Origin of the sequence: Burkholderia perseverans, from assembly GCF_022870505.1 — a bacterium.
Lineage (GTDB): Bacteria > Pseudomonadota > Gammaproteobacteria > Burkholderiales > Burkholderiaceae > Burkholderia > Burkholderia plantarii.
Genome location: NZ_CP045094.1, coordinates 3,243,496 through 3,352,578, shown reverse-complemented (window position 1 = coordinate 3,352,578; position 109,083 = coordinate 3,243,496). Strand labels below are relative to the sequence as shown.

The following is a 109,083-nucleotide window of genomic DNA, read 5'->3' as shown; positions in this document are numbered from 1 at the left end:
CGCAGTACCAGTACCAGCAGGCCTATGCCGGCCCGCCGCCGGGCACCTGCTATGACGGCTATCGCCGTGCCTACGTGGCCTGCGGCCCGCAACCGGCGCCCGGTTACTACCAGCAGCAGGGTTGGTGAGCAAGCGCCGTGCGCCGCCGCGCCTGTCGCGGCGACGACGGCCATGAAAAGCGCCCGCACCGGCATGACCGGGCGGGCGCTTTTTTTGCATGATGCGGGAAATTGCGGAGGGGAGCCGGGGCGGTCGCTCGATGCGGTCCGCGAAACCGATTGCCGAAACAACCGGTTGCAAATCAGTGGGCGCCGCTGCGTGAAGCTGGTGGCTTCACGCGCGATTGTCGGCCACGTCAGCGGGCTCGAGCGGACTCAAGCGGGTTCAGCGCCCGTGACCGCCACCCCCGCCGCCATGACCGCCGCCGCCGCGTCCCCCGCCGCCGCCGTGGCCACCAGGCCAGCCGCTGTTGCCTCCGCCGTGCCCACCGCCGCCGCCGCCACCGTGCCAGCCACCACCACCACCACCGTGCCAGCCGCCGCCGCGGTCATGCCAACCGCCACGGTCGTGCCAGCCGCGGTCGCGATAGCCGCCCCCGCCGCCCCAGACGTTGACGGTGCCGTAGACGGGTGCGTAACCGCCGCCGCCATAGCCATAGCCGTCGGCATAACCATCCGTGTAGTAGGGTTGCGAATAGCCGTAGCCGCCGTCGGGCACGGCGACGCAGCCGGCCAGCGCGGCAGCGATTCCGAGTGTTCCGATCAGTCTCAGCATGATGAGTCTCCAGAGTGCTGCTGGTAGGAAGGGTGCGACTTCGGCGAGTTCGGGGGCAATTGTGTCTGGAGATTACAATCGCGTAAGTCGCGGCACACCATTTGGGCGACCGGCCGGCCCGCCGGGCGCGCTCGCCGCGGCGGCGCGCGCCGGTGCCGCCGGGTCCCGGGGCGCTTCGCCCGCTTCAACCGGTTTCAACCGATTCGATCCGCCCATTCGATCCGCTTGTCCGATTCGTCAATCAGGAGATTCGCATGCGTTGTCCGTTCCGGCTGTCCCTCGTGTTCACCGCGGCCGTCGTGTCGCTTGGCGGCGCGCGCCTCGCGGCCGCGCAGGCCGTTGTGCCGGATGCCGCGTCGTCGGCGACGGCCGCGGCGGCCGCCGTCGATCTGAAGATGTTCCCGGCTCCGCAGCCCGGCATGCAGCGCGCGGTGATCTCGCTGCCGCCGGCCGACCTCGAGGACGACCTGCGCGTGCAGGTGATCGTCGGCAAGACGATGCCGGTCGACTGCAACGTCCACACCTTTCCGGCGCGCCTGCAGCACGACACCGTGCAGGGTTGGGGCTATCCGTACTATCGCGTGACCGACGTCGGCCCGGTGGCGGCCACCCGGATGGCCTGCGCGCCGTCGGCCGCGCCGCAGACGGCGTTCGTGATCGGCAGCGGCGATGGCTTCCTGCTGCGCTACAACAGCCGCCTGCCGGTGGTCGTCTACGTGCCCGACGGCTACGAGGTGCGCTATCGGCTCTGGCAGGGCTCCAACGAGGTCGGGCGCGCGGTCGTGCGCTGAGCGCGCCAAAACCGCCGAGCCCGCCGAATCCACGGGATGCGCGGCGCGCTAGTGCAGCGAGCAGGCCAGCCAGTTGCGGATGCGGATCGCGTCGGCGACATGGTCGTGCGGTCCCGGCGCGTCGAGCAGCACCACGTCCACCGGCCGCGTGCCGATCCGGTAGCGGATCACGAGGCAGTGGCCGGCCTCGTTGATGAAGCCGGTCTTCTGCAGCTGGATCCGCGTATCGTCGCCGCGGACCAGTGCGTTCGAATTCACATAGCTCAACTGGCCGTGGCCGGGATGCACGATCTGCGCATGGTCGGTCGAGAACGCGCGGATCGCCGGATAGCGGTCCGCGGCCGACACGAGACGGGCCAGGTCGCGGGCCGTCGAGACGTTGTGCGGCGAGAGCCCCGTCGCGTTGACGAAATGCGTGTTCGTCATGCCGAGCACGCGCGCCTTGCGGTTCATCGCGGCGATGAAGGCCGGCCGCCCGCCCGGATAGTCGCGCGAGAGCGCGGCGGCCGCACGGTTCTCCGACGACATCAGCGCGATGTGCAGCATGTCGCGTCGCGACAGCACCGAGCCGACCTTCAGGCGCGAGCCGGTGAACTTGATCGTGTCGCGATCGCTGACGGAGACGCGCAGCCGATGCGCGAGCGGCACGCGCCGATCGAGCGAGACCACCGCCGTCATCAGCTTCGAGACCGATGCGATCGGCTTGATCCGGTTCGCATGGCGTTCGAGCAGCACCGTGCCGCTGCGCTCGTCGACCACATAGATTGCCTGTGAGTGCAGCAGGCGCCGGGTGGCCGGCGTATAGCCGCAGCTCGCGAGCAACTGCGGTTTCGCGCCGCCGACGGTGCGCGCGGCAAGCGGTGCCTGCGGCGCGCGTGCATGCCGCGGAGCGTGCCGCGCGCGGCCGGCGGGCGGATGATGCGGCTTGCGCTTCGCGGTTCTGGCGCGCGTCGTGCGCGGGCGGTGCTGCCGCTCGTGCGAGACGGCGCCGTGCTTCGGCGCCACGCGGCGGCGGGGCTTGCGGCGCGCCTTCGCGTGCCGCGCCGGCTTGACGTGCCTGGCTGGGCGCGCCGTGCAGCGCGCGCCGTGTGCGGTGTGGGCTTTCGCGCAGGTGCGAGCGGTTTGCGCGGCCGCTGCGGTGCCGGGCAGCAGGGCGGCCATGGCCGCCGCGAACGCAATCAACAGCAGCGCGAGGCGGCGCCGCAACGACAGGGGAAGACGGAACGAGCGGGCGATCGGGTGATGGGTCATTCGGAATACGGCGAGGGAGCGGGTTGAACTGGTCGCGTCGCGCGTATGACCGGCCGGGTACGAAAAGATTCGCGCGCGGCCGCCGGCACGGGCGTCAGTCCCAGATGCTGCGGATGGCGATGGCGACGATCACGGGCACCGAGAACACCAGCGGAATCGCGAAGTAGGGCGCCTCGCGGTCGACGATATAGCTGTAGATCACCCAGCCGGCGCCGATCGCGAACGTGACGATGCCGGCGAGCACGGCGATGAGGTTGAGCGTGCGGGTCGACAGGCGGCGCGGTTTGTCGGATTCGGTGGGCATCGTCGGCGACAGCGGAAAGAAAGGGCGTGCGCAAATTGCGGCAGCCGGACGCGCGGCGCGCGACCGCGTTCATGATCGCAGCAAAGCGGCGCATCGCGCAAGGCGCGGCGCCCGCGCGCGGCGCCGGCGTCAGGCGGTGCCGTCGTCCTGCCGTTCGACGCCGGCCGCGCCTTCGAGCAGGCGGCGCGTGGCTTCATACGCGTGCAGCATCTGGTCCGGCCACGGCGATTGCAGCATCACCGCCTGGTGGTTCTCGAAGGCCGACGACAGCAGTTGCGCGAGCTGCGGCGAACGCAGATGGCGCAGCAGCACCGTCAGCGCGATCGCGGTGGCCTGGCCGGCGCCGGCCGTCTGCAGTTCGGCAGCGGTCAGCGCGGCGATTTGTTCGTTGACGTTCATGAAGAAGCTCCTGAGGCTGATAAGCGAATGGCGTGAGCCGCGCCGGGCGCGGCAAACGCGTGATTTTCGCATGAGCCGGCACGGTGGGCCGCCGGGCGTGGCGCGGCGGCGTTCTTTTCGGGAGGCAGGCGATGAGGCATCCGAACTATCTGTTGATCGCGATCGGCGTGATCCTGGCGATCGCGGCGGCATCGAGCGTCTACCGGACCCTCGAGTTCTCGGCGTCGTCGGTCGTCGCGACCGGCACGGTGGTGCGCCGGCTCGCGGGCGGCCACCATCCCGAAATCGTGTTCGAGGGCGCGGACGGCCGGCGTCATCGGCGCGCGATCGGCACCTGGCGCTCGCTCGCGGCCGGGGAGCGCGTGCCCGTCCGTTATCGCGCGGACGATCCGGACGGCAGCGCGGAGATCGACTTCGGCGCCGACATCTGGTCGCTGCCGGTGTTCCTGTGTTTGATGGCGGGGCTGTTTCTCTGGAACGGCGCGACCGGGGCGCCGCTGCGTGGGCGCTGAGCACAGGCGCCCGCGTCCGCCTTCCTGTGCATAAGCCGGCGCGGCGGGCTGTGCGCCGGCCGAGTCATGCAGATTCGGAATTCGGTTGCCGGCTTCGCCAGTCGGGTGATGGTGTCGGCCGATTGTTATGTAATCGGTCGAGCCCTTTCGACCGACGAGTTTATCCCCATGGTGACCCCTGTTCGCCCGTCCGCCGCGCCATCCGGCGCCACGGCGCCCACCGAAACCGGCCCGGTTCCCACCGCCTCGCCAACGGGCGGCCTGGCCGCGCCGCGGCGCAACGGTCATGCCGGCCCGCCGGAGCACATGCCGGGCAGCTTCGCCGCCCGCCGCCCGGGCAGCCGGCCGGCCGAGACGGATCCTTTGGCGCATGCGGACGGCATGGATTCCGTGACCCGTCATTTCGCGACGCTCGAGGATCAGGCGTCGATTGACCGGCTGAGCCTGATGCCGACCGGCGACAACCCGATGCCGCGGCTCAACGGCGCCGTGATGGACTTCCCGACCGCGGAGCACGGCGGCACGCTCGACGACGCGACCAGTCTGGCGCTCGGCGAGCGGATGATGGAGCGGCACATGATGAAGTACATCGAGGACACCGAGCAGAAGATGCTGAACACGATCAAGGACGGCAAGGTGAAGGACGAGGACGAGGATTCGTGAGCGATCCCGCGCGGCTTCAACTGCCGGGCCGCGCGATCCGGCCGTGGCGGCCGGTCCCAAACGAGCCGGCCGTGCGCCGCCGCATGGCCGTGGCCGTTGGCGCTAGTGCAGCGAGACGCCGTCGAACCGGTGGCTGCCGAGCGGCGAGAACACCAGCCCCTCGACGCGCTTCGAGGCCGGTAGCGACACGATCGAATGCGCGATCGGCGTGAACGGCACCTGCTGCTTGAATATCACCTGCGCTTGCTCGTAGAGCGCCGTGCGCGCCTTCACGTCGGCCTCGGCGCGCGCCTTCGCGATCAGCGCGTCGAACGCCGGATCGCACCACTTCGATACGTTGCCGCCGTGGACGGCGTCGCAGCCGAGCAGCGCGCCGAGCCAGTTGTCCGGGTCGCCGTTGTCGCCCGACCAGCCGTAGAGCAGCGCGTCGTGCTCGCCGCCCTGCTTGGCGCGGCGGTTGTATTCGCCCCATTCGTAGCTGACGATCCGCGCGCGCACGCCGATCTTCGCCCAGTCCTGCTGGATCATCTGCGCCATCAGCTGCGCGTTCGGGTTGTAGGGACGCTGCACCGGCATGGCCCATAGCGTGAGGTCGAAGCCGTTCGCGAGGCCCGCCTTCGCGAGCAGCGCGCGCGCGGCGGCCGGGTCGTGCGGCGCGTCCTTCAGTGTCGGGTTGTACGACCATTGCGCGGGCGGCATTGGATTCGTCGCGACGCGCGCGTTGCCCCCGAACACCGCCGCGATGATCGCCGGCTTGTCGATCGCCATGTCGAGCGCGCGGCGCACCTCGACGCGATCGAGCGGCGCGTGCTGCGTGTTGTAGGCGAGAAAGCCGACGTTGAAGCCGACGCCCGAGACGAGTTTCAGCGCGGGATTGCGCCTGACGACCTCGAGGTCCGCCGGGCGCGGGAACACCGAGACCTGGCATTCGCCGCTCGCGAGCTTCTGGATCCGCACACCCGGATCGGGCGTGATCGCGAACACCAGATGCGCGAGCCTGACGTCCTCGGGCCGCCAGTAATCGGGATTCGCGTCGTAGCGGATCAGCGCGTCCTTCTGGTACGAGCGGAACACGAACGGCCCCGTGCCCACCGGCAGCTGGTTGATGTCGGCCTCGCGGTGGCGCGCGCTCAGCTGCGCGGCGTACTCGGCCGACAGGATCGACGCGAAGCTCATCGCGAGGTTGCGCGCGAAGATCACGTCGGGCGTCCTGAGGTCGAAGCGCACCGTGTTGTCGTCGAGCTTCTCGATGCGCGCGATGTTGCGGTCGAAGCCGAGGTCACTGAAATACGGGAAGCTCGTCGGGTAGGCCTTGCGAAACGGCAGCTGCGGATCGAGCATGCGGTTGAACGTGAACAGCACGTCGTCGGCGTTGAAGTCGCGCGTCGGGTGGAACCAGGCCGTGGTCTGGAATTTCACGCCGCGGCGCAGGTGGAATGTGTAGACGCGCTGGTCCGCCGAACTCTCCCAGCGCGTCGCGAGCCCCGGCTCGAGATCGAGCGTGCCGTTGCGAAATTGCACGAGCTCGTTGTAGACGGTGTTCGTGCTGGCGTCGAAATCGGTGCTGGTGGTGTGCTGGCCCGGATCGAAGCCGGCCGGGCTGCCCTCGCTGCAGAACACGAGCGTGCCGTGTGGCGCCGCTTCGGCGGCGGGCGGCAGGGCCGTGGCGAGCGCGGCGGCGGTGAGGATATGCGTCAGCAGGGCGAAGGCGCGGCTTCGTGCTGGCGCGAAGCGGGCGCGGGGGAGGCGGAGTGGCATGGCGTCGTGTCGATGGGGGAAGCGGCAGTCCGGCTGCCGTTCGGCGCACGGCCGGGCCGGCGGTTGTCGATCGCATCGATTCTGGGCGGGGACGGCGCTTCGGCACCACCAATTTATCCGCACAAGGATAGTTGGCTTCGCCATATGGGCGGGGCTGGACGGCGGGTTGCCCGATGGAGCCGCCGGCGTGACACACTTTAGCGATATCGTCGCTCGCCGCGCGGCCTGCGGGTTGGTGGCGGGCACACCGTCTATCTGATCATGCGTCGCGATGAAATCGCCAACGGCCGGGGCGCCGCGGCGGGTGGCCTGTCGATACCAACAGAAATAGACACACCAGGGGAAAAACCATGCAGGCATGGATGCGCCGGATCGCCGGTTGCGCGATCGGCATTGCCTTTTTGATCGGCACCGGAGTAGGTCGTGCCGACGACGCTGTTTTCGAGGTCGGCGGCGAGAGCGTGGTCAAGATACCGGTTGAGTATCATCCGACGCTCGGCGTGTTCGTGAAGGCTTACGTCAACGGGCACGGTCCCTACCAATTTCAGATTACGCTCTCCGGGGCGACCTCAATGACACAGCGCGTGGCGAAGGCCGCCGCGGTCCAGACCAATTCGATCGATCGGACGCTTGCCAGCGGAAATCAACTGGAAGTGCAGGACGTGATCGATCACGCTACCTTGTCGCTGGCGGGAGAACCGGTTTCCCTCAAGGGCGCCTGGGTTATGCCCGCCGACGATTACTACGCCGATGTGCCGATCGCAAACTACGGCGGCAGGCTCGGACTGGACAGGATTCGCGACAAGGTCGTGAAAACCGATTTCTCGAATTTGCAGATCATTGTGACCAGTCGGTTCGACGAGCCCGCATCCGGCGCCACCGAACTGAAGCAGGAAATAGTGGATCACATCAGGATGCCGATTGCCACAGTCCAGTTCGACGGCGGGAAAACCTCCGGCGATTTTGCCCTGACGCTCGATGATGATGGAATCCGGTTTCTGGAAAGGTCGGAAATCGGAAAGGCGCAACTCGGCCCGAACCGGAAATCCACGGCGATTGTCAGCTGGACACCGCACGGCCTGGTGCATTACCTCCATGCGTCTTCGCAGGCGCCGATTTCGCTGGTCGATCGGCAGATTGACGACATCCTGCTTTCGCGTAACGTCGATCCGCTGCAGGTGCCCGGACGGGGCCTTGTTCTGCATGCCCCTCTCGTCGACGGCGCGCTCGGACTGCAGGGGCTGAAAACGTTCGACATCGCCGTCGACAACCGGCGCGGTGTAACGCGGCTGACGCCGCGCGCGCAATCCACGCCGAGATGCGCGGGACATCCGGAGCGCAAGCTGGCGACCGGATTTGCTCCATGGGTATTCGAGGGCAAGGAGAAGATCGGATCCGTCGCGTTGGGTTCGGCGGCGGACAAGGCGGGTGTCCGCCCCGGCGACGATATCGTGTCGATCGATGGCGGGACGGTGCAGGCTTATTACGAGAAGCTGTATGAAAACCACCTGCACTGCATCGATTCGCAGCCTCCCACGCTGATCCTGCAGCGCGGTAGCGCGCGATGGCAGGGGACGATTTCCCCGAGCTGATGGGGCGTCGCACGAAGCGGTCGCCCGGCGGGTGCGTCGGGTGACTGCCGGCGTCCCTGATCTACACGGCTTCTGGTTTGAGTTCTGGTTCGGTTTCGGGGGCGGCTTCGACGGGCGCGCTCTTCTGCAGCGTGAGATATCGCATCCCGAGCCCGAACGCGCGCGTGTCGTTCGGGGCGCCGCCCACGTCGCATGGACGCAGCGCGTTGCGCACGTCGGCGGTAATCAGGAGCAGGCGCCGCCCGAGGGTGTCGGCGTCGAGCTGGAGTGACCATTCCATGCCGCTTTCCTGGCTGGCGCGGAGCTGGCACTCGCGGCCGTTGACCATGAGGCGTATGGCGGGCGGCGTGGCGCCGGCCGGCACCCACGGATGGCCGTAGAGCGCCAGTTCATAGTCGACGCCTGGCTCGATGTCTTCCAGCAGTACGGCCAGGCAGGCGCGCGGCTCGGCGCTCCAGACGCCCCAGGGTTCCGGCGCGTGCCAGCCGTGTGCGAACGCGGCGCTGGCCGCGCCGGGCGTATCGGCGGCGATGCTCAGCGACGCGCCCGGGGCGAGCGTGGGAAGCTCGGGCAGGCCGTTCGCTGACGGATCGAAGCCCCAGCGATAGCCGAAGATGGTGTTGAGCATGTCGTCGGGGTACGCCGCGGGCCGACCGGCCGATGCCGGCAGGACCGGGCTGCCTTGCCGTGCCTTCGAGAGCGCGTCCAGCGAGCCACGGCTGGCAACTTCGAGCCGGACCGGAATCCACGGCGAGCAGGTGGCCGGTAGCAGGCTGGCGATATTGCGGTCGTCGACGGCCAGCTGGCGGATATCGTTGCAGCCGAGGTAGGCCGCTTCCTTGAGCACGCCCGACGAGATTGCGCTGACGAACGCGAGATTCTCCGCACAGAGCAGATTGTAGGTGTTGCCGCTGATGAGCGTGGCGTTGGGGATTCGGTCCAGCAGCGCATGCAGCAGGCTCGTATCCTTCTGGGCGGGATGCGGGCAGATGGCCAGCAGATCGACCTGCCGCGCCCATTGCGCGATGGGTTCGATGAAGTCGGCCGGCCCGATCAGGCGGCCGTCGCGGACCAAGGCCAGATCGATGTCCATCTGCCCGACGAACACGCCCACGCTCAGATCGGGGCGCGCGATGAAGGTCTTTGAGCGCCGCGCGAAATGGCCGCGCAGGCCCGCAGCGGCGGCCCAGAACAGCTCGTCGTCGATGCGCAACTGCTCGAGTTCGCGCTGGATACCGGCATCGTTGGTGCGCATCGCCAGATGCAGATCGCGGGTGAAGCGGATCGAGTGGATTTCCACGTCGATGAACGCCGCGCCCTGGCGGTCGATGTAGTGCAGCACGGACGGCGGCATACCCCAGCCGATCACGAGGCTGGCCGGCGTCAGGGCGAGTTCGTGCAGATGGTCGGCCGCCCGATCCAGGTCGGCCGTGCAGGCGGCGGCCCAGCCGTCCGGGCTGCGCGGCAGGCCCAGGGCCGCCATGATCTCGGCCAGTGGAATCTCGCCGCCCTGCGAATGTGGGCTGATTTCCCGCACACGCCACCCCAGCCGCGCAGCCGCAGTACCGAAGAAGGCGCGCAGGAATCTGCGGTTTCCTCGGGAGGCCGCGGGCAGCGCGTTCTCGTCCGCACGCAGGAAATCGTCGGCGAAGACGACTTCTTCGATGGGCGGATGTTGCTTCGGTTCCTGCATGGCGGCTTGTTCCATCGGGCGGTTCGTGGGGGGGGGATTGACGGGTTGAGCGTGCTTGGGTCGTGGTCGTGACGGTGTCGGTGGTTGTTTGCGATGCGTCGGCGCGGTGGAAGGAGGAGGAACTCGTGGATATCGGCGAGTTTCGGGGGAAATGTAGTGAGGCAGCTGGGAGCGCTCGGAGATTTTCCATCGCGGTCGTCTTCGCTGTCAGGCAGGTCGATCGAGGGTACTAGAGCCGACGAGCCTCGTGGCGGGAGTTTGCAGGAAAAAAACGGTGCGGCTAGGTGGATGGGCGCGAGCGGGGATTGGCGGAACTGTATCGAGTCGAAGAAGACAATACGGGACATCGACAACAAAAGCGCGTAGCCACGTCGGTCGCGGGTGTGGTGGGAGCTGATGAGGCGTCGATGAATCCCTGTCCGGCAAAAATTAGGAAATTCTCCTTGGAAAATAAATAAGTAAATGATGAATTCCAGATTGCGATGATAGATGCGAACAATATTCTTGCGAAGAATGTGTGGCAATAGTCATGATACGTCACAGGGTTTTCGATAGGCCGCCTAAGATGGACTTGGGGTGTAGGATTTTTCTTTTATTGTGAAATGGAGACAACAATGACTGACAATCTGAAAATCCGCCAGCCGCAAGACAGCAAGCAAGTTAATGTTCACGAGGCGTGGGAGCTTGAGTATTGGAGTGGTAAATTCGGCGTGACGAAAGATCAGTTGAGAAAAGCAGTGGCCGCTGTTGGAACGCACGTCGACGACGTCCGTCGCTACTTCGGGAAATAAAATTATTCGACTGAGGGCGCCATTGTCTTGTAATAGTGGGCTCGATGTGGTGTCTATTTCGGTAGTGCTAATCGCTCCCTGCGTTTGATTCGGTAACTGGGTGGGGCTTGTTTCAGTTGGGAGTGACAGTCATTTAAATAAGAACAAGTATCAACTTCTTGAATGAGGCTGGCCTGAAACCGGCAGAGCTGTGTCGCAGTGCGACATTTCGGGAGCATACAGCTGGAAGACGAAATTGGGCTGGCGCTCAGCGGTGCATGTTGTCATGATGCTGACGCCAATCGTATGAGGGCATTAGATCCGAGGGCATTCGCCAAGCTTCTCAACATGTTCCCACTCAACTTGGCTTGCAGTGGCAAGGTTGGGAAATAACGGCAGCAAAAAAAAGTATAGCAACGCTCCGCAGGATTTTTTAGGCAATCTTAGGAGGCTTTGGGAACCTAGCTGGTCCCCCGACAGAATTCATATTGGCTTGTGTGGTGTGGCGCGAGAGTGTGATATGAAAATAACGACCCCCAAAACAACCCCCAGGATTCGTCGGTAGGCGGTAGAGTTGCGGCTTGATTGCGGTGGGTGCAGGCAGCGAAGGCGCGATAATCCATTCCGCCTATCCGAATAGCCTGCTAATGCAGACAGGCCTAGTAGATCGTCACATATTGGCGTTGCTGATGTGCGGATTGACTGGTATCCGGTTGATGCGGCTGACCGTTTCCGACCCACCTCGGCTGTTCGACCCAGCGTGAACTCAACGGCAGGTTGCAAGGGTGCAACGGCCGTCCGCACCTCAGCGTCCGGAGGTGATTCGTCGTCGACCAAAGCGGGCCACTGGAACCCCAACTTGAGTCCGGCGATCGCGGATTCTCCCATTCGAACGTCAGCCCCCGAGCCCCAGCGAGCTCTGTCAACATCGCGCGGATATGGGCAGCATAGCTGGGTGTCCGCGACTGCTCGTATGACACGATGTATCTCTAGGCTGGCGCGAGAAATTCCTCGATTTGGGCGACAAACGACTGAATCTCTTTTGCATATTTTTCGCACAAATGTTCAAAAAGTTCGATCTGACTGTATAGTCCAGATCGCTTTAATGCAATATAAAGACCTTTCCCATCTTTTTTGCTAACGTCGCCTTTCCAGTCATCTGGCAGTTTTTTTAGTTTTCCATTCTGATATTCGGCATAAATATCTTTTTCAACACTTGGGAAGGGAACAAAGAGGATGCCGCTGCGAGCGTGCGTATATCGTTCTCCTGTTTGATCCCCGTCTAGAACGCAAATGACAGTCGCCTCATCGGTGAAGAATTTTTCGCTTCTGTTTCTTATCATCAAGTCAACAGTGTTTGACCCACCTGCGATATGAACTATCATGTACGAGCTAAATATTCTTTTGATATACTTTCGAATAATGTGCTCGATGAATTCATTTAAAATTTTGTCCTCCGTCAAGATGTATCTATCCCATCCGGTGAATCCAAACAAAATGCTTCTAACGTAGTTATATGTTACTTCATTATGCTCGATGTGGCCATTTTTGTTTGTCAAGTACAAGATCTCACCGCCTCGATCTAACGAGCGAAGCATGGCTAGAGAATGAGTTGTGAAAACGATATTTACACTATAATCTGTGCAAAAGCGCCGTAAATTTTTTATCAAATGTACTTGAGCCGCGGCATCGAGGGATATGTCGATCTCATCAATAACAATTAGTTTCTTTCGATTTCTAATTTTCCGGTACAAACTTATAACGAAAAATTCTCCTGAGCTGAAATAATCTTCTCGAATATATCGACTATCGGGCCTGATTAGGCAAAAATATGATTTATTCTTTATTCTAATTTCTCGAAGGTCATCAAATCGACGTTCTCCGTAAATGTCCGAAAGGAAATCGATAAGCTCTTGCGGAACGGAGTAGTTTTCCAAAACAACGTTCTGCCGTATTTCGGCGTCATTGTTGCTAATTGTTTGGAAGTAATTAAACCGCTCTCCATGCGGCATGGGTAGCTCGACATCAATCTCATCCTTCAATGCACGCGGAACGGGCGTCTTGCTGTTCAGGGTGCCGATGTTCTCGTCGTACTCGAACAGGTAATCGGTGCCGCTGTAGCGATAAACAATACGGCTTTGCGGTGAAAAAATGCTGCGGTCCGACGTAAGGTTATACGTGTCCGCTACGCGTAGATTTCTCAGCGCTTTTACGATGGAAGTCTTTCCGACACCGTTTCTGCCAACGATACAAAATAGCCGATTGCCATCAAACGGGATTGCAATGCATGCACTAGTGATGTGCTGAATATTTTCGATCTGAACGAAAATTTCCATCGTCACTTGTTCCTCTTCGAATCCGTATTTTTCTGCCGATGGATCAGCGTATCGATCACCGTGACGCCATATCTTCGCCGAAGTTTGTCCAGATATCTTTGATCGATCGTGTTAATGTAGTTTACCAAGCCGCCAAGTACATCGACACTCTCGTCCAAATCAGTGTTTGTGAGATCAACCAGTGCATCATTATTGCGGACATAGAAATGCAACATCGTTTCTACTCGGTTTCTGATCTTCGAATCAACGGTAAGCTGCCCATTCGGAAGAATAACCATACCAAGTATCTTGATCTTCCGTCCGATACTGGTCAGTTTGGTTTTCCTATCGTTAAGATGCATCTGTGGATAGTCACATTCAGCGAGAAGGCGCGTAATCGTAGCGTCCATTCCAAGCAAGGACTCTTTTTCTTGTGCTGAAATCGTGATGTCGTCAGAATACCGGGTGTAGACGAGGCCCTTTTCTAAGCAGACGTTCGATAGGGCATCGTCGAACAAAAGAAGAGCTGCATTGCTTATCGATGGTGATGTGGCAAAGCCAAGGGGAAGTGCGGATTCGACAGTGACGAGATCAATAATTCGGTCTAGATACTCAGCCACGTCACTGACCGGAACTTGGTGGATTCCTCTTAGGATGGCTTTTTTAATAGAGTCGGCCGAAATGCTAGGGAAGAAATTTGCGATATCGGCTTGATAGAAATGGCGGCTATTGACATGCTTCTTGACAGCGTCGGCGGCATTCGTTCCCTTTCTGTACGAGAAGACTATATCCTCACGGATTGGGAGATGATTAAAAATGAAAAGATTAAGAAAAGAATGATATTTTGCTAAAACCTTATCCGCCGCGTATACGATTCGCTCTTTCGCCGAATTATCGGATATCGTTTTGCGAGTAACCCGCTGCGCGACGTCACAAGTAGCGAAGTCTTGGAACGACTGCTTCCCGTGGTACATCGCATTGAAGAGGGTTTCTAGCGGCTTTTTGTTCATTTCGCGGAATTGCCCGATGTGACCCTGCAAACGCGTCGCTAGGGACGTCTAGCGCGGCGGAGCTGGGATGTTTGGGAACCTGATCGGGAACGATATCACGCCTCCGCGGCCGCCGAGGTGCCGTTAGGGAAATGCGTGAGGGATGACTGGGGTGGTGTCAGTTCGAAACGATTGGACTTTCATACGAAATGGGCGACTCCTTGAAATCAAGAAATCGCCCACACGTAACATTGATGCAGACCCGGTAGAGGCCAGACCTAAGACTGGAGATACTCCTAGTCGCTGGCATGGTCTTATTCTACTGAGCTCCGACGACAGACGCAACCTTCGCCAAACGGTGACGAAGCGCGCGGACGATTGCTTCTCCCATGCAAATAATTATAGGGATGCGACCCTATTATAAAGGTGTCGTCTGACGCTGGCGCCGGCTAAGGGCGGTACGGCGAGGTTGTGGCCACGGTGGTTCGTCACCCGGCGGTTGCGTGGAGACGCCAAGATAGCATCGTGACGTAAGAGCTCAGTGGCGGCGGGGCGGCTGAATGCTCACGGCGAACGGACGCTCGAATGTCCTGATCGAACCTCGAACAAGTGTCTGTAGCTGGCCGGATGGAGTCCTTCGCGCTGGCTCTAAAGAAGCCAGGTTTTTTTCACGGCACGGACGCGGCTGACCGGAAGCGCACCCTAGGACAGTCGATGTAGCGATTTAGGTTGGCCGTGATCGCATTCAGATTGTGGTTCGCCCGCACAAACGAAAACTCGGTTCGCACAGGTGTAAGTCCCATCCGCTCCGACTCCCATCGGCACCCCCATGATCATTGGGCCGGCGCCCAGACCGTCAGGCCAGGTAGATCCGCGAAGTCCGCGACGTTCAAGGTCATCAGCGCGTGGCCGTGTTCGATAGCCTGCGCCGCGATCCACAGATCGTTGTAGCGTGGGCGTGGAGAGCGGCCCGCCTGCTTGACTGCGGCGGCGAGTACGCCGAAGGCTGCGGCCGTATGGCGGGTGACGTCGAGCACGGGCCGGCCCTCGAGCTGGCGCAGGTGAGCTGCGCGTCGAGCACGCTCGGCCGGATCTGGACAGGCCTGTACGCCGAACGCCAGCTCGCCGAGCGAGATGGTGGAGATGAACACCGGAGCATCGCCGGCCGCGGCGATGACGGCGTCCTTGGCCAGCATGCCGCCCGCCAGCGCCACCCACACGCAGCTGTCGAGAATCACGCCCACGGATCACGCACTCCATCCTCGAATCCGTTGCGGCTGTCCTGTAGCCAGCGCGCGGCCGCCTCGGTGCCCAGGCTCGTTGGCAGACCTTCAAGGGCTTGCGCTGCGGTCATGACGGGTTCGGCCGGTACCAGACGCGCGATGACAGTCTGGTTACGTTCGACCACGACGGTCTCGCGGCGCAGCGCGACTTGGTCGAGGATCTGGCGGGTACGACGGGCCAGGTCGGTGGCGGTGATGGTGGGCATGGCGCCTCCTGACAATGAATACGTATTATACGTAATCTGGGCGTCCTAGCGTTGAAGTAGGGCTCACTTGGCACGTGGTCCGGCCCTGCGGCATTGACGATCAGCACGTCCGGAGGTTATCGACCGAGCGTCGTCGAGCATCGTTTCAACACCAAGAAATCAGCCCGCTCGGCGAGCACGGCCGCCTGCCGTTCACGTGCCCGCTGCATCCGTTCGTTATAGATGTGGAATAGTTCACTGCCATCAGGCCCGCTCAAGGCGACATCGGCCTGATATTCCACCCGATCACGCCAAAGCTGAGGTTGCCGGTTCCTGAGCCACAAGCTTTGAGCCTGCACGCTGGCCGGAATCTGCCGCGTTTCTTCCGTGCGCGTCACGCGGCCGTCGCCGTCGGTAACCGTCTTGGTTTCAGCCACCATGCCGTCACCGATCGCGCTTCGATACAGCGCGAGTGCCACCGCGGCATCGGCGGTATCCTTGCCCGCCTGGATGGACTCAAAAAAATCCTTGTGAGCCCGCTTCCAGTTGTTCAGCGTCTGTTCCGTCACGCCGAAGAACGCGGCCATCGCGCCGTCCGTGAGGCCAAGCAGGGCAAGCCGGTGCCCCTGCTCGGCAAACTCTGCCCGGTATTTGGTCGGCCGGCCACGCGTCGCCGCCTTTGCCTTGGCGACGACGCCACGACGTGCCTTACTCGGTGGTCGTGCGGCCATGATTCGGCTCCAGCAGGTTTTCGTTTCTGGCGGCCAGCTTCGCTAACTCCTCCAGCACGCTTCGCGCTTGGATATCCTGCCCGAAGTCTGCACTTTCATGGACCCGGATCACATTGGCCTGATAGGCGGAGCCCAGGGTGAAAAGCGTCGAGATGACGTTGCCGAACTGGTCGGCCAGCGCTTGCAGGGCCGCCGCATCGCGGAGCCTCTGGTGTTGCTCCTGGGAGGCGGGGGAGTCGGTCGTGGCCGGCCTGTCCGGCGTTTCGCGTCGTCGCGTTGCCGCGTACTCAAGAATCGTTTGCGCTGCGGCTACGCGGTCGATGCGGTCGGCAGAAGTGTCCGCCGCGATCTCGGCTAGTGTCGCGATGACAGCCGAAGCACGTCGCGCAGCCAGGGTGCGAACGGCTTGAATTTCCGGCGGCCGGCCACGCCGAAGTGTGGTGTTATCTGCCTGAGTCATGCGAATTCTCCTTGCGAGGAAGATTTGAGAGGTGATTGCCGGCGCTGCCGCGATCATTCCGGTTCGATCGTCTGATTGCTTGGTGCGCCGGTCATGCGTGGCGTCGAAGCAGCGTCACATCATGTTCGTGGTGATCCTGAACACGGGTGGCACCACGAAGCCTTCGGGCAAGTGCCGCTCGTCAAGCGAACTGATGAACTGGTGAAGCGCGGATTGCTCGGCGATCAAGGCATCTCGCTTCGCTATCAGATCCGTGGGAGGCGTCGTGGGCGCCAAGCGCTCGATGTCTTCCTTCGGGACGAAGGCAGCTTCCAACTGCGCGCGTCGCTCCTGCCTACGGGCTGAATGCGTAGCAATGTCTCGCGCGAGCAGTCTCACTTGATCTTCAATCGCGAATGCTCGACGCGTAGCAGCGTGGATTTTCGGTTGCAGTCGGTCTTTCTCGGCCCTCAACACCTCGCGCGCCGCCACACCGTGTTCCTTCAGCGCGTCCAACATGGCGATGGCTTCGTCACCCAGCAGTTGCAGGGCGTCGAGATCGGGCATGTCCGGATGGTGCCGTCGGGCCAGTGCAATCAGCGTGAAGGGGTCCAGCTTCTCGACCGCTCGCGATAGTTCGTGCCGTAGCCTGAAACCCAGTTGCGTCGCGTCGGTGCTATTCCAGAGGACGACGGCCTGTTCGGTACTGACCGGGGGGAGTTCGTGGAAGGGCATGGTTCACTCCTATAGGTTGAGTGAATGATTTTCCGCCGCGTGAAAATCGCCTTTCGCTGTCGTTTTCCGTCTTTTCTACGGGTCAATAGCTTGCCCGAGCTACCTCGCTTCGCGTGCTCCCGATGACGCTAATGGGCACCGAGGATGCTGAGGGCCGGCACCTCGGCGCGGGTTCGGGATGGACACATAACTCAGCTTCAGCGGCCAGTTGCACCACGCGCCGCCGAGAGCCGTTCGGTGAAGTAGGCCAAATCAGGGCGCGGGGTGGTAATGGGCTGGCGCTTGATGGTGCCAACCACAAGGTCATAGCTGTCGCTGTTCCATTGCTCCAGCTTGGCCAGTCTGTCGACAACATCGAACAGATCGCGCTGCATGGCTTCCACCTGCGCCGCGAGGATGATTGGCATCTACGGCAGGTAAGGGCCGTTCGCGTATAGCGCGCCGTCCAGCTCGGAGACACAATGGAGTAGAGCATCGCGGCACACCTTCATCCAGGGAAGCATCTTTTCAACTGCTTCCGGCGGCCCGTCGTAGTGCAGCTGGTCGCCGTTCATGTGCAACGAAATCGACCGGAGTCGGCATCCGTGCCAAAGGTCCAGTGCGTTCATCGCGGTGTCTCCCGCGACACGCACGCGCGAGCACGCCACATCGCAACGACACCCCAGAATCCCGAAGCGAACAGCAGTCGGAAGCGGTGGGGTAGCTCCCTGCCACCCGTCTCGATACAGAGCCAGTCCCAGCCTTGGTGGAATGCGCGGGCGTCCGTGTTGTGTCCCGGGTCGAGGATATGACCCATCGCCTCCAAGGTGCCGCGCTCGACCAGGATCCGCTCTGCCTGATTTTTAACGGACGTGCAACAAACCACGCGCTCACAGAGTTGGTCGAGCCGTTGTTCGGGTGTCATAGGTCACCTCGCACGTTGCTCGGGGCAACCCCGCAATGGCTGGATTCAAGTCTGCAATCGTTCGAGTCCGCAAAAGGGGATTGCGGAGTTGGTTTCCTTGCTGGGCGTGCGCTTTCTGTCAAGTCCGCAAGTCCGCAATGGGTTTTGGGAACCCCCGCGTGCGCGCGTGTGTGCGCGTTCGCCTGCGCGCGCGGGGGTTCCCAAAACCCATTGCGGAGTTGCGGACTTGGCTTCTACGCCATGCTGGGCTTGGTTCTCAAGTCCGCAATCGCCTTTTGCGGAGTTGATTCTTTGTGGACTTGACGGTTGCGGACTTGCCACGCTCGTCTCCGGAAGGCCCGAGGCCGGTTGGGTCCTCCGATCGTTGCCGAAATCAGGAAAGTTCAACACTTTGCCGGTTGTGGCTTCGTCGGGGTGATTCATGGCGAAGCTGTCCCAGATCCACCCCCAATCTTTCCCTTGCTTGACCGCTCGAATCGTGGCGCCCGCGGCGATCTCTGCTTGCTTGGCCGCCTCGACCGTGCGCCAGCTCATGCCGTCCGCGGTGGCTGCCGCTCTCAGCTCCTTGGTGGACGCGAACGGGCGCAGCAACTCGTAGATCATGGCGCGCGCACGCTCGAACTTCGATTGCCGCTCGCTATCGCCATCGTCGTCCGTGTCGTCGGCCTCGATCTCGCGCAGGATGTCCCGAGCCGATCCGGTCAGCGGTTCGCCCCACTGGATCCGACTCGACGTCAGGTTGTTCATCTCGATGATGTCGATCGCGTATTCGAAGCCACCGGTTTCTTCGGCGATGTTGGCCTTGCTCTTGGCGAACACGCGCCGACCGCTCGAATCGTCCTTGCCGGCGATGAGGATGACCCGGGCAGCCGCACCGAACGCCTGGGAGCCGAGGATCCGGTCGAGCGGCGATGAACCCTTGGAGCCCTTGGTGAAGTGAGTAATGCCGAAGATCGAGCAGCTGTGGAACGCGCCGAGATCCAGCAGGGGTTGAAGCGACAGCCGGACATCGATCGACTTGTGCCCGTCGCCCTGGACCACGCTGATGATGGGATCGACGATGAGCATCCGGACATCGCCCACTTCCTCGATGCGCTCCGACAACAGGGGGATGTCTCGGGCCGGATTGAACGGCTTCAGGTGCCCTTCGTCGTCGGTGACAGACTCTGCGAACCAGACACGCGTGAGATCCGCGCCAGCGGCCAGCAAACGCGGCACGAGCGTATCCGCGACGCCATCCTCTCCGGTCCATACGAGCACGTTGCCGGGTTGGGTGCATTCGGTGCCGTCCGGCCAACGACCTCCCGTCGTGACGATCGACGCCAATGAAAGCCCGATAGTGGTTTTGCCGCATCCAGGCTGTCCCGCAAGGATCGTCAGCTTGCCGGCGGGAAGGTAGCCCGGCCATAGCCATGTGATCGCCTCTGGCGTGATCTCCGAGGCCCGCGACAGCACTACCGACGTGGCAGCCCGCTTTGCTTTCGCCTGGGCGCCTTCAGGTGGTGCGGCGGCGTCCACGCAACGTTGCACGATCTTGACGCCGTCGAGGCAGCGAAGATCGTTGAAATCGGATGCGCCGTCGGGCCGGCCCGGACCGAAGTCAGGGACGGCCAACTTGGCACCCACGGCGCGCGCCGCCTCGGTCGCCTTCGCCATGCCGGGGTTGCCGGCCGTCGTCGCGTCGTCGTCGGCGCAGATGATCATTGGCAGTTTGGGGTGGCGATCGCGCCAAGCTCGCGCGACGCTCAACAGATTGCCGGCGGTCATGGCCGCGACTACCGGAAGGCCGGTGACCTCGTGGAGCGTGCAGGCGGTCGCGTAGCCCTCCGCGACGAGGAGCGGTACGTCCGTGCCCGGTTGCTTCTGTCCGGCCGAGACGACGACGTAACAGCCTTTCACCCGGCCACCGGTCTGGAAGGTCTTGCCGCCGGCTGGTTGAATGTACTGAGCCGATCGGTGCTCGCCGTCTATGTCCTGAATCTTGAGAACGAGTTGTTCGCGCAGTTGTTTGGCGCCGTAGGGCTTGATCCGCTTCGCCCGCAGATAGGCGTGATCCGCGTGGACGATTCCGGCCTTATCCCAAAGGTCGCGAGCCTTGGCCGCCGCCTCCGCTTGCGTGCGCTGGTGGTTTTCGGAACCGGTTTTCGCTTCGCTTTTGTGCTCGGCTTGTCGGTGCTCGCGCGCCTCGGTCGAAACAGGCGTGACCAGCTCGCTTTCACAATAGCCATGTTCGTTTGCTTGTTTGAAAAGCGTGGCAATCGTGATGCCGCTCGAATGAAACGACCTCCAGACCGATTTCGCGTCTTTCTCGTTGTAGCTAGGTGCGGAGCGCGACCAGCCGTCCCAGAGATTGAATCCGTCATCACCAAGCTCGCTCTTGACCGCCATGCCGATCTGTACCCAGGTTTCGCGATCGGTGGAAGGAATGAAGGCGAGGGCGGCACGGATCCGCTCGATGTCGATTAGTGCGTTCATATACCTCCCTCGATTTGTGAGGATTGCTGATGAGTGAGTTCACGAAAAGATCTGTTTTTCGAAGGCGTCTCCGTCCACTTATCAGGCGGGAGGGCGCGGGGCAAGGCAGTGTTTCTTGGTTGTTCACGCGTCATGGCGAACCTCCCATGATGCTTCGATGGCTCGCTTGCCGTGCTGGTTGGCGATCTCCAGTCCCGCGCCACACAGGTACATCAATTCGCTTTGATCGATGACGCCTGACCGCGCGTAGCGAGAGATCGCGTCGAAGATGGCACCGACGTAACGGAAGGCGCGTACGCTCGCGTCCAATTCGTCGGCGGCCCGGGTGGTGATGGTGGTCTGTTCGCTCATGCCGACACCTCCGCGCGCGCGAGGTCGGCAAGCCGGCGCAGTGCTTCGCCGGTTATGTCGAGGGCGTCTTGATCGGTGGGGGCGAGCGCCGCCGTGCGCAGCGCATCCCGAATGACGCGGAGCGATAAATCGCCGTGCGCCCGAGCTACGTTGCGTCCATCTCGATCGTCGCGCCTACCGCCCGCATTCTGTCCAAGATTCGATCGAAGGTCGCTGAGTCCAGCTCCAACCGTGCCATCGCGAAGAAAAGGATGTGCGGGCTGATTTCTCGCGGTATCTCGCCCCCCGTGTACTTTCGCCATTGTCGGCCACCCTGCACGCCGAACAGGTCGGCCATCTGGGCGCTGCTCAGTTGCAGGGTCTGCTTCAACTGCTCCAGATCGCTGGGAGTTGGTGGGATATATCGCATGGAAGATAGGGCGGCCCAAGGCCTCCCAGAACGGGTGCGTCATTTTTCGGATCCTCTCGGCTGTGATGGGCCGCGCGAATGCGCAGCCGCTGACCCGCAAGATAGGACCAGGGGTCCTAGGCGTCAAGCGTGGGAGATTGACGCGCCACTTTTCCGGCATTGCCGGAAAAGTGACTCGCGAGGCTCTAGCGGCCAACGTCAATCGCTTCGAAATGGCGACGGGATGCACCAGTCTCGCCAAATGCCTCCAGGCAGCGGAGGCATGCTTCGGGAAGGACGTAGCCATGTCTCAACCCTCCCGTGGCGCATCGGACGCGCGGTAGTTCGCCGGATCCGCGAAGTACCGATGCAGTTCGCTGTTGGGCCAAGCCACGCATCGCGCGGAGCCCAACTGCACGCGCTTCGGGAAGCGGCCGTCCAGCTCGCGCAGCCGGACGCTCTCCCGCGACATGGGAATGAATGGTTGCAGGTCGGCCCACCGGCTGAACCCGTCGAATGGAAGCACCTTCGGGGCGGGCAGGGTGGTGGTGATGGTCTTCGGTTGCAGCAGGGGATGTTTAGGCACTTTGCGCTCCTTGCATGGGGGAGCACTTACTTTATTGCCCAGGAAACACCATCCTGTGCTCGATTTTCCTAGTTTGAACCCTCTCCGGAGGCACGAGCAGTTTTGCGCCAAGTCAAGGACGGTCAGCCGGTTTGCTTGCGGGAAAGCGGAGCCTTGCTCAATCTCTCCGAGGGCTTCCGCAACGGGATGGCGCCGCGCGAGCTGAGAAGGGCCGTGAGTGGCGAAGCGCCGAGACAGATCGATGCCGTAATGTCGGCACGGGAAGGGCTAGGAGCGCGTCTGCTCCGACGGCCGAACATCATCACTCGCGGCCAACTCATCGAGCCGATCCGCCCAGCGCTGCATCATCCGCCGCCGCTCCGGCAGGTACTCAGCATGCACATAGGCTGCGGTGACCTGATTTCGCTCCGCATGGGCCATCTGCCGCTCGACCACATCGCGGCTATACCCCATCTCGCGCAGGGCAGTGGCGGCCAGTCCGCGAAAGCCGTGGCCTGTCATGCGCGATTTGTATCCCATCCGATACAGTGCATAGAGCATCGTGTTGTTCGAGATGTGGCTACGCCCCTGCACGCTGTAAAAGACGAAGCGATGTTGCCCGTTGATCTCGCGTAGCCGCGCCAGCACCTCCAGCGCTTGCCGGGACAGCGGCACGATGTGCGGGTCGCGCATCTTCATGCGCTCGGCCGGCACGCGCCATTCCGCGGCGGCGATGTCGAATTCGTGCCACTCCGCCTGGATCATCTCCTTGGTGCGCACGAACGTCAGCGCCATGAATCGCAAAGCGAGCCGCGTCACCAGATCGCCGGAGTAGGCATCGATGTCCCGCATCAGTTGCGGAATCTCGGTCGCCTTCACGCGCGCCATGTGCTGAACCCCCACGCTTTTCCTCAGGACTGTCTCCGCGTCGATATCGGCTGCAGGGTTGCGGGGGCAACGGCCGGTCACGATGCCGTACTGAAACACCCCCCGCGTCCGCTGCAACACGCGCTTGGCTGTCTCGCGCACGCCACGGGATTCGATGAGCCGGATGACGGCCAGCAGCTCGGGCGCATCGATGCTTGCGATGGGGCGGTCGCCAATCCGGGGAAACACGTCGATTTCCAGGCTGCTGATGACCTTGCCCGCGTACACCTCCGACCAACCCCCGCGTTGCGTCTCGAACCACTCGCGCGCGACCAGTTCGAACGAATTGGCGGCGGCCAGCTTTGCCGCGCGCTTGCCGGCCTTCTTGGCTTCGCTGGGATCGAGCCCGGCGGCCAGCTGCTCCCGGGCGCTGTCGCGTCGCTCGCGGGCCTGGGCGAGCGAGACCGCAGGGTAGGTGCCGAGCGCCAGACTCTTCTCCTTGCGGTCGATGCGGTACTTGAACAGCCAGCGCTTGCCGCCGGCCGGCGTGATCAACAGCAGCAGGCCGCCGCCGTCATAGAGCTTCAGTTGCGTGTCCGCCGGCTTGGCGGTGCGGATCTTGAGATCGGTGAGGGCCATGGGCTGGTGCCCCTGGGGGTTGTCGTTTGGGGGTGTTCGCCGCAACCCCCAAAACACCCCCCAACTGGGGGTTGTTCCTGCTGGTGGTAGATGGGGGAAGTTTGGAACAAAAAACCCCGCGCAGGCAGGCTGGGCGGGGCTTTTCGGTAGACGCTGGTCAAACTTTGGAGGATGGCTGGTCCCCCCGACAGGGATCTCTTGCGCGTCCTTCAAGCTTCATCAATCTCCATCATCTAAACGCAAAGCCAAGACAGTCAAGGGATTTGCGACTGCGCTCGGGTACAGGTTCGATTCCAGAGCACCCCAAATTCCATCAATTTCCCGCTATCATTTACGCCAAATTTACGCCAAGGCGGAGTGATGGCCAGCTACAGGAAACGGGGCAAAGCGTGGCGCGCGGAAGTGGCGCGAGGTGGAATCCGAGAGTCGGCTACGTTCGATACCAAGGGCGAGGCGGTCGCGTGGGCGACGAAGCTCGAAGCCGAAATTGATGCCGGCAAGCGGCGACCATACACGAAGATAGCAAAGACATTGTCCGATGGGTTTGATGAATACATCGACAAGGTCTCGCCGGCGTTGGCGAAACACGAGTGGAACAAAACCAGGCTCGAGTTTTTTCGTGCATCGATGGGCGAATTTGTTGGCGAGTTGATGCGATCGATCAAGCCCGAGGATGTCGCTCGCTGGCGAGACAAGCGGCTTAAGAGCGTGAAGTCGTCGACGGTGAATCGCGATTTGAATCTGTTGTCGGCTGTGTTCACTGCTGCGCGCGATGAGTGGAAGTGGATCCACGAGAATCCACTCTCGGACGTGAAGCGGCCGCGAGATCCGCCGCCGCGTGATCGACGGGTTCCCGACAGCGATGCATTGGCTATCTGCGGGGCGCTCGGCCTGTCGCCCGGCGGCCCGATAGAAACCGCGCAGCAATACGTCGCCGTTGCGTTCCTGCTCGCTATTGAGACGGGGATGCGGCAGGGAGAAATCCTTCGTCTCACCTGGCCGGACGTGCATCTGCCGGAGCGTTACGTGCATCTCCCGAAGACAAAAAACGGTGATGCGCGCGACGTCCCGCTATCGCGTCGGGCGCTGGAGCTGCTTGAGGGGCTGCCGAGGATCGCGGGCGAGTCGCGTGCCTTTCCTGTGAATCAGGGAAGCGCTGACGCATTGTGGCGTAAATGCCGGAATCGGCTCGCGAAAACAATGCCGAGCATCGCTACGTTGAAGTTTCACGACTCGCGGCACGAAGCTACGACCAGATTGGCGAAGAAGCTGCACGTGCTCGCGCTGGCGAAAATGATCGGACATCGCGACATACAGTCATTGATGATTTACTACGACGAGACGGCCGCCGAGCTGGCGGCTCGCCTCGACTAATTCGTCTTGCGCGGGCGCCCTTTCCGCGGCGTCGGTAAGTGGCCGCGGTTGCGGCGCGCCCACTCAACGACATCGCTGGCGAACCAGCGCCGCTGCGCTTGCGCGCTGTCGACCGGCCGCACCGCTGGCGGGAAGTCGTTGCGAGTGACGACGCGCAGTTCGATCGTGGATTTCGACAGGCCGAACCACTTCGCGACTTGCTCAGTGCTCCACAGCGTTTCGTCGAGCTTCTTCGGTTGTTCGAGGGCGGCCACCAAGCGGCGTAGCTCTGCGAGGAATTGATCGGGCTCGTTCATGTTCATGACCTTTCCCCGTCGTTCCAACGTGACATTTCTTCGTCTGCGGCACCCTCGGGGTCATCATCGAAGAAGCCGACGCGACCGTCGTAAGCCGCTACCGCATAGCTCACGGCGGTGGCACGATCGAGTCGTGCTCGGAATTCGAACTGCGTCGCACAACGCGCGATCCAGCTTTTGCGGTTCGGCTCGTTGCTCATCGGGTGCCACCCGCAAAAAGATCGCCGATGTCAGGCGCGCCAATGGAGCGGGTGGCTTCGCCGGACGTCGTGATCTGGAAATGGACGCATTCCAGCAGGCCGGCGTTCGCCCACTTCATGAGCAAGCCGTAATCCGTCGCCGTATCGCAGTTGTCCTCGAAGGCCGCGCACGTAGACAAGAATTCATCGCGCTCGCCGTCATCCGCGAAGGTCGCTTCTCCCGCATCGGTAGGCGGAGCGATGGGTGCGCCTTGATGGTGGAGCATCATGCAGAAGTTCGCGACGTCGCGCGGATCGCCTTTCTCGACGTGCTCGCGAAGCATGTGAGACAGGTCGGCTGGCGCGCACGTTTCCCACCCGCTGCGTCCCTTGGCACGCGAGGCGGCCATCTTCGCTTTCATCTCGATTGCGAACGCGTCGATCGCGGCGTCGTCGTGATGAGGTTCGCGCGCATCGGCCTGCGTCGGCTTCATTGCGCGTGCCTCGCGCTCGGCGACTTCGCGCTGGATGGTGCCGAGCATGTGCAGGTAGTCGCAGACCTGTTGCGGCGTTGGTGTGGCGGCCTGCGCACGGTAAAGTTCGACTTCCGTGCGGAGCACTTCTGCAAGGCGCTTGACCAGTTCGATCTTGTTCAGCGGATCGTCAGGGTGGATGGGATCGTCGCCGCGCAGGGTCACGCAGACATCTGCAAGCGTTTCGCTCAGACGGCGGATCACATATGCATCCTCCGATTCGTCGCCGACTTTGTTTGCGCTACGGCGGCGACTGAGTGCGGCGGGGACAGGGGAGCCAAGCATGGAAAACGCCACATTACCAATGCGGGATGCCAATTTCTTGTCCGTCCTGCCGTGACGCAAAAGTCCAGCTGCGGTGATTACGTCGCTCAGGAATTGCGAAAACTTCGCGTGCGTGCGCTGCTCGATAGCCGTGAGCGCCTTCTCTAAGCGCCTCTTGTGTGCGGTTAGCGATCGCACGACCGGCATCTTGTCGAGGAAATTTCCGGGCGCGCGTTCGGCAATCAAGCTGAGTTGTCTGCTGATCGTGTCGACCGTGAGCTTCACGGTTTCGGTCAGCGCCGCCGCGTCAACGGTGACAGCCCGAGCAGCGGGCTCGTCTTCATCGGCGATGCCTTCCCACATTCCGGTGTCGCGGTTCATGTGCGGGGGCGATTCCTGGCCGGGCTCGATGCCGTCCGGGTTCGGATTCCAGGGTTCGCCGTTCGGGCACAACGGTTCATCGACGGCGGCCGGTTTTCCGCCGTCTTCGACCACGATCAAAGCATCCTCTATGGCTGTGTTGTAGCCGAATCGATATTGCGACTGCGGTTCGTCAGTCGGGCCAAGTTCGTCGACCGGGTTCGGTTGCATCAGCGCTGCGATCCTTGCTTCAATCGATTCGGGATCGGGTGTGGCCGCCACCTTGGCCGGTGCTGCTGCGGTCATCGCGCGAACGTGACGTTGAATTGCCTTCGCTTCGCTGCGGCCGGCATCGTCGTAGGCAATGCGCCCACCTTCGGCCGCTGCGGCGTTCCAGACAGATTCGTGGAATGCGGCGAGCAGCACGTCGAGCGTCAAAAGCTCGTCGGCCGCGACTGGCGCTGCTGCTGCGTGCTCGGCGGCGAACAGGGCGGCCTGTGCGGCGTCCCAAACGGCGTGCGCCCGCTCCGTTAGAAAGTCGAAAAACGATCCATCTTGTGCGCGTGCGACATCGTAACCTTCAGGCTCGGCCCACGCGGAGAAATCGCGGCGGCTGTCCGCGATCAGCGCGGTGGTGTCTTTCAGTTGATTGGCGTCTTTCATGGTTATCTCGTCCGTGCCGGCGTGTCAGAAATAGGCCGTCAGCAGCATCGCCGGCAGCTTGTGCCGGCCACCGTCCGAGCGCGCGTAGATGTCGTGAAGCGAGCCGGTGAGGTTGCCGAGCGGCCGTTCTCGGTGATCGAGTTCGACGACGGTCAGGCGGTGCTCGTTGCCGTCGAGTTCGCCGTATTCGATCGGCGCGCCGTCTCGATCGAATGGCGTCCCGGCGTCTACGAATTCGATACCGCTGCCGCATTCGCCCGCGTCGTCGAGCAGCTGCTGAAACGAAACGGCGGCGAAGATCTCGGATCTCTCGCCGATCCAAAAAAAGCGCACCTGTTGGCTATGCATCATCACCTCCTTGATTGGTTGCGTTGACATCGATATCAGCGTTCAAAACCCAACGGAGCGCTTTGGAGTAATCGCCGGTGCTTTTGTCGGCCTCGGCCTCGATCTGCTTGCGCGTTTTCATGCGCGCGGATTTGTCGCCCATCACTTCGCGCTGCGCGCGAGCTGCGGCGCGCGGCTTGTGCGTGTTCGCGGCGGCGACGAGTTCGCGTGTGGTCGTGCGCTGCTGGTCGGGCTTCATGGTCGCCAGCTTGCTTGCATGCGTCAGCGGTACTTTTCCGCTCTCAACTGCGCGCTGCGTCTCGGCGCAGCATTCGAGTAGCGCGAGGCTTGAGCGCACGGTGGCGACCGAGCAATTGAAGATCATCGCGACGTGCCCCTCGCTGCGTCCGAGCGACAGCACCTGGCGCATCTTCTCTGCCCGGCCAAGCGGCGAGTCGGCTTGCCGTTGCTCGTTCTCGGCGACGATCGTCTCAATTGCCGTCTCTCGCTTTCCCTGAAAAACAATCGCGGAAATCTTCCGGGGTGGGGCGCCACGCTGTTTCCGCCACACGTTCGCCAGGCGCGCGGCCTTCACGCGCTGGCGGCCGACGACGACCTCCGTTTCCCCGGTCTCCGGGTTTTTCGAGATTACGATCGGCTGCTGAACGCCGAGATAGTCGATCGAGTGCGCCATCGCTTCGTCCACGGGCAAATGCACTCGCTCGTCGTAGAGCGGCGATGCTTTGTCGGTGACGAGTACCAGCTTTTCGGGATCGAAGAAAAGCGAATTCGTTTTGCCTTCCGCCCCGTAGGCTTCGACGGAATTCTTTGCCATTTATTTTTCTGCCTTTTCGTTCGGCGGTGGCGGCACGAGGATCGGCCGCACGTTTCCGGTTTTGAGGTTGACGAATGCGCCGCAGGTGGACAGGCTTGCGTGTCGGAAGAATTCCCAAAGGATCGCGAGCCCGTGCGTCACGACGGCCTGATTGATGAAAAGCTCCTGCTTTTCGAGCGCTTCAGCGAGGCTGCAGCTTGGCGTGTCGTCTTCCGGAGCCCATTCGTCGACGAGTTCGGGCAGCACGTCATACGGCCAGCGCAACTGAGACGAGCCGATCGGCATCAGGTCGTCGGTTCGGTTGCCGCGTGTATTCGGGCTCGCTCCGAAAATCACCTGGCCGTCTCCGGCGCGATTGCCGAGATCCATCACGTAGCAGTTCGACTCATAGAGCGGGCGGGCGAGCTTTGCGCGTGCCTTGGCGCTGTCGACGCACATGATCACGAGATCAGGAGCGCCGCGAACAATTTCATCGAAACCGGCATGTACCGGCCGGCCAATCCAGTCGGTGCCAAAGAACGCGTTGATACGATGGACGAGGACCACGCTCTTATGCAGGCCGACGTCGGCCGGGCAAAACATCTGGCGGCCAATGTTCGCCGTGCTGATCGTATCCGCGTCGAACGCAGTCACCTGCAGCCCGGGGTGGCCGAGTTCGATGAGGGCGTAATTCAAGCGGGCAAGCCCGGATAGCATTTGAGATCCCGTGCCGCCGCAACCGACTACGACGACGGTCGCTCGCTTGTCGCCAAGGAAATGAGCGGGCGTGCGGTGCATTACGCTGCCTCGGGGAAAAACGCGCGCACAGGGACGCGGAGCTGGATAGCGCGGCCGAGCGCGCACAGGCGAAATACAACGCTCTTTTCTGCGCCCGTGCCCAGGCCGCCGATGACACCGGAAATCTTCACCTCGCCGGCGTCGTCGCGATCGTCTGTGCTGCTGAAGAAAGCCTTGCCGGCGCCGTGGCTGTGTAGGTCAATGACGAGGCTCTCGTGTTCGGCGAGTGCCGGCCGATCGATTTCGAGCGAGCCGGGCGTCGCGGATCGAATGGCGACGGATTTGTATTCCAGTTTCTTTTCGGTGTCGTTCCAAACGATCCAGGCGGCATGCTCGTTCGGAGAGGCGCTGCCGGCCTCGTCGGCGAATCGGCGAAAGTGCGGCTCGGCAGCGCCGAGCTTGCCGAATGCGAATTCGATCTTCGGCTCGATCGAGCCATAGGGCGGCCGGGTGCTGCCGTCGATCGCGGCAAGCGGCTGGATCAAATGCAACCATGGCCGCCGGATCTCGATGAACAGCCCCTCGGCCGCTACGAGGAATCGATGCCCGATATCCTGCAGGGCGGCAAATTTCGCGTGTCGCGGTACGACAGCGACTGGCGCGCTATCGAACAGCGCGTTGTCGAGCTGCAGCGCTTCGTCGGTCGGGTCGGCTGCGATCGGTCGCTGCTGCCCGGCCTTTACTTCTGCGACGATATCGGTCGAGAACGTCGTCAGCGTTGCGCCGAGCTGTTGCAGCAGCGTGGCAGTGGAGACTTCGAATTTCTGTTTGATGCTATCGATGGTGGCGCTCATGGCGTTCTAGCTCCGTTGCGTGATTCGTTGAATTGCCCCGCTTACCGTCCTTTGCAGGGGTATCAGGCGCTCGGTCGGGAACTGCGCGCCGTCGAGCAAGTTGATCCAAAGCTCGACGGCATCGCCGCCGGCGATAAGATCGGTACCGTTGATATGCGTGAAGCGACTGCGAAAGAATTCGTCAATCTCATATCGCTCAATGTCGCTCGTGTTCGGTGTAGCCGCGACGTCGACATTGCCGGTGCATATCAGGCCGTCGTTGTTGACGTTGAAAAACGGTGGGCGATAAAGCTGTGTATCGGCGCCGGGTCGCTCGCTTTGGGCCAGCGCGAATACGTATCGGGATTGGCCGCGGGCCACGAAGAAAAGCGCCGGATGGTTCGTGCGGCCGTGCCGCGTTCCGAGTGGTGCGTCGGCGCGAAACCAGACGCTCTGCTGCCCGGCGGGCAGCCACCACGCGACAGTTTCCGGGCCGCTATAGATCACGCGCTCATGCACGAAACCGTGCTGCGCCGTGTGCGTCGATGCAGCTTCGATGAATGAGGCAAGCTGGCGCCTCGTCGCGGGCGTGCCGGCGAGCAAATGAGGCACGCCGTCGACGACGCGGACCGTATGACGGGTCACGTACACCTGCGAACGGTCGGCGCTTCTATAGAGCATGAGTGCGGAGTCGAGGGAAAGCTTCGTCTGGTCTGCGGCTTTGATCTGAATGGAAGTCATACGCGCACCTGGATTCGTGCATCGGTGACGTTGTCTTCGGCCCGCGTCGCGATGAGATTAAGCAGCTGCTCTACCGCGCGTGCAATGTCGCCGGTCTTATGCATGCCCCGCAACCACTCCGCGATTTGACCGCCGTCGAGATTCAGCGCGCGTTCGCAGGAGCCTTCGACTGCGTCGCCTTGCATTTCATTCTCGAAATGGTCGTCTAGAATCCGGTCGGTCGAATCGTCGCCCGTCCATCGCAAAATCAGCGCGTAGTCGAGCGGGGCACCGTACCCGTCGTCGCAATCAACGCGCGGGAACGGGCCGGATCGCGTGATGATTCGATGGATTTCATCGCAGGCCTGGATGACGCAAGACGCGAACACGTCGAATCGCTCGATTTGCCGGATGTTCGCTTCAGTCAAGCGCTGCTGCGGCTTGAATATCCAGTCCGGGCACGACTGGAAAAATTCAGAGCGGCGTGCGATGTTGTGCGCGACAAAAAATGCCTCGGCGTCGTCGTTCTCGATCGAACCATCGTGATGGTCGTACCAGTCCCGCATCTCCGGCAGCGCTGCGGTTTCGTCTCGATGGCCGTTCCAATACACGTACTGCGCGATATCGAGCGATATCGCCGGTGTAACAATGGTCGGCAGATAGTAGTGACACGCTTCGTAGAGGACGGCAAGCACCGTCTCACCGAGCCCCGCGGCGAACGTCTCAAGTCGCATGACGCCGGCCCGAAGGGCGAGCTGTGGCGCAGCGCCCATGCCGTTCTGCGTGTGAATTCTGAAGCGCGCGCGACGTGGCCTCGCTTCGTTCGGGTAGGTAATGGCTTCTTCGATGCTGAGATTCCAGTCGAAATAGCGATGGCCTGCGACGACGGGTTGCCACATGCGGGTAACTACGCTGGACGCGAGTTCGTAATCGGTGGTGCCAGCGTCGACATCGGCCGCGTCACCGGCAGTAATGATCTTGCCGCGCAGCAGCGCGAGGGCGAGCGCATGCGAGAAATCTCCGTCGCCGCCGGCGAATACGGCTGTCGGCACGTTGTCGAGCCTAGGCAACATCATCGGAGTCGTGTTCATGGCAGGAGATCCACCTCTTTCCAGTGAAGGCGCAATGCTTCTCCCGCGTGCGCCTTCGACGGGCTCGCCGTGATCGACGCAACGGCGTGCGCGATGTCACTGTTGATGTGCTTGGGCGTGGCCTGCAATTGCGGCCGTGTCACAGTAAGCGGCCCGTTGAGCAGGCGTTCACGCAGTTCGCGTAACTTCATCGCGCGCCCTTCGTGCCCACGGCCCGGCGGAACGTAAAGACGTTGCGGCTACCCTTTACGATCGGCCCCTCGACTTCTGCGTTGGTCAGTTCGGGGTAGGTCTGCGCGTAGAACTCGCGCACTTGATCCGGCGTGAACGTCGGAGCCGGATCGGGGAGCTTGGCGCCGTTGTAAGAGAACTCGCGCAGTAGCGTGTCGATCTTCATTGCTGTTGTCTCCCTCGTTGGGTTAATAAACGTCGAGTCCGCCGTCGCCATCTGCGGGCGTATCGGCATCCGAGCCCGGCAAATCGTCGTCCGAGCCGGGTTCGCGCGGTTCGGGATCCGCGTCTTCGCGGATGTCGTCGTCGGGGTTGAGTGGCTTTTGATCTTCGATCGACAGCTGGCGCGGATCGGGGCTGTCTTGCGGTGCCGGATTCGGGGCGCCTCCATCGGCGCTTTGATTTTTCGGCGGTCGGCCGCGACGCTTCGGTGCGGTGGATGCCGACGCACCGGACGTCGGCGTCGAGCCCGCTTTGTTGTCGCCGTTTGCCGCTGCGCACGCGCGGGCCTGGTCGAGCACGGACAGTGCGCCGGGCTCATATGCTGTGACGGCGTCGGCGAACTGTTCATCCAGCTCCGCCGGCGTAGCGACGAGCGAGAGCGGCCACAGCTTTTTCGCCGCCTTCGCGTCTTGCACAGGCGTGACGTTGACGCGCAGCTGATCGTCGCCTTCGGCAACGATGAGAATGTTCAAGTTTGCTGCGCGAGCGATCTCGTGCAGCGACGTGAATAAGGACATTCGGCTTTCTCCAGAGTTAGGCGGCTTGTTGGCCGTCGTAATTGCGATCGGCGAAATCCGGATCGCCGGGGTAGCGGTCTGTTCCGTCGACGCGATGCCAGCAGTACAGCGAACCGCGCCGGTGCGGGAACCAGTAGCCGGAGCATCCGCATGTCATGCGGGTTGTATTCCGGCGATTCATCCATCGGTCAATGCGGTAATTCCGTGCGCCACAAGTTCGGCGCGCCGGCAAGCGGATGTAGGCGTCCGGGTGCCGTTTCAGGCACCGGCGCGCCGTGCATTTCCGGCATCGAACGTGAAAGCGATGCATTGCTTAATCGTCGTCGCCGGCTTGCATGCGCTTGACGTCGACACGTCGAGCATCGCGTGCTTCACGCGCGCGAGCAGACGACTCGAGCGTGCGAACGATTTCGGGGCTCTTGATTGCGCGATCGAAATCGCCGACCATGCGTAGCAGCTGCCACTCGACGCGCAAGAGGTGGCGCGGTAGAGGTTGCTTATCCATCAGCTCTCCATCCAGACTCTGCCCTTGCCACCGAGCCCGATCAACGTTCCGATCGCGTGCGCGATCTCGGGCTCGTCGACTGAAAGGCGCCCGATGAGAACCGCGATTGCAAAACCCTCTCTCGCGATGTGGGGCGATCGCGGGTCCGGGTCGTAGTGAAGCGAATCGAGAGCGGCTGCTGCTACCGCGCGGATCACGGCTTGACGTAACTGGTTCGCGGATCGAGAGCGCATGGCAATCCCTGGTATGTTCGTTCTACTGATGATTTCCAGTGTTTTCGAGTAGATTCAGCGGCCCGAAATTAGGCGCAGCGACTCGCGGCGCAGGTCGCGACCTGGGCGTCGCGCGCCTCGCTGCACTGGCCGTACCCGTGAATCAGCAGATAGACGAAAAAGATGCCTACGATGGCAAGGGCGTTGCGGGCAATCCGGAAAGCCCATCCGGCTGCGCGGCGTGCTTTCCGATGACGGATTTTCCAATCGATGAGAGCGTCCATTCTGTCCTCCTGGGTTGACCTGCGCCGCGCTGGCGGTCGCTTACGAATGAACGAAGAATATAACCATAGTTATCGTCCAGTCAATAACCAAGGTTATCGATCGGCTTGGAAATTTGTAACATCGTCACGTCGGGGCTATGCTTTGTTTCCTCCGTATAACCGGCTGGAAGCTGGAATGAGAACAAAAACCTTGACCGTAGCAGTGGGGGCCGCCGTGTTGATTGCACTCGGCGGCGTATATGGGTACAGATCACACGCCCGCTCGGAAGAGCGTGGCGCGATGAAGCCCGCAGTGAGCCTCACCATGGCTTACCTGTCTCAAATCTTGCACGCGGACACGCAGCCGGGCGAAATGACCTACGGGGAGTTTTATGAAAAGACGGCCCGCGCCATCCAAGAGATCGATAAAAAATCTATAGAACTCAGGAGCATGGACGTGGAAACGGCCGGGGCGGAGCGGGATATGGTTCTCGCTTATATGGCGCAGGTGCAAGACATCATTCGCAACGACGTGGCGCGTCATCGTGGAAAAAGTGCCTCCGATGCTGCGATTGCCGAGGCAAAAGCGCAGCTCAAAGCGATGGACGATGCGCGTGCGGCCGACAACGCGGCTATGTTCAAGTACGCCAGCTCGCAGGTGGATTCCGCGTTGGCGCGAGCTAAGGCCGCCACCACCCAGATGGCGTCTGCGGATAGGCAATTCAGATCGTCTCTGACCGTGGTTCGATCATCTAGCGAAGCGGTCGCGACGAAATTCAACGTGGTGGACTCGCCAGTTCCCGAAATCGATGCGGAGATTAGGGCAGGCCGTGGAGCGGTGGACCCGGAGGCTGCGTCCCGTTCCGCCGCGTCGGAGTAGCTTTCGCTTGGGCGCGCCTGCGGCGGTGGTTGAAAGCTGCGTTAAACGAAGGCAAACTACTGTATGAAAACACAGTAGTCACTGCGACGACGGGGCGATCTTGAGAGAATCGAAGGTAGGCGGCGGGCGACGATGCCGGCCAGGCGGATGGGCGCGCGTCTTGACGTCCAGCAGTCCCTGGTTGGTTGGTATGGTTGTCTATGTGGAGGCGCTGCGCCAAGACGGCCGATGGGACGTGATTCTTAGCCGGGCCTCATTCGGATACACGGCCGCTGGGAAGCGGCCCGTAATCACGCGTGAATTTTCATTTCTCGATTCGTCGCTAGAGCCAATTTGCCCTGTCGGCGTGGTCGGCGACGAGGTGACTAGTCCCCTCTCGGTCGATCGGTGTCACGGGTGGCTTGGCCGGAGCCTTGGGCGGCATCTACCGACAGTAGCCCGCTAATAAATGCTTCAGTCTTTGCGCGGCCCATCTCGTCCAAGAGAAACCAACCGCGCGGGGCATCCGTCGCATCGAGAGTGCCGAATTCCAACCATACCAGTGAGGTTCGAAGTGCTGCAGCAAGCGCAAACCCGTTGGTTGTAGTCGTGCTGCCGCCCGCCTCGATTTTGGCAATCGCGGGTTGGGATATCCCTACTTGATCGGCTACCTGCCGCTGCGAAAGGCCAAGCGCCTCCCGGCGCTCCTTGGCGCGCAGTCCGAATTCCTGATTTTCCATGGCAGCAATCGTATAACTATGGTTGTAAGCCATCAAATAACCAAAGTTCTTGACCGTCGATAACTTTGGTTATAGAGTCGTCGGCATGAATCCAGCCAACCCGTCCGTCGCCGCGCTGAACATTGCGATCAAGAAAGCAGGATCGCAATCGGCGTTGGCGCGTCTGATCGGCAAGAAACAGCCGCACATCCACAAGTGGTTGCATTCGCCGCGGCCGATGCGGGCCGAAAACTGCGTGCTTGTCGGTGAGGCGGTCGGAATTCCGTATTGGCAGTTTCGGCCGGACGATTGGCGTGATGTCTGGCCGGATCTTCGCCGGCCCGAGCTTCAGGCCGTGTATCAGCTTGAGCGCGAAGAATTGCAATGAAAGCGCTGCCTCTCGTTGTTCCGGTGGTGCTGTGCAATGTCATGTGAGGAGAGCTTCGATGCTGAGAAGATTTTTGACCAAACGGGGTAGCGCCTACTTCCGCTCCCGTGATTTCGAGCGGACTTCTTTGCGTGCCGCACCGACGCATCGCTACCGTGTTCGTCTCGCGAGAGTCACAGCTGCTGCAGCTTCTCTCGAAGCGCTTGAATCAGGACGCGACGAGTGGAGTCGTCGCTTGGCCGATCCATGGATTGGTCGAGAGTTGAGAGCAGAGCTGCAACGCGAGCGGGCTCTAGCGCTGAGGATTGCGCGAGCAAAGAAATAAATGCCGCAAGAATATCCGCCGTCGCCTCGCGATGGCTGGCAATTATGCTGTTCAAGTAATGGGAGCTTTTGAGCAGTCGCTCAAAGTCGGCCGTTGCTTTGGTGCGCTCGGACATAGGTTCGCGTGGTGATTGGTTCATGGCATCCCCGTTGTGTGGTTGGTGTCGCAAGTTTATTGGAATCGCCCGGCTGTTAACAGCATGGAAGGCGGCGAAATTCAAGGATGAAAATGACTCTCGAATACGGCAACACGAACTGGATCGATGTTCTTTACAAATCGGTTCTTGCAACACCGGGGAAGGTTGAAGATGCCGCTCGTTATCTGACCGAGCGGCGGGGTGTTCGCATCGGCGGCGAATCCCTGCGTCTCAAGCTGCGCGAGGTGGAAGGTGCGCGAGTTTCCGGCGAAATGTTCGAAATGCTCGTCGAGTGGATGCAGGAGAAACGTCAGCCGCACGCGCTCGATGCCGTGCATGCGTTCAATGCGAGATTCGGCTTGGTCGCTGCGCCGCTCGACGCAGGCCACGGAAGTGAGGACATCTCCGCGCTCGTCAACGCTGCGCTGGCAGTGAGCAGCCACGCCGGGCGGTTCGCTGAAGAAATTCGAAAGGCGGTGGGCGACGGCGTGATCGAGCAGCACGAAGTCGACACGATCGAGCGTGCCGCGCGCGAAAGCCAGCAGCAGATCGCGGTAGCTGTGCAAACAGCGCGCGCGCTTGTCGTTGATCCACGCTCATGAGCCGACCGGCCGCAGATATTAAGAGGGTTCTAGACATGAAAAGCCTGTATGCCCGCTTTGTGCTCTGGTTGATTTCCCCCGGTCTCGCGGTTTGGGATGAGCGGAAGGTCGCGAGTGAGAAAAGAATCGCGCGCGAAGAGAGGGACGCGCGCGATTCGGTTTTCAAGGAGTTGGACCGGCGAGCTGCTGAGAGAGTCACTGTACGTCTTAAATCGACAAAGACGTGGGAATAAAAACACGTCTTGACGAGCCGGTGTTAGCTGCCGATGGATTTTTCGTAGGCACCCGCAAGAGTGAAGATGATGCTCATTTCCTCCTCAAGCGCTAACTGGTATGCAACGATTTCTTCGCTCAATGATCGGGGAGTTATCGCGTCGGAAACGTTTGTATTTTCTCTGATGTACTCGTCTCCTAGCGATGCCAGGTCGGAAGTGGTTTTACCCTCCGCTCTGGAAACGAGGGCCGCTAGGAAGGCGAGATTATGGCGCAGTGCGGCCAGCTTTCCCTCCAAACGTGCAAAATGAAGCTTGATGTCTTTGTCGTCCATGGGTCTCTGATCAAAGGTGAATCGTGGTGTGGAAACCTGATTTTGCCATGAACGTATTTTGAGGCTTGAGTGGAGCGTCCTCGACGTCACACACATAATAATCCGCGCTGACGCGCTTTAATCCGGAGTAACGATGGGCGCCGGCAATGATGCTGCAGCGCGCGGGGTAATTGCGTCCGTTGAATCTGAGCAGGCCGTGTTAGGCGCGCTGATGATCGACAACGGCGCGTATGACGTGATCGCTGCCGAGTTGTGCGCGGACGATTTCACCACAGGTGAGCACCGCGCTATTTTTTCCGCTATTTCCCAACTGATCGTCGCCCAAAAACCGGCTGACGTCGTCACGGTATTTGAGCATCTGCGCGCGACGAAAGCGCGTGTCGCGGAGCCACTGCGTTACCTCAACGAAATTGTCGGTTCGACTCCCGGTGCGGCGAACCTCGCTCGCTATGCGGGCATCGTGCGCTCGCGCTCGCAGCTGCGGGGTGCGGTTCGCGCTGCGCGAGCAGTCATTGACCAGTGCTTCAACACGGCCGGCCGTGAGGTTTCCGAAATTATTGATGAGGCGCAGGCGGCGTTTCTTCGGCTGACCGATTCTGCGGCACGGTCGTCGGGCGGATTCCAGCCGATGCAGCCGGCGCTTACGCGTGTGGTCGAGCGCATCGACGAGCTATTCCATCGCCCGGACCGAGGTGGCATCACTGGAACGTCGACGGGTTTTTTGGATCTCGATGCGCGCCTCGACGGGATGCACGGCGGGGAACTGATCGTCGTTGGTGGCAGGCCGTCTATGGGCAAGACATCGCTGGCGATGAATATCGCCGAGTATGTCGCGATTGAACTGCAGCTACCAGTCGGCGTGCTGTCGCTCGAAATGCCGGCCGAGCAACTGACGATGCGCATGCTCGCATCGCAGTCGCGGATCTCGCAAAACCGGCTGCGCACGGGCCGACTCGAGGACGACGATTGGCCACGCTTAACCCATGGCGTCGAGCGTATGGCGAGCGCGCCAGTCGATATTCTCGACAGTTCCGCAATCACTCCCTCGAAATTCAAAGCTGAGCTGCGGCGCCTGCATCGTGCGCGCGGCCGACTCGGCCTGGTCGTCGTCGACTACCTGCAGCTGATGTCGGGTGACGGAAATACGGAAATGCGCGCGGGCGAGGTTGCCGAAATCTCGCGTGCTCTTAAGCAAATCGCGAAGGAACTGGATGTTCCCGTCGTTGCGTTATCGCAGCTCAACCGCGGCTTGGAGCAGCGTCCGAACAAACGGCCGGTGATGTCGGATCTGCGCGAGTCGGGGGCGATCGAGCAGGACGCCGACGTGATCCTCTTCATCTACCGCGACGAGGTCTATAACCCCGACAGCGCGGACCGCGGCACGGCGGAAATCATCATCGCAAAACAACGAAATGGGCCGATCGGAACCGTCCGGTTGGCCTTCCAAAATGCAACTACCCGATTCGAGAATTTCGCGGATTCGGGTGCGGAATAATCAATGGCAACTGTATCTCCTTTCTACACGTGGCGCCGCGCAATGATGTGCAGCGACCTGCCCGCGACGACGAAGTTAGTGCTGTTCGTCGTCGCGGAATACACGAACGGCGTGGATGAAACCTGCTGGCCGGCACTCGAAACGATCGCTGAAAAAGCGACGCTGTCCATTCGCGCGGTGACGAAGCATTTGTCGTTGGCCGGCGAACTCGGCTGGCTTACGCGATGGCGATCGCGCCGACCTGATCGCAAATGGGCACACGCACATTATCGGCTGTCGATCCCTGATCACGTCGCTCGGCATCAGCGCGACGTGATCGACCTCGACCTCGCAGCCGGCGACGTCGATGCCGGCAACCAGTCGTCGGCGCGTGGTGCCGAAGATGCTCGTGAATTGGGCACGTCGGCACCACGTGCCAGTGGTTCCGGGGAAGTTTCGGCACCAGGTGCCAGTAACTCGGGCCGACCGGTGGAACCACGTGCCAGCAACCCGCCCGTGCCGGCTGAAACCGACGAATCGGAAAAAAGTTCCTGGCACCACGTTCCAACTAACTACCCAGTAAACGGAGATACGAGTAAACCCACTCTCTCTCATACCAAGGTGGTTAGCACAGGCAGCGGCGTTCAGAGAGAAAAATCGAGCGAGGACGGGGTTCTGTTCGCGCGGTGGATGCTCGATCGTCTGCGTATCGATGACCCGGGCTGCCCGACGCCAGATCTCGCAGCTTGGGCGGCCGACGTAGACGCGATTGTCTGCGTTGACGGGCACACACTTCGGCAAGCTGCGGCGCTCGTCGGATACGCCATGGGCGACAAATTCTGGCTGCGGGTCATCACGTCGCCAGCGCGACTGCGCAAAAACTGGGACGAGCTGCGCCGCCGGCGGAATGCTTCGATCGAGGCAAAGGGCGCGTCGCCGCCTGCAGGCTCGTCGTCGGCGGCGGCCGGCGACGACATTCGCCAGTGCGCGCACGTTGCGGATGGATGCCGATGCATTGCTCACGCGACGGTGCTTATCGGCGCGGGGAAATCTCAGCGCGGCTACTGCCGCAACCATGTTTCGAAATATGAGGATTAACGGGGGATTTATGACGATCGAATCGAGGCTGGAAAATTGGGCGCGAGTGCAATCGAGCGTATGCAACGGCGGCACGGGCGGGAGCGGGTTGGTGTCAACCATCTACTTTCCCGCCGTGCGTGGGCAGTCGATCAACTCGACGTTGGACCTTGCGGATGCTGGTCGCCTTGAATTGGCTATGCGCTCGCTGATGCCACTCGATCGCGACCTGCTGAAGATGCACTACATCTGGCGCAAGCCGACGTTCCTCATTTGCCGCAAGCTCGGGTTGAGGGTTAGGCCGACGAGCGTTTTCGATCTCGCGATGGCACATGCGAAGCAGGCGCTCGGCGAGCGGTTGCGGGCGGCAGATCGCGAGTTCGTGTCGATGCGCGAGGTGATCGAGCGAATGGCGCGGGCGACGCTTGCGGATTCGGAGTAGCTCGATTACACTCGCTCCCACAATCTGATCCGGTTCATACCGAGTGCGCGCGACAGTGGTCGGGTCGCGGCACGTCCGGAGAAATCGAAGCCTCGATAGCGAAAGCGTCGGGGCTTTTTGCATTGGAGGCTCGGATGAGCGAAACGGCGAGTAATGTGCTTGCGCTCGCGGCGGTGAGAAAGGTTTTGCTCGATGGCGACACTGCGACCATAACGATCCGCGAGCGTGTGGCGATGGGCGTGGATCCGTGGATCGCCTATCGAAATTGGGACGAACATGCGGTGCGCTTGGCGTGCTGGCGCTCGGTTGTGAGATTGCTACCCGAGCATCTGCAGCAAGAGATCATCAAGGTCGGTCTCGCTGAGTTGGCCATTAGCTGAAAGCTTCGCGATGAGAAGCGATAAAAGTTTCGCGGTGTTGTGTTGAGTTGGATCGATCGTGCGACTTATCACGTTGTCGCCGGCGTTCGTGATCGTGTAATAGACGCGTCGGCCTACGTCTAGATTTTCTTCTTTGTGCGTCTTGATGCGCAAAATCTCATCGCGGTCCATGGCTGCCCCGGCTGTTCGTATCTGGAAAATCGAGAATCCTAGCATGCCGACGAAAGCCCCGACGCCGTGCCGCCATCACGGATGCAAACAACTGCTTGACGAGCCCGGCTACTGTGAGGCGCACAAGCGCGAATCAGTCGGCTGGCTCGATGATCGTCAGCGCGGCAACCGCCACCAGCGCGGCTATGGGACGCGGTGGGACAAACTACGAAAGCTGATCCTCGCGCGCGACAACGGCATGTGTCAGGCGTGCAAGCGCGACGGCCGGGTGCGGCCCGGCAACATGGTTGACCACAAGGTGAACAAAGCGGCGGGGGGCACCGATGATCCGGGAAATCTTGAGGCGATCTGTCGGGCCTGCCACGCATTGAAGACCGGACGCGAGTCGCACGGCATTTCGGGCGGCCGGTGAGCACGCCGCGTGCGCGGTCTGTCGCGCACCGGCACGTCGCGACGGCGGCTATGGTGGCCCGGCTGACCCGGGCGCGAGGCATCCCGGCGCGCGAGGTCGCGTCGGCCGGGCAGCCCCGGGGCCTCAAATGTTTGGACTGAATCGCATAGGACCGCCAGTTCAGGGCCAGTTTTATGGCGGCTGGTTTGGGGGTGGGGGGGGGTTAAGGAAGTCGCCCCATAGAGACGACAAAAGGCGTTAGGACTCCTTTTCAGTCAAATTTCTTCAGGGAACCTGCTATGGAGCCGAATGAAACGCCTGCGATGACGTCTGATCGAGCCGATCCGCCGAGCGGGTCGGCTCGGGCTGGAAAGCGGATCGAATCGCCGCCACCGCCACCGGGCGTTCACTTCGAATCGTCGCACCGCAAGGTGTGGGACTACCTGTGTCACGCGTTGCGCGAGGAAGGCGTGCCGCACCGAACCGCGGGCATCGTGCTAGCGATGGTGTGCATCGATTTCGTCCGTTGGGTGAAGGCTGAACTGCAGCTGCGCGATTTCGAGAAAATCAATCGAGGGTCGTTCATGACGACGACGCCGAACGGCCATGTCCAGCCGCACCAGCTGTATTACGCGGCCAAGGCACTGAAGGACGGATTGCTGAAATGTCTGCCCGAAGCTTGCCTGACGCTGCCGTCGATGCTGATCGCGAAATCGAAGATGGAGCCGGACGACCCCCAGGACGATTTGTTCGATCTGATGCTGGATCACGCTCAGTCGCATCCGAGTGCCTCGCACGTCTGACGCCTGCGTCGTTGGAGCGGTGGGACGTTGAATATGGAATTCCGATGTTGCGCGGCGAGATCGTGGCCGGGGAATTCGAATTCCTGGCGGTGCTTCGGCATTACGAGGATCTTGTCGACGCGTCAGCGCGGGGCTACGTATTTAGCGCCGCTCACGCCTGGCACTGCATTAACTGGATCGAGGGGCAGTTCCATCACATCAAGGGCAAGCTCGCACGGACGCCCTTGAAGCTCGACAACTGGCAGCTGTTTTACACAGCGGTGCTAATAGGATGGCGGAGAACTGGCTCACTGCTCCGGCGCTTTCGCACAAGCTATGAAGAAGTCGCGCGGAAGAACGGAAAATCCACGTGGAAAGCTGGCGTAGCGGACTATCTGTTCATGATGGACCGCGAAATCGGTGCCGAGGTGTATACGATCGCGACCACGCGTGAGCAGGCGATGAGCGTTTTCAGGCCGGCGCTCGAAAACTACAAGCGTCGGGTGAAGCGATCGCCGCGGTTCGCTCGCTCGATCAAGATTCACGACGGCGCAAACCAGGAAAAGATAGTTGCAGGCGGCGGTGTTTTTAAACCGTTGCCTGCGAACGCTGAATCCCTCGATGGCTTAAATCCGAGCGTGATCATGGTCGACGAGTTGCACGCGCATCGGACCCGTGACGTATGGGATGTCATGGAGTCTGCGCTTGGTGCTCGTGAGCAGCCGCTGATTGCCGCGATCACGACGGCCGGTTACATCCTCGACGGCATCTGTACCGAAATTCGCGGATACCTAGTATTGATTCTCCGTCGCGAGGTGGTGGACGACACTTTTTTTGGCGTGATCTTCACGCTCGACGACGGCGACGATCCGTTCGACCCGGCTGTTTGGCGCAAAGCGAATCCGAGCTTAGGTAGTGCGAAGACGCACGACTACATGATCGCTCAGGCCAACAAGGCGGCGACGCTGCCGAGCGCGAAAGCGAATTACCTCACTAAAGACCTAAACATCTGGGTCAATGGCGCAATGAGCTGGTTCGACATTCGGGTTTGGGATCAAGGTGGCGTAGCGTTTGATCCCCGGGAGCTGCGCGGCCGCCGTTGCTTCGGTGGCCTCGATTTGTCGAGCACACGCGACTTGACGTCGTTCGTGCTGGTGTTCCCGCCGGATGATTTCGACCAGGGCGAATGGTTCGTGCTGGCGTGGATCTTTTGCCCGCAGGCAAAGGTGGATGAGCAGTCGTATAGCGATGCTGCGCCGTATGCGAAATGGAAAGAGGCCGGTTGGCTGACCGTCACGGAAGGTAATGTTCTCGATTACGGGAAGGTGCGGACGACAATCAAGGCGGCGTGCAATGTGTTCGATGTCGAAGAGGTCGCATTTGATGTCTGGAACTCGACGCACTTGGCTAACGAACTGATGGACGAAAACGTTCCGATGGTGCAGCTGCCGCAGAATTTCGGTGGATTGTCGCCTGGTTCGAAGCTCCTTGAGCGTCTTGTGTATAGCGGCCAATTTCGGCACAACGCGAACCCGGTCTATAGATGGTGTGCAAGCAACGTGTCGCTTCTGCTCGACACGAACGAAAACATCCGGCCGAACAAGAAAACGTCTGAGGGTCGAATTGATCCGATCGTCGCCACTTGTATGGCGATGACGCGCGCTCTCGTTCATCAGCCGGACCCGAAGCCGGAAATTGTCGCGATATGAGCACTCCGAATAATGCAGGCTCGGCTATCCTCAACCGATGGCGAGCCGAGCGGGAGGCGAAACGTGCCGTCACTGCGTCCGCCGATAGCTATAAGTTGTCCGAAATGACAGTGGGGACGGATGGGTATCGAATCCTGACCGGCGGTGCGCCGGCAGCTAGGCCGGTTACCGAGCGTAGCGCGATGGCGATCGGCGCCGTCTATGCGTGCGTCAGTCTGATCGGCGGCGCTCTTGGTCAACTCATATTGCAGACGTACACGGTCGGAAGTAACCGATTGCTGGCTCCGGTGTATGGCGATGCATGGTACATGCTGAACGAAGCGATGCACCCGAGATGGAGCGCTGCAGTGGGATGGGATTTCAGTGCGCAGGCGCTCTTGTTGCACGGCAATTTCTACATTCGCATCCATCGGCCGAGCGTCTTTTCTTCGGCAATCGAATCGCTTGAGCCGCTTCACCCGCTGAGCGTGTCCCCGTTCCTCTACGAAGGGCGGCTCATTTACAACATCGTCAATATCGACGGCACGGCAGAGACCCTTGATCAGGACGACATGATTCACGTGCCGGGGCCAGGATTCGACGGTCTGCGCGGCATGTCTCAGATACGGCACGTACTTCGGCAGCCTGTAAGTACGGCGGCAGCGGCCGGGGCCGTGAGCGAAAACATGATGACCGAGGGGTTACGGCCGGACATCGTGCTATCGAGTGAGGGAAAGGTCGACAGGGATCAGATTTCGTCGTTGCGTGAGCAGTGGGTCGAACGCTATAGCGGCTTGGTGAACATGAACGCGCCGGTGGTGGTCGGTGGCGGCCTGAAGGTGGAGCAAATCAGCATGACGTCAGCGGACGCGCAACTGATCGAGCGCGAGAAATTGACTGTCGAAGACGTCGCGCGAATATTCGGCGTTCCGCCGTACATGATCGGCCAGCTCGAAAAGCAAACCAGCTTCGGGACCGGGCTCGAGCAGCTTGGCACCGCGTTCGTGCGTTACACGCTCGGTCGACATATGACGAAGATCGAGCAGGAGTTCAATCGCAAGACGGCTGTTCGCGGGAAAACGCGGTTTGAATATGACGCATCGGCCCTGGAGCGTGGCGATACAAAAACGCGCTATGACGGGAACAGTACAGCGATCGGGAGAGCTGGCGCGCCGGGCTGGATGACGCCGAATGAGGTTCGTCATGCCGAAAACCTGCCTCCGCTCGATGGCGGTGATCAACTTTACAACGGGGCTGGCTATGGCAAATCTGCTGCTGAGACTGCTGAATGACAACCGAAGCGCGCCGCGGAAATTCGAGGTCACGAATACCGGCGGAGACGAGGCGACGATCTACCTGTATGACGTGATCACGCCTGACGATTCTTGGGGCGGCGTTTCGGCCGCAACGTTCGTGCAGCAGCTGGCTTCGATATCCGCCTCGACGATCCATCTGCGCATCAACTCGCCTGGTGGAGACGTATTTGAAGCCTTGGCGATGGCGCAGGCGATTCGCGAGCATCCGGCGACGGTGATCGGTCACGTGGACGGCTACGCGGCGAGCGCGGCAACATTTCCTGCCATCGCGTGCGACAACGTCGTCATGGCCGAGGGCTCGATGTTCATGATCCATCGTGCGTCGTGCCTCGCATGGGGGACTGGCGCCGACCTTCGGTCGACGGCCGATCTGCTCGACAAAATCGATCAAACGATCGTCACGATGTACGCAAAGAAGACGGGGCAAGGCGATGACGACATTACTGCGTGGATGGTTGCTGAAACATGGTTTACCGCAGAGCAGGCCGTCGAACTCGGCTTCGCTGACGGAATGGCGGCGGATGGCGGAGTGGAAAACCGGGGCGGTTGGAATTTATCGGCATACGCGAATCATCCGTCGAATCGCGCCGAGCCGCCGCCGAAGCCTCAACCGCCGGAGCCGGCGCCGGAGCCGGCGCCGGAACAGATCGCGGAAACGAATCGCACGGTAGTGGATACGTCGGGACTCCGTCGACGTCTCGCACTCTCCGCCTACATCTGACGCTTCCCGCGTCTCCATCAAGGCCGCCCGTGTGGGCGGCTTTTTCATTTCCTCAAGGAACCGTATGGCTATCAATCTCAAGGAATTGCGGGAGCGTCGCGACGCGACCGCCAAGAACCTGTCGGCGCTGCTCGATAACAACACCGGCGACAAGTGGGGCGCCGAGCAACAGAAGACCTACGACGACGGGATGTCGGAGATCGAGCGCATCAGCGCGGAGATCAAGCGCCACGAGGCGCTGATTGCGCAGGTGGCGGCGAATGCGCTGAACGGCGATACGGCCGAGTATGCGGGCCAGCACGTGAGGCACGGCGGCGAGAGCGAGGAATCGCGGGCGCTGCGTGCCTTCATGGCCGGCGGCCTGTCCGCGCTCGCGCCGGAAGACATGCAGCGCATGCGTGCGCGGCAGACCGGCGACATTCAGAACGTGATGCGCCTCACGCCGCAGAATGCAATGTCGACTTCGACCGGCGTCGAAGGCGGTTACACGGTCGCGACCGAATACTACAACCAGCTCACCCAGGCGCTGAAAGCCTACGGCGGCATCTTGGGTGTCGCTACGGCATTCTCGACCGGTACCGGAGCGCCCCTGCTGTTCCCGGCGGCCGACGCCACCAGCGAAGAGGGCGAGATCGTCGGGCAGAACGCGCCGGTTTCGTTGGGGGAGACGCAATTTCTGCAGCCGCTGGGTATCTCGGTCTACAAATATTCCTCGAAGAAGATCGCGGTGCCGTTCGAGCTGCTGCAAGACAGCATGTTCGATATCGAGGGGTATATCAACGGCCTGTTGACTCTGCGGATCGCGCGCATCTCGTCGAGGCACTACACGGTCGGTAGCGGTGTCGATCAGCCGAACGGCGCTGTCACCGCCGCGTCCGTAGGCAAGGTGGGGGCCGCCGGATCGAACGCTTCGGTTGGCTACGACGATTTCGTCGACCTGGAACACAGCGTCGACCCCGTGTATCGCTCCGGTCCGGCCGTGGGGTGGATGATGCATGACGACTCGGTCAAGATCGTGCGGAAGATCAAAGACGATCAAGGGCGACCGATCTTCGTTCCCGGTTACGAGCAGGGTAATCCGGGCGGCGCTCCCGACCGACTGCTGAACCGGGCTTTGACGATTTCGCAGGAGATGCCGACGATGGCGGCCGGAGCGAAGTCGATTCTGTTCGGGGATATGTCGAAATACATGATCCGCCGCGTCATGGACCTGACGATGTTCCGAATGGCGGATTCGAATTTCATCATGAACGGTCAAATCGGCTTCGTCGCGTTCAACCGCCAGGGCGGCAACCTGATCGACGTCGGCGGTGCCGTGAAGGCGTACCAAAACGGCGCAGCCGCCGCTCAGTAATTCGGGTAACTTAAATTCAAGGGGAAAAAAATGGACCCGAATGGATTATTGGGCGACGTGCCGGAGCGGCAGGCCGCCCCCGAAAAGAAATCGTCGTCGGCCGGGCCGGCTTCGAAGAAAGCGGCAGGCGGCGAGCCGGTGCCGGCCGCCCCGAATTCGTCGAACGTCGCACCTCTGATCGAGGTGTCGCCCGACGCGGAGCCGGGATCGTGTGTTGTCGATGCCGGCTCTGGCGACGATGTAACTGTGCTCGTGCTCGTGAAATGCGAGTTCGGCCGACCGAATGACGTCGTCATTCTCGACGCTCGCGACGTCCAGATCGCGAAGCGCGCGGGTAAGGTGTGCGATCACGAAAATTCGATCGCCGCTGCTCGCACGCTTTCGCGGAAGTAGGGAGGGCGCCTCAATGTTGATTCGCGTGACTGTACCGCCGACTGCTGAAGCACTATCGCTTGATGAGGTGCGCCCGCACCTTCGAGTAGATGCCGACGATGACAACGACAAGTTGATCACGCGCGCCATCGTCGCCGCACGGCAGCGAGTCGAGCGAGAGATCGGCCGGCCGCTGTTGCCGCAAACGTGCTCGAAGCAGTTCGAATCGTTCGCGCGCCGAATGCCGCTGTGGGAAGACGTCACAAGGATCGTGTCAGTTTCCTACGTGTCCGAGTCGGGTGAAACGGATTCGCTCGCTGCCGCGCAGTTCTACGTTACCGGCGGTCGCACCTTGAACGTGGTTGGCGATTTGCCGGCAGCGCGTGGTGTGATTGTCGAGTTTGAATGCGGCGCTTTCGATCAGGGCTCGGTGCCGGAGTCGGTCCAGCAATGGATGCTGCTGCAGATCGGCGCGATGGATGTCAATCGGGCGGCAGTCGAAAGCATCCAGACGTATGAGCTGCCCGATCGATGGACGGACGGCTTGATCGACGGATTTCGTGTGTACACGGTGTAGCCATGGCGCTCCGCATCGGAAATTTCAATCGCCGCGTCTCGTTGCAGGAGCCTCAAGTAACGCGCGATTCGGCGGGACAGGAGATATCGACGTGGGTCGAGATCGGCAGGCCCTGGGTTGACATCCGCTCGCTCAGCGGACGCGAATACGCGACGTCGAGCACCGTCGTCAGCGCTGCGACCGCGAGCATTCGATTTCGATATCGCACGGACCTCACGGCTCGCATGCGCGTAGTCGCGGGCGGGATTATTTACAACGTGCTGGCGGTTCTGCCTGATGAGCGGGGACGGGAATACGTCGACATCGCGTGCAATACGGGAGTGAATGATGGCTGAGGTTTCGTGCGTCATGGGTGGGAACGGGAAGAAGCTAGTGGATCTGCTGATGACGATCTTTCCCGAGATCCGCAACGCCGTCCGTGTCGAGCTGCGGATCGCTGTCGACGAGCCAATCATGCTCACGATCGAGCGTGCCGCAGTCGTCGCGGATGCAATCGACGAGTGCGGCGAAGCGGCGGCCGGGCTCGTGAGAGCGTTCGTGCTGCACGAGGCTGGCGCGTGACCGGCTCGGCGAAGACGTCTGGTTTCGCCGAGTTCGCTTCGCTACTCGAGTCGATTCCCCGCGATATCGGCGAGAGCGATCTGCGTTCCGTCGCGGTCGCCGGCGGTACGGTCCTGCGCGATGAGGCCGTCGAGCGTGCGCCCGCCGGCGACACCGGCAACCTGAAGCGGGCACTGTATCTGAAGTTCATCGAAGAGCGCTCGACGGCCACAAGCAAGGTGTACTACGTCAGCATTCGGCGTGGGAAGAAGCCTAAGAAAGGCGAGGAGCCGGTGGACGCGGCGTATTACGGGCAGATGGTTGAATTTGGCCATTGGTACGTGCCGCCGAAGCCGAAGGGCGTTCGATGGGCGGCGCACCGGAAGGCGCATATCGGCAAGAAATGGGTGCCCGCCAAGCCGTTCTTGCGGCCCGCATACGAAGCAAAGCGAACCGCGGCCGTCGACGCGATGCGCGAGCGACTGAAACAGCGGCTCCTGGAAAAATTCAAGGGGATTGGGAATGGTGGTTGAGGCGATTTTCGCCGCGCTGCAGGGGCTCGTCGACGGCCGCGTCTATCCCGACGCGGCACCCGAAGGCACTGCACGGCCATTCATCACGTATCAGGGCGCTGGCGGCCGGTCCTTGTCCACGCTCGCGGGGCCAGCTGCGGAGCGTAACGCTCGCGTGCAGCTGAACGTGTGGGACGCGACGCGACTGGGCGCTGACACTGTGATGGAGCAGGCCCGCACGGCGATGTGCGATCGGTCCGACTCGTTGAAATCGTTGCGCGCTCAACCGCTCGGTGAGCCGACCGGCATGCATGAAGACGATACCGACTGGTACGGGGCGCGCTGCGATTTCTCGATCTGGTTCACGTTGACACCGGGTGGCAGCTAGGCACTCGTCGAAAGTTACTTTTTTGCGGCTCGCATTGTGCGGGCCGTTTTTTTTGGAGGCGGCTATGGCCGATAGCGCAACAAAAGCGCAGTACACCCCGGTTCTCGGGATGCAGCTGCAAGTCTCGACGACGTCTTCGACGGATCCGACTGACGCAACGCTGGTCTTTGCGGACCTCGCGGTGACGATCAAACAGCCGCAGTACCAAGGCGCAGCGTCGGCAAAGATCGACGTGACGACGATCGCGTCCGAAGCGAAAGAATACGCGCTCGGTCTGAGTGACCCCGGCACGTTCGCGATGTCCGGAAACTGGAAGTCGACGGACCCGGCACAGATGGCGCTGCTCGCGGCGCATGCGGACAAGAAGCCGCGCGTTGTCAAAGCAACTTTTCCGGACAACAGCGCTTTCTCGTTCGTCGGCCTCGTCGACCAGTTCACCTGGTCGGCGGACCCGGACAACGTCGTGACGGCGACGTTCAACATGCAAGTCACCGGCACCGTCGCCGTCGCGCAGCCGCCCGCGCAACAAGGAGGGAACTGAACATGACGACGCAAGATATCCGCGCAGCGCTGCTGCAACCGCTCGCCGGCTTTCGTCAGGAACCCGCGACGCTCGCGGGGCAGGCGGTCATCGTGCGCGAGCCGAGCGCGGGTGACTGGCAGTTCTATCGCGACACCACGCGCGAGTGGGCGGGGCTGGCAGCCGATGCGTCGACCGAGGCGGCGACCGAAGCGCTCAAGGGCGTGCCGGGCGTCGACGCCGCTCTGTTCGTGCGCGTCATCGTCGATTCCGCCGGCGAACGTGTGTTCCAGGACGACGATGCGATCGTGCTGCGCGATCAGTTCGGGCCCGAGTTCACGCGGCTCGTCGCGCGATCGGTCGCGCTCGCCGGCCTCGGCTCGCCGACGCCCGTGGCTGACGCAAAAAACGTCTCGCCCGAGACGCTGGCCGGCGCTTCCTGATAGCGCTGGCGCTGCGGCTCGGGCGAACGCCGGGCGAGCTGGAGCGCACGCTTACGGCTCGCGAATTCGTTGAACTGCAGGCGTACGACGAGGGCTCGCCGATCGACGATCGACGCGCGGATTTCCACGCCGCAATGATCGCGTCGGCGGTGTACCGCGCGGCCGGCGCAGCGCGTGCGACGGTCGCCGACTGCATGCCGACCTGGGGATTTGCGGAAGATCAGCCGGCTGATGGCACCGCGACGTTCAAGGCATTTTTGCAATCGCAGGTAGAAAAATGAGCGACGAGGTCGGGAAAGCTGTACTGAGCGTCGAAGCGAATATTGATTCGCTCGACGCGACCCTGCGCACCGGCGCGGATCGCGTCCGGCAGTTCGAACAGACCGCGAAGGGTTCTGCCGGTGCAGCGGCAGATTCGATCTCGTCGATCGGCGCCTCGGCGGCAGACACGGCAGACAAGGTCGGCGTTGCGGGGCAACGGTTGTTGGCTTCTTTGCAGCGTCAAGTTGTGCTTGCAACGGACGGCAAAGTCGCTTGGGCGGAGTATCGAGCCGCGCAACTCGGCGTGGGCGACGCGGCTGCGCCGCTGATTGCGCAGCTGCGCGCGGCGGAAGCTGCTGCGGCAGCGCAAGCTTCGGCGTTCGGCGTGGCGTCGACCGCCTCGGTGCAGTTCAGCGAGTCCGAAGATCAAGCGGCGGCACGCATCAAAGCCATGGTCGCGGCGTCGCTTGAGCAAGTCAACGCGCTGAATGCAGTAGCAGACTCTGCGGATCGTGCTGCGTCGAGCGTCGGGGCCGTGGGCGTGCGGCCGCAGGCGCCGGCCGCCGCGTCGGCGGCACGGTACGTTCCAGCGGCCGTGCCGGCTGCTGCTGCCGTTGCGGCCGCCGCCAGCGGCAAGTCGGCGCCGGCGGCCGGCGTGGCGGCGGCCGTCGACGCAGTGGACGTCTCGGGCGTGCTCAATCAGCTCGACCCGCTCACGAAGAAACTCGGGGATCTCGACGCGGCCGAGGGTGAGTTGCGGGCCGCGTTCAAGGGCGGCTCCGTCGACGCGGACACTTTTGGCGTCGCGTTGCAGCGCATCGGCGCACAGCGCGACGCGATCGGCAAGCTGCAAGACGCAGCAGAGAAAAGCACGTCAGCGCTGTCGCATCTGAGCACCGGTGGCGCTGGTGCCGCTCGGGAACTGTTGGTGCTCGGCCGCGAAGCCGCGAGCGGCAATTTCTCGCGCTTCGGCAGTTCGCTGACGATTCTCGCGCAGCAGACGGGGCTTGTCGCGCTGGCGCTGTCGCCGATCGGCGCGGCGATCGTGGCCGTCGTCGCCGCGGTCGGCATCGCGGGCGCGGCATTCGTGTCGTACGAGTCGAAAGTCAGCGCGGCGAATACCGCGATCATCGCCTCCGGCAACTACGCGGGGGTGACTGCGGGCTCGCTGCTGCAAATGGCCGATCAGATCGGCACAGCGTCAGGCCGTGTTGGTGACGCGGCGAAAGTATTGACGGTCCTCGTCTCGTCGAGCGGGGTGTCGAGCGGCGCACTTGCCGATCTCGGTGCCGCAGCGGTCGACATGTCCCAGGTGACGGGGACGAGCGCCGACAAGATGGCGGACTACTTCGCGCAGATTGGCGAAGGCGCGAAGAAGTTTGCGGGCGACACGATCGAGAAATACGGCTTGATTAGTGAAGCCGTGTACGAGCGCATCGCGGATCTTGAAAAGCAGGGTGAAGAGGAACGCGCGCAGGACGTGCTTGCCGAGGCGCTGAAAGATGCCGCTGCGAAGCGGCTCGCCGAACTGAAAAGCAGCATCAACACAGTTCAAAGCGCCTGGGAAGCCGCGGGCAAGGCGGCGATCGGCGCGGGTCAGGCGTTCACGAACGCGCTCTCCGGTGCGACGGGAACGCTGACGCCCGAACAAGAACTCGCTGAGCGGAAAAAGCTGCGCGCGGGTGACCTTGACTCGACGAATTTCGGCATCAGCTTTCACGACTCGTTCAGTGGCACGAGCAACGATTCGCGTATTGCCGAGCTTGAAGCCGAAGCGGCGGCACGCGCGAAGGTCGCGGCAGCCGAGGCGGCGCAGGCAGCGGCCGCGAAAGACGGAAAAGCCGCGTACGACGCGTTGACGAAAGTTGTGCAAGCTGCGGAATCGCCGGCCGCGAAGCTGCTCGACACGCAACAAGAAATCATCAACAACTGGTTCAAGCTGCAAGCGAGCAATCCGAGCAGCGATTTCCTGAAGGCGCACCCGCTGCAAAGTCTGCTGGACGGCGCGACAGCGAGCGCGCATTCGGTTGGCAAGGCAGCGCCAAACAACACAAACAACGTCATCAACGGCCAGCTGAAGGCGCTGGACGATCAGAGCAAGGCCGCGCAAGACAGTCTCAAAACCGCGCTGGATCATCTCTCGAGTCTGCGTTCGCAGGGGCTGATTTCTCTGCAAGCGGATCTTCAGCAAGCGCACGATCTGCGGCAAGCATCGTTGCAAGATCAACTGGCGATCGCGCAAAAGGCTGAAGACGTCGCTGCGGGGAAAAAGCAACTTTCCGCGCTTCAAAAGTACCGCGACGAAGAAAAGAAGATCCGCCAACAAATGGTCGACAACGACCAGAAGACGGCCGACGACATCGCGGCGGCGTACGCGAAGCAACAAGCCGCCGTGAAGGCATACAGCGACGCTCTGCAGGTGCAGCTACAAACGCAGCAGAACGCCGTCGACATTCGCGTCAACGCCGTGTCGCAGGGCTCGAATCAAACCGAGCTGAGCAACCAGATCAACGGGATTCAGCAGCAGTACGCGGATCGCGCGCGGCAGCTCGCGCAGCAGTTCGGCAAGCCGGATGGGATCAGCGCGGATCAGTACGCCGCCGAACTGGCCGCGTTGCAAAAGTGGCAGTCGTCGGCGATCGGCATCGTCAACAACGGCTACGACGCGATGACGAAAGCCCAGGGGAACTGGGCGAATGGCGCGAACAAGGCTTTTCAGGATTACGAGACGAACGCGGCCGATGTCGCGGCGCAGGCTTCGAAAGCATTCACGGACGCGTTTCAGGGAATCGAAGACGCGCTAGTCAACTTCGCGGCGACGGGCCGGCTCAGTTTCACGTCGTTCGCGAACAGCATCATTTCCGACATCGTGCGCATCGAAGTGAAGGCTGCGGAATCGCGCTTGCTTGGTGCGGGCGGTGGGCTCGGCGGTCTTCTATCTCAGCTGATTTCGGGTGTGGGCGGCACGTCGGCGGCGGCGCTCGGTGGTCTCGGTGGCGATTTGTCGAGCGGTATCGCGGGCGCAAGCGGTTATGCGGGCAGTGTCACTCCGTACGTGTTCCATCTCGCAACCGGCGGCCCGGTGTTCGGCCCCGGTACTTCGACATCCGATTCGATTCCCGCGATGTTGTCTGACGGAGAGGGCGTGATCAATGCGAAGGGTATGGAGTCGATCGGTGGTGCCGCCGGGTTGTACGAGATCAACAGCGGCCGGTGGGCGGCCGGCGCTCGTCACTTCGCAACCGGCGGGGCAGTGGGCTCGGTGCCGAGCGTGATGCCGATGACCGGTGGAGGGGATACGAACGTCTCGGTCTCGGTCAACGCCGGCGGAAACGGCGGGGCTTCGTTCGACCAAGCCGACGCTGCATGGTTGCGGACACAGGTTGCCGCGCTCGTTGACAGCCGCTTGAGTCAGAAGATGAAAGGGCAGGGCGGGTATGCGTGGCAGATAAAAAACGGGAGCGTTAAATGACCGATGTATTTACGTGGTTCCCGACGGTCGCGAACACGTCAGGTACGACGACACTGAAGACGCGCAAGGCGCAATTCGGGGACGGCTACACGCAGAGCGTGGCGGATGGCCTCAATAGCGCGTCGTCGAGCTTCAGTCTCCAGTTCATCAACGACGCGGTGACGATCGGCGCGATCATGGCGTTCCTGCGCGCACATTGCGGCGTCTCGTTTCAATGGACCCCGCTGCTGTGGACGGCGCCCGGCTTGTTCACATGTGAGACGTTTTCCGAGCCTGTGCGTGATGGTGACGTGTACACGATCACTGCGACGTTCAATCAAACCTTCGCTCCGTAAATTCGATGGCTACTCTTCAGAAAATCGTGTTGGGTACGCCCCCGAAGGGCGAAGACGGTGACACCGTGCGCGCATCGCAAACCAAGGCGAACGCTAACGTCGACGTGCTGAACGCGCAACTGCCGATCGTGAGCGCGGGGTCGCCGATCACCGTTCCGTATACTGCGCTCAATGCGGGCAATCACCTTGGCCGTCGCGTCGCGATCAACCTGACAGGTCCCGGCCCGGTTCAAATGCCCGCGGCTTCGACGTGTTCCGTTGACGGTGTCGTGCTGCTCTCGAATATCGGAGCTATCGCGGCGCAGATCATCGGTCTAAGTGGGGCGGGAGACTCGGTGGCGATTTCGAGTCTCAACCCCGGCGAATCGGCGCTCATGGCGACCGATGGCGTACATGGGTGGTCGTGCCTCATGCGCGGACGGAGTGGCAGCGACAACGAAACTGTGAACGGTGCTCTGAGCGTCGGCGGCGCACTCAGCGTAGCGGGCGCGCTATCGGTGACGGCCGGGATCACGGCGAAGGGCTCGTTGACCGCGACGTCGAGCGTTGGTGTCAACGGGCCTGCCGAGACGTCTCGCTACGTCATGTTCTACACCGGCGGCGTTGCGCGGTGGAGCGCACAGGCATCGTACGATGCAGAAAATGATTCAAACGCGGGCAGTTCGTGGCTGCTCGGGCGGCACACGAACGACGGTTCTTACGCGGAGACCGTGCTTTCGTTCAGTCGTTCGACGGGGGTGGGGGCATTCGCGCATCGGCCGATGTTCGGCAGCGCGACGCCTTGGGACAGTGCGAATCTTCCGACTCCCCAAGCTGCTTTGGGCTATGTGCCGATCAACAAGGCGGGTGACAGCGGGATCGGTGCTCTGGCGGTGACGTCGCTGCAAGCGCCGAGTGTGTTCGTTGGGAGTGCCGGCTATATGGTCATGTACGACACCGGCAGTAGCGGCATCGGGTTCCGTGCGGGGACGAGCGCAGCGCCGAAGTATTTCAGTTTCGACGCCTCGGGCAATGGCTACGCCGCGAACGGCAGTTGGGTGAACGGCTCGGATGCGGATTTGAAACAGAACGTCGAGACGATCGACGATGCGCTGTCGAAAGTCCGTGCGTTGCGGGGCGTGTCGTACGAAAAAATTGGCGTGCCCGGCTCTCGGCATCTAGGCGTGATTGCTCAGGAGGTCCAGCAAGTATTTCCCGAAGTGGTACACGACATGCCGGGCGCCGATAACGAGGGTGGCCGTTTCCTCGGGGTGTCATATGGGAACCTCGTCGGACCGTTGATCGAAGCGCTAAAGATCCTTGCCGACCGTGTTGATGCGCTTGAGTCGTCGCGCGGCGTGGCGGGTGTGGAGGGCGCTCAATGACGATCACTGCGGATATTCAGTCGCTGGAACCGGGCGACCTGATCGAGCTGTTTGAAGTCGATTGCACGTTGATCGGCGGCGACATGCTGCGGTTCCACGGTCACTTGCAGTCTGCTTCGATCTGGTGGCAAGGCAACGAGTACACAGCGTGGCCGATCCAGGCCACGGGTTTCGGGCACACGTCCGATGCTCAGCAGCCCGCACCGAAACTGACAGTCGGCAACGTGAGCGGCACGATCTCGGCGCTGTGTGTCGCGCTCGATGATCTGGTGGGGGCGAAGGTGCGCCGGCGTCGCACGCTGGCGAAGTATCTCGACGCGGTCAATTTCCCCGGTGGCAACCCCACTGCGGACGCGACGGAAGAGATGGCGCCCGAGCTTTGGTATATCGAGCAAAGAAGCAGCGAGACGAATGCTCAGGTCGAATTCACGCTTTCGAGCGCGCTTGATTTCGGCGGCCAGCAGCTGCCGGCGAGGCAGATCGTGTCCATCTGTCAGTGGCAATACCGTGATCCGGATTGTGGCTACACCGGCACCGCGTATTTCGATGCAAGCGACCGGCCGGTTAGCGACCCTGCGCTAGATCGGTGTAGCAAGCTAACGAGCGGCTGCGAATGCCGGTTCGGTGTCAACGAGCCGCTGTCTTTCGGCGGTTTCCTGAGCGATACGCTTTCATAAATGAACGATTCGACGAAATCCGCGATCGCCGCGCATGCGATCGCGGAATACCCGCGCGAGTGCGTTGGGCTGGTTGTGCTCGCGCGTGGCGCTGAGGCGTACGTGCCGTGCGTCAACCGGGCGGCCACGCCGACCGAACAATTCGTGCTTGCGGCTGAGGATTATGCGAACGCCGAGGATGCCGGCGACATCGTCGCACTCGTGCATTCGCATCCGGGGGCGCCAGCTCGACCGAGCGCGGCGGACAAGGCGATGTGCGAAGTGAGTGGCATTCGGCGCTGGGTGATCGTCTCGGTGGGCGTGCAGGCGGATGGATCGATCGGCGCGGAAGGGTGGTTCGAGTTCGGGCCTTCCGGATTCGTCGCGCCGCTCGTCGGCCGTCAGTTCGTCCACGGCGTCCACGACTGCTATTCGATCGTGCGCGACTGGTATCGCCTGGAGCGCGACGTCGTTCTGCCTGATTTCCAACGGCGTGACGACTGGTGGGATGACGGCCACTCGTCGCTGTATCTCGAAAACTACCGCACCGCCGGTTTCGAAGACGTCGGGGCGAAAGCTACTTTGCGGGTGGGTGACGTGTTGCTCATGCAGATCCGGGGGCGCAACGGCGTGCCGAATCACGCGGGCGTTTACCTCGGTGACAACCAGATTTTGCACCACATGCACGGCCGCCTATCTGGTCGCACGGTGTGGGGTGGTATGTGGGCGCAGGCGCTACGAACGGTGCTTCGATATCGAGGGGGCTAAACGTGAACGAAAAAATCCGAACTATCAAGTTGTACGGCACGCTCGGTGCGCGTTTCGGCCGCGAATACCGACTCGCGGTTTCCTCGACGGCCGAGGCGGTGCGCGCGCTGTGCGCGATCGTGCCGGGCTTCCGGGCGTTCATGCTGAACGCAAAGGATAACGGCCTGACGTTCGCTGTGTTCAACGGGCGGCGCAATCTCAGCGAGGATCAGCTGCAACACCCGGTCGGTGACGACGAGATCCGAATCGCGCCGATCTTGATGGGAAGCAAGTCGGGCGGGCTGTTCCAGGTAATCGTTGGAGCGGCGTTGGTCGCGGCTTCGTTTATCCCTGGTGTGAACGCCGCTTTGTGGGCCGGCGCATCCTCGACGTTTCTGGGCTTGGGTGCCTCGATGGCGCTCGGCGGCGTCATGCAGTTGTTGAGCCCGCAGACGAGTGGTCTCGCCAGCGCGAGCGGCAACAACGGCACGTCTTACTACTTCAGCGGGCCGGTTAACAGCGATGCTCAGGGGGACTGCGTTCAGGTCGTCTACGGTCAGATGCGCGTGGGATCGAAGCGCGTGAGCGCCGGTATTTATGCCGAGGACCAAAGCTAATGAATTTTCTCGGAAGCAAGGGCGGCGGCTCGTCGGGTGCGGCCACTGAATCTCCGGATAGCCTGCATTCTGTCGCGACGGCGAAGGTGCTCGACGTCATTTCCGAAGGTCCGATTCAGGGGCTCGTGAACGGTCTCCAGTCGGTTTATCTCGACGATACGCCGATCCAAAACAGTGACGGCTCGACCAACTTCACAAACTATTCAGTTGATACGCGCACGGGCACACAGGATCAGACGTTCATGTCGGGCTTTTCGTCCGTCGAGAATGAGATCGCGGTCGGCGTCGCGCTCACGTCTGACGGGCCATGGGTTCACCAGCTCGAGAACGTGCAACTGACGGCTGCACGAATCCGATTCGGTGTGCCGTCATTGCAGCAGTCGAACCAGTCGACCGGGGATGTCATCGGCTTTCGCGTCGAGTACGCGATCGACGTCTCGGCCGATGGTGGTGCTTACGCGCAGGTGTTGTCAGGCGCGTTCGATGGGAAAACGACGTCGCTCTATGAGCGCAGTGTACGTGTCGAGTTGCCGGCTGCAACGACGGGCTGGCTCGTGCGTGTGCGGCGCCTCACGCCGAATGCACACAGCTCGTTGATTGCCGACACCGTGAACATCGAAGCGATCACCGAGGTCATCGATCGGAAGCTTCGTTATCCGATGAGTGCGCTTATCGGTCTGACTTTCGATGCAAGGTCGTTCAGTGCGATTCCGACCTGCGCTTACGATGTCAAAGGGATGATCATCAGTGTTCCGGCGAACTACGACGTCGACACGCGGACGTATGCCGGCACGTGGGACGGCACGTTCAAAACCTCGTGGACGGACAATCCGGCCTGGATTTTCTACGATCTCGTCTTGAACAAGCGCTACGGCCTCGGGAAGCTCGTCGACGCGACGATGATCGACAAGTGGGGTCTCTATCAAATCGCGCAGTATTGCGACGTGATGGTGTCGGACGGAAAAGGCGGTCAGGAGCCGCGCTTTACTTGCAACGCGGTGCTCCAGACGCGCGCTGACGCCTACAAGGTCCTGCAGGATCTGGCGACGGTATTTCGAGGCATCGCGTACTGGGGGCCCGGTGAGGTCGTCGCGAGCGCTGACATGCCGCAGGATCCGGAGTATGTGTACACGGCGGCGAACGTCGTCAACGGCGTGTTCGAATACGCTGGGTCGTCTAGGAGCACGCGCTATACAACGGCCCTGATCAGCTGGAACGATCCGTCGAATGGGTATAAACAGGCTGTCGAGTACGTTGCCGACGACGATGGCATTGCGCGCTACGGCGTCACGAAAGCGGAGATCACTGCGTTCGGTACGACGTCGCAGGGTCAAGCGCACCGACTCGGCTTGTGGACGCTGTTGACGAGCCGCTACGAGACGAACACGGTGTCCTTTTCGGTTGGGCTCGACGGCACGCTGTGCCCGCCCGGAACGATCATCGCGGTCGCTGACCCGGCGAAAGCGGGAAAGCGCATCGGCGGTCGCATTCGTGCGGCGAGCAGCAGAGTCGTGACGCTCGACAAGTCGCCGATCGTGTCCGCAGGCGATTCGCTAACCGTGATCCTGCCGACGGGCCGTGCGCAAAAGCGGACCGTGCAGGACGTTGCGGGAGACGCGCTGACGATTGATGCCGCGTTCGACGCGCAGCCGGTGCCGGGCGCGGTGTGGATGCTGGAAAGCGCGGACCTCGCGTCTCAGCTGTTCCGTGTCGTGAGCGTTCAGGAGTCCGACGACGACGGGCAGATCACGTACGCGATCAATGCGACGCAGTACGAACCGGGAAAGTACGCGGCCATCGACAACGGCGCGGCAATTCAGGTTCGGCCGATCACGATCATTCCACCGTCAGTGCAGGCGCCGCCGGCGAATGTGAGACTGTCGACGTACTCCGTGATCGATCAAGGCATTTCGAAGACGGTCATGGTGATCGCGTGGGATTCTGCGGCCAACGCGGTCAACTACTTGCCGGAGTGGCAGAAAGACAATGGCGAATGGGTGTCGGCGAATCAGACCGGCGGATTGCAAGTTGAAGTGAGCGGCATCTATCAGGGGGCGTACGTCGCGCGTGTGCGCGCTCAGAACGCGATGGGTGTGACGTCGATTCCGGCCTACGCGGCGAGCACGCAGCTCACGGGTAAGACGAGTCCGCCGCCGGCGCTCGTCAGCCTGACTGCGACGTCGCAGGTGTTCGCGATCAAGCTTGATTGGGCCTTTCCGGCGGATGGCTCGGCCGGTGACACGCAGCGCACGGAAATCTGGTACAGCCGGACGAACGATCGCACCGCGTCGGTGAAGCTTGCCGATTACGCGTATCCGCAGGCGACCGCGAATTTGATGGGGCTGGCCGCCGGACAGCAGTTCTATTTCTGGGGGCGGCTCGTCGACACGACGGGAAATATCGGGCCGTGGTATCCGGCCGGCGCCGGCGTGCAGGGCGCGAGCAGCGACGATGCTGGCGAGATTCTGACGTACCTCACCGGGCAGATCACTTCGACGCAACTGGCGGGGGATCTGCTCGCCCCGATCGAGTCGATTACGCCGCCAATGGCCGGCCAGGCCGATATCTACGCGGGCGACGACGTGTCGTATGCCGGCGTGTGGTCGATCCAGTCGGCGATGCAGGAAGCGGATCTAGCGCAGGCGCAGCGCACTGACACGGTGGCCGCGCAGCTGAAGAGTGCTGATCAGGCTCTGAGCGCGGCAATTCAGACCGAAACGACGGCTCGTGTCACTGCTGATAGCGCGCAGGCGGAGCAGATCACGACCGTGCAATCGGTTGCGAATGACGCTCAGGCCGTGGCTCAGACGGCGCAGTCTTCGTACGCCGACCTGAGCGGCCGTGTCGCCGCGAGCTATCAGATCAAGACGCAGATCACGGCGAACGGGCGTACGTACATCGCAGGAATCGGTGTGGGCGTCGACAACAGCAGCGGTGCCGTTGAATCGCAGGTGCTCGTGTCGGCCAGCAGGTTTGCGGTGCTGGATCCGAATGGCTCGACAGTGACATCGCCGTTCGTCATTCAGGGCGGGCAGGTGTTCATTTCGCAAGCCTTGATCGGTGCGGGCTGGATCACGAACGCCATGATCGGCAGCGCGATCCAGAGCGATAACTACGTGTCGGGCAGTCAGGGCTGGCAGATCAACAAAGCCGGCACGATGGAAATCAACGGGTCCGGCTCGACTTCAACATCTCAAATGCGCATCACGTCGCAGTCGCTCGTCATTTGGCAGGGCGGCGTTGACGTGATTCACCTGGGAACCGATCTCTAATGGCAAACGGGCTTCGCATCAAGAACGCGGCAGGGCAGGTCATCCTTGAAATCACGGACCGGATCACGTGCCAGAAAGGTGAGTTCACAACAAACGGCCCTTCGGGCAGTGTCGTCGTGCCGGTCGACGGCGCGCAGTTGGTATGGGCGTATTGCCACGACACGTCTGACAATGCCACGACGTGGGGGCCGCAGGTGTGGGTGGATGGAAACACCGTTAACTGGGAATACGCGGGCCTCAGCGGCAACGTGGATTGCCGAGTGACTTATGGGACTTATTGAGACATGTCTGTCGGTGCGCGCATCCGTAACAATCAAAACGTCCTGCAAATCGACGAGCGGTACAAGAACCTCGCGCTGTGGCAACGGGGCGCGACGTACGCGCAGCAGCTTAGCAATTACACGGACCCCGTTCGATACGTTGCGATGATCACTGTGCCCTACCATCCATCGGCGCTGCTCGGCTATCGGATGGTCGGATACGCGTGTTCGTTATGGCGGCGGATTATCAACGGCGACGGCACGATCACGTATCAAGTGATCTGTCAGACGAACGCAGCACCGGTTGAGTGGATTGTATTCGGCGACCCGGCGCTCATCACGCCGATCGGCCGTGTTGGCTTGAGGATCAAAAACCCGGCTGACGGCACTGTGTCGTTCGACAGCCGTTTGCCATACATGCGCGTCATCGGAACGGCCCAGGTGGGTAGCGTCTTTTATACGGGCGGTCCTGGGCCTGGCTCCGTGCTCGTCGATCAGACGTTCGCGGGGAAAGACATGTATCTCGTTCAGAACGTCGTTGCGAAGTGGCTCGACGTCTCGCAAGTAACTTTTCCGGGCCAGCCGATTCTCATACAGATTGAATACTGGAACACCAATTTTTATTGGAGGAGTCAGTCAAGCGTATACGGGAAAGTCGATCTCATCTATTCAGTGCAGGTGCAGAACCCGCCAATTCAGTACACGTCAGCAATCTATAGTTGGATGTCAGTAATGTTTCTCGATTGCACCTATTTTTAAGGGGTTTTTCATGCCGATCTTGATCGACTACACGACGCCCGGAACGGGCGCGGTAGCGGGGTACCACGTGGTGCAGCAAGTCACGTTCGATTATCAGAACACGCGCAGCATCGCTCAACTCGCATCGTTCGTCAGCAAAGACACGTACACGGCCGGCAAACAGCCGCTCTACGCGCAGCCGATCGAGTTCAGCGAACTGCCGACCGCCGGTATGTCGCCGCGCGACTACGCTGAGCAGAAGATCGTGGCGCCGGCGAGCGACAAAACTTCGCCCACTGCCGGGCGAGCGAATTTCATCGGCGGAACGGTGGAAAGCTGATTCAGGCAAGGCTATCGAGCGGCCGCCCACTGGGCGGCTTTTTTTATTTCCGGGGATCTATGAAGCACGAACCACAACACGGCGCGGGACCGCCATCGCTCGCTGAGCGCGTCGACGAGCACGGCGTAACGCTCGTTCGGCATGACGAACGATTCGATCAGTTTCAAGCGCAGATCGATCGTCGATTTGCTGGCGTACATGAAGCGCTCGAAGTGAACACGGAGATGACACGCGCTGCTGACGAGCGCTCGAAGCGAATCGAGCAAGACACGAAAACCCTGGTCGGAATCTTCGGCCGGACCGAGCGGGGCGCAAGTTACTTTGCTGGCCTCGCAAAGTGGTTGCGACGAGCGGCGATGTTCGTTGCGCCTTTTATCACTATCGGCGGGGCGCTGTGGGCGTTGCTTCACGGCCGGCCGCCATCGGGGGAATGATATGAAACCGGAAGATTTCATTGCAGCAATCGCGCCGGCGGCGCAAGCATCGGCGAAGGTCACGCGGATCCCGGCGAGCTTCACCGTCGCGCAGGCCGCACTCGAGTCGAGTTGGGGTGTGAATGCGCCCGGACACAACCTGTTCGGCATCAAAGCCGATTCGAGCTGGCACGGCCCGATCGTGATGGAAAACACGAAGGAGCACCTGCAGGGCCGCGACGTCCCGATCACCGATGCGTTCCGGGCATATCCGGACTGGCTCGGCAGCATCGCGGACCACGCGAAGTTCCTCACTTCGAACCAGCGTTACAAACCGGCATTCGCGTATACGAGCGGCGCGACGTTCGCGAAAGCGATCGCCGATGCCGGCTATGCGACCGATCCGAACTACGCGACGAAGCTGATTTCGATCATCAAGTCGCACAACCTCAGCGCACTCGACGGCTGAAGCGATCAACCGCATTTCAACAGCGGCCGCCATGCGCGGCCATTTTTTTTGGAGGTGCAAATGAACGTGTTGTATTTCGCTGGTGCGGTGTTGCTGTACGCCGCGTGGGGCGCGCTCGTGGTCGTCGGGAAGGTTGACGCGAATTCGTACGTCGCCGGCATCACCGGCGGCTTGGCGTGGATTGCAACGCATGCCACCACCAAATCCGGACGCACGGATTCGCGCAAGTCGCTGACGATTCCCGGTGCAGTCGCTCCGCTGGCCAGTGGTGCGGCCGCTGTTGCGGTCGCAGAGCCGGCTCCCGCAGTTACGTCGCCGGCGGCCGTCATGTCGGCGGCGCCGGCGGCAGTGCAGTAAGCCGGCGAATACGCTGGCGCAGGTCCATTTCTGAATCTCTCGCCGCGCTCGCGGCAATTCTCAACTGAAGGAACTCTATGAAAAAGCTCATGCTGCTCGCGGCAGGCATCGTCTTGTTCGCTGTCTCGATCGTCGGCTGCACGTCGGCTGCTCAACAGGCAGTCGCGAAGCTGGCCGCCGATGCACAAACGAAAGCGATCAAAGCCTGCGCACTCGTGCAACCGGTGCTGCTCGATCTGAGTGCGTCGATTCCGGCCGATCCGAATCTCGCGCTGCTCGCGACGGACAATGGCAAGCTGTGTGCCGCGGTTGCTACGCTCGATCCGTCGAGCGCGGCCGGCCTGGTCAACACCGTGATTCCGCAGGCGATCAGTCTGCTCGCGCTGTTGCCGATCGACAGCGTCACGCGCGAAGGAATTCGTATCGCGCTCGGTACGGCCTCGATCGCGCTGTCCAACTGGCTCGCGCAATCGAGCCCGCCGGTGGCGACGGTGCCCGCGTCCGATGCCTCGGTGCCGCTCGCCGCGAGCGCATCGCAATGAGGCCGATCCGGGTTGCTTTGAGCGGCTCGGGCTTTCGTCTGCCAGCGCATCTCGGTGCGCTGCAGGCGATCGTCGACGCAGGCCGTGAGATCCGCGAGCTGTCCGGTACCTCGGGCGGTTCGATCGTCGCCGCGCTATACGCGGCCGGCATGTCGTTGTCCGACATGCATTCGCTGTGCATGTCGCTCGACTGGTCGCCGATGATGCGGTTTTCGGCTTGGTCGGCCGTGCGTCGCAAAGCGCTATGCAGTGGCGACGAGCTGCTCTCGTTCCTGACGGACGCGACGGGCGGGCGCACGTTCGCGCAGCTCGGCGTCGAGCTGAAGATCGTCGCGGCGGATCTGTTGACCGAGCGCGAGTTCCAGCTGTCGCGCGCGACAACTCCCGACGTGCCGATCGCACTCGCTGCGCGCGCGAGCGCTTCGATACCGTTCGTCTTTCCGCCCGTTGCCGTCGCCGGCGCTTTGCTCGTCGACGGCGGCACGGCTGACAACGTTCCGGTCAGCGACCTGGTCTTCGACGAGGTTCCGCGCCTCGGCGTGTTCCTGCGATCCGACGACGCCGTTCTACCGCCCGGCGACTACGGGCTGCGTGTGCTCGCGCCGCGTGTTATCGATTTGATGCTCGCATCGAACGAGTCGGCACGAATCGCGGCTGACGTCCGTAGCGGCGCGGTGGTCGTGAGCGTGCCGACTGGCTATGCGAGTTCGTTCGATCGCAACATGTCAGTCGACGTGCGCCAGCGACTGTACAACGACGGTTATCGGATCGTCGCGGCCGCGCTGGCCGGGATGGACGCGGGCGCCGTGCGCGCGGCGTAGTGTGTCGCGAGTGGCGGCTGGCGAGCGAATGCGCTGGCCGCCATTCTCGCAATTAGCCGGGGTGTCTTACTTCGGCTTCGAGAATGTGACGAAGTAGCTTGGCCTCGGCTGAGTTCGGGAGGGCAATTTCGATCTCATGCACCAGCTTCGTCGCTCGCCGTATCAAGCGGCGCGTGTACACGGTTTCGAGCACGAGTCTTTGCGCGATAGTCTGATCCGTTGATTTCCGCCGGCAGATCGAGTGCCACGCCGCGCGCAGTTCGGCCCAGCTCACGCGGCGAAATTCCGGGAGCATATGGGATTGGGCGGCGCCTGGGTCGGGCTCGTCCGGTGCAGCGTTGAGCATTGCGCGCACCGTGTTGTACGTTGACCATTCGTCCGAGAATGGCCGGCGGAAGGCGCGCGGATTGTCGAGGGGGCCGCCGCGGTCAATTTCAATTTCGAGTTGGCGGACCATCCTGCGAAGCGGTACGATCGCCACGGGGTCTAGTCCAGCTTTATCGAATGCCCGGTCGACAGCGCGGACAGTATCGCGGCCATGCGTGCCGAGTTCGCGTAGCGTCACACGAAGGTGCAGGATCTCAAGGATCAAGCGATGCACTTCTGCATACGTGCATGAACGCCATATTGCTTCAAGCTCGGAGAGCTGCGGCGGGTCATTTGAGGGTAGGATCACGGTACGGCGCGGCATATGCTGTATGGACGTACAGTATATGCCGCGCCGATTGCTCTTTGTCGAGCCAAATATTGGGGGCGAGAATCTTAGAAGTTACGCCAGATTTACGCCAAATTCTCGGAGATCCTTTGTGGAATAAGGCTCTGAAGTCTTTCCTTGGTCCCCCCGACAGGAATCGAACCTGTATCTAGCGCTTAGGAGGCGCTTGTTCTATCCATTGAACTACGGGGAGCGGATAGTCGCGAAGCGGGCCGTTTGCCGGCGGCAAGGCCGGGGAGCGGCGGCTGACTTCATCAAGCCAAACTAGTACGACTCACCCCAGCAACCTTCATCGCGGGGCGGCCGTTCAGCGGGGGAGAGTATAGCAAAGACCGCCGCAGCCGAAAGCCGTACTCGATCCCGCTCACGAACGCTCACAGCACCTCACAGCGAGCCCGAGCCCGCCCCCTCAAAACTCCACGGCAACAAAGTCATCCTTGCCCACATCGCAAAGCGGGCAGCGCCAGTCGGCCGGCAGGTCCGCGAACCGCGTGCCGGCGGGGATACCTTCATCGGGCAAGCCTTCCGCCTCGTTATAGATCCAGCCGCAGATCAGGCAGACCCAGCTCTTGTACTCGACCACTTCGCTCATGACGGTAATCCCGACAGCCATATTGAATACGTGAAAAGAACATAAAAAACCACGACGGCGCCGTCCAATCGCCCGCCATCAACCGCAGTTGCCCGCCAGGCACGAAGCGCACCCCGAGCCAGCAAACCGCGCAATATACCCGAAACGCCGCCCCCGCCCGCCCGACACCGGCCAACCCTGCCTCCATCCCTCACGGTGTATGCTTGCCGCGCGTCACCCCTTCCCCCCGACCTGCCCGACCCGCCTGACAACAGGCCGCAGGGCAACAGGAAACAGGAGAGAACGATGATCAGCAAACGATGGATGGCCGCCACGCTTTGCGCAACCGCGCTTGCCGCGTCCGCCGGCGTCGCGCATGCCGCGCAGCCGCGCGTGTATTTCGTCGCGCCGAAGGACGGCGCCACGGTGTCGAACCCGGTTCACGTCGTGTTCGGCGTCGATGGCATGGCGATCAAGCCGGCCGGCGACCTGACGCCGGACACGGGGCATCATCACCTCGAGATCGACGGCGGCCCGGTGCCGAAGGATCAGGTGATCCCCGCCACGGAGCGCTCGCTGCACTTCGGCAAAGGCCAGACCGAAACCGACCTGACGCTGCCGCCGGGTCAGCACACGCTCACGCTGCAGTTCGGCGACGGCGCGCATCGCTCCTACGGCCCCGCCATGAGCCAGACGATCCACATCGACGTCAAGTAAGCCGCCACAGCCTCTCGCCCGCATCCCGCCCGCCGCGTGCCGTCCGCCCGCTCGCGGGGCGGTGCCGGGCGGCCTCGGGCGTCCGCGTGCCGAGGCGTTTTCCCGCCGCTCACCAAGCTTTTCACGGAATTCTTCCCCAAACTCCGTCACGCTGGCCGACCGGCCGGTACGGCGCCCGGCCCGATGCCCGTTACAATGGGCGTCTCCGAATCCTTCTCTTCGCCGTCTTCCCCCATGTCGCTCTATTCCATTACCGGCGCGCAGCTTGCGTTCGGTCACGTCGCGTTGCTGGATCACGCGGATTTCTCGCTCGAAGCCGGCGAGCGCGTCGGTCTGATCGGCCGCAACGGCGCGGGCAAGTCGTCGTTGCTGAAGATCGTCGCGGAGCTCGCGCGCCCCGACGACGGCCTGATCACGCGCCAGCAGGATCTGGTGACGGTCTACGTGTCCCAGGAGCCCGAGTTCGAGCCGGGGCAGTCGGTGTTCGACGCGGTGGCCTCGGGCCTCGCGCACACGCAGGCGCTGCTCGACGAGTTCGACACGATCGCGCACCGTCTCGCGGACACGCCGGAAGGCACCGAGCACGACGCGCTGCTGGCGCGCATGAACACGCTGCAGTCGGCGCTCGACACGGCCGATGCCTGGAACTGGCGCACCCGCGTCGCCACCACGCTCGCGCAGATCGGCCTGGACGGCGCGAACCAGGTGGAAGCGCTGTCGGGCGGGATGAAGAAGCGCGTCGCGCTGGCCCGCGCGCTGGTGCTGCAGCCGGACGTGCTGCTGCTCGACGAGCCGACCAACCACCTCGATTTCGAAGGCATCCGCTGGCTGGAAGAACTGCTGATCTCGCAGCGCTCGAGCGTGCTGTTCATCACCCACGATCGCGCGTTCCTCGACCGCGTCGCCACGCGCATCGTCGAACTCGACCGCGGCCGCCTGCTGTCCTATCCGGGCAACTTCTCGGGCTACCAGACGCGCAAGGCGCAGCAGCTCGAAGTCGAGCGCGTGGAGAACGACAAGTTCGACAAGCTGCTCGCGCAGGAGGAAGTCTGGATCCGCAAGGGCGTGGAGGCGCGCCGCACGCGCAGCGTGGGCCGCATCGCGCGGCTCGTGCAGATGCGCGAGGAGCGCTCGGCGCGCCGCTCGACGCAGGGCAACGTGCGGCTCGACGTGGCGCAGGGCGAGAAGTCGGGCAAGATCGTGGCGGAACTGACCGACGTGACGATCCGCTACGACGGCCGCGCCTACATCGACCGCTTCACGGCCACGGTGATGCGCGGCGACAAGATCGGCCTGATCGGCCCGAACGGCGTCGGCAAGACGACGATGCTGAAGCTGATCCTCGGCGAGCTGACGCCGGACGAGGGCAAGGTGCGCACCGGCACGAACCTGCAGGTGGCCTACTTCGACCAGATGCGCGCGCAGCTCGACCTCGAAAAAAGCCTGGCCGACACGATCAGCCCGGGCAGCGAGTGGGTGGAGATCGGCGGCGTGAAGAAGCACGTGATGAGCTACCTCGGCGATTTCCTGTTCGCGCCGGAGCGCGCGCGCTCGCCGGTGCGTTCGCTGTCGGGCGGCGAGCGCAACCGCCTGCTGCTGGCGCGGCTGTTCGCGCGGCCGGCCAACGTGCTGGTGCTCGACGAACCGACCAACGATCTCGACATCCCGACGCTCGAACTGCTCGAGGAACTGCTGGCCGACTACGACGGCACGGTGCTGCTGGTCAGCCACGATCGCGCGTTCCTCGACAACGTGGTCACCTCGGTGATCGCCTCGGAGGGCAACGGCCGCTGGCGCGAATACGTGGGCGGCTTCTCGGACTGGCAGGTGCAGCGCACGCGTGCCGACGAACTCGCCCAGCAGGATGCATCCCGGCGCGAGCCGGCGCCGAAGGACGAGGCGGGCAAGGCCGCGGCGGGCGGAGCCAACGCAGCCGGCGCCGCGGCGGCGGCCGCGGGCGGGCGCAACGCGCAGCGCACGGTCAAGCTCTCGTTCAACGAGCAGCGCGAACTCGACGCGCTGCCGGAAAAGATCGCCGCGCTCGAAGCCGAGCAGAAGGCGATCAACGAAAAACTCGAGGACGGCTCGATCTTCGCGCGCGACGCGAAGGAGGGCACGCGGCTGACGGAACGGTTCGCGGCGCTCGACGACGAGTTGCTTGCGGCGCTGGAGCGCTGGGAAGAACTCGAGGCCAAGCGCAAGCCGTCATGAGCGCTCACGCAAGGAACCAGTAAAATACGCCGCGTTCCGGCCCCCGGCGCCTCTCGCGGCGCCGGCGTGTCGTCCGCTTTCGGAGCAGTCGCGTAACCGGATTGTTTCGATCGGCTCGTTTATCGAATTCAACGTTTTGTCCACGCGCTTGTCGGCCCCGGCGGCCGGCAAGCACCCGGACGATTGACGAAACTGGCGCCTATGTCCACGAAAAAGCCCGCAGCGGCCTACAGCGAAGCATCGATCAAGGTGCTGAAGGGCCTCGAGCCCGTCAAGCAGCGGCCCGGTATGTACACGCGTACCGAGAACCCGCTGCACATCATTCAGGAAGTGATCGACAACGCCTCGGACGAGGCGCTCGGCGGTCACGGCAAGCAGATCACGGTCACCCTGCATGCGGACCAGTCGGTCTCGGTCGAAGACGACGGCCGCGGCATCCCGTTCGGCCTGCATCCGGACGAAGGCGTGCCGGTGGTCGAGATCGTGTTCACGCGGCTGCACGCGGGCGGCAAGTTCGACAAGGCCGCGGGCGGCGCCTATACGTTCTCGGGCGGCCTGCACGGGGTGGGCGTGTCGGTCACGAACGCGCTCGCCACGCGGCTCGACGTCACGGTCTGGCGCGAAGGCAAGTGCGCCGAACTCGGCTTCGCGCACGGCGACGTGGTCAAGCCGCTCGTCACGCAGGCGGCCGGCCGCGGCGAGAAGAAGTCGGGCACGCGCGTGCGCGTCTGGCCCGACGGCAAGTATTTCGATTCGCCGAACCTGCCGCTCGGCGAGCTGCAGCGGCTGTTGCGCTCGAAGGCGGTGCTGCTGCCGGGCGTCGAGGTGGTGCTCGTCAACGAGAAGTCGGGCGAACGGCAGAGCTGGAAGTACGAGGACGGCCTGCGCGGCTACCTGCTCGACGAGATGAACGGCAGCGAGCTGTTGATCCCGCTGTTCGAGGGCGAGCGCTTCGCCGATTCGAAGTCGGGCGACGACAGCTTCGCCGACGGCGAGGGCGCCTCGTGGGTGGTGGCCTGGAGCGAGGAAGGCTCGCTCACGCGCGAATCCTACGTGAACCTGATTCCGACGCCGGCCGGCGGCACGCACGAGTCGGGCCTGCGTGACGGGCTCTACCAGGCGGTCAAGAGCTTCGTCGAGCTGCACAACCTGCAGCCGAAGGGCGTCAAGCTGCTGGCCGAGGACGTATTCGCGCGCGTCTCGTTCGTGCTGTCGGCGAAGGTGCTCGACCCGCAGTTCCAGGGGCAGATCAAGGAGCGGCTCAACAGCCGCGACGCGGTGAAGCTGGTTTCGTCGTTCGCGCGCCCGGCGCTCGAACTGTGGCTGAACCAGCACGTCGAGCACGGCAAGAAGCTCGCCGAACTGGTGATCAAGCAGGCCCAGGCGCGCACGCGCGCGGGCCAGAAGGTCGAGAAGCGCAAGAGCTCGGGCGTGGCGGTGCTGCCGGGCAAGCTGACCGACTGCGAGACGCAGGACATCACGCGCAACGAGCTGTTCCTGGTCGAGGGCGATTCGGCGGGCGGTTCGGCGAAGATGGGCCGCGACAAGGAATACCAGGCGATCCTGCCGCTGCGCGGCAAGGTGCTCAACACCTGGGAGACCGAGCGCGACCGCCTGTTCGCGAACAACGAGGTCCACGACATCTCGGTGGCGATCGGCGTCGATCCGCACGGCCCCGACGACACCGTCGATCTCTCGAACCTGCGCTACGGCAAGATCTGCATCCTGTCGGACGCGGACGTGGACGGCGCGCACATCCAGGTGCTGCTGCTCACGCTGTTCTTCAAGCATTTCCCGCAGCTGATCGAGCGCGGCAACGTGTTCGTGGCGCGTCCGCCGCTGTTTCGCGTCGATGCGCCGGCGCGCGGCAAGAAGCCCGCGCAGAAGCTCTACGCGCTCGACGACGGAGAGCTGGAAGCGATCCTCGACAAGCTGCGCAAGGACGGCGTGCGCGACACGCAGTGGACCATCAGCCGCTTCAAGGGCCTCGGCGAAATGAGCGCCGAGCAGCTGTGGGACACCACCATGAATCCCGACACGCGGCGCCTGATGCCGGTGGCGCTCGGCCAGCTCGACTATGACGCCACGGTCTCGCGCATGACGATGCTGATGGGCAAGGGCGAAGCCGCGGCGCGGCGCAGCTGGCTGGAAGAAAAGGGCAACGAGGTCGAAGCCGACATCTGAGCGGCGGCCCGCCCGCCCGAGATGCGCGCCTGCCGCCTCGAACCGATACGGAAGCAACGGAAGCATACGGAAGCGATACCCGATGGACGACAACACTCCCGACTTTTTCGATCCGCCGCCGCCCCCGCCCGACGGCGGCGACGTGCTGACGCTCGGCCATTACGCCGAGAGCGCCTACCTCGGCTACGCGGTCAGCGTGGTCAAGGGCCGCGCGCTGCCGGACGTCTGCGACGGCCAGAAGCCGGTGCAGCGCCGGATCCTCTACGCGATGAACGAGATGGGTCTCGGCAACAACGCGAAGCCGGTGAAGTCGGCGCGCGTGGTCGGCGACGTGCTCGGCAAGTACCACCCGCACGGCGACCAGTCCGCCTATGACGCGCTGGTGCGGCTCGCGCAGGACTTCTCGATGCGCTATCCGCTGATCGACGGCCAGGGCAACTTCGGCTCGCGCGACGGCGACGGCGCGGCCGCGATGCGGTACACGGAAGCGCGGCTCACGCCGATCGCGCAGCTGCTGCTCGACGAGATCGACCAGGGCACGGTCGACTTCATGCCGAACTACGACGGCTCGTTCGACGAGCCGAAGCTGCTGCCGGCGCGCCTGCCGTTCGCGCTGCTCAACGGCGCCTCGGGCATCGCGGTCGGCCTCGCCACCGAGATCCCGTCGCACAACCTGCGCGAGATCGCGACGGCCGCGGTCGCGCTGATCCGCAACCCGAAGCTCACGCACGCCGAGCTGATGCAGATCGTGCCGGGGCCGGACTTTCCGGGCGGCGGCCAGATCATCTCGAGCGACGCCGAAATCGCGGCCGCCTACGAGACCGGCCGCGGCAGCCTGAAGGTGCGCGCGCGCTGGAAGATCGAGGACCTCGCGCGCGGCCAGTGGCAGCTGGTGGTCACCGAGCTGCCGCCGAGCACCTCGGGCCAGAAGGTGCTCGAGGAGATCGAGGAGCTGACCAACCCGAAGATCAAGGCCGGCAAGAAGACGCTGTCGCCGGAGCAGGTCAACACGCGCAAGACGATGCTCGACCTGCTCGACGCGGTGCGCGACGAGTCGGGCAAGGACGCGCCGGTGCGGCTCGTGTTCGAGCCGAAGTCGCGCAGCCTCGATCAGGCCGAGTTCGTGCAGTCGCTGCTCGCGCACACCAGCCTCGAATCGAACGCGCCGCTCAACCTCGTGATGATCGGCAACGACGGCCGGCCCGCGCAGAAGGGGCTCGGCACGATCCTCGGCGAGTGGGTGCGGTTCCGCCAGCTCACGCTGACGCGGCGCTGCCGCCATCGGTTGAGCAAGGTCGACGACCGGATCCACATCCTCGAAGGGCGGATGATCGTCTTCCTCAACATCGACGAGGTGATCCGCATCATCCGCGAGTCGGACGAGCCGAAGGCCGGGCTGATGTCGGCGTTCGGGCTGACCGAGCGGCAGGCCGACGACATCCTCGAAATCCGGCTGCGCCAGCTCGCGCGGCTCGAGAAGATCAAGATCGAGAAGGAGCTGGAAGAGCTGCGCGCCGAGAAGGCGAAGCTCGAAGAGCTGCTCGCCAACGAAAGCGCGATGAAGCGCCTGATGATCAAGGAGATCGAGGGCGACGCGAAGCAGTTCGGCGACGACCGCCGCACGCTGATCCAGCAGGAGAAGCGCGCGACGTTCGAGGCGAAGGTGGTGGACGAGCCGGTCACGGTGGTGGTCTCGCAGAAGGGCTGGGTGCGCGCGCTGAAGGGCCACGGGCTCGATCCGGCGAGCTTCACGTTCAAGGCCGGCGACGGGCTCTACGCGGCGTTCCAGTGCCGCACGCCCGACGTGCTGATCGCGTGGGCCAGCAAGGGCCGCGTGCATTCGGTGCCGGTGCAGGTGCTGCCGGGCGGGCGCGGCGACGGCGTGCCCGTCACCTCGCTGATCGAGCTCGAATCGGGCTCGCACCTGATGCACTATTTCGCCGCCAACGCCGAGCAGCAGTTGCTGCTGGCGTCGAGCAACGGCTTCGGCTTCATCGCGAAGCTTGGCGACATGGTGAGCCGCGTGAAGGCCGGCAAGGCGTTCATGACGATCGACGAGGGCGCCGAGCCGCTCGCGCCGATGCCGGTGATGCCGCTCGCCACGCAGGTGGCCTGCCTGTCGGGGCAGGGGCGCCTGCTGGTGTTCGGCCTCGACGAGATGAAGACGCTCTCGGCGGGCGGGCGCGGCGTGATCCTGATGGCGCTCGAAGACAAGGAGACGCTCGCGCAGGCGCTCGCGATCGACGGCCGCGGCGTCGTGCTGCTCGGCACCGGCCGGGGTGGCAAGGCGCAGGAGGTCACGCTGGCCGGCGCGGCGCTCGCGCCATGCGTCGGCAAGCGCGCGCGCAAGGGCCGTGCGCCCGACGTGAAGCTGAAGCCGACCGGCTTGCGGCCGATCCTCGATTGACGCGCGCGTTCGCGGTGCGTGGCGGCTTGCCGACGCGCTGCGCACGCATGCCGGGCCTCGTGCCCCGGTGGCCCCGGTGGCGCCTGTTACCGGCCTCGCCGGGGCTTTTTCATGAAGGCGTGGCGCGTGTCTTCGCGCATGACGGCCGTGCCGCGATTTCGGGCGATTTCACCCGAAATCGCGCGCCCGGCCGAACCGACCGGGCGCGCGGCGGTCGAACCCGGTCATGCCGCGGCCGTCGCGTCGCCGTTCGCGGCGATGCCGCCGGGTTTTCACCTCGTTTCATCCAATAACGACACCCCACAGGATTGCTCATGTCCCACGCCATCGCCGTTGCGCTGTTCCTCCACCTTCTCGCCGTCGCGGTGTGGGTGGGCGGAATGGTGTTCGCGCATTTTTGCCTGCGCCCCGCGCTGTCGGATCTCTCGCCGCAGCTGCGGCTGCCGCTCGTGGAAGCCGTGTTCGGCCGCTTCTTCAACTGGGTGGCGGGTGCCGTGATCGTCACGCTGCTCACGGGCGGCTACCTGCTGACGGCGTTCGGCGGCGCGCACGCGACCTGGCCGCTGCACGCGATGGCCGGCATCGGCGTGCTGATGATGCTGATCTTCGGCCATATCCGCTTCGCGATCTTCCCGCGCATCCGCCGCGCCGTGCAGGCGCAGAACTGGCCGGACGGCGCGCGCGCGGTCTCGGCGATGCGCACGCTGGTGATGGTGAACCTCGTGCTCGGCGTCGTGACGATCGCCTTCGCGGTGCTCTCGCGCGGCTTCTGAACGCGCGCACGGCACGCGCTGCCGGCTGGACATGACGCCGGCCCGGCCGCGCGTCACGGGCGGCCGGCTTGGCGGCACCGAGTCGATCTGATGTCGCTGGCGCCGTATCGCGGCCGCCACCGTTCCACGTTCCCGTCGTCCGTTTTCCCGCATCGCGCGTTGCCAGACCGGCGGCGCGCCATGCGCGGCTCGATCACAGACTCCACCGCAACTCGATCACGCCCAGGCGCGCCGCTCAATGCGTCGCGAACAGCAGCCATCCCCCGCAGCCGGCCGCCACGGTCCCGTACACCGCGTAGACCGGCACGCCGAAGCGCGCGAACGCGAGGCAGGCCAGTGCGCCGACCGCCCAATAGCCGGGCGCGGCCGGCATGCCGATCAGGATGCGCACCACCGCGATCGCGAGGAACGCGGTGGTGGCCGCGCGCAGCATCCGCATGCCGTGCTCGAAACGCGGGTTGCGGCGCAGCCGGTGCAGGTGCCGCTGCGCCAGCACCACCAGGCAGCCGGACGGGATGAACAGCGCGGCCGTGCCGAGCAGCGCGCCGCGCCAGCCGTCCATCAGGTAGCCGAGGAACGGCACGACGTTCAGCAGCGGCCCGGGCGAGACCGGCGAGAGCGCGAAGGCCAGCGTGAAATCGGCGTCGGACAGGCCGGTGGCCGGCGTGACGAACAGCGCCTTCAGCACCGGCAGCGCCGAGAAGCCGCCGCCGAACAGCGTCATGCCGGCGCCGGCGAGCCGCATCCACAGCAGCTTGGCCTCGACGGCGTCCGGCAGCGGCAGCGCGAACAACGCCACCAGCAGCACCAGCGCCAGCAGGATCGGGCGCTCGGCGCCGGCGAGCCGCGGCCGCGGTGCCACGCCGCGCGCCGTGCTGCTGAACCAGCCCCAGGCGAACGCGCCCGCCAGGATCGCGACGAACGTGCCGGGCCGGTGCGCCGTCAGCAGCAGCACCGTCGCGGCGGCCGCCACCCGCCGCTCGGCCGGCCCGGTCGCGAGCGTGCGGATCTGGCGCCGCCAGGTCACGCCGATCAGCGCGGCGAGCACCATGCCGAACGCATGCAGCAGCATCGGCGCCGCGAGCGAGCGCACCGCTGGCGCGCGATAGAAGATCGCGAACAGCGTCATCGGCACGAAGAACGGCAGCACGCTCGCGAGGCCGGCGAGCCAGGCGCCGGCACGCCCGCGCAGCGCCTGCCCGAGCTGGATCGCGACGTTGCAGCCGACCGGGCCGGGCACGATCCAGGCGAGGGCGACGAGATCGGCGTAGGCGGCGGGGTCGAACCGCCCGGTGCGCTCGACGTAATGGCGCTCGAGCTGCGCCATCATCGCGAGGCCGCCCCATGACACCGCGGACACGCCCGCGACGATCCAGAACAGCGACCACAGGGATTCCCGCTCGCCGCGCGCGGCGGCGCCATCGGTTGTCGTATTCATGTTGTTGTGCGCTCTCAGCGACGTGCGCCGGCCAGCGCGGCGTCGATTCCGCCTTGTTTGGCCGCGGGCCGGCTCCGGGAACGGGCGGCCCGCGCTTCTCACGTCGCCGTGACGCGCGGCCGTGCGGGGCGGGTTTCGCACGGCGGACGCGGTTGCTGCTGTCGTTACCGCGGTCGTTGCTGCTATCACTGTCGCTATCGCATCGCTTCTGCTGCTGCGGTGTTCGTCGCGGCGACTGCGCGGCTGCCGCTGCGGCCGCCGCCGCCGGTGTCGCTCAGTCCGTGCGGCCGTCGCCCGGCGCGTCGGTGAAGCTGGCGAGCGCGCGCGGCGGCGTATCGCGCAGTTCGCGCGGCTCGCGTGCGCCGCACACGCCGAAGCGGGCGAGCAGGGCGGGAATCGCATCGGCCGGCACCGGGCGCGAGAACAGGAAGCCCTGCGCCTGGATCGGTCCCAGCGCCGAGAGCCACGCGACCTGCTCGTCGGTCTCGGTGCCCTCGACCACCACCGTCAGCCCGAGCGCGCGCGCGAGATGGACGATCGACGAGACCATCACGCAGACGCTGCGGTCGGCCGGGATCGCCTGCACGAACGAGCGGTCCACCTTCAGCGTGTCGACGGCGAAGCGGTGCAGGTAGGACAGCGAAGAATAGCCGGTGCCGAAATCGTCGAGCGCGATGCGGATGCCGAGCTTCTTCAGCGCGACGATCTTGTCCGAGACGAGTTCGGGGTACTCCATCATCGCGGTCTCGGTGATCTCGATCTCGAGTCGGCTCGCGTTGATGCGCGTCTCGTCGAGCGCGGCCGAGATCGTCTCGATCAGGTCGCCGCGCCAGAACTGCACGGGCGAGATGTTGACGGCCAGCGTCAGCGTGTCGTGGCCTTCCTCGCGCCAGCGCGCGAGCTGCCGGCACGCGGTGCGCACCACGTAGTCGCCGATCGGCACGATCAACCCGGTCGATTCGGCGATCGAGATGAACTCGTTGGCGGCAATCACGCCGTGCTCGGGATGGTCCCAGCGCACCAGCGCCTCGAAGCCGGTGATGCAGCGTCGCGCCAGATCGATCTTCGGCTGGTAGGCGAGGAACAGCTGCCCCTCGGCCAGCGCCACGCGCAGCTGCTGTTCCCAGCGCATCAGGTGGTCGGCGCGGTGCGAGAGGTGCGGCGCGTAGAACTGGTAACAGTTCTTGCCGGCGTCCTTGGCGCTGTACATCGCCAGATCGGCCTTCTTGAGCAGGTCGATCTCGCTCTCGTTGGCCACCGAATGCAGCGCGATGCCGATGCTCGCATGCAGCACGAAGGTGCTGCCGCGCACGTCGAACGGCTTGCCGAACATGCGGATCACCGATTCGGCGAGCCGCACCGCGCGCGCCTCGGCGCCGTCGCCCTTGACCACCACCACGAATTCGTCGCCGCCGATCCGCGCCAGCGTGCCCTGGTCGGCCACGGCGTCGGACAGGCGGGCCGCCGTCATCTGCAGCACGATGTCGCCGGCGTTGTGGCCGAGCGTGTCGTTGACGGTCTTGAAGTTGTCGAGATCGATGAACAGGATCGCGAGCCGCTTCAGGCTCGACGGCTGCGCCACCTCGTTGCGCAGCGCGCGCAGCGTGGTGTAGCGGTTCGCCAGGCCGGTCAGCAGGTCGTATTCGGCGAGCTGGGTCATCTCGCGCTCGCGCCCGAGCAGCTTGCCGATCAGGCCGGTGGCCACGCCGAAGAACGCCAGCATCGCGAGCGTGATGAAGCTCGTCATCAGCAGATAGACGTTGCGCGTGTGGTTGTAGTCGGCCATTTCCTCGGCCTGAGAAAGGCCCACCAGCACGCCGAGCGGATAGCCGTCGAGATGCCGGTACGAGACGATGCGCTGGGTGCCGTCGATCGGGTCCGCGTAGGTGCCCGAGACGCGTTCGGCGATCGGGTAGACGCCGCTCGCCGAGAACGCGCCCGCCGCGTTGGCCGACGAGCCGGTGCGGCGCGCCAGCACCGCGCCGGTGTCGGACACCACCGCGATCACGCCGTCCCGGCCGATCGCCGCGTTGTTGTAGAAGTCGCTCGTGAAGTAGCTCGGGTCCTCGGACACCACCACCACGCCGGCGAACCTGCCGTCGGGGGTGTTGAGCCGGCGCGTCATCTGCAGCGTCCACTGGCCCGATACGCGGCCGAGTACCGGGCGGCTGATGTAGAGCTCGTCGTCGTTGTGGCTCGCGTGGACCTGGAAGTGCTCGCGGTCCGACAGGTCGAGCGGCTTCGGGTGCAGTTCGTTGGTGTTGGCGAGCAGCTGCCCCTCGGCGTTGACGAGCGAGACCTGGATCAGCGTGTCGCTCGGCACCACGCCTTTCTCGACCGTGCTCGCGAGGTTGAAGTGATCGGGCGACTTCTCGAACTCGTATTTGACGAAGCGCGTGATCTGGTCGACCTGATGGATCGCCTTGATGGTGTGCTGCTCGAGCGCGGTGGAGAGGATCGCGGCGGAGGCGGCCGCCTCGCGATAGGCGCTGTCCTTCTCGACCGACAGCCGCATGACGATCACCGCCCACAGCAGCGCGAGCGCGATCACGCCGAGCACGGGGATCGCGAACAGCGCGCGGCGGCGGGTCTTGCGCCCACGCGACAGGCGCGCCTGCGCGGCGAGGTGGCGAGGAGAATTCATCGGATGGCTAACGGCTGATCGACATGGATGCGTGTTTGGACACGACGGCAACGACAGCTCGCGATGGCATGCGTGGACCCGGCGGCACGCCTGCGTGCCGCCCTGGGCGCGACGGGCCGGCTCTCTTCCGGCCGCGCTCGCGCGGTGGTGTCGCTCCCGACCTTCGCGGGTTGGGTTTGGTATCCGACTCCTTCAACGACTCGCCGCCCGTGCGCGACGCGCGACAGGCGGTCGATCTCCCGGTTGAACCCGGCGCCGGCCCCGGCGCGGGTGAATGGTCCGGCCGATGCGCGCGGTCCGGCGCGGCGCGCCTGCGGCGACGCCCGAACGCCAGTACCACGAATCATCCGACCATGCCGCCGACGGCTGCATCGGCGACCGATGAGTCCCGATATTACTGGTTGAAAAGGGAATTAGATAGCGAGGGCAAAAACCGAGATGCGGGCTGCGACATTCGGCGCCCGGCGCCGGCGTCCCGTGTCCTGCGAAGCACCGGCAGGGTCCGGACCGCGGCTTCGCGAGCGCGCGGCCGGGCGGCGCGAAAGGCCCGCCCGGCGCGGCTCAGGGCAGCAGGAACGTGCCGTCCACCACAGTGACGGCGTCACCGCCTATCCAGATTTTCCCGGTGTCGTCGTATTCGACCGACACGCGGCCGTCGCGGCCGATCGCGGTGCCCTGGCGCACCGTGTAGCCGCGCCCGGGCGGCGGGCCGCCGCGCGCGAGCAGGCCGGCGATGGCGGCGTTGGCGCTGCCGGTGACGGGGTCCTCGCCGAGGCCGAACTGCTCGCCCGTCATCAGGCAGCGCACCTCGAAGGTGGCCGGGCCGCCGGCCGGGTGCGGCGCATAGGCGGCCAGGCCGTGCGCGCCGACCGATTCGGCGAGCGCGCCGAGCGCCTGCGCGTCGGGGGCCAGCGCGAGGCAGTCGGCGGCCGTGGCGAGACGCACCACGAGCCACGGCGCGCCGTTGTCGACGCCGCACGGCGGCGCCTCCTCGAAACGCACCGCCGGGCTGCGCAGCGCGGCGGCCAGCGCCGGCCACGCGGCCTCGGGCAGCGGCGTGACGCGCGCGGGCGGCGCCGCGAACGCGCGCCGGCCGTGCTCGGCCTCGCGCAACTCGACGAGCCCGGCGCCGCATTGCTGGATCAGGCGCCCGGGCGTGCGCGGCGCGAGCCCCGCCTCGCGCACCGCGTGGGCGGTGCCGAGCGTCGGATGGCCCGCGAACGGCAGCTCGCCGCCCGTGGTGAAGATCCGCACGCGGTAGTCGGCGGCCGGATCGGTCGGCTCGCAGACGAAGGTCGTCTCGGACAGGTTCGTCCAGTGCGCGATCGCCCGCATGTCGGCATCGGACAGGCCGTCCGCGTCGAAGATCACCGCGAGCGGGTTGCCGCGCATCGGCACCGCCGTGAAGACGTCGACCTGCTTGAAGCGAACGCGCCGGGCCGTCATTCGACTTCCGCGATCAGTTCGATCTCGACGCAGGCGCCGAGCGGGATCTGCGCGACGCCGAACGCCGAGCGCGCATGCTTGCCGGCGTCGCCGAACACCTCGGCGATCAACTCGGAGGCGCCGTTCGTGACGAGATGCTGCTCGGTGAACTCGAGCGTCGAATTGACGAGGCTCATCAGCTTGACGACGCGCTTGACCTTGTTCAGGTCGCCGGTATGCGCGTGCAGCGTGGCGAGCAGGTCGATCGCGACGTTGCGCGCGGCGCGCTTGCCGTCGTCGGTGGAGAGGTCCGCGCCGAGCTTGCCGACCCACACCTTGCCGTCCTGCTTGGCGATGTGGCCGGACAGGTAGACGGTGTTGCCGCTCTGCGCGCTCATCACGTAGGCCGCGGCCGGTGCGCCCGCGCTCGGGAGTTCGATGCCGAGTGCCTTCAGTTTGTCGTAGACGTTTGCCATCTGTCGTATTTCCTCGTGGTAGTGAACTATCGGTGCGCGCCGGGACCCGGTCAGGCCCGGCGCGTCGCGTCAGACGCGCTCGCGCAGCAGCTGGCCGAGGCGCGCGATGCTCTGCTCGATCTGCTCGGGCGGTACCGTCACGAACGACAGGCGCAGCGTGTTGGCCTGCGCGTCGTCGGCGAAGAACGGCGCGCCGGGCACGAACGCCACGTGCTGCGCGATCGCGGCCTCGAGCAGCGCCATGCTGTCGATGCCCTTCGGCAGCTGCACCCAGATGAACATGCCGCCCTCGGGGCGGTTCCAGGTCACGCCTTCGGGCATGTGACGCGCGAGCGAACCGAGCATCGCCTCACATTGTGCGGCATACAGCGCGCGGATGGTCGGGACGTGCGTATCGAGGAAGTTGTCGCGGATCACTTCGTGGGCGATCCGCTGCGTCAGCGACGGCGTGTGCAGGTCGGTGGCCTGCTTGGCCTGCACGAGCTTGAAGTGCAGCGCCTCGGGCGCGATCACGTAGCCGATCCGCAGGCCCGGCGCGAGCACCTTCGAGAACGTGCCGAGATGCACGATGTGGTCGGGCGCCATCGACAGCATGGTCGGCAGCGGCTCGCCCTGGTAGTTGAGCGCGCCGTAGGGATCGTCCTCGATCACCGGGAACGCGCTCTCGCGCGCGAACGCGGCGAGCGCCTCGCGGCGCGCCACCGGCATGCGGCGCCCGGTCGGATTCTGGAAGTTCGGCTGCGCGTAGAGCAGGCGCGCCTCGCGCGTGAGCGCCGGCACCAGCGCCTCGGGCACGAGCCCGGCCTCGTCGCTCGGCACCTGCACGTAGGCCGGCTCGTAGAGCGAGAACGACTGCAGCGCGCCGAGGTAGGTGGGCGTCTCCACCAGCACGCGGCTGCCCGGATCGATCAGCACCTTGCCGAGCAGGTCGAGCGCCTGCTGCGAACCGGTGGTGATCAGCACCTGCGTGAGGCGCACGCGGTAGCGCTCGGCGATCCACTCGCGCAGCGGCAGGAAGCCTTCCGTCGCGCTGTACTGGAGCGCCGCGGCCGGCGCGTCGCGCAGCACGCGCTCGGCGGCCTCGCGCATGCGCTCGGCCGGAAACGTGGCCGGCGAGGGCAGGCCGCCCGCGAACGAAATGACTTCCGGGCGTTCGGTGACCTTCAGGATCTCGCGGATCGCGGAGCTGGTCAGCTTGCGGGCGCGTTCGGACAGGCGCCAGTTCGGTTGGGGCAGGTCGCTCGGGTTCATCTCGTTTCCTTGGTCGGTCAGTCAGGCGAAACACGCATCGAAGCCAACGTCGACATCGACGTCGATCATCACGCGCGGGATCAGCCCGCGCGAGCGGGCAGGGGCAGGGTGCGCACGCCGGCGCGGCGGCCCAGCACGACGGTGGCGATCACCGCGGCCGCGAACAGCCAGGTCGACGGCGCGACCGATTCCCCGAACAGCAGCGCGGAGAACGCGATCGTGAAGAAGATCTGCAGCAGCTGCACCTGGCCGACGCGCGCGGTGCCGCCCGTCGCGAGGCCCGCGTACCAGGCGAAGAAGCCGAGCAGCTGCGAGAACAGCGTGACGTAGCCGAACGCGAGCCAGACGGCGGGGCGCACCGGGCCGGGGTGCGCGAGGTGATGCTGCCAGCCGAGCCAGCCCACCGGCAGCACCAGGAACGGCGCCGACACCACCAGCGCCCAGCAGATCACCTGCCAGCCGCCGATCTGCCTGGCCAGGCGCGCGCCCTCGGCATAGCCGAGCGCGCCGATGCCGACCGCCACCAGCATCAGCAGGTCGCCCGCGCGCGCGGTGCCGCCGCCGTCGCGCAGCGCGTACAGGATCACCAGCGCGCTGCCGGCGAGCGCGCTCGCCCAGAAGCCGCGCGACGGCCGCTCGCCCGACAGCCAGGCCGCGTAGAGCGCCACCAGCAGCGGCTGCAGGCCGTTGACGACGGCGCCGTGCGCGGCCGGCACCGTCTTCATCGACCAGGCCGAGAACACCGGATAGGCGACGATCACGCCGGCCGAGACCACCGCCAGGCTTTTCAGCTGGGCGCGCGTCGGCCAGCGCTCGCGGCGCCACCAGAGCAGCAGCGCGGCCGGCACCGCGGCCACCAGCGCGCGGCCGAGGCCGTTGAGCAGCGGGTGGAATTCGGCGACGACGACGCGCGTCATCGGCAGCGTGAGGCTGAAGATCATCACGCCGAGCAGGCCGAGCAGCATGCCTCGGGTTTCGCGCGAATCGGACATGTGGGTGGGGCTCCTGATGTCGTTGGTATGGGAATCGGGTAGGTCGTCGGCAGGCCGTGCGCGCCGTTCAGCGCAGCGTGCGCGGGCCGCGCGGCGTGTCGAAGGTGGCGACGAGCGTGGCGCCCGCGTCATCGTCGCCATCCTCGCCCTCGCCGGCCGCGGCGCTCGCGAGCGAGATCAGGTGGCCGACGCCGAGCCGCGCCAGCGGCGCGGTGAGCGCTGCCGCCTGGGGATGCGTCGCCGCCAGCGAATGCAGCGCGACGTCGCCATGCGGCAGCGCGTCGGACGGATGGCGCGCGGTGTCCCACTGGATCAGCGACGGCACGACGCCGTGGCCGGCCACGCCCGCCGCGCCCGGCAGCGAACCGTCGGCCGGTACCGTCAGGCTCCAGTGCCAGTCGCCGCGCCGCATCCGCGCGACGGGCGCGATCAGCGCCGGGTACTGGCGCCGCCATCGATCGAGCTGCCTCGGCGGCTCGACGCGCGCCACCCAGTGGATCAGCGCCGGCCCGCGGTCGAGGCGCGCGCGCATCGCCGGCGCGTCGAGCGCGAACAGGCGCGGGCGCGGCGTCGTGCCGGCCGGCGCGCTCGCGTCGGGATCGATCGCGATCACCTCGAGGTAGGCGCCGCCCCACAGTCCGAACAGCCGGTTGTGGGTACGCATCAGCGGATGCGCGCCGCCGCCGGCCGGCTCGATGCCGAGCGTGTCGACGACATGGGCGGTGCCTTCGTCGAGCGTGCGCGCGGCGACGACGAGATGGTCCAGTTTCAGCGCGGGTGCGGTCATCTTGGGTCGAACAACGAAATCGGTGCGGTGAAAACAGGCGGTAGCCGTTCCCCGGTCGGGCCGACGCGGGCGGAAGCAGGCATCGGCCGGCGCGGGCGGACGGAGGCGGCCACGCCGCCGGACACCTGGCGGGCCGCGTCGGCGGCGCCGGGACGATCGGTCCGCGAGGCACCGCGCGAAGGGGCGGGCGGATCGTGCGAGGGTAGCGGGCATCCGTCCGGACGGCCATGCGCGGCGCGTGATGACGACCATCACCGACCATCACGCGCGCACCGTGGCGATGGGAAAACTGTAATCGCGCCGACCGGAACAGTAACGGTACAATCGGCGCGATACTTTTCTGTACAGTTTTCAAGGGGCCGCGATGTCCACCGTTCCGCTCGACCAGATTCCCGCGCCGCACGACACGGCCACGCTGACGCTGGTCGACCAGCTCGTGCAGTGGGCGCGGCGGCGCATCGACGAGCGCGTGTTCCGGCCCGGCATGCGCATGCCGTCGATCCGCAAGCTCGCGGTGGACAAGAACGTGTCGCGCTTCACGGTGGTCGAGGCCTACGAGCGGCTCGTCGCGCAGGGCTATCTCGACTCGCGGCGCGGCTCCGGCTTCTACGTGCGCGAGCGCACGCCCGCCGCGCTGCCGGGCGAAGCCGCGCGGCGCGCCGGCGGGGCGCCGCCCGTGCCGGTCGACAATCCGATCGACGTGGTCTGGCTGCTGCGCAACATGCTGCACACGGTCAGCCCGGAAAAGGGGCCGGGGCTCGGCTACCTGCCGGCGCGCTGGCTCGACGGCGAGCTGATCACCAGCGCGCTGCGCGCGCTCGGCCGCCAGACCGGCGCGCAGATGCTCGGGCTCGGCAGCGCGCAGGGTTTCCTGCCGCTGCGCCAGCAGCTGCAGACGCGGCTCGCCGAATTCGAGGTCGGCGCGACCCCGGAGCAGATCGTGCTGGTATCCGGCGTCACGCATGCGATCGACCTGATCGCGCGGCTCTACGTGCGCCCGGGCGATGCCGTGATCGTCGGCGATCCGGCCTGGTTCCAGATGTTCGGGCGATTCGCGTCGCAGGGCGCGCGGCTGGTCGGCATGCCGTACACGCCAGACGGCCCCGATCTCGACGCGCTCGAGGCGCTGGTCCAGCAGTGGCGGCCGAAGATGCTGGTGATCAATTCGGTGCTGCAGAATCCCACCGGCACCTCGCTGTCGGCCGCGCAGGCGTTCCGCATCCTGCGGCTCGCCGAGGCTTACGATTTCCTGGTGGTCGAGGACGACATCTACGGCGATCTCTGCCCGGCCCGCTATCCGGCCACGCGGCTCGCGAGCCTCGACCAGCTGAAGCGCGTGATCCTGCTCGGCAGCTTCTCGAAGACGCTGGCGGCGAACCTGCGGGTCGGCTACATCGCCTGCTCGCGCGAGATCGCGGACGCGCTGACCGACCAGAAGATGCTGGCCGGCATGGCCACCCCGGAGCTCAACGAGCGCGTGCTGTACAAGGTGCTGACCGACGGCCATTACCGGCGCCACGTCGAGCGGCTGCGCGGGCGGCTCGACGGCGTGCGCGACAAGACCGCGAGGATGCTCGAGCGCGTCGGCATGCGGCTGTTCACGACGCCGGCGGCCGGCATGTTCCTGTGGGCCGACACCGGCGCCGACGCCGACGCGCTGGCCGCCGCCGCGCACGAGGCCGGCTTCCTGCTGACGCCGGGCAGCCTGTTCTCGCCGCAGCAGTCGCCGTCCACCTGGACGCGCTTCAACATCGCGAATTGCGGCGATCCGGCGCTGGCCGCGTTTCTCGCGCGCTATCTCGACTCGGTGCCGCGCCGCGCGACGGAAGGCGAGCGCGGCGGGCTCGACGCGGCCTGACGGCGGCCGCCCGCCCCCCGGATTGCGTTGCGGGCGCCTTGGCGACAAGCCATTGTCGGCGACAGGGTCTTGAAATCGCCGCGGCCGGCCCCATTTCGGTGCCCGAAGACGGATTCGGCGCCCGATCCGGCCCCGCGCACCGCGTCTTGCGCACGGGGCCGCTCGCCGCGGCGCCACCGGACATCCATTCAACCCATCCAGCAACGGGAATACGCCCATGGCACATGAAACGATGAGCTTCCAGGCGGAGGTCAAGCAACTCCTCCATCTGATGATCCATTCGCTGTACAGCAACAAGGAAATCTTCCTTCGCGAACTGGTGTCGAACGCGTCCGACGCAGCCGACAAGCTCCGTTTCGAGGCGCTCGAGAACGGCGCGCTCTACGAGAACGATCCGAACCTGCGGATCCGCATCGGCTTCGACAAGGCCGCGCGCACCATCACGATCGACGACAACGGCATCGGCATGAGCCGCGACGAGGCGATCGCGAACCTCGGCACGATCGCGCGCTCGGGCACCAAGGAATTCTTCTCGAAGCTCTCGGGCGACCAGCAGCGTGACGCCGCGCTGATCGGCCAGTTCGGCGTGGGCTTCTACTCGGGCTTCATCGTCGCCGACCGCATCACGGTCGAGACGCGCCGCGCCGGCACCCCGGCCAGCGAAGGCGTGCGCTGGGAAAGCGCCGGCGAGGGCGATTTCACGGTCGACGCGATCGAGCGCGCGCAGCGCGGCACCACCATCACGCTGCACCTGCGCGAAGGCGAGGACGACCTGCTCTCGTCGCACCAGCTCAAGTCGATCATCCGCAAGTACTCGGACCACGTCGGCCTGCCGATCCTGATGAAGCAGGAAGAGTGGGACCAGGAAAAGGGCGAGATGGTCGAGAAGGACGAGGACGAGACCATCAACCAGGCGAGCGCGCTCTGGACCCGTTCGAAGCAGGACATCAGCGAGGAGCAGTACAAGCAGTTCTACCAGCACCTCGCGCACGACCACCAGGACCCGCTCGCCTGGACCCACAACCGCGTCGAGGGCCGCAGCGAGTATACGCAGCTGCTGTACCTGCCCGCGCACGCGCCGTTCGACCTGTGGAACCGCGACTATCGCGGCGGCCTGAAGCTGTACGTGAAGCGCGTGTTCATCATGGACGACGCCGAGCAGCTGCTGCCGCAGTACCTGCGCTTCGTGAAGGGGATCGTCGATTCGGCCGACCTGCCGCTCAACGTCTCGCGTGAAATCCTGCAGGAAAGCCGCGACGTGCGCACGATTCGCGACGGCGTGACCAAGCGCGTGCTGTCGATGCTCGAGGAACTGGCCAACGCCGAGGACGACGCCGGCAAGGAGAAGTACAAGACGTTCTGGACCGAGTTCGGCCAGGTGCTGAAGGAAGGCGTCGGCGAGGACCACGCGAACCGCGAGCGCGTGGCCAAGCTGCTGCGCTTCGCCTCGACGCACGGCGAGACCGCCGAGCAGAACGTGTCGCTGGCCGACTACGTCGCGCGCATGAAGCCCGAGCAGTCGAAGATCTACTACGTGACGGCCGACACGTGGCAGGCCGCGACCCACAGCCCGCATCTGGAAGTGTTCCGCAAGAAGGGTGTGGAAGTGCTGCTGCTGACCGACCGCGTCGACGAGTGGCTGCTCTCGTACCTGAACGAGTTCGACGGCAAGCCGCTGGCGAGCGTGGCGCGCGGCGACCTCGACCTCGGCGCGCTCGACGACGAGGAAAAGAAGGCGCAGGAGGAAACCGGCGAGGCGATGAAGCCGGTGGTCGAGAAGATCAAGGAAACGCTCGGCGACAAGGTGAAGGACGTGCGCGTGACGTTCCGCCTGACCGATTCGCCGTCGTGCCTGGTAGCCGACGACCACGACATGAGCGGCTACCTGCAGCGCATGCTGAAGGCGGCCGGCCAGCAGGCGCCGTCGATGCAGCCGATCCTCGAGATCAACCCCGACCACGCGCTGATCAAGCAGTTGAACACCGACGGTGCCGACTTCGCCGACTGGTGCCACCTGCTGCTCGACCAGGCGCTGCTCGCCGAGGGCGGCGCGCTCGAGGATCCGGCCGCGTTCGTCAAGCGCACCAACGCGCTGCTGCTCTCGCGCGGCGCGTAACACGCGTGACGCACGTGCGATTCGGCGCGGCCGACGCGAGCTGGTGCGCCACCCCGCGCCCCGGCCTCGCGGCCGCGCAGAAGGACTGGCTCACGCGCGGCGGCTCGCTGACCGCGCACCTCGCCGCGCTCGGCAAGGTCAGCGTGGCCGTCACGCGCGAGACGGTGGCCGTGCCGTGGGCCGACGAGCCGGCCGCGCTGGGCGGCACGCCGCGCACCGCGTGCTGGGTGCGCGAAGTGGTGCTCAGCGTCGACGGCGAGCCCTGCGTGGCCGCGCACAGCCTGACGCCGCTCGGCGCGAGCCGCGGCGTCTGGCAGGCGATCCGGCGGCTGCGCACGCGGCCGCTCGCCGAGCTGCTCTACAGTGATCCGCAGGTCGGGCGCTCGGCGCTCGTCAGCCGGCGCGTGATCGCCGGGCATCCGCTGCATGCGCTCGCGGCGCGCGCGCTGCCGGTGGGGGAAGCGCTGCCGCATGCGTTCGTCGCGCGGCGTTCGGTGTTCGAGCGGCATCAGGCGCCGTTGATGGTCACCGAATGCATGCTGCCGGGCTTGTGGCGGCGTGTGATGGCGGGCATCGACAGCGAGCCGGCCGGCGCGCGCGGCACGCACGCGCTGCGATCGCATCGGCGGGACGTCCGGCCGTGACGCTCAAGCGTAGCTTTGCGCCGGTGGTCGACGTCCACACGCGCGTGCTGATCCTCGGCAGCCTGCCGGGCGAGGTCTCGCTGGCGCAAAGCCAGTATTACGCGCATCCGCAGAACCGTTTCTGGCGCCTGCTCGGCGACGTGCTCGGCATCGAACTGGTCGCGCTCGACTACGCGAGCCGGCTCGACACACTGCTGCGGCACCGCGTCGGCCTGTGGGACGTGGTGGCCGAAGCCACGCGGATCGGCAGCCTCGACAGCCGGATTCGCGATCACGCCAGCAACGATCTGGTCGCGCTCGTCGACACCCTGCCGAACCTGACCACCATCGCGTTCAACGGCGGCACGGCCGCGAAGCTCGGCACGCGTGCGCTGGGCGAGCGCGGCGCGCGCTATCGGCTGCTGCGGCTGCCGTCGAGCAGCCCGGCCTATGCGGCGGTTCCCTACGCGGACAAGCTGCTTGCGTGGCGGCAGTTGCTGCCGGCTTAGCGAGGGTGGCGGCGTGTGGCGCGTTGCCGGTGTGAAGCCGATCGGTTTGATTAGTTGGATTGGTCTGGGCGAGGAGTTTCGGCTCGATACGCGAAGCTCGCCGTGGCGGGGCACCGGACGGTGCGCCCCGCCTGATACATCGATACATCGAGATGCGACGCGGCGGAGGATTCGGACCGTTGCGCCGCGCACGCTTACTTCTGCAGTTCGGGCGCCTGGGCCAGTGCCGATTGCAGCCGCGACACCGCATCGGCCGCCGCTAGCTGACCGGAAAGGCTCAGGTTGTGTTTGAACTGGCTGAATTCGGCATGGCCGGTGCCCGTTACGTCCTCGGTCAGCACCGTCTGGCCGCTCGGGTCCGCCACGGTGCAGGTGAGCGTCACCGAGAAGTCGGTGGGCGGCCAGGTGACGATGCTGGACGACGACGAGGTCGTCTTGATGGTCGGCACGATCACGTAGTCGAGATGCTTGGCCTGGATCGTCGCCGCGTCCGGCGCGCTCTTGAGCTTGGTGACGTTCTTGAACACGTGGCCGAGCCCGACGTAGAGCGGCAATTCGAGATCGTGATACGGGTGGTAGCTGACCTTGTCGCCGCCGCCGCCGGGCGTGACCGCCTCGCTCGCCAGCTGCTCGTCGGTGATCACGAGGCCGACCGTCTTTTCGAGCGGCGGCGTCGACAGCGCCGGGATCTTGTTCACGTCGCCGGTCAGCGAAATCTCATGCGCGCAGCCCGACAGCGCGGCGATCACGCCGGCTGCGGCTAGGGTTCGAATCAGGGTCATGCGTCTGGCTCCTCTTGGTGTAATAGTCGTGTTATCGAATGGCGTCAAGGAAGGCGGGATCGGCGTACAGCTCGCCGAGCAGCTTCTGGACGGCGAGCGGATATTCCTCGCGTGCCTTCGGTACGGCGATTATGGCGGCGAACGACGAGTCCCACTGCGTATGGGCGGACTTGATCTGGTCGTAGCGCGTCGCGCCCGAGCGCATCACGATGAAGCGTGCCGACAGCCGCGCCGCGCCGGTTGCGATGCCGACGTCGATGTCGTTTTCGAGCAACGTGGCCTTGATCTCCACGTCGCTTTGTGGCGAAAGCTTGCCCGCGAGCTGCAATTCCCGCGTCATCGCGTCGGCCAGGTAATCGCCGAACGAGTGTCCGACCGGAGATTTCAGGTTGTTGGCCCGCAGCGGAACCGGATACGGATTCTTGTCGCTCGGTGTCGACGCGAACTCGCCGATTTTCGCGTTGGCGGTACTGATGTTCTTGAGCGACTGGATGTTGTCGACGGCGGGGGAGTAGGGGGGCGCCACCATGGCGCATGCGCTCAAGAGTGCAACGGGCGCGATCAGGAAGATTGCGCGAACAACGATGGACATGCCGGTTTTTCCTCTCGTTCTTGTTGAATGCGATACAGGCGAGGCCCCGACGAGCCGGCGTCCCCGGCGTGAGTCCGGCGGGGCGGCCCCGTGACCTGGTCGACGAGCTCTGATCTCGTCTTCGATTGGCAATAACGGCACGAGATTACAAATCTTGAATTGTTTTCCTTCGAATGCCTTCCCGGGATTCGAGCCGGCTTTCGGCGGGGCGGCCCGCAATCGTTGTCATCGGCCGCGTATCAGGATGATCGAGGCTTCTCCGGCTACGCGCGATGCTGGCCGACGAGCCGCCGCGATGCACATGCAACGGCCGCGCGACGGGAATACGGGGCGCCCGCCCACCGGTGCTATCCTCTCGTTCCCGCCATTTTTTCACCGAGTCGCGCCCTGTCGCGCGAAATGCCAGATGACCCGACTGATCAAGCGCGCGTCCGCCGAGGCGCGTGCGTTTTCCCGCGACGACGCGCGAACCGAGCAACGTGCCGAACAGCGCACCAATGCCCGCGGCACCCCGCGCCTGAAGTCGCGCGCGAACCACGACGACCTCAGCGACGCGCCGGTCATCGAGGCGCCGCGCAAGCCGCGCTTCGCACCTGTCACGTTCTCTGAGGAGCAGGGGGTGCGCTACCTGCATTTCGGCACCGAGTGGGTGCAGGGCGCGATGCGGCTGTCGAAGCCGCTCGCGATCGAACTCGAATACGCGCAACAGATGATGGCGTGGCTGCTGTTCCTCGAAACGCCCGAACGGATCGTCCAGCTCGGGCTCGGCACCGGCGCGCTGACCAAGTTCGCGCACGCCTTTCTGCCGCGCGCGCGGGTCGAGGCCGTCGAGCTGAATCCGGCCGTGATCGTGGCGGCCCGCACGATGTTCGCGATGCCGCCGGACGACGAGCGGCTGACCGTGCACGAGGCCGACGCCTGGGATTTCGTCAACGACGCGGCCAACCGCGGCACCATCGGCGCGCTGCAGATCGACCTCTACGACGCGACCGCGCGCGGCCCGGTGCTCGACACCGTTGCGTTCTACCGGGCGGCGCGCGCGTGCCTGGCCGAGGCCGGCATCGCGACCATCAACCTGTTCGGCGATCATCCGAGCTTCGTGCGCAACATGAAGCATCTGAACGCGGCGTTCGACCAGCGCGTGATCGCGCTGCCGGAAGTCCACGAAGGCAACCGGATCGCGCTCGCGTTCTCCGGCCCCGCGCTGTCGGTGCCGTATGCGCAACTCGAGGCACGCGCGAACCTGATCGGCACCCAGCTCAAGCTGCCCGCGCACAAGTGGGTGGACGCGCTGCGCGCGTCGGCCGGCGGCGATCGGGATACGTTCGCGATCTGAGCGGATTCGCGCGGTTCGTCACGCACTCCGGATCGTTGTTCGCACAACTATTCAGGCGGCGCGAGCGGAAAAGACGACGCCTGCACGAGGCGTGAGAAAAACGGGCCGCGGCGAGCCATGCCGCGGCCCGTTTTTTCATGCGGCGGGACGCGCGGCCGGGTCCTCGACGTTGATCATCCAGTGAACGCCGAAGCGGTCGCGCAGCATGCCGAAGCCGAGCGCCCAGAACGTCGGGCCGAACGGCATGACGACCGTGCCGCCGGCCGCGAGCGCGTCGAACCGGCGGCGCCCCTCGTCGAGCGTGGCGGGATTCAGCGACAGCGAATAGCCATCGTGAACCTGCGGCGCGGCCTGCCGGACATCGCCGTCCGAGCACATCAGCATCGATTCGCCGATGCGCAAGCTCGCATGCATCACCTTGTCGGCCGCGGCCGCGTCGACCGGCATGTCGGGGTTCGGCGGCGCATCGCGGTAGCGCATCAGCAGCTGGATCTGCGCGCCGAGCGTGTCGCGATAGAACGCGATCGCCTCGTCGCAGCGTCCGCCGAAGAACAGATACGGTTGGATTTGCATCGTCGTCTCCTGAAGAAATCATTCGTCATACTGATGAGACCGGATCGCGGCATGGCGCGCCGCATCGACGATTGTAGTGCGCCGAACGCGGCATGGACGTGAAAACGGCCGCGCGAGGCGGCCGTTTCAGGCGGAGAAGCAACGTCGAGCCGGCGGTCGGCAACGACGCCGGCTCGGCGCTTCGATCAGCGCAGCGCTTCGATCAGGCCTTCGAGCTTCACCGCGTCGGCGGCGAACGCGCGGATGCCTTCGGCGAGTTTCTCGGTGGCCATCGCGTCGTCGTTGAGCTGGAAGCGGAACGACGATTCGTCGATCGCCACGCGATCGGCCGGCGCGTCGCCGGCATGGTCGGCCGACAGCTTGCGCTCGACCTTGTCGTTGCTCTCGTGCAGCTTCTGCAGCAGGTCGGGGCTGATCGTCAGCAGGTCGCAGCCGGCCAGTTCGACGATCTGTCCGGTGGTGCGGAAGCTCGCGCCCATCACTTCGGTCTTGTAGCCGAACTTCTTGTAGTACGCGTAGATGCGGCGTACCGACTGCACGCCCGGATCGTTCGCGCCGCCGTTCTTCACCTCGTCCCAGTCGGCGCCGGCCTGCTTCTTGTACCAGTCGTAGATGCGGCCGACGAACGGCGAGATCAGCTGCGCGCCCGCTTCGGCGCAGGCGGCGGCCTGCGCCAGCGAGAACAGCAGCGTCATGTTGCACTTGATGCCTTCCTTCTGCAGCACCTCGGCGGCGCGCACGCCTTCCCAGGTCGAGGCGAGCTTGATCAGCACGCGCTCGCGGCCGATGCCGGCGGCTTCATAGAGACGGATCAGCTCGCGGCCCTTGTCGATCGAGGCCTGCGCGTCGAACGACAGGCGCGCGTCCACTTCGGTCGAGACGCGGCCCGGGATCAGCTTGAGGATCTCGGTGCCGAACGCCACCAGCAGGCGGTCGATGATCACGCCGGTGGTCTCGCCCGCGTGGTCGCGCACGGTCTTTTCGAGGAGCGGCTTGTAGGCGTCCTTCTGGACCGCCTTCAGAATCAGCGAAGGATTGGTGGTCGCGTCCTGCGGCTGGTATTGCGCGAGCTGCTGGAAATCGCCGGTATCGGCGACGACGGTCGTGTACTGCTTCAGCTGGTCGAGTGCGGTAGTCATGGCGAGTCGTGGGATGGGCGCAGCGCGCCGGGTTCGACGGAGGGCCGCGCGGCGGAGCGCGCGGCGGCGAAGCAGGCCGGCCGGGCCGCGCGGGCCCGGCTGCCGGAATCCTCTATTCTAGGCCCGATTGGCCGACACGTCCGTGACGCGCCGCCTTGAACCGGCGAGCCCCGAACCGCGCGCGGGCGGGAGGCGGCCGGCCCCTCAGGCGCGCCGCGCGTTCAGGATGACCTGCGTGGCGATGCCGGCCACCAGCCCCCAGAACGCCGAGCCGATCGACAGCAGCGTGAGGCCCGAGGCCGTCACCATGAACGTGACGAGCGCCGCCTCGCGCTGCCGGACCTCCTGCATCGCGTTGGCGAGCCCGCTCATGATCGAGCCGAACAGCGCGAGCGCGGCCACCGACACCACCAGCGCCTTCGGCAGCGCGTCGAACAGCGCGGCGATGGTCGCGCCGAACACGCCCGCGATCAGGTAGAACAGCCCGCACCAGATCGCCGCCGTGTAGCGGCGGCCATGCTCGGCGTGCGCCTCGGGGCCGGTGCAGATGGCCGCCGTGATCGCCGCGAGATTGATGCCGTGCGAGCCGAACGGCGCGAACACGAGCGAGGCGAGGCCGGTGGTGGAGATCAGCGGCGAGGACGGCGTGCGGTAGCCGTCGGCGCGCAGCACGGCGATGCCGGGCACGTTCTGTGAAGCCATCGCGACGATGAACAGCGGAATCCCGATGCTGATGATCGAGGCGACCGAGAAGGCCGGCATGGTCAGCACCGGATGCGCGAGCGCGACGTGGAAGCGGCTGAAGTCGAGCAGGTCGAGTGACCCCGCAACGGCCGTGCCCGCGGCGAGCGTGGTGACGATCGCGTAGCGCGGCACGAAGCGCTTGATCACCAGATAGGTGAAGAACATCGTGATCACGAGCGCGGGCTGGATCTGCGCGGCGTGGAAGATCTCGATGCCGATCTCGAACAGGATGCCGGCCAGCAGAGCCGAAGCGATGCCGGCCGGAATCCGCTTCATCAGCGCGTCGAACACGCCGCTCACGCCCACCGCCGTCAGCAGCAGCGCGCAGACCACGAACGCGCCGATCGCGTAGGGGTACGGCACGCCGGGCAGCGAGGCGATCAGCAGCGCGGCGCCCGGCGTCGACCACGCGGTGACGATCGGCGCGCGGTAGCGCAGCGACAGGCCGACCGTGGTCAGGCCCATGCTGATCGACAGCGCCCAGATCCACGACGAGATCTGCGCGTCGCTCAGGTGCGCGGCGCGCCCGGCCTGGAACATCAGCACCAGCGCGCTGGTGTAGCCCGTCATCATCGCGACGAAGCCGGCGACGAGCGCGGACACCGAGGTATCCGCGAAGAAACGCGAAGGGGAAGCGGCGGGCGGCGTGCCTGGCGCGTGAGACGAATTCATGTGGCGAGAGCTCCGGAGAGGAGGAACGGCAATAACGGATCGGGCGCCGCGGCGAACGTAGCAGAATGCACGCCGGCGCGGAAAAACGGAAGAGCGGAAAAAGGCGGAAACGCGAAAAAGACGGCAGGATGTTCGGAGAAAAAAGGGAACGACGCCGCTATTTGCTCAACTGGCGCATCGCGGCTTCCAGTCCGGCAAGCGTGAGCGGGTACATCCGCGTGCCGAGCAGGTCGCGGATGATCGCGATCGACTGCCGGTATTCCCAGAGCCGTTCGGGCTCGGGATTGAGCCAGGCGTGATGCGGGAACTGGTCGGCAAGCCGGCGCAGCCAGACCGCGCCGGCCTCGGGATTGTTGTACTCGACCGAGCCGCCCGGCTGCACCACCTCATAGGGGCTCATGGTGGCGTCGCCGACGAAGATCAGCTTGGTGTCGGGCGTGAACTTGTGAAGGATGTCCCAGGTGGGCGTGCGTTCCGCGTGGCGGCGGCGGTTGTGCTTCCAGAGAAAGTCGTAGACGCAGTTGTGGAAATAGTAGAACTCGAGATGCTTGAACTCGGCCTTCGCCGCCGAGAACAGTTCCTCGGTGCGGGCGATGTGATCGTCCATCGAGCCGCCCACGTCGAGCAGCATCAGCACCTTCACGTGGTTGTGCCGCTCGGGCACCATCCGCAGGTCGAGCCAGCCGGCGTTCGCGGCGGTGCTGCGGATCGTGCCGGGCAGGTCGAGCTCGTCGGCCGCGCCCTCGCGCGCGAAGCGGCGCAGCCGGCGCAGCGCGACCTTGATGTTGCGCGTGCCCAGTTCGACCGAATCGTCGTAGTCGCGGTAGGCGCGCGCCTCCCACACCTTCAGCGCGGTGCGGTTGCCGGCCGACGGCCCGCCCATGCGGATGCCTTCCGGGTTGTAGCCGCCATGCCCGAACGGCGAGGTGCCGCCGGTGCCGATCCATTTGTTGCCGCCTTCGTGGCGTTCCTGCTGCTCGTCGAACAGCTCGCGCAGCCGCTCCATCAGCTTGTCGAGGCCGCCCAGCGCCTCGATCTGCGCCTTTTCCTCGGGCGTCAGCTCGCGCCGCATCTTCTGTTCGAGCCAGTCGGCCGGCAGGTCGAACGCCGCGGCGGGCAGCGACGCGACGCCCTTGAAATAGGCGCCGAAGGCCTGGTCGAAGCGGTCGAAATACTGCTCGTCCTTCACCAGCGTCATGCGCGCGAGGTAGTAGAACGCGTCGATCGACGGCGGGATCACGTCGCGGCGCAGCGCGTCGAGCAGCGTCAGGTATTCCTTCACCGAGACCGACAGCTTCGCCGCGCGCAGCGAATAGAAGAAGTCGATCAGCATCGCGGCCTCCGGGTGTCGGGCCTCGCGGCGCGCGTCCCGGCCGGTGTGAGTGCGGCCTGGACGAGTGTCACGACGGCGCGGCGGGACATGGCGGGCTCTCCTCGGGCGCGGCGGCCGGTCAGCGGTTGTGGCGGTTCATCTGCACGAGCCGCTCGAACAGGCTCAGGTCCTGCTCGTTCTTCAGCAGCGCGCCGGCCAGCGGCGGCACCACCAGCTTGTGGTCGGTCGAGCGCAGTGCCTCGGGCGGGATGTCCTCGGCGAGCAGCAGCTTGAGCCAGTCGAGCAGTTCGGAGGTCGAAGGTTTCTTCTTGAGCCCCGAGACGGCGCGCAGTTCGAAGAAGCTCTCGAGCGCGGTGCGCACCAGCGCCTGCTTGATGCCGGGATAGTGGACCTCGATGATGCGCTGCATCGTGGCCGGCTCGGGGAACTGGATGTAGTGGAAGAAGCAGCGGCGCAGGAACGCGTCGGGCAACTCCTTTTCGTTGTTCGAGGTGATGATGACGAGCGGCCGGTGCTTCGCGCGCACCAGTTCGCGCGTCTCGTAGACATGGAACTCCATGCGGTCGAGTTCGCGAAGTAGGTCGTTCGGGAATTCGATGTCGGCCTTGTCGATCTCGTCGATCAGCAGCACGCACGGTTCTTCGGCCGTGAACGCCTGCCACAGCACGCCGCGCACGATGTAGTTGCCGATCTCCTTCACGCGCTCGTCGCCGAGTTGCGAATCGCGCAGCCGCGAGACCGCGTCGTACTCGTAGAGCCCCTGCTGCGCCTTGGTGGTGGATTTCACGTGCCATTGCAGCAGCGGCATGCCGAGCGCGGCGGCCACTTCCTCGGCCAGCATCGTCTTGCCGGTGCCGGGCTCGCCCTTGACGAGCAGCGGCCGCTGCAGCGTCAGCGCGGCGTTGACGGCGAGCTTCAGGTCGTCGGTGGCGACGTATTGCGAGGAGCCTTCGAAGCGCATGGCGGCGGATTTCCGGGCGAAAAATCCCAGTATAAGTCAGAAGCGCTGTTGCGTCGGCGCGTCGCTTGCTATCGTTGCGGCGCTGTCGGGCCGGGGCCTCGCGGCCCGCCGGCGGCGGGCTTGGGGGTGCGGTCCGCACGGGTGGACTGCGTCGTCGGCAGCGCGGTACAATCGGCCGACTTTCGGCCCGCGTGTCTCACCTATAAGCAAAATGACGCGGTCCGTTGCCTTACCGGGCGACAGGTTTTCCCCTCAAGCTAGGTACAAGCTATGAACAAATTCGTCGGCAAACAGGTCGTGGCCGCGGCGCTCATGGCGCTCTCGGCCACCTCGCAGGCGGCTGGGGTGGCGGGCAACCCGGAGAACGGGGCCAGCAAGGCTGCGATGTGCATCGGCTGTCATGGCATCGAAGATTACCGCACGGCGTATCCGGAGGTGTACCGGGTGCCGCTGATCGGCGGACAGAATCAGCAATACCTGGAAAACGCGCTGAAGGCGTACCGGAAGAAGGACCGCCATTTCGCGTCGATGAACGCGATCGCGGCCTCGCTCACCGACCAGGACATCGCGGACCTCGCCGCGTACTACGCGTCCCGCAAGCCCGATTCGAAGACCAATCCCTACAAGTGACGCCTGCGCTGGCCTTTGCTCAGCAGGACAGGAGCCCTCATGAACACGCTTCAACCGGCATTCCGCACCGCGGCGGCGCTCGCACTGGCCGCCTGTTTCGCGGCGGGCACCGCGCACGCGGCCGACGCGGCCAAGGGCAAGCAACTCGTCGAGTCGCACAACTGCGCCGCCTGCCACGGCGCCACCTTCGACAACCCGATCAATGCCGAATATCCGCGCCTGGCGGGGCAGCGCGCCGACTACCTGGTCTGGGCCATGCGCCAGTACCAGATGGGGCTCGACAATCCGATGCTCGGCCGCAACAACGCGATCATGCGCGCGCAGGTGCAGAGCCTGTCGGTCAACGACATGAAGGACATCGCCGCCTATCTGGAGACGCTGCCGGGCAGCCTGGTGTTCAAGAAATGACGCGCGGCGCCGGCCGGTTGTCCGACCCGCGATGATCCACGCGATGCCCCGCCTGGCGGGGTATTTTTTTGTGCGCGGCCGGGAAGGCGAGCGTGCGGGTGCGTGATGTCGTGATCGCCGAGGCGGCGCGTCGGGCGCGTGGCCGCGTAGCGCTGCGTCAGTCGCGCGAGGCGCGGCGCAGGATGCGTTGCAGGTAGGCGTCGGTGTCGGGCGGTGTGTTGGTGCGCTGCGCTTCCCAGATCGTTTCGCCGAGACATTCCATGATCGCGTGCTGCGCGTCGTGCGCCGACGGCAGGCGCGCGGCGAGCCGCTCGTGGGCGGCGCGGATGCCGGGCGGCTGGTCGATCGACAGCTGCTCGCTGATCGCGAGATGCATCGACAGATGCAGGAACGGATTGGTGCGACCGCTTTCGGGCGGATATTCGCGCGTGCCGGCACCTTCGTCGTCGTCGAGTTCGGCGTGGTATTCGGGATGCTCGACGATCCAGTCGGCGGCGATCGCTTCCAGCGGCGTGAGGATCTCGCCCTTGCGCTGTTTGCGGCGCGCGTCGGTGAAGAAGCGACGGACTTCGTCGCGGCTCGGATTGAACATGATCGGGAACTCTGATGCGCCGCGGCATGCCGCGCAAAGCGGCCATTCTACGCCGGCTTGCCGGGGGCTGCCGGCGAGCCGTGGCGGCTGGTGGATTGCCGCCCGGGGACACGGCCGGCGCCGGCCGCCGGGTTTGCGCGCGATTCGGGCGAGGCGGCCTGACGCGACGTGATGCGAATGAGCGGCGCTCGCCGGGCGCCATCGGCCGTTGCACGCGGGCGGTCGAACGGGAGCGTCGGCATCGATGGATCGGCGCAGCGGCGCGACGCATCGCGTTGTCACTGCGTTGCAGCATGCCCGACATCCGGCACCATGCGCGAGACGCGGTGCGGATCGATCGGAATGCGAATTGATGGAACTTCGGGATCGAACCTGCGGGATCGACCAGCGGGATCAGTCGGCAACCGGAGCCGGCCCGGTGACTCGACGGATCGCGGCGGGCGCGCGCCTATTCGAGCGGCGGCGGCGTCTTCGGCTTGAATTCGCAGAGCGGCTCGATCGCGCAGTGCCAGCACTCGGGGCGGCGCGCCTTGCAGACGTAGCGGCCGTGCAGGATCAGCCAGTGGTGCGCGTCCTGGCGGAACTCGGCCGGCGTGAATTTCTCGAGCGCGGCCTCGACGGCGCGCACGTCCTTGCCCGGCGCGAGCCCGGTGCGGTTCGCGACGCGGAAGATATGCGTATCGACCGCGATGGTCGGGTGGCCGAACGCCGTGTTCAACACCACGTTGGCGGTCTTGCGCCCGACCCCGGGCAGGCCTTCGAGCGCCTCGCGATCGGCCGGCACCTCGCCGCCGTACTGGTCGAGCAGAATCCGGCAGGTCGCGACGACGTTCTTCGCCTTGGTGCGATAGAGGCCGATCGTCTTGATGTAGTCGGTGACGCCCTCCTCGCCGAGCGCGAGTACCTGCGCGGGCGTGTTCGCCACCGGGAACATCCGGCGCATCGCCTTGTTGACCGACACGTCGGTGGCCTGCGCCGACAGCATCACCGCGATCAGCAGCTCGAACGGCGTCGAGTACTCGAGTTCCGTGGTCGGATGCGGGTTCAGGCTCTGCAGCGTTTCGTAGATCGCGTGGCGTTTCTTCGGGTTCATTCGTCGCGAGGTCCGGAGGCGGGCGGCGTGCCGTCGGGATGATCGTCGTCGCGCGCGGCGTCGGCCGCGCGACGTTCCTGTTCGATGCGCCGGCGGCGTGCTTCGGCGGCGTCGATCTGCGCCTGCACGGCCGGGCTCACGTTGTCGGTGTTCTTCGGCGCGTTGCCGAGCGCGGCCAGCTCTTCCTTCTTCTTGCGCGCGCGCTCGAGCGCGGCCGCGATGATCGCGCGTTTCTTCGCTTCCGGATCGTCGGCGGGCGCGCTGTTCGCGGCGGCCGCGTCCGCGCCGGCGGCACCGGCCGCGTTCGCCGCGCTGGCCGCGCGCCGGGCCGCGGCACGCGCCTCGGCCGCTTCGCGCTCGCGGCGCTGGCGCGCGAGGCGCCGGTCGTGGCGCGCGCGCGCGTCGTCGGCCTGCTGCTGGCTCCAGGCATCCCAGCCGGTACGCTCGCCCGTGACCGGAATCAGCGCGATGCAGTCGACCGGGCACGGCGGCACGCAGAGATCGCAGCCGGTGCAGAGCTCGGCCACCACCGTATGCATCTGCTTCGGCGCGCCGACGATCGCGTCCACCGGGCAGGCCTGCATGCAGAGCGTGCAGCCGATGCAGAGCTGCTCGTCGATCACGGCGAGCAGGCGCGGGTGTTCCTCGCCGTGCTCGACGGCGAGCGGGATCACGGGCTTGCCGAGCAGCGCGGCGAGGCGTTCGATGCCTTGGTGGCCGCCCGGCGGGCACTGGTTGTAGCCGGCACTGCCGGCGGCGATCGCCTCGGCATACGGGCGACAGCCGTCGTAGCCGCACTTCGTGCATTGCGTCTGAGGCAGCAGATCTTCGATGCGATCCGCGAGTTTTCTGGTGTCGGTCACGGTGACTGCGTGGGGTGGCGCGCGCCGGGCGGGTGGGGTTCGGCGCGGCCCGAATCGTTCGTCAAGGCGCAATTATCGCCGATTTCCTACCTTGCGCTCGGCAGCGGCTATGCGCATAATCAAGGCGCATTTTCTGCTCGACCGCAGCAGGGCGCGACGCCTATCCGGCCTTGCCCGCGCCGGTGCCGGAGACGACGAGGCATTGCCGGCACGAGCCGACAGGATCCACGCGAGCCCAACCCATGACTCAGCCGAAAATCAAAAGAGATCCCGAAGGAACGCGGCGCCGTATCCTGCTGGCCGCTGCCGAAGAGTTTGCCAGCGGGGGCCTGTTCGGTGCCCGCGTCGACCAGATCGCCCGGCGCGCCGAAACCAATGAACGCATGCTCTATTACTACTTCGGTAGCAAGGAGCAACTGTTTACCGCCGTGCTCGAACACGCGTTTTCCGCCCTCAACGAAGCCGAACGCGTGCTCGATTTCGACGGCGTGCCGCCGGTGGAAGCCGTCACGCGTCTGGCGCATTTCATTTGGGATTACTACAGGGATCATCCGGAGCTGCTGCGGCTCGTCAACAACGAGAACCTGCACGAGGCGCGCTACATGCTGAAGTCGCCGCGCATCCGCGAGATGATCTCGCCGCTCGTGCAGACGCTCGGCAACGTGCTCGCGCGCGGGCAGAGCGCAGGGCTGTTTCGCTCCGACGTCGATCCGCTGCGTTTCTACGTGACGCTGTCCGGGCTCGGCTACTACATCGTGTCGAACCGCTACACGCTCGCCGCAATGCTCGGCCGCGATTTCAGCACCGAGGACGAACGCAACGCGATCGTGCGGATGAATACCGACATCCTGCTCGCCTACCTGCTGCGCCGCTGACGGCGCCCCGCCGGCGCGCGGTTCCGTTCGCCGGCTTTCCGCCCTTTCAAACACCACGCGCCGCGCGGCTTTCGAGGCCGGGCGGCGCGTGATGGTGAACAATGCGCGGCGGCGTTTCGCGGCCGCGCGGGCCATGATGGGCTCGCGCCCGCGTCAGGCCGGCTTGCGGGCGCGCGGCGAGGCGGCCTTCGGCGCGGCCTGCTTGGCCGTGGCCGGTTTCGTCGCCGATTTCGCGGTCGCTTGAGACGCGCGACGCGCGGCCGGCGTGCCGCGCTTGGGCGCCGCGTTGCGTGCCGCGCTCGATGCCGTGCCGTGCGGGTTCGCGCCGGCCGTGGCCGGTGCGGCGGCGGCCGGCGTCACCGGTTCGGCGTCGTCGCTGCCCGGCGCGACGGGCGGCGAGCCGGCCGGGGTCTTCGCCGCGGGCTGATGCTCGCGGATGAACTCGCGCAGCTGCGGATAGATGATGGTGCGCCAGCGCCGGCCCGAGAAGATCCCGTAGTGGCCGCACTTCTCGGCGGTCAGGTTGCGGCGGTGCTCGGCCGGAATGCCGGTGCAGAGCGCCTGCGCGGCGTGGGTCTGGCCGCTGCCCGAGATATCGTCGAGTTCGCCCTCGATCGTCATCAGCGCGGTCTCGCCGATGTCGGCCGGATTCACGCGTTCGCCGCGCACCTGCCAGGTGCCCTCGGCGAGGCCGAACTCCTGGAACACGATGCGGATCGTGTCGAGGTAATACTCGGCGGCCATGTCGAGCACGGCGTTGTATTCGTCGTAGAAGCGGCGGTGCGCTTCGGCGTCGTCCTCGTCGCCGCGCAGCAGGCTCTGGTAGAAATCCCAGTGAGATTGCGCGTGGCGCTCCGGATTCATCGCGACGAAGCCGGTGTGCTGCAGGAAGCCCGGATAGACGTGGCGGCCTTCGCCCGGATAGTTGGCCGGCACCGTGTGGATCACGTTGTTCTCGAACCACGCGAGCGAATGGTTGGTGGCGAGCGAGTTGACCGAGGTCGGGCTCTTGCGCGCGTCGATCGGGCCGCCCATCATCGTCATCGTCAGCGGCGTGGGCTCCCCGCGGCTCGCCATCAGCGAGATCGCCGCGAGCACCGGCACCGTCGGCTGGCACACCGAGATCACGTGCAGGTTGCGCGCGCCGATGTGGCGGATGAATTCCTGGATGTAGTCGACGTAGTCGTCGAGATGGAACGGGCCGGTCTCGACCGGCACCATGCGCGCGTCGATCCAGTCGGTGATGTAGACCTTGTGGTCCTGCAGCAGCGTGCGCACCGTATCGCGCAGCAGCGTCGAGTGGTGGCCCGACAGCGGCGCGCAGACCAGCACCACCGGCTCTTCCTTCAGCTGGCCGACCGCCACCGAATCGTCGGCGAAGCGCTTGAAGCGCAGCAGGCGGCAGAACGGCTTCTCGATCACGGTCTGCTCGACGATCGGAATGTGATGGCCGTCCTTCTCGATCTGGTGCAGGTTAAATTCGGGCTTTTCGTAATCCTTGCCGAGCCGGTACAGCAGCTCGTAGGCGGCGGCCCAGCGCGTCGCGCCCGGCATCAGCGACAGCGGGCTGGAAGGATTCGCGAACGACTTGGAGGCGGCCTGGGCCCAGGCGGTCAGCGGGCTCAGCAGCGCCCGCTGGAATTCGTGCATTTGATAGAGCATGAAGGCTCCCGAGGGGAGGACGACGCGGGAGCGGCGCTCGATGCCGCGGCGCGTTGTGGGTCCGGGGCCGGACGCGCTGGGCGGCCGGCCAGTCGCGTCGATCATAGCGGGTTCCCGGCTTTGCCGCAATGCAGCATTTTCCCGGATATCGTTTGATTTTCCGTGCTTTCGCGAATCGTCGGGACGACACGCCGGTGTCGTAAAACCATGGTCCGGCGGGCCTGCTCCAGGGGAGCCCGGGCCGGGTCCCGGCGCCCGGCTCGCGGACGCCGGACGCCGGACGCGCATCTCGGCCACGTACCTCGGCCGCGCGGCTCAGCGGCCGTCGGTTTCCATCGCGACCGGCTGGCCGGCCGCCTGAGCCATTTCCTCCTCGTGGTGCATCAGGTTCATCGCCGTATGCACGAGCGCGACGTGCGAGAACGCCTGCGGGAAATTGCCGACCAGCCGCCCCTCGACCGGATCGTATTCCTCGGCCAGCAGGCCGAGATCGTTGGCGAGCGAGAGCAGCCGGCGAAACAGCCGGTGCGCGTCGTCGATCCGGCCGAGCAGCGCGTAGTTGTCGACGAGCCAGAAGCTGCAGGCGAGGAACGTGCCCTCGCCGGGCGGCAGGCCGTCGTCGAAATCGGTGGTGCGATAGCGCATCACGAAGCCGCCGTGCAGCAGCTCGCGCTCGATCGCCTCGACGGTGGCCGCCACGCGCGGGTCCGACGGCGGCAGGAAGCCCACCATCGGCAGCATCAGCACGCTCGCGTCGAGTTCGTCGCTGCCGTAGCTCTGCGTGAACGCCTGCTTGCGCTCGTTCCAGGCGTGCTCGCAGACGTCGGCGTGGATCACGTCGCGCAGCGTGCGCCAGTGATCGAGCGGCGCGGACAGCCGGAACTGCTCGGCCGACTTGATCGCGCGATCGAACGCGACCCAGGCCATGATCTTCGAGAACGTGAAGTGCTTGCGGCCGCCGCGCGTCTCCCAGATCCCTTCGTCGGGTTCGCGCCAGATTTTCTCGAGGTGGGTGAGCAGCGCGCACTGCACCGACCAGACCGTGTCGTCGGCCTGCAGGCCGCCCACGCGCGCCAGGTGCAGCGCCGACATCACCTCGCCGAACACGTCGAGCTGGAGCTGGTCGGCCGCGTTGTTGCCGATCCGCACCGGCTTCGAGTTCTGGTAGCCGGGCAGCCAGCCGAGCTCCATCTCGGGCAGGCGCCGCTCGCCGGCGATGCCGTACATGATCTGGATCTGCTCGGGCGAGCCCGCCATCACGCGGCCGAGCCAGGCGCGCCACGCGCGCGCCTCGTCGTAGTAGCCGGCGCGCATCAGCGCGAGCAGCGTGATGGTGGCGTCGCGCAGCCAGCAGTAGCGGTAGTCCCAGTTGCGCGTGCCGCCCAGCTGCTCGGGCAGCGAGGTGGTGGGCGCGGCCACGATGCCGCCGGTCGGTTCGTAGGCGAGCGCCTTCAGCGTGATCAGCGAACGGCGCACGGCGGCCGCGTAGCGGCCCTGGACCGGACAGCGCGACGACCATTCGAGCCAGTGGTTCTCGGTGCGCGCGAGCATCGACAGCGGCTCGCGCGCGGGCGGCGGGCGCAGGTGCGAGGGCGCGTAGCCGAGCGAGAACGGCACGCGTTCCTCGGCATGCACGGTGAACTCGGCGACGGTGCGCAGGTTCTCGCCGGCCAGCTTGACGGGCGTGCGCAGCACCACCGTGTCGGGGCCGGCGATCGCCTTCATGCCCGCTTCGCGCGGCAGGCGCGTGACCCACGGGATCGAGAAGCCGTAGTCGAAACGCAGCACCAGTTCCATCTGCATCGGCACGTGGCCGCGCTTGCCGACCACGATCCGCACGAGTTCCGACCAGCCGTTGCCGGGCGGCATGAAGTCGATCACGGTGACGGCGCCGGTCTCGCATTCGTAGTCGGTTTCGAGGATCAGCGTCTCGCCGCGATAGCGGCGCGTACTCGACAGGATCTTCGCGTCGGCCGCGGGACGGATCAGCCAGCGGCCGTGATCGGGCGTGCCGACCAGCGCGGCGAAACAGGCGCCCGAATCGAAGCGGGGCCAGCAGAGCCAGTCGACCGAGCCGTCGCGTGAGATGAGGGCGGCCGTGTGGCCGTCTCCGACGAGCGCGTAGTCTTCGATGAGGGCTGGCATGGTGGGGAATTCTCCGCTGAGGCTGACGATTGGCTTTCCGGGCCGCGCGCGCCGCCGATCGACGGCGATCCGCGAGGCCCCATATACTTGCGCACTGGCGATTCGGGCAGAGTTGCCCGAATCGTTGAACAATCACAACACTTGAGGCGTTCCCGTGCAAGGAAGTTCCAACGGACTTGATATTCCTGCAACGACGCCGCGCCAACTCGAGAGGATCAACATCAATGTCTTCGCTCAGGCTGGGTCACTGGATCAAGGGTTTTGCCATCGTGCTGTCGTTGTCCGCCGGACACGCGTTTGCGCAGGATACCGCCAATGCGCCAAACGATGCCGTCTACAATCTGCTGGTCGGGACCTATACCGACGCCGGTAGCGACGGCATCTACGTCTACCGGTTCGATACGCGTACCGGTGAGGTCGTCCCCGTGAGTTCGGCGAAGACGGTGAATCCGTCGTACCTGTTGCCGAGCCGCGACGGCCGCTTTGTCTACGCCGTCAACGAGCTGCCCGGCGACAACGGTCCCGCGAGCCAGCGCGGCGGCGTGAGCGCGTTCGGCTTCGATGCGAAGACGGGCGCGTTGACGTTCCTCGATCGCGTCTCGTCGGAAGGGAACGATCCGTGCTATCTGAGCCTGTCGCCGGACGGCAAATACCTCGTCACCGCGAATTATTCGGTCGCGGCCGACCCGGGCGGCAGCTTCACGGTGTTCCCGGTGGAGGCCGACGGCAAGGTGGGCGAGTCGGTGCTGAACGTGCATCACGAGGGCAGCGGCCCCGTGAAGGGGCGCCAGGACGGCGCGCACGTCCACTCGACGGTGTTCTCGCCCGACGGGCACTACCTGTTCGTGCAGGATCTCGGCGCCGACAAGATCTTCGAATACCGCTACACGCCCGACGGCAGCCGCGGCCTGATCAGCCCGACCGAATCGCGCTACACGCTGGTGCCGCCCGGTACCGGCCCGCGCCACATGGTGTTCGCGCGCAGCGGCCGCTTCGCCTACGTGACCAACGAGCTGAAGGGCAGCGTCGACGTGTACGGCTATCACGACGGCAAGCTGACCCATCTGCAGAACGTGCCGATGGCCGCGCCGGGCTTCCACGGGCAGGAGGGCGGCGGCGCGCTGCATCTGTCGCCGGACGGCCGCTTCCTCTACGTGACCAATCGCGGCGATGCCAACGAGATCGTCGCGTATGCGGTGAACGCGGCGAACGGCCGGCTCAGCTTCGCGAGCCGCCAGTCCACGCTCGGCAGGACGCCGCGCGAATTCCTGATCGACCCGACCGGAAAGTGGCTGATCGTCGGCAACCAGGACAGCGGCAGCTTCTACGTGTTCCGCCGCGACGTGGCGAGCGGGCGGCTCGATCCCGAGGCACGCAAGGTCGCGCTGAGCCGGCCGGTCGATTTCAAGCTGGTGCCGGTGCAGCCGTGACGGTTTGGTGAGCGCGAATCGCGGCGGGTTGTTCACGCCGCGCCGACGAAAAAAAGGCTGGCCACTTCGGTGGCCAGCCTTTTTTTATCGATCTCGAAGACGGTGGAACATGTTGCGTCAGCAACTTTCCGGGAGCTTTCACGGCACCCGCGTCGATGCGATGAAACGATGCGCATGCAGCAATTTCGGTGCCTCGACCGAGGGGCGCGCGAAGCGGTTTCGGCCGCCTCGCGCGCCTTTATTTCGCGCGCCTCATTCCGGCAGCGGCGGCGCCAGCACTTCGCGGCTGCCGTTGATGCCCATCGGCGAGACGAGGCCGGCCGTCTCCATCTGCTCGACCAGACGCGCGGCGCGGTTGTAGCCGATGCGCAGCTGGCGCTGCACCGACGAGATCGACGCGCGCCGCGTGCGCACCACGAAGGCCACCGCTTCGTCGTAGAGCGGATCGGCCTCGGCGTCGGGCGCGTCGCCGAACAGGTCCTGCGGGCCGCTGCCTTCCGACTGCGGGCCGTCGAGGATGCCTTCCTCGTATTGCGGCTCGCCGAACTGCTTCAGGTATTCGACGATGCGGTGGACTTCCTCGTCGGCCACGAACGCGCCATGGACGCGCTGCGAATAGCCGGTGCCGGGCGGCAGGAACAGCATGTCGCCCTGGCCGAGCAGCGACTCGGCGCCCATCTGGTCGAGGATCGTGCGCGAGTCGATCTTCGACGACACCTGGAATGCCACGCGGGTCGGGATGTTGGCCTTGATGAGGCCGGTGATCACGTCCACCGACGGGCGCTGGGTGGCGAGGATCAGGTGAATGCCGGCCGCGCGCGCCTTCTGCGCGAGCCGCGCGATCAGCTCTTCGATCTTCTTGCCGGCCACCATCATCAGGTCGGCCAGTTCGTCGATCACCACCACGATCAGCGGCAGCGGCGAGAGCGGCTCGGGATCCTCGGGCGTGAGCGAGAACGGGTTGCCGATCTTCTTTTCCTTCGCGGCCGCGTCGCGCAGCTTCTGGTTGAAGCTCGCGAGGTTGCGCACGCCGACGGCCGACATCAGCCGGTAGCGCTTCTCCATCTCGCCGACACACCAGTTCAGCGCGTTCGCGGCGAGCTTCATGTCGGTGACGACGGGCGCGAGCAGATGCGGAATGCCTTCGTAGACGGACAGTTCCAGCATCTTCGGATCGATCATGATCAGGCGCACTTCCTCGGGCGTCGCCTTGTAGAGCAGCGAGGCGATCATCGCGTTGATCGCCACCGACTTGCCCGAACCCGTGGTGCCGGCCACCAGCATGTGCGGGGCCTTGGCCAGGTCGGTGACCACCGGATTGCCGACGATGTCCTTGCCCATCGCGATCGTCAGCTGCGAGGCCGAGTGCTGGTACTGGCGCGAGGCGAGGATCTCGGAGAGGCGGATCATCTGGCGCTTCGCGTTCGGCAGCTCGAGGCCCATGCAGGTCTTGCCGGGGATCGTCTCGACCACGCGGATCGAGGTCAGGCCGAGGCCGCGCGAGAGGTCCTTCATGAGGCCGACGATCTGGCTGCCGCGCACGCCGAGCGCCGGCTCGATCTCGAAGCGCGTGATCACCGGGCCGGCCGACGCGCCGACCACCGTCACCGGCACCTTGAACTCCTGCAGGCGCTGCTCGATCACCTGGCCGGTCTGGGCGAGATCGGCCTCGGAGATCGTTTCGACGTCGTCGGAGGCCGGTTCGAGCAGGTCGAGCGGCGGCAGTTCGACGTTCGAGGCGGCCGGGGCGCGGAACTCGAAGGCGTTCGGCGCGGGCGGGCGCGCAGCGGGCTGGGGCGCGGGCGGCGGCGCGGCGGTGGCCGGGTCGGGCTGCATGCCGGGCGCGTGCGCGAAGGTAGGCAGCGGGCTTGGTTCGGCGGGGGGCGCTGCCGGCGCGATGCCGGTCGACGCGGGTTCGTGCGCCGACGCGGCAGCGCTAGCGAGCGGGGCCGCGACGGCTGAGGCGAGGTTCGCGGGCACGGCGGGCGGCGTGACGAAGCCGGCCGTTGGCGCGGGGGTGAGCGTCGCGACGAGCGGGGTGCTCAGGGTCTGCGCGGCCGTGGCGCCGGACGTGGCCGTGCCGGCGATGGCGCCGGCCGCGCCGCTCAGGAACGTCGCCGGGGTCAGCGCGCCGGTCAGCGTGGTCATGCCGGGGAACGACGTTGCGGCAAGGCTGGACGCGTGGGCGGCGTTGGTTGCTGCGTCAAGGGCGCTGCTGCCTGCCGGCGTGGACGTGCTCGCGGCGGGCGGCGGGCTTGCCGGCGCGGATTCGGGTGTCGATGTGCCGGCCGGCTCGGTGGGCGATGTCGTCGGCGACGTCGCGCTCCATGCCGGCCTGGCGTGGGAGGCCGGCGCCACGGGGATGACAGGCTCGGCGTCAGCGGCAGGGATCGCTTCCCAGGGCGGAATGGCGCTTGCCGGCGAGGCTGCCATGGCGGTGGCCGGCGCGTTGGTCTGCACTTGAGCGGTCGCCGGTCGCGCGGCCGAGGCGGCCGTCGAGGCGACGGCCACGCCGAACGCCGGTGCTGCCAAAGACGCGCCGATACCCGATCCGGCAGGGCTTGCCGGGGACGAGAGGCCGGCGTTCCTGCTGTCGATGCCGGTCGCGGCTTCAGCGCCGGACGGGGATGTGGACTGTGCAGCAGAGGCGAA

The 109,083-nt window shown here is 64.6% G+C and carries 116 protein-coding genes, 1 tRNA gene and 2 pseudogenes (2 of these 119 cut by a window edge); 60 read left to right on the top strand and 59 right to left on the bottom strand.

Annotated features, from left to right (window positions below):
* Positions 1-128, top strand: the end of a protein-coding gene (locus BpN12_RS29490) for an ecotin precursor (RefSeq protein WP_246795687.1). The gene continues 226 nt to the left of window position 1, outside the view; the window shows 128 of its 354 coding nt (coding positions 227-354); its start codon lies beyond the left edge, outside the window; it ends in the stop codon at positions 126-128.
* A gap of 256 nt (positions 129-384) precedes the next feature.
* Here the strand turns inward: BpN12_RS29490 and BpN12_RS29485 are convergent, their stop codons facing one another.
* Complete coding sequence (locus BpN12_RS29485) at positions 385-774, bottom strand: hypothetical protein (RefSeq protein ID WP_246795686.1); 390 nt, start codon at positions 772-774, stop codon at positions 385-387.
* A 254-nt stretch (positions 775-1,028) separates the two neighbouring features.
* Here BpN12_RS29485 and eco point away from each other — a divergent pair, with 254 nt between their 5' ends.
* Positions 1,029-1,565 (top strand): serine protease inhibitor ecotin, encoded by a 537-nt coding sequence (gene eco, locus BpN12_RS29480; RefSeq protein WP_246795685.1) that lies wholly within the window; start codon positions 1,029-1,031, stop codon positions 1,563-1,565.
* Between the two features lie 48 nt (positions 1,566-1,613).
* Here the strand turns inward: eco and pbpG are convergent, their stop codons facing one another.
* The 3 genes from pbpG to BpN12_RS29465 all read right to left on the bottom strand — a co-directional run bounded on the left by pbpG (position 1,614) and on the right by BpN12_RS29465 (position 3,519).
* The gene (pbpG, locus tag BpN12_RS29475; RefSeq protein ID WP_246795684.1) at positions 1,614-2,816 is read right to left on the bottom strand and encodes a D-alanyl-D-alanine endopeptidase; all 1,203 of its coding nucleotides are present in this window, start codon (positions 2,814-2,816) and stop codon (positions 1,614-1,616) included.
* A 94-nt stretch (positions 2,817-2,910) separates the two neighbouring features.
* Complete coding sequence (locus BpN12_RS29470; RefSeq protein WP_246795683.1) at positions 2,911-3,120, bottom strand: hypothetical protein; 210 nt, start codon at positions 3,118-3,120, stop codon at positions 2,911-2,913.
* A gap of 129 nt (positions 3,121-3,249) precedes the next feature.
* A complete protein-coding gene (locus BpN12_RS29465; RefSeq protein ID WP_198251434.1) occupies positions 3,250-3,519 on the bottom strand; it encodes a hypothetical protein in 270 nt (89 codons plus the stop codon).
* Positions 3,520-3,650: 131 nt separating this feature from the next.
* On the opposite strand from BpN12_RS29465, the gene BpN12_RS29460 reads away from it, so the two are divergent.
* Both BpN12_RS29460 and BpN12_RS29455 read left to right on the top strand, forming a co-directional pair.
* Entirely contained in the window at positions 3,651-4,031 is a 381-nt protein-coding gene (locus tag BpN12_RS29460; protein ID WP_246795682.1) for a DUF3592 domain-containing protein, read from the top strand.
* Positions 4,032-4,097: 66 nt separating this feature from the next.
* Complete coding sequence (locus tag BpN12_RS29455) at positions 4,098-4,694, top strand: hypothetical protein (RefSeq protein ID WP_246795681.1); 597 nt, start codon at positions 4,098-4,100, stop codon at positions 4,692-4,694.
* 102 nt (positions 4,695-4,796) lie between these two features.
* Here the strand turns inward: BpN12_RS29455 and BpN12_RS29450 are convergent, their stop codons facing one another.
* Positions 4,797-6,452: an ABC transporter substrate-binding protein gene (locus BpN12_RS29450; RefSeq protein WP_246795680.1), complete on the bottom strand. Its 1,656-nt coding sequence runs from the start codon at positions 6,450-6,452 to the stop codon at positions 4,797-4,799.
* 350 nt (positions 6,453-6,802) lie between these two features.
* On the opposite strand from BpN12_RS29450, the gene BpN12_RS29445 reads away from it, so the two are divergent.
* The gene (locus BpN12_RS29445; protein WP_246795679.1) at positions 6,803-8,044 is read left to right on the top strand and encodes a hypothetical protein; all 1,242 of its coding nucleotides are present in this window, start codon (positions 6,803-6,805) and stop codon (positions 8,042-8,044) included.
* A gap of 61 nt (positions 8,045-8,105) precedes the next feature.
* Here BpN12_RS29445 and BpN12_RS29440 read toward each other — a convergent pair whose 3' ends face one another.
* The gene (locus BpN12_RS29440; protein WP_246795678.1) at positions 8,106-9,752 is read right to left on the bottom strand and encodes a hypothetical protein; all 1,647 of its coding nucleotides are present in this window, start codon (positions 9,750-9,752) and stop codon (positions 8,106-8,108) included.
* Between the two features lie 599 nt (positions 9,753-10,351).
* Between BpN12_RS29440 and BpN12_RS29435 the strand changes: the two genes are divergently transcribed.
* Positions 10,352-10,528: a DUF3606 domain-containing protein gene (locus BpN12_RS29435; protein ID WP_246795677.1), complete on the top strand. Its 177-nt coding sequence runs from the start codon at positions 10,352-10,354 to the stop codon at positions 10,526-10,528.
* A 968-nt stretch (positions 10,529-11,496) separates the two neighbouring features.
* On the opposite strand, the gene BpN12_RS29430 is transcribed toward BpN12_RS29435, so the two are convergent.
* The 14 genes from BpN12_RS29430 to BpN12_RS29365 all read right to left on the bottom strand — a co-directional run bounded on the left by BpN12_RS29430 (position 11,497) and on the right by BpN12_RS29365 (position 23,373).
* Complete coding sequence (locus tag BpN12_RS29430) at positions 11,497-12,843, bottom strand: ATP-binding protein (protein WP_246795676.1); 1,347 nt, start codon at positions 12,841-12,843, stop codon at positions 11,497-11,499.
* Positions 12,844-12,845: 2 nt separating this feature from the next.
* A complete protein-coding gene (locus tag BpN12_RS29425) occupies positions 12,846-13,832 on the bottom strand; it encodes a reverse transcriptase domain-containing protein (RefSeq protein WP_246795675.1) in 987 nt (328 codons plus the stop codon).
* Between the two features lie 812 nt (positions 13,833-14,644).
* Positions 14,645-15,055, bottom strand: a complete 411-nt coding sequence (locus tag BpN12_RS29420) for a type II toxin-antitoxin system VapC family toxin (RefSeq protein WP_246795674.1) — start codon at positions 15,053-15,055, stop codon at positions 14,645-14,647.
* A complete protein-coding gene (locus BpN12_RS29415) occupies positions 15,046-15,300 on the bottom strand; it encodes a type II toxin-antitoxin system Phd/YefM family antitoxin (protein WP_246795673.1) in 255 nt (84 codons plus the stop codon). The genes BpN12_RS29420 and BpN12_RS29415 overlap by 10 nt, the downstream gene beginning before the upstream one ends.
* 116 nt (positions 15,301-15,416) lie before the next feature.
* Entirely contained in the window at positions 15,417-16,010 is a 594-nt protein-coding gene (locus tag BpN12_RS29410) for a hypothetical protein (protein ID WP_246795672.1), read from the bottom strand.
* Positions 15,988-16,470 carry a hypothetical protein gene (locus BpN12_RS29405; protein ID WP_246795671.1) on the bottom strand — a complete coding sequence of 161 codons (483 nt, stop codon included), beginning with the start codon at positions 16,468-16,470 and terminating at the stop codon, positions 15,988-15,990. Before BpN12_RS29405 ends, BpN12_RS29410 begins: the two co-directional genes overlap by 23 nt.
* 114 nt (positions 16,471-16,584) lie before the next feature.
* Positions 16,585-17,184, bottom strand: coding sequence for a hypothetical protein (locus BpN12_RS29400; protein WP_246795670.1), 600 nt, complete (start codon positions 17,182-17,184; stop codon positions 16,585-16,587).
* 197 nt (positions 17,185-17,381) lie between these two features.
* Positions 17,382-17,591 (bottom strand): hypothetical protein, encoded by a 210-nt coding sequence (locus tag BpN12_RS29395; protein WP_246795669.1) that lies wholly within the window; start codon positions 17,589-17,591, stop codon positions 17,382-17,384.
* The gene (locus BpN12_RS29390) at positions 17,592-17,792 is read right to left on the bottom strand and encodes a hypothetical protein (RefSeq protein ID WP_246795668.1); all 201 of its coding nucleotides are present in this window, start codon (positions 17,790-17,792) and stop codon (positions 17,592-17,594) included. It abuts the gene before it with no gap.
* Positions 17,793-18,133: 341 nt separating this feature from the next.
* Positions 18,134-20,563, bottom strand: a complete 2,430-nt coding sequence (locus BpN12_RS29385; RefSeq protein ID WP_246795667.1) for an AAA family ATPase — start codon at positions 20,561-20,563, stop codon at positions 18,134-18,136.
* 123 nt (positions 20,564-20,686) lie between these two features.
* Positions 20,687-20,914, bottom strand: coding sequence for a hypothetical protein (locus BpN12_RS29380; RefSeq protein ID WP_246795666.1), 228 nt, complete (start codon positions 20,912-20,914; stop codon positions 20,687-20,689).
* Positions 20,915-21,059: 145 nt separating this feature from the next.
* The gene (locus BpN12_RS29375) at positions 21,060-21,323 is read right to left on the bottom strand and encodes an XRE family transcriptional regulator (RefSeq protein WP_246795665.1); all 264 of its coding nucleotides are present in this window, start codon (positions 21,321-21,323) and stop codon (positions 21,060-21,062) included.
* 289 nt (positions 21,324-21,612) lie between these two features.
* Positions 21,613-21,888 (bottom strand): helix-turn-helix transcriptional regulator, encoded by a 276-nt coding sequence (locus BpN12_RS29370; protein WP_246795664.1) that lies wholly within the window; start codon positions 21,886-21,888, stop codon positions 21,613-21,615.
* Positions 21,889-22,155: 267 nt separating this feature from the next.
* Positions 22,156-23,373, bottom strand: a complete 1,218-nt coding sequence (locus tag BpN12_RS29365; protein WP_246795663.1) for a tyrosine-type recombinase/integrase — start codon at positions 23,371-23,373, stop codon at positions 22,156-22,158.
* Positions 23,374-23,733: 360 nt separating this feature from the next.
* On the opposite strand from BpN12_RS29365, the gene BpN12_RS29360 reads away from it, so the two are divergent.
* Positions 23,734-24,747 (top strand): tyrosine-type recombinase/integrase, encoded by a 1,014-nt coding sequence (locus BpN12_RS29360; protein ID WP_246795662.1) that lies wholly within the window; start codon positions 23,734-23,736, stop codon positions 24,745-24,747.
* Here the strand turns inward: BpN12_RS29360 and BpN12_RS29355 are convergent.
* The 11 genes from BpN12_RS29355 to BpN12_RS29305 all read right to left on the bottom strand — a co-directional run bounded on the left by BpN12_RS29355 (position 24,744) and on the right by BpN12_RS29305 (position 32,536).
* Complete coding sequence (locus tag BpN12_RS29355; RefSeq protein ID WP_246795661.1) at positions 24,744-25,049, bottom strand: helix-turn-helix transcriptional regulator; 306 nt, start codon at positions 25,047-25,049, stop codon at positions 24,744-24,746. The two genes, BpN12_RS29360 and BpN12_RS29355, sit on opposite strands and share 4 nt — an antisense overlap.
* Positions 25,050-25,239: 190 nt before the next feature.
* Complete coding sequence (locus tag BpN12_RS29350; protein ID WP_246795660.1) at positions 25,240-27,042, bottom strand: hypothetical protein; 1,803 nt, start codon at positions 27,040-27,042, stop codon at positions 25,240-25,242.
* A 24-nt stretch (positions 27,043-27,066) separates the two neighbouring features.
* Positions 27,067-27,390 carry a hypothetical protein gene (locus BpN12_RS29345; RefSeq protein ID WP_246795659.1) on the bottom strand — a complete coding sequence of 108 codons (324 nt, stop codon included), beginning with the start codon at positions 27,388-27,390 and terminating at the stop codon, positions 27,067-27,069.
* Positions 27,383-28,204, bottom strand: a complete 822-nt coding sequence (locus BpN12_RS29340) for a ParB/RepB/Spo0J family partition protein (RefSeq protein WP_246795658.1) — start codon at positions 28,202-28,204, stop codon at positions 27,383-27,385. The genes BpN12_RS29345 and BpN12_RS29340 overlap by 8 nt, the downstream gene beginning before the upstream one ends.
* Positions 28,205-28,981: a PRTRC system ThiF family protein gene (locus tag BpN12_RS29335; RefSeq protein ID WP_246795657.1), complete on the bottom strand. Its 777-nt coding sequence runs from the start codon at positions 28,979-28,981 to the stop codon at positions 28,205-28,207.
* Positions 28,981-29,775 (bottom strand): PRTRC system protein A, encoded by a 795-nt coding sequence (locus BpN12_RS29330; protein ID WP_246795656.1) that lies wholly within the window; start codon positions 29,773-29,775, stop codon positions 28,981-28,983. Before BpN12_RS29330 ends, BpN12_RS29335 begins: the two co-directional genes overlap by 1 nt.
* 6 nt (positions 29,776-29,781) lie before the next feature.
* Positions 29,782-30,495: a PRTRC system protein B gene (locus BpN12_RS29325; protein ID WP_246795655.1), complete on the bottom strand. Its 714-nt coding sequence runs from the start codon at positions 30,493-30,495 to the stop codon at positions 29,782-29,784.
* Complete coding sequence (locus BpN12_RS29320; protein WP_246795654.1) at positions 30,492-31,565, bottom strand: PRTRC system protein F; 1,074 nt, start codon at positions 31,563-31,565, stop codon at positions 30,492-30,494. Before BpN12_RS29320 ends, BpN12_RS29325 begins: the two co-directional genes overlap by 4 nt.
* Positions 31,562-31,756 (bottom strand): hypothetical protein, encoded by a 195-nt coding sequence (locus BpN12_RS29315; protein WP_246795653.1) that lies wholly within the window; start codon positions 31,754-31,756, stop codon positions 31,562-31,564. Before BpN12_RS29315 ends, BpN12_RS29320 begins: the two co-directional genes overlap by 4 nt.
* A complete protein-coding gene (locus BpN12_RS29310) occupies positions 31,753-31,962 on the bottom strand; it encodes a PRTRC system protein C (RefSeq protein ID WP_246795652.1) in 210 nt (69 codons plus the stop codon). Before BpN12_RS29310 ends, BpN12_RS29315 begins: the two co-directional genes overlap by 4 nt.
* 22 nt (positions 31,963-31,984) lie before the next feature.
* Positions 31,985-32,536, bottom strand: a complete 552-nt coding sequence (locus BpN12_RS29305; RefSeq protein WP_246795651.1) for a PRTRC system protein E — start codon at positions 32,534-32,536, stop codon at positions 31,985-31,987.
* Between BpN12_RS29305 and BpN12_RS29300 the strand changes: the two genes are divergently transcribed.
* Positions 32,523-32,990: a hypothetical protein gene (locus BpN12_RS29300; protein WP_246795650.1), complete on the top strand. Its 468-nt coding sequence runs from the start codon at positions 32,523-32,525 to the stop codon at positions 32,988-32,990. The genes BpN12_RS29305 and BpN12_RS29300 overlap by 14 nt on opposite strands.
* Before the next feature lie 352 nt (positions 32,991-33,342).
* Here BpN12_RS29300 and BpN12_RS29295 read toward each other — a convergent pair whose 3' ends face one another.
* On the bottom strand, positions 33,343-33,537 hold the full coding sequence (locus BpN12_RS29295) for a hypothetical protein (protein WP_246795649.1): 195 nt from the start codon (positions 33,535-33,537) through the stop codon (positions 33,343-33,345).
* A 46-nt stretch (positions 33,538-33,583) separates the two neighbouring features.
* Here BpN12_RS29295 and BpN12_RS29290 point away from each other — a divergent pair, with 46 nt between their 5' ends.
* Positions 33,584-34,396: a hypothetical protein gene (locus BpN12_RS29290; protein ID WP_246795648.1), complete on the top strand. Its 813-nt coding sequence runs from the start codon at positions 33,584-33,586 to the stop codon at positions 34,394-34,396.
* Positions 34,397-34,761: 365 nt separating this feature from the next.
* Here the strand turns inward: BpN12_RS29290 and BpN12_RS29285 are convergent, their stop codons facing one another.
* The gene (locus BpN12_RS29285; protein WP_246795647.1) at positions 34,762-35,148 is read right to left on the bottom strand and encodes a helix-turn-helix domain-containing protein; all 387 of its coding nucleotides are present in this window, start codon (positions 35,146-35,148) and stop codon (positions 34,762-34,764) included.
* A 52-nt stretch (positions 35,149-35,200) separates the two neighbouring features.
* On the opposite strand from BpN12_RS29285, the gene BpN12_RS29280 reads away from it, so the two are divergent.
* The gene (locus BpN12_RS29280) at positions 35,201-35,482 is read left to right on the top strand and encodes a transcriptional regulator (protein WP_246795646.1); all 282 of its coding nucleotides are present in this window, start codon (positions 35,201-35,203) and stop codon (positions 35,480-35,482) included.
* A gap of 173 nt (positions 35,483-35,655) precedes the next feature.
* Here BpN12_RS29280 and BpN12_RS29275 read toward each other — a convergent pair whose 3' ends face one another.
* Complete coding sequence (locus tag BpN12_RS29275; RefSeq protein WP_246795645.1) at positions 35,656-35,922, bottom strand: hypothetical protein; 267 nt, start codon at positions 35,920-35,922, stop codon at positions 35,656-35,658.
* Positions 35,923-36,029: 107 nt separating this feature from the next.
* Between BpN12_RS29275 and BpN12_RS29270 the strand changes: the two genes are divergently transcribed.
* Positions 36,030-36,545, top strand: coding sequence for a phage regulatory CII family protein (locus BpN12_RS29270; protein ID WP_246795644.1), 516 nt, complete (start codon positions 36,030-36,032; stop codon positions 36,543-36,545).
* 256 nt (positions 36,546-36,801) lie between these two features.
* Here BpN12_RS29270 and BpN12_RS29265 read toward each other — a convergent pair whose 3' ends face one another.
* Positions 36,802-37,092 (bottom strand): hypothetical protein, encoded by a 291-nt coding sequence (locus tag BpN12_RS29265; protein ID WP_246795643.1) that lies wholly within the window; start codon positions 37,090-37,092, stop codon positions 36,802-36,804.
* Between the two features lie 133 nt (positions 37,093-37,225).
* On the opposite strand from BpN12_RS29265, the gene dnaB reads away from it, so the two are divergent.
* The 29 genes from dnaB (at position 37,226) to BpN12_RS29120 (ending at position 62,302) form a co-directional block, all read left to right on the top strand.
* Positions 37,226-38,587 (top strand): replicative DNA helicase, encoded by a 1,362-nt coding sequence (gene dnaB, locus BpN12_RS29260; protein WP_246795642.1) that lies wholly within the window; start codon positions 37,226-37,228, stop codon positions 38,585-38,587.
* 3 nt (positions 38,588-38,590) lie between these two features.
* Positions 38,591-39,664, top strand: a complete 1,074-nt coding sequence (locus BpN12_RS29255) for a helix-turn-helix domain-containing protein (protein WP_246795641.1) — start codon at positions 38,591-38,593, stop codon at positions 39,662-39,664.
* 91 nt (positions 39,665-39,755) lie between these two features.
* Complete coding sequence (locus BpN12_RS29250) at positions 39,756-40,085, top strand: hypothetical protein (RefSeq protein ID WP_246795640.1); 330 nt, start codon at positions 39,756-39,758, stop codon at positions 40,083-40,085.
* Between the two features lie 134 nt (positions 40,086-40,219).
* The gene (locus BpN12_RS29245; protein WP_246795639.1) at positions 40,220-40,465 is read left to right on the top strand and encodes a hypothetical protein; all 246 of its coding nucleotides are present in this window, start codon (positions 40,220-40,222) and stop codon (positions 40,463-40,465) included.
* Between the two features lie 214 nt (positions 40,466-40,679).
* A complete protein-coding gene (locus tag BpN12_RS29240) occupies positions 40,680-41,048 on the top strand; it encodes an HNH endonuclease (protein ID WP_246795638.1) in 369 nt (122 codons plus the stop codon).
* 278 nt (positions 41,049-41,326) lie between these two features.
* Positions 41,327-41,830 carry a P27 family phage terminase small subunit gene (locus BpN12_RS29235; protein ID WP_246795637.1) on the top strand — a complete coding sequence of 168 codons (504 nt, stop codon included), beginning with the start codon at positions 41,327-41,329 and terminating at the stop codon, positions 41,828-41,830.
* 44 nt (positions 41,831-41,874) lie between these two features.
* Positions 41,875-43,518, top strand: a complete 1,644-nt coding sequence (locus BpN12_RS29230; protein WP_246795636.1) for a terminase large subunit — start codon at positions 41,875-41,877, stop codon at positions 43,516-43,518.
* The gene (locus BpN12_RS29225) at positions 43,515-44,789 is read left to right on the top strand and encodes a phage portal protein (protein ID WP_246795635.1); all 1,275 of its coding nucleotides are present in this window, start codon (positions 43,515-43,517) and stop codon (positions 44,787-44,789) included. The genes BpN12_RS29230 and BpN12_RS29225 overlap by 4 nt, the downstream gene beginning before the upstream one ends.
* Entirely contained in the window at positions 44,758-45,534 is a 777-nt protein-coding gene (locus tag BpN12_RS29220) for a head maturation protease, ClpP-related (protein ID WP_246795634.1), read from the top strand. The genes BpN12_RS29225 and BpN12_RS29220 overlap by 32 nt, the downstream gene beginning before the upstream one ends.
* A gap of 64 nt (positions 45,535-45,598) precedes the next feature.
* Complete coding sequence (locus BpN12_RS29215) at positions 45,599-46,888, top strand: phage major capsid protein (RefSeq protein WP_246795633.1); 1,290 nt, start codon at positions 45,599-45,601, stop codon at positions 46,886-46,888.
* Between the two features lie 30 nt (positions 46,889-46,918).
* Entirely contained in the window at positions 46,919-47,281 is a 363-nt protein-coding gene (locus tag BpN12_RS29210) for a hypothetical protein (RefSeq protein ID WP_246795632.1), read from the top strand.
* A gap of 13 nt (positions 47,282-47,294) precedes the next feature.
* On the top strand, positions 47,295-47,837 hold the full coding sequence (locus BpN12_RS29205) for a head-tail connector protein (RefSeq protein ID WP_246795631.1): 543 nt from the start codon (positions 47,295-47,297) through the stop codon (positions 47,835-47,837).
* 2 nt (positions 47,838-47,839) lie between these two features.
* On the top strand, positions 47,840-48,172 hold the full coding sequence (locus BpN12_RS29200) for a phage head closure protein (protein WP_246795630.1): 333 nt from the start codon (positions 47,840-47,842) through the stop codon (positions 48,170-48,172).
* Between the two features lie 49 nt (positions 48,173-48,221).
* Positions 48,222-48,398, top strand: coding sequence for a hypothetical protein (locus BpN12_RS29195; protein ID WP_246795629.1), 177 nt, complete (start codon positions 48,222-48,224; stop codon positions 48,396-48,398).
* Positions 48,395-48,910: an HK97 gp10 family phage protein gene (locus BpN12_RS29190; RefSeq protein WP_246795628.1), complete on the top strand. Its 516-nt coding sequence runs from the start codon at positions 48,395-48,397 to the stop codon at positions 48,908-48,910. The genes BpN12_RS29195 and BpN12_RS29190 overlap by 4 nt, the downstream gene beginning before the upstream one ends.
* Positions 48,900-49,277: a DUF3168 domain-containing protein gene (locus BpN12_RS29185; protein WP_246795627.1), complete on the top strand. Its 378-nt coding sequence runs from the start codon at positions 48,900-48,902 to the stop codon at positions 49,275-49,277. The genes BpN12_RS29190 and BpN12_RS29185 overlap by 11 nt, the downstream gene beginning before the upstream one ends.
* Before the next feature lie 64 nt (positions 49,278-49,341).
* Positions 49,342-49,818: a phage tail protein gene (locus BpN12_RS29180; protein ID WP_246795626.1), complete on the top strand. Its 477-nt coding sequence runs from the start codon at positions 49,342-49,344 to the stop codon at positions 49,816-49,818.
* Between the two features lie 2 nt (positions 49,819-49,820).
* Complete coding sequence (locus BpN12_RS29175) at positions 49,821-50,240, top strand: phage tail assembly chaperone (protein ID WP_246795625.1); 420 nt, start codon at positions 49,821-49,823, stop codon at positions 50,238-50,240.
* Positions 50,237-50,521: a phage tail assembly protein T gene (locus BpN12_RS33490; RefSeq protein ID WP_425306381.1), complete on the top strand. Its 285-nt coding sequence runs from the start codon at positions 50,237-50,239 to the stop codon at positions 50,519-50,521. Before BpN12_RS29175 ends, BpN12_RS33490 begins: the two co-directional genes overlap by 4 nt.
* Positions 50,518-53,973, top strand: coding sequence for a phage tail length tape measure family protein (locus tag BpN12_RS29165; protein WP_246795623.1), 3,456 nt, complete (start codon positions 50,518-50,520; stop codon positions 53,971-53,973). Before BpN12_RS33490 ends, BpN12_RS29165 begins: the two co-directional genes overlap by 4 nt.
* Positions 53,970-54,308, top strand: a complete 339-nt coding sequence (locus BpN12_RS29160; RefSeq protein ID WP_246795622.1) for a phage tail protein — start codon at positions 53,970-53,972, stop codon at positions 54,306-54,308. The genes BpN12_RS29165 and BpN12_RS29160 overlap by 4 nt, the downstream gene beginning before the upstream one ends.
* 5 nt (positions 54,309-54,313) lie before the next feature.
* On the top strand, positions 54,314-55,672 hold the full coding sequence (locus BpN12_RS29155) for a tail fiber domain-containing protein (RefSeq protein ID WP_246795621.1): 1,359 nt from the start codon (positions 54,314-54,316) through the stop codon (positions 55,670-55,672).
* Positions 55,669-56,349 (top strand): phage minor tail protein L, encoded by a 681-nt coding sequence (locus BpN12_RS29150; protein WP_246795620.1) that lies wholly within the window; start codon positions 55,669-55,671, stop codon positions 56,347-56,349. Before BpN12_RS29155 ends, BpN12_RS29150 begins: the two co-directional genes overlap by 4 nt.
* Positions 56,350-57,096 carry a C40 family peptidase gene (locus tag BpN12_RS29145; protein WP_246795619.1) on the top strand — a complete coding sequence of 249 codons (747 nt, stop codon included), beginning with the start codon at positions 56,350-56,352 and terminating at the stop codon, positions 57,094-57,096. It begins immediately after the preceding gene.
* 2 nt (positions 57,097-57,098) lie between these two features.
* A complete protein-coding gene (locus BpN12_RS29140; protein ID WP_246795618.1) occupies positions 57,099-57,692 on the top strand; it encodes a tail assembly protein in 594 nt (197 codons plus the stop codon).
* Positions 57,692-60,964, top strand: coding sequence for a TipJ family phage tail tip protein (locus tag BpN12_RS29135; RefSeq protein WP_246795617.1), 3,273 nt, complete (start codon positions 57,692-57,694; stop codon positions 60,962-60,964). The genes BpN12_RS29140 and BpN12_RS29135 overlap by 1 nt, the downstream gene beginning before the upstream one ends.
* Complete coding sequence (locus BpN12_RS29130) at positions 60,964-61,245, top strand: hypothetical protein (protein ID WP_246795616.1); 282 nt, start codon at positions 60,964-60,966, stop codon at positions 61,243-61,245. The genes BpN12_RS29135 and BpN12_RS29130 overlap by 1 nt, the downstream gene beginning before the upstream one ends.
* A 3-nt stretch (positions 61,246-61,248) precedes the next feature.
* Entirely contained in the window at positions 61,249-61,983 is a 735-nt protein-coding gene (locus BpN12_RS29125; protein WP_246795615.1) for a hypothetical protein, read from the top strand.
* Positions 61,984-61,993: 10 nt separating this feature from the next.
* Positions 61,994-62,302, top strand: coding sequence for a hypothetical protein (locus BpN12_RS29120; RefSeq protein ID WP_246795614.1), 309 nt, complete (start codon positions 61,994-61,996; stop codon positions 62,300-62,302).
* Between the two features lie 11 nt (positions 62,303-62,313).
* Here the strand turns inward: BpN12_RS29120 and BpN12_RS29115 are convergent, their stop codons facing one another.
* On the bottom strand, positions 62,314-62,502 hold the full coding sequence (locus BpN12_RS29115; protein WP_246795613.1) for a hypothetical protein: 189 nt from the start codon (positions 62,500-62,502) through the stop codon (positions 62,314-62,316).
* Between the two features lie 121 nt (positions 62,503-62,623).
* On the opposite strand from BpN12_RS29115, the gene BpN12_RS29110 reads away from it, so the two are divergent.
* The 4 genes from BpN12_RS29110 to BpN12_RS33345 all read left to right on the top strand — a co-directional run bounded on the left by BpN12_RS29110 (position 62,624) and on the right by BpN12_RS33345 (position 64,904).
* The gene (locus tag BpN12_RS29110) at positions 62,624-63,184 is read left to right on the top strand and encodes a glycoside hydrolase family 73 protein (RefSeq protein WP_246795612.1); all 561 of its coding nucleotides are present in this window, start codon (positions 62,624-62,626) and stop codon (positions 63,182-63,184) included.
* Positions 63,185-63,244: 60 nt separating this feature from the next.
* Positions 63,245-63,541, top strand: coding sequence for a hypothetical protein (locus BpN12_RS29105; RefSeq protein WP_246795611.1), 297 nt, complete (start codon positions 63,245-63,247; stop codon positions 63,539-63,541).
* A gap of 77 nt (positions 63,542-63,618) precedes the next feature.
* A complete protein-coding gene (locus BpN12_RS29100; protein WP_246795610.1) occupies positions 63,619-64,083 on the top strand; it encodes a hypothetical protein in 465 nt (154 codons plus the stop codon).
* Positions 64,080-64,904, top strand: a complete 825-nt coding sequence (locus tag BpN12_RS33345; protein WP_280529144.1) for a patatin-like phospholipase family protein — start codon at positions 64,080-64,082, stop codon at positions 64,902-64,904. Before BpN12_RS29100 ends, BpN12_RS33345 begins: the two co-directional genes overlap by 4 nt.
* Positions 64,905-64,956: 52 nt before the next feature.
* Here BpN12_RS33345 and BpN12_RS29090 read toward each other — a convergent pair whose 3' ends face one another.
* The 3 genes from BpN12_RS29090 to BpN12_RS29080 form a co-directional block, all read right to left on the bottom strand.
* Positions 64,957-65,496: a hypothetical protein gene (locus BpN12_RS29090; protein WP_246795609.1), complete on the bottom strand. Its 540-nt coding sequence runs from the start codon at positions 65,494-65,496 to the stop codon at positions 64,957-64,959.
* Positions 65,497-65,737: 241 nt separating this feature from the next.
* Positions 65,738-65,812: transfer RNA gene (locus BpN12_RS29085), tRNA-Arg, on the bottom strand.
* 216 nt (positions 65,813-66,028) lie between these two features.
* A complete protein-coding gene (locus BpN12_RS29080; RefSeq protein WP_198251460.1) occupies positions 66,029-66,211 on the bottom strand; it encodes a rubredoxin in 183 nt (60 codons plus the stop codon).
* A 285-nt stretch (positions 66,212-66,496) separates the two neighbouring features.
* Here BpN12_RS29080 and BpN12_RS29075 point away from each other — a divergent pair, with 285 nt between their 5' ends.
* The 7 genes and pseudogenes from BpN12_RS29075 (at position 66,497) to BpN12_RS29055 (ending at position 74,482) form a co-directional block, all read left to right on the top strand.
* On the top strand, positions 66,497-66,907 hold the full coding sequence (locus tag BpN12_RS29075) for a DUF4399 domain-containing protein (protein WP_246795608.1): 411 nt from the start codon (positions 66,497-66,499) through the stop codon (positions 66,905-66,907).
* A 183-nt stretch (positions 66,908-67,090) separates the two neighbouring features.
* Positions 67,091-67,975, top strand: a pseudogene (locus tag BpN12_RS33485) (ABC-F family ATP-binding cassette domain-containing protein); the annotation flags it as partial.
* Between the two features lie 210 nt (positions 67,976-68,185).
* A pseudogene (locus tag BpN12_RS33480) lies at positions 68,186-68,500 on the top strand (ATP-binding cassette domain-containing protein); the annotation flags it as partial.
* Positions 68,501-68,533: 33 nt separating this feature from the next.
* A complete protein-coding gene (locus tag BpN12_RS33475; RefSeq protein WP_425306380.1) occupies positions 68,534-69,118 on the top strand; it encodes an ATP-binding cassette domain-containing protein in 585 nt (194 codons plus the stop codon).
* A 201-nt stretch (positions 69,119-69,319) separates the two neighbouring features.
* Entirely contained in the window at positions 69,320-71,302 is a 1,983-nt protein-coding gene (locus BpN12_RS29065) for a DNA topoisomerase IV subunit B (protein WP_246795607.1), read from the top strand.
* 82 nt (positions 71,303-71,384) lie between these two features.
* Positions 71,385-73,709 carry a DNA topoisomerase IV subunit A gene (parC, locus tag BpN12_RS29060; RefSeq protein ID WP_246795606.1) on the top strand — a complete coding sequence of 775 codons (2,325 nt, stop codon included), beginning with the start codon at positions 71,385-71,387 and terminating at the stop codon, positions 73,707-73,709.
* A 314-nt stretch (positions 73,710-74,023) separates the two neighbouring features.
* Entirely contained in the window at positions 74,024-74,482 is a 459-nt protein-coding gene (locus BpN12_RS29055; RefSeq protein WP_198251465.1) for a CopD family protein, read from the top strand.
* 235 nt (positions 74,483-74,717) lie between these two features.
* Here the strand turns inward: BpN12_RS29055 and BpN12_RS29050 are convergent, their stop codons facing one another.
* The 7 genes from BpN12_RS29050 to BpN12_RS29020 form a co-directional block, all read right to left on the bottom strand.
* Positions 74,718-75,920, bottom strand: a complete 1,203-nt coding sequence (locus tag BpN12_RS29050) for a chromate transporter (protein ID WP_246795605.1) — start codon at positions 75,918-75,920, stop codon at positions 74,718-74,720.
* 274 nt (positions 75,921-76,194) lie between these two features.
* Entirely contained in the window at positions 76,195-78,564 is a 2,370-nt protein-coding gene (locus tag BpN12_RS29045) for a bifunctional diguanylate cyclase/phosphodiesterase (protein ID WP_246795604.1), read from the bottom strand.
* Between the two features lie 561 nt (positions 78,565-79,125).
* A complete protein-coding gene (locus BpN12_RS29040; RefSeq protein ID WP_246795603.1) occupies positions 79,126-80,010 on the bottom strand; it encodes a PhzF family phenazine biosynthesis protein in 885 nt (294 codons plus the stop codon).
* A complete protein-coding gene (locus tag BpN12_RS29035; RefSeq protein ID WP_246795602.1) occupies positions 80,007-80,465 on the bottom strand; it encodes a RidA family protein in 459 nt (152 codons plus the stop codon). Before BpN12_RS29035 ends, BpN12_RS29040 begins: the two co-directional genes overlap by 4 nt.
* Before the next feature lie 69 nt (positions 80,466-80,534).
* The gene (locus tag BpN12_RS29030; RefSeq protein WP_246795601.1) at positions 80,535-81,716 is read right to left on the bottom strand and encodes an aminotransferase-like domain-containing protein; all 1,182 of its coding nucleotides are present in this window, start codon (positions 81,714-81,716) and stop codon (positions 80,535-80,537) included.
* An 80-nt stretch (positions 81,717-81,796) separates the two neighbouring features.
* Positions 81,797-82,708, bottom strand: a complete 912-nt coding sequence (locus tag BpN12_RS29025; RefSeq protein WP_246795600.1) for a DMT family transporter — start codon at positions 82,706-82,708, stop codon at positions 81,797-81,799.
* A 67-nt stretch (positions 82,709-82,775) separates the two neighbouring features.
* Positions 82,776-83,495, bottom strand: a complete 720-nt coding sequence (locus BpN12_RS29020) for a VOC family protein (RefSeq protein ID WP_246795599.1) — start codon at positions 83,493-83,495, stop codon at positions 82,776-82,778.
* A gap of 364 nt (positions 83,496-83,859) precedes the next feature.
* Between BpN12_RS29020 and BpN12_RS29015 the strand changes: the two genes are divergently transcribed.
* The 4 genes from BpN12_RS29015 (at position 83,860) to BpN12_RS29000 (ending at position 88,601) form a co-directional block, all read left to right on the top strand.
* Positions 83,860-85,353 carry an aminotransferase-like domain-containing protein gene (locus BpN12_RS29015; RefSeq protein WP_246795598.1) on the top strand — a complete coding sequence of 498 codons (1,494 nt, stop codon included), beginning with the start codon at positions 83,860-83,862 and terminating at the stop codon, positions 85,351-85,353.
* A gap of 217 nt (positions 85,354-85,570) precedes the next feature.
* Positions 85,571-87,469, top strand: coding sequence for a molecular chaperone HtpG (htpG, locus tag BpN12_RS29010; protein ID WP_246795597.1), 1,899 nt, complete (start codon positions 85,571-85,573; stop codon positions 87,467-87,469).
* Between the two features lie 14 nt (positions 87,470-87,483).
* The gene (locus BpN12_RS29005) at positions 87,484-88,113 is read left to right on the top strand and encodes a chorismate--pyruvate lyase family protein (protein ID WP_246798036.1); all 630 of its coding nucleotides are present in this window, start codon (positions 87,484-87,486) and stop codon (positions 88,111-88,113) included.
* Complete coding sequence (locus BpN12_RS29000; protein ID WP_246795596.1) at positions 88,110-88,601, top strand: DNA-deoxyinosine glycosylase; 492 nt, start codon at positions 88,110-88,112, stop codon at positions 88,599-88,601. The genes BpN12_RS29005 and BpN12_RS29000 overlap by 4 nt, the downstream gene beginning before the upstream one ends.
* Before the next feature lie 194 nt (positions 88,602-88,795).
* On the opposite strand, the gene BpN12_RS28995 is transcribed toward BpN12_RS29000, so the two are convergent.
* Positions 88,796-89,383: a hypothetical protein gene (locus BpN12_RS28995; RefSeq protein ID WP_246795595.1), complete on the bottom strand. Its 588-nt coding sequence runs from the start codon at positions 89,381-89,383 to the stop codon at positions 88,796-88,798.
* A gap of 31 nt (positions 89,384-89,414) precedes the next feature.
* On the bottom strand, positions 89,415-89,975 hold the full coding sequence (locus BpN12_RS28990; protein ID WP_246795594.1) for a hypothetical protein: 561 nt from the start codon (positions 89,973-89,975) through the stop codon (positions 89,415-89,417).
* Positions 89,976-90,381: 406 nt separating this feature from the next.
* On the opposite strand from BpN12_RS28990, the gene BpN12_RS28985 reads away from it, so the two are divergent.
* Positions 90,382-91,311: a class I SAM-dependent methyltransferase gene (locus BpN12_RS28985; protein ID WP_246795593.1), complete on the top strand. Its 930-nt coding sequence runs from the start codon at positions 90,382-90,384 to the stop codon at positions 91,309-91,311.
* Between the two features lie 135 nt (positions 91,312-91,446).
* Here the strand turns inward: BpN12_RS28985 and BpN12_RS28980 are convergent, their stop codons facing one another.
* From BpN12_RS28980 to BpN12_RS28960, 5 genes are all read right to left on the bottom strand, one after another.
* Positions 91,447-91,884, bottom strand: coding sequence for a VOC family protein (locus BpN12_RS28980; RefSeq protein ID WP_246795592.1), 438 nt, complete (start codon positions 91,882-91,884; stop codon positions 91,447-91,449).
* A 185-nt stretch (positions 91,885-92,069) separates the two neighbouring features.
* Positions 92,070-93,023: a transaldolase gene (gene tal, locus BpN12_RS28975; protein ID WP_246795591.1), complete on the bottom strand. Its 954-nt coding sequence runs from the start codon at positions 93,021-93,023 to the stop codon at positions 92,070-92,072.
* A 204-nt stretch (positions 93,024-93,227) separates the two neighbouring features.
* Entirely contained in the window at positions 93,228-94,439 is a 1,212-nt protein-coding gene (locus BpN12_RS28970) for a benzoate/H(+) symporter BenE family transporter (RefSeq protein WP_246795590.1), read from the bottom strand.
* Between the two features lie 157 nt (positions 94,440-94,596).
* Positions 94,597-95,772 (bottom strand): vWA domain-containing protein, encoded by a 1,176-nt coding sequence (locus tag BpN12_RS28965; RefSeq protein WP_246795589.1) that lies wholly within the window; start codon positions 95,770-95,772, stop codon positions 94,597-94,599.
* Between the two features lie 118 nt (positions 95,773-95,890).
* Positions 95,891-96,733 (bottom strand): AAA family ATPase, encoded by an 843-nt coding sequence (locus BpN12_RS28960; RefSeq protein WP_246795588.1) that lies wholly within the window; start codon positions 96,731-96,733, stop codon positions 95,891-95,893.
* Positions 96,734-97,003: 270 nt separating this feature from the next.
* Here BpN12_RS28960 and BpN12_RS28955 point away from each other — a divergent pair, with 270 nt between their 5' ends.
* Together BpN12_RS28955 and BpN12_RS28950 are read left to right on the top strand one after the other, a co-directional pair.
* A complete protein-coding gene (locus BpN12_RS28955) occupies positions 97,004-97,363 on the top strand; it encodes a c-type cytochrome (RefSeq protein WP_246795587.1) in 360 nt (119 codons plus the stop codon).
* Between the two features lie 39 nt (positions 97,364-97,402).
* Entirely contained in the window at positions 97,403-97,771 is a 369-nt protein-coding gene (locus BpN12_RS28950; RefSeq protein WP_198251485.1) for a c-type cytochrome, read from the top strand.
* Positions 97,772-97,928: 157 nt separating this feature from the next.
* On the opposite strand, the gene BpN12_RS28945 is transcribed toward BpN12_RS28950, so the two are convergent.
* The 3 genes from BpN12_RS28945 to rsxB all read right to left on the bottom strand — a co-directional run bounded on the left by BpN12_RS28945 (position 97,929) and on the right by rsxB (position 100,319).
* A complete protein-coding gene (locus tag BpN12_RS28945; protein WP_042625672.1) occupies positions 97,929-98,363 on the bottom strand; it encodes a DUF1841 family protein in 435 nt (144 codons plus the stop codon).
* 448 nt (positions 98,364-98,811) lie between these two features.
* Entirely contained in the window at positions 98,812-99,456 is a 645-nt protein-coding gene (nth, locus tag BpN12_RS28940; protein ID WP_246795586.1) for an endonuclease III, read from the bottom strand.
* Positions 99,453-100,319 carry an electron transport complex subunit RsxB gene (gene rsxB, locus BpN12_RS28935; protein ID WP_246795585.1) on the bottom strand — a complete coding sequence of 289 codons (867 nt, stop codon included), beginning with the start codon at positions 100,317-100,319 and terminating at the stop codon, positions 99,453-99,455. Before rsxB ends, nth begins: the two co-directional genes overlap by 4 nt.
* Positions 100,320-100,561: 242 nt before the next feature.
* On the opposite strand from rsxB, the gene BpN12_RS28930 reads away from it, so the two are divergent.
* A complete protein-coding gene (locus BpN12_RS28930) occupies positions 100,562-101,194 on the top strand; it encodes a TetR/AcrR family transcriptional regulator (RefSeq protein ID WP_246795584.1) in 633 nt (210 codons plus the stop codon).
* A gap of 153 nt (positions 101,195-101,347) precedes the next feature.
* Here BpN12_RS28930 and BpN12_RS28925 read toward each other — a convergent pair whose 3' ends face one another.
* Positions 101,348-102,856, bottom strand: coding sequence for a polyhydroxyalkanoate depolymerase (locus BpN12_RS28925; protein WP_246795583.1), 1,509 nt, complete (start codon positions 102,854-102,856; stop codon positions 101,348-101,350).
* 315 nt (positions 102,857-103,171) lie between these two features.
* The gene (locus BpN12_RS28920) at positions 103,172-105,001 is read right to left on the bottom strand and encodes a glycoside hydrolase family 15 protein (protein WP_246795582.1); all 1,830 of its coding nucleotides are present in this window, start codon (positions 104,999-105,001) and stop codon (positions 103,172-103,174) included.
* 224 nt (positions 105,002-105,225) lie between these two features.
* On the opposite strand from BpN12_RS28920, the gene BpN12_RS28915 reads away from it, so the two are divergent.
* On the top strand, positions 105,226-106,431 hold the full coding sequence (locus BpN12_RS28915; protein WP_246795581.1) for a lactonase family protein: 1,206 nt from the start codon (positions 105,226-105,228) through the stop codon (positions 106,429-106,431).
* Positions 106,432-106,683: 252 nt separating this feature from the next.
* Here BpN12_RS28915 and BpN12_RS28910 read toward each other — a convergent pair whose 3' ends face one another.
* Positions 106,684-109,083 carry the final stretch of a DNA translocase FtsK 4TM domain-containing protein gene (locus tag BpN12_RS28910; protein ID WP_246795580.1) on the bottom strand. The gene runs 2,766 nt beyond the window's last position, so 2,400 of the gene's 5,166 nt are visible here — the last part of the coding sequence; its start codon lies beyond the right edge, outside the window; the stop codon is at positions 106,684-106,686.

Excerpts from the sequence above, each read along its gene's own strand:
- BpN12_RS29360 (WP_246795662.1), top strand. The coding sequence starts at position 23,734 with ATGGCCAGCTACAGGAAACGGGGCAAAGCGTGGCGCGCGGAAGTGGCG.
- BpN12_RS29210 (WP_246795632.1), top strand. The coding sequence starts at position 46,919 with ATGGACCCGAATGGATTATTGGGCGACGTGCCGGAGCGGCAGGCCGCC.
- BpN12_RS29265 (WP_246795643.1), bottom strand. The coding sequence starts at position 37,092 with ATGGACGACAAAGACATCAAGCTTCATTTTGCACGTTTGGAGGGAAAG.
- BpN12_RS29280 (WP_246795646.1), top strand. The coding sequence starts at position 35,201 with ATGAATCCAGCCAACCCGTCCGTCGCCGCGCTGAACATTGCGATCAAG.
- BpN12_RS29455 (WP_246795681.1), top strand. The coding sequence starts at position 4,098 with ATGCAGATTCGGAATTCGGTTGCCGGCTTCGCCAGTCGGGTGATGGTG.
- BpN12_RS29200 (WP_246795630.1), top strand. The coding sequence starts at position 47,840 with ATGGCGCTCCGCATCGGAAATTTCAATCGCCGCGTCTCGTTGCAGGAG.
- BpN12_RS29285 (WP_246795647.1), bottom strand. The coding sequence starts at position 35,148 with ATGGCTTACAACCATAGTTATACGATTGCTGCCATGGAAAATCAGGAA.
- BpN12_RS29080 (WP_198251460.1), bottom strand. The coding sequence starts at position 66,211 with ATGAGCGAAGTGGTCGAGTACAAGAGCTGGGTCTGCCTGATCTGCGGC.
- BpN12_RS29235 (WP_246795637.1), top strand. The coding sequence starts at position 41,327 with ATGGAGCCGAATGAAACGCCTGCGATGACGTCTGATCGAGCCGATCCG.
- BpN12_RS29405 (WP_246795671.1), bottom strand. The coding sequence starts at position 16,470 with ATGACTCAGGCAGATAACACCACACTTCGGCGTGGCCGGCCGCCGGAA.
- BpN12_RS29195 (WP_246795629.1), top strand. The coding sequence starts at position 48,222 with ATGACGATCTTTCCCGAGATCCGCAACGCCGTCCGTGTCGAGCTGCGG.
- BpN12_RS29375 (WP_246795665.1), bottom strand. The coding sequence starts at position 21,323 with ATGCGATATATCCCACCAACTCCCAGCGATCTGGAGCAGTTGAAGCAG.
- BpN12_RS29345 (WP_246795659.1), bottom strand. The coding sequence starts at position 27,390 with ATGCATAGCCAACAGGTGCGCTTTTTTTGGATCGGCGAGAGATCCGAG.
- BpN12_RS29245 (WP_246795639.1), top strand. The coding sequence starts at position 40,220 with ATGAGCGAAACGGCGAGTAATGTGCTTGCGCTCGCGGCGGTGAGAAAG.
- BpN12_RS29385 (WP_246795667.1), bottom strand. The coding sequence starts at position 20,563 with ATGAACGCACTAATCGACATCGAGCGGATCCGTGCCGCCCTCGCCTTC.
- BpN12_RS29390 (WP_246795668.1), bottom strand. The coding sequence starts at position 17,792 with ATGAACGCACTGGACCTTTGGCACGGATGCCGACTCCGGTCGATTTCG.
- BpN12_RS29330 (WP_246795656.1), bottom strand. The coding sequence starts at position 29,775 with ATGAGCGCCACCATCGATAGCATCAAACAGAAATTCGAAGTCTCCACT.
- BpN12_RS29215 (WP_246795633.1), top strand. The coding sequence starts at position 45,599 with ATGGCTATCAATCTCAAGGAATTGCGGGAGCGTCGCGACGCGACCGCC.
- BpN12_RS29415 (WP_246795673.1), bottom strand. The coding sequence starts at position 15,300 with ATGCCCACCATCACCGCCACCGACCTGGCCCGTCGTACCCGCCAGATC.
- BpN12_RS29205 (WP_246795631.1), top strand. The coding sequence starts at position 47,295 with ATGTTGATTCGCGTGACTGTACCGCCGACTGCTGAAGCACTATCGCTT.
- BpN12_RS29410 (WP_246795672.1), bottom strand. The coding sequence starts at position 16,010 with ATGGCCGCACGACCACCGAGTAAGGCACGTCGTGGCGTCGTCGCCAAG.
- BpN12_RS29230 (WP_246795636.1), top strand. The coding sequence starts at position 41,875 with ATGTTGCGCGGCGAGATCGTGGCCGGGGAATTCGAATTCCTGGCGGTG.
- BpN12_RS29125 (WP_246795615.1), top strand. The coding sequence starts at position 61,249 with ATGTCTGTCGGTGCGCGCATCCGTAACAATCAAAACGTCCTGCAAATC.
- BpN12_RS28920 (WP_246795582.1), bottom strand. The coding sequence starts at position 105,001 with ATGCCAGCCCTCATCGAAGACTACGCGCTCGTCGGAGACGGCCACACG.
- htpG (WP_246795597.1), top strand. The coding sequence starts at position 85,571 with ATGGCACATGAAACGATGAGCTTCCAGGCGGAGGTCAAGCAACTCCTC.
- BpN12_RS29105 (WP_246795611.1), top strand. The coding sequence starts at position 63,245 with ATGAACGTGTTGTATTTCGCTGGTGCGGTGTTGCTGTACGCCGCGTGG.
- BpN12_RS29025 (WP_246795600.1), bottom strand. The coding sequence starts at position 82,708 with ATGTCCGATTCGCGCGAAACCCGAGGCATGCTGCTCGGCCTGCTCGGC.
- BpN12_RS29115 (WP_246795613.1), bottom strand. The coding sequence starts at position 62,502 with ATGTACGCCAGCAAATCGACGATCGATCTGCGCTTGAAACTGATCGAA.
- BpN12_RS29470 (WP_246795683.1), bottom strand. The coding sequence starts at position 3,120 with ATGCCCACCGAATCCGACAAACCGCGCCGCCTGTCGACCCGCACGCTC.
- BpN12_RS29430 (WP_246795676.1), bottom strand. The coding sequence starts at position 12,843 with ATGGAAATTTTCGTTCAGATCGAAAATATTCAGCACATCACTAGTGCA.
- BpN12_RS28960 (WP_246795588.1), bottom strand. The coding sequence starts at position 96,733 with ATGCGCTTCGAAGGCTCCTCGCAATACGTCGCCACCGACGACCTGAAG.
- BpN12_RS29325 (WP_246795655.1), bottom strand. The coding sequence starts at position 30,495 with ATGACTTCCATTCAGATCAAAGCCGCAGACCAGACGAAGCTTTCCCTC.
- BpN12_RS29180 (WP_246795626.1), top strand. The coding sequence starts at position 49,342 with ATGGCCGATAGCGCAACAAAAGCGCAGTACACCCCGGTTCTCGGGATG.
- BpN12_RS28990 (WP_246795594.1), bottom strand. The coding sequence starts at position 89,975 with ATGTCCATCGTTGTTCGCGCAATCTTCCTGATCGCGCCCGTTGCACTC.
- BpN12_RS29435 (WP_246795677.1), top strand. The coding sequence starts at position 10,352 with ATGACTGACAATCTGAAAATCCGCCAGCCGCAAGACAGCAAGCAAGTT.
- BpN12_RS29275 (WP_246795645.1), bottom strand. The coding sequence starts at position 35,922 with ATGTCCGAGCGCACCAAAGCAACGGCCGACTTTGAGCGACTGCTCAAA.
- BpN12_RS29450 (WP_246795680.1), bottom strand. The coding sequence starts at position 6,452 with ATGCCACTCCGCCTCCCCCGCGCCCGCTTCGCGCCAGCACGAAGCCGC.
- BpN12_RS29100 (WP_246795610.1), top strand. The coding sequence starts at position 63,619 with ATGAAAAAGCTCATGCTGCTCGCGGCAGGCATCGTCTTGTTCGCTGTC.
- dnaB (WP_246795642.1), top strand. The coding sequence starts at position 37,226 with ATGGGCGCCGGCAATGATGCTGCAGCGCGCGGGGTAATTGCGTCCGTT.
- BpN12_RS29460 (WP_246795682.1), top strand. The coding sequence starts at position 3,651 with ATGAGGCATCCGAACTATCTGTTGATCGCGATCGGCGTGATCCTGGCG.
- BpN12_RS29485 (WP_246795686.1), bottom strand. The coding sequence starts at position 774 with ATGCTGAGACTGATCGGAACACTCGGAATCGCTGCCGCGCTGGCCGGC.
- BpN12_RS29165 (WP_246795623.1), top strand. The coding sequence starts at position 50,518 with ATGAGCGACGAGGTCGGGAAAGCTGTACTGAGCGTCGAAGCGAATATT.
- BpN12_RS29130 (WP_246795616.1), top strand. The coding sequence starts at position 60,964 with ATGGCAAACGGGCTTCGCATCAAGAACGCGGCAGGGCAGGTCATCCTT.
- BpN12_RS29335 (WP_246795657.1), bottom strand. The coding sequence starts at position 28,981 with ATGCACCGCACGCCCGCTCATTTCCTTGGCGACAAGCGAGCGACCGTC.
- BpN12_RS29315 (WP_246795653.1), bottom strand. The coding sequence starts at position 31,756 with ATGAAGTTACGCGAACTGCGTGAACGCCTGCTCAACGGGCCGCTTACT.
- BpN12_RS29135 (WP_246795617.1), top strand. The coding sequence starts at position 57,692 with ATGAATTTTCTCGGAAGCAAGGGCGGCGGCTCGTCGGGTGCGGCCACT.
- BpN12_RS29050 (WP_246795605.1), bottom strand. The coding sequence starts at position 75,920 with ATGAATACGACAACCGATGGCGCCGCCGCGCGCGGCGAGCGGGAATCC.
- parC (WP_246795606.1), top strand. The coding sequence starts at position 71,385 with ATGGACGACAACACTCCCGACTTTTTCGATCCGCCGCCGCCCCCGCCC.
- BpN12_RS29440 (WP_246795678.1), bottom strand. The coding sequence starts at position 9,752 with ATGGAACAAGCCGCCATGCAGGAACCGAAGCAACATCCGCCCATCGAA.
- BpN12_RS28930 (WP_246795584.1), top strand. The coding sequence starts at position 100,562 with ATGACTCAGCCGAAAATCAAAAGAGATCCCGAAGGAACGCGGCGCCGT.
- BpN12_RS28945 (WP_042625672.1), bottom strand. The coding sequence starts at position 98,363 with ATGTTCAATCCGAGCCGCGACGAAGTCCGTCGCTTCTTCACCGACGCG.
- BpN12_RS29365 (WP_246795663.1), bottom strand. The coding sequence starts at position 23,373 with ATGGCCCTCACCGATCTCAAGATCCGCACCGCCAAGCCGGCGGACACG.
- BpN12_RS29350 (WP_246795660.1), bottom strand. The coding sequence starts at position 27,042 with ATGAAAGACGCCAATCAACTGAAAGACACCACCGCGCTGATCGCGGAC.
- BpN12_RS29045 (WP_246795604.1), bottom strand. The coding sequence starts at position 78,564 with ATGAATTCTCCTCGCCACCTCGCCGCGCAGGCGCGCCTGTCGCGTGGG.
- BpN12_RS29040 (WP_246795603.1), bottom strand. The coding sequence starts at position 80,010 with ATGACGGCCCGGCGCGTTCGCTTCAAGCAGGTCGACGTCTTCACGGCG.
- BpN12_RS29160 (WP_246795622.1), top strand. The coding sequence starts at position 53,970 with ATGACCGATGTATTTACGTGGTTCCCGACGGTCGCGAACACGTCAGGT.
- BpN12_RS29015 (WP_246795598.1), top strand. The coding sequence starts at position 83,860 with ATGTCCACCGTTCCGCTCGACCAGATTCCCGCGCCGCACGACACGGCC.
- BpN12_RS29340 (WP_246795658.1), bottom strand. The coding sequence starts at position 28,204 with ATGGCAAAGAATTCCGTCGAAGCCTACGGGGCGGAAGGCAAAACGAAT.
- BpN12_RS28965 (WP_246795589.1), bottom strand. The coding sequence starts at position 95,772 with ATGCTGATCGACTTCTTCTATTCGCTGCGCGCGGCGAAGCTGTCGGTC.
- BpN12_RS28985 (WP_246795593.1), top strand. The coding sequence starts at position 90,382 with ATGACCCGACTGATCAAGCGCGCGTCCGCCGAGGCGCGTGCGTTTTCC.
- BpN12_RS29185 (WP_246795627.1), top strand. The coding sequence starts at position 48,900 with ATGGTGGTTGAGGCGATTTTCGCCGCGCTGCAGGGGCTCGTCGACGGC.
- BpN12_RS29255 (WP_246795641.1), top strand. The coding sequence starts at position 38,591 with ATGGCAACTGTATCTCCTTTCTACACGTGGCGCCGCGCAATGATGTGC.
- BpN12_RS28955 (WP_246795587.1), top strand. The coding sequence starts at position 97,004 with ATGAACAAATTCGTCGGCAAACAGGTCGTGGCCGCGGCGCTCATGGCG.
- BpN12_RS29290 (WP_246795648.1), top strand. The coding sequence starts at position 33,584 with ATGAACGAAGAATATAACCATAGTTATCGTCCAGTCAATAACCAAGGT.
- BpN12_RS29270 (WP_246795644.1), top strand. The coding sequence starts at position 36,030 with ATGAAAATGACTCTCGAATACGGCAACACGAACTGGATCGATGTTCTT.
- BpN12_RS29380 (WP_246795666.1), bottom strand. The coding sequence starts at position 20,914 with ATGAGCGAACAGACCACCATCACCACCCGGGCCGCCGACGAATTGGAC.
- BpN12_RS28995 (WP_246795595.1), bottom strand. The coding sequence starts at position 89,383 with ATGACCCTGATTCGAACCCTAGCCGCAGCCGGCGTGATCGCCGCGCTG.
- BpN12_RS28915 (WP_246795581.1), top strand. The coding sequence starts at position 105,226 with ATGTCTTCGCTCAGGCTGGGTCACTGGATCAAGGGTTTTGCCATCGTG.
- BpN12_RS28980 (WP_246795592.1), bottom strand. The coding sequence starts at position 91,884 with ATGCAAATCCAACCGTATCTGTTCTTCGGCGGACGCTGCGACGAGGCG.
- BpN12_RS29220 (WP_246795634.1), top strand. The coding sequence starts at position 44,758 with ATGGCAAATCTGCTGCTGAGACTGCTGAATGACAACCGAAGCGCGCCG.
- BpN12_RS29055 (WP_198251465.1), top strand. The coding sequence starts at position 74,024 with ATGTCCCACGCCATCGCCGTTGCGCTGTTCCTCCACCTTCTCGCCGTC.
- BpN12_RS28925 (WP_246795583.1), bottom strand. The coding sequence starts at position 102,856 with ATGCTCTATCAAATGCACGAATTCCAGCGGGCGCTGCTGAGCCCGCTG.
- BpN12_RS29225 (WP_246795635.1), top strand. The coding sequence starts at position 43,515 with ATGAGCACTCCGAATAATGCAGGCTCGGCTATCCTCAACCGATGGCGA.
- BpN12_RS29395 (WP_246795669.1), bottom strand. The coding sequence starts at position 17,591 with ATGCCAATCATCCTCGCGGCGCAGGTGGAAGCCATGCAGCGCGATCTG.
- BpN12_RS29120 (WP_246795614.1), top strand. The coding sequence starts at position 61,994 with ATGCCGATCTTGATCGACTACACGACGCCCGGAACGGGCGCGGTAGCG.
- BpN12_RS29175 (WP_246795625.1), top strand. The coding sequence starts at position 49,821 with ATGACGACGCAAGATATCCGCGCAGCGCTGCTGCAACCGCTCGCCGGC.
- BpN12_RS28970 (WP_246795590.1), bottom strand. The coding sequence starts at position 94,439 with ATGAATTCGTCTCACGCGCCAGGCACGCCGCCCGCCGCTTCCCCTTCG.
- BpN12_RS33345 (WP_280529144.1), top strand. The coding sequence starts at position 64,080 with ATGAGGCCGATCCGGGTTGCTTTGAGCGGCTCGGGCTTTCGTCTGCCA.
- BpN12_RS29150 (WP_246795620.1), top strand. The coding sequence starts at position 55,669 with ATGACGATCACTGCGGATATTCAGTCGCTGGAACCGGGCGACCTGATC.
- BpN12_RS29030 (WP_246795601.1), bottom strand. The coding sequence starts at position 81,716 with ATGAACCCGAGCGACCTGCCCCAACCGAACTGGCGCCTGTCCGAACGC.
- BpN12_RS29075 (WP_246795608.1), top strand. The coding sequence starts at position 66,497 with ATGATCAGCAAACGATGGATGGCCGCCACGCTTTGCGCAACCGCGCTT.
- BpN12_RS29305 (WP_246795651.1), bottom strand. The coding sequence starts at position 32,536 with ATGTCCTTATTCACGTCGCTGCACGAGATCGCTCGCGCAGCAAACTTG.
- pbpG (WP_246795684.1), bottom strand. The coding sequence starts at position 2,816 with ATGACCCATCACCCGATCGCCCGCTCGTTCCGTCTTCCCCTGTCGTTG.
- BpN12_RS29310 (WP_246795652.1), bottom strand. The coding sequence starts at position 31,962 with ATGAAGATCGACACGCTACTGCGCGAGTTCTCTTACAACGGCGCCAAG.
- tal (WP_246795591.1), bottom strand. The coding sequence starts at position 93,023 with ATGACTACCGCACTCGACCAGCTGAAGCAGTACACGACCGTCGTCGCC.
- BpN12_RS29400 (WP_246795670.1), bottom strand. The coding sequence starts at position 17,184 with ATGCCCTTCCACGAACTCCCCCCGGTCAGTACCGAACAGGCCGTCGTC.
- BpN12_RS28950 (WP_198251485.1), top strand. The coding sequence starts at position 97,403 with ATGAACACGCTTCAACCGGCATTCCGCACCGCGGCGGCGCTCGCACTG.
- BpN12_RS29425 (WP_246795675.1), bottom strand. The coding sequence starts at position 13,832 with ATGAACAAAAAGCCGCTAGAAACCCTCTTCAATGCGATGTACCACGGG.
- BpN12_RS29320 (WP_246795654.1), bottom strand. The coding sequence starts at position 31,565 with ATGAACACGACTCCGATGATGTTGCCTAGGCTCGACAACGTGCCGACA.
- BpN12_RS29355 (WP_246795661.1), bottom strand. The coding sequence starts at position 25,049 with ATGAACATGAACGAGCCCGATCAATTCCTCGCAGAGCTACGCCGCTTG.
- BpN12_RS29035 (WP_246795602.1), bottom strand. The coding sequence starts at position 80,465 with ATGGCAAACGTCTACGACAAACTGAAGGCACTCGGCATCGAACTCCCG.
- BpN12_RS29065 (WP_246795607.1), top strand. The coding sequence starts at position 69,320 with ATGTCCACGAAAAAGCCCGCAGCGGCCTACAGCGAAGCATCGATCAAG.
- nth (WP_246795586.1), bottom strand. The coding sequence starts at position 99,456 with ATGAACCCGAAGAAACGCCACGCGATCTACGAAACGCTGCAGAGCCTG.
- BpN12_RS29155 (WP_246795621.1), top strand. The coding sequence starts at position 54,314 with ATGGCTACTCTTCAGAAAATCGTGTTGGGTACGCCCCCGAAGGGCGAA.
- BpN12_RS29145 (WP_246795619.1), top strand. The coding sequence starts at position 56,350 with ATGAACGATTCGACGAAATCCGCGATCGCCGCGCATGCGATCGCGGAA.
- BpN12_RS29020 (WP_246795599.1), bottom strand. The coding sequence starts at position 83,495 with ATGACCGCACCCGCGCTGAAACTGGACCATCTCGTCGTCGCCGCGCGC.
- eco (WP_246795685.1), top strand. The coding sequence starts at position 1,029 with ATGCGTTGTCCGTTCCGGCTGTCCCTCGTGTTCACCGCGGCCGTCGTG.
- BpN12_RS29465 (WP_198251434.1), bottom strand. The coding sequence starts at position 3,519 with ATGAACGTCAACGAACAAATCGCCGCGCTGACCGCTGCCGAACTGCAG.
- BpN12_RS29240 (WP_246795638.1), top strand. The coding sequence starts at position 40,680 with ATGCCGACGAAAGCCCCGACGCCGTGCCGCCATCACGGATGCAAACAA.
- BpN12_RS29295 (WP_246795649.1), bottom strand. The coding sequence starts at position 33,537 with ATGGACGCTCTCATCGATTGGAAAATCCGTCATCGGAAAGCACGCCGC.
- BpN12_RS29445 (WP_246795679.1), top strand. The coding sequence starts at position 6,803 with ATGCAGGCATGGATGCGCCGGATCGCCGGTTGCGCGATCGGCATTGCC.